The following is a 112076-nucleotide window of genomic DNA, read 5'->3' on the forward strand; positions in this document are numbered from 1 at the left end:
CGTCGCCGACCTGTGGCCGGCTGTCGCCGCGCATGGCGGAGATGTGCACGAACAGCTGCTCGCCGCCGCCCTCGGGATGGATAAAGCCGAAACCCTTGGCATCGTTCCAGCTCTTCAGCGTGCCGCGCCGCTCCATATCGACCTCAGTGCGCCTGGGCGCTGCTCCAGTCGATCAGGCTGAACTGCCAGGTGGCCAGGATCAGCAGGCCGAAGCCGATGCGGTACCAGGCGAACAGCGCGTAGCTGTGGTTGGCGATGAACTTGAGCAGGCCGCGCACGGCGATCATGGCGAACACGAACGACACCACGAAGCCCAGGGCGAACACCGGCAGATCACCGGGCTGGAACAGGTCGCGATACTTGTAGCCGGAGTAGACGGCGGCACCGACCATGGTCGGCATCGCCAGGAAGAAGGAGAACTCGGTGGCGGCGCGGCGCGACAGGCCGAACAGCAGGCCGCCGATGATGGTGGAGGCCGAGCGCGAGGTGCCGGGGATCATCGCCAGGCACTGGGCGAAGCCGATCTTCAGGGCCTCCTTCCAGGTCATGTCGTCTACTTCTTCGACATGGACCTCGTGCTTGCGCTGCTCGGCCCACAGCATCACCACTCCGCCGATCACCAGGGCCGCGGCCACGGTGATGGGGTTGAACAGGTACTCGTGGATCAGATCGGCAAAGGCCACCCCGATCACCACGGCCGGCAGGAAGGCGATCAGCAGGTTGGCGGTGAAGCGCTGGGCCTCGCGCTGGCGCGGCACGTTGAACACGGTGATGAGGATCTTGCGGCGGTATTCCCACATCACCGCCAGGATCGCGCCGAGCTGGATGATGATGTTGAAGGCCATCGCCCGCTCGCCGCCGAAGCCGAGCAGGTCGGCGACGACGATCTGGTGGCCGGTACTGGAGATCGGCAGGAACTCGGTCAGCCCCTCCACGATGCCTAGAATCAGTACCTGCAGGGCTGTCCACAAATCCATGAATTACCTCGGGCTGGCCTTTTCGTCGCATCGGCCGATAACAGGGTTGGCGCCTGACGCGCAGGCAGAAAACGGCGGGCATGCTACCAGATAGCCCCTTGCCGCGCTGCCTGGCCAACGGTTAATGGCGCAGCTTCTAGACTGGCTATTAGCTAGCAGCAATAACAAGAAACCGGAGTCGTCTTCCATGAGCAGTCTGCGCACCCTCCCCATCAGCCGTCGCCTGTGGCTGATCCTGCTGTCGTCCATCGTCATGCTGCTGGTCCTGGCCGGGCTGATGCTGCAGCAGATCCACGTCGACCTGTACAAGGCCAAGGCCCTGAAGACCCGCCACGTGGTGGAAAGCGCCATGGGCGTGCTCAAGCATTTCCAGGGCCTGGAGAGCGGCGGTCTGGCCCGGGAAGAGGCGCAGAAGCAGGCGATGGAGGTGATCCGCGGCCTGCGCTATGACCAGGACGACTACTTCTGGATCAACGACATGACCCCGGTAATGGTCATGCACCCGACCAATCCCAAGCTGGAGGGGCAGAACCTATCCGGCCTGAAGGACCCGGACGGCAAGTACCTGTTCAACGAGATGGTCGCCCTGGCCAAGAAGAGCGGCTCCGGCCAGGTCGACTACCGCTGGCCCAAGCCGGGTTCGGACGAGCCGGTGCCGAAGATCTCCTACGTCGAGCTGTTCCAGCCCTGGGGCTGGATCCTCGGCTCCGGCATCTATGTCGATGACGTGCAGGCCGAGTTCCGCGAGCAGGCCCTGCGCGCCGTCGGCATCCTGGTGGTGATCGCCCTGCTGCTGGCGGCACTGGTCACCCTGATCGCCCGCAGCATCGCCCGGCCTTTGGACGAAGCGGTCAGCGCCATGGCCAACATCGCCAGCGGCGAGGCCGACCTGACCCGCAGCCTGGATAACCACGGTCGCGACGAACTGACCGCCCTGGGCGGCCACTTCAACGCCTTCACCGGCAAGCTGCGCGGAGTGATCGGCGAATCGCTGCAGGCCGCCGGCAGCCTGAATCAGGCCTCGCAGTCCCTCGGCGAGATCGCCGGCAACGCCCAGCAGCACAGCCAGCAGCAGTCGCAGCAGATGGAACTGGTGGCCACCGCGATCAACGAGGTGTCCTATGCCGTGCAGGACGTGGCGAAGAACGCCGAGCACGCCGCCAGCGAGGTGCGCCTGGCCGAGCAGCAGGCGCTGCAGGGCCAGCAGAACATCGACGGCAGCCTGCGCCAGATCGACCAGCTGTCGGCGACCATCGACCAGGCCGTGCAGGTGATGCAGAACCTGGCCCAGGAAAGCACCCAGATCGGCAGCGTGCTGGAGGTGATCCGCTCCATCGCCGAGCAGACCAATCTGCTGGCGCTCAACGCGGCCATCGAGGCGGCCCGTGCCGGCGAGCAGGGCCGCGGCTTTGCCGTGGTGGCCGACGAAGTGCGCATGCTGGCCCAGCGCACCCAGCAGTCCACGGCGGAGATCCAGGGCATGATCGAACGCCTGCAGGGCAACTCCGAGGCGGCGGTCAAGGTCATCAACGCCAGCAGCCAGGCCTCGCAGCAGACCGTCGAACAGGCGCGCCAGGCCGGCGAGAGCCTCAGCCAGATCGCCGCTTCGCTACGCAATCTGACGGGCTTGAATGCTTCGATCGCCAGTGCCACCCTGCAACAGTCGCATGTGGTGGACGATATCAACCACAATGTCACCCAGGCAGCCACGCTGGCGCATGAAAATGCCCTGGCGGCCGATCACTCCAGTGAGGCCAGCCGCCACCTCGGCGAACTGGCCGGGCAGCTGAATCGTTTGTTGGGTCAATTCCGTGTATGAGGTGGCGATGAGCAGTATGGAGCACCAAGAGGTCAACCTCGGCCAGCAGCAGAACCAGGACCTGATCTGGGACCTGGACAGCATCGCTCGCCGCGAGCTGGCCGAGCGCTTCATCAAGCTGTTCGAGAACCGCCTGTGCGTGTACTCCGAGTCGACCCGCCAGCTGTACACCAACTACAACCTGCACTTCCCCACCGACTACGGGCGCAAGATGGTGGTGCTGCCCAACCCCTACGCCTTCCATGACACCCTGCACGGCATCGACCCGCTGGCAGTGCGCAAGACTGGCCTCTGCGTGCTGCCCGGCGTGGTACTGGGCAAGCCCGGCCTGCTGCTGACCACGCAGATGAAGGATGGCGGTCCGGCGCCCAAGACCATGCCGTTCAAGCAGGCCCTGGCGCAGATCATCAGCAACCAGAAGAAGATCAACGACGTCTTCCTGCCGATCCTGATGAAGGGCGACCTGCGCGAATTCGACCAGAAGATGCCCTACATCCACCTGCATCGCCTGCAGGTACAGAAGCTCACTCGCCTGTCGTCCTTCGAGCGCGACGACATCCAGCAGAGCATCACCCGCAAGCTGCTGGCGCTTTACCGGCAGTCCGACAGCCTCGGCTGCTGATCCCCAGACACCGGCAAATCCCGCGCAACTCAGCGCATCTGGTGCTTGTGCAGTAGCCGATAGAAGGTCGGCCGCGAGATACCCAGCACCTTGGCCGCGTGGCTCATGTTGCCGGCATGGCGCAACAGCACGTCATGCAAGGCCTGACGCTCGGCCCGGCGAATGTAGTCGGCCAGGCTGCTGAACAGCCCCTCCGTGCCCTCACCGGCGACCAGTCCCAGGTCCTCGGCATCGATCTGCCGCTGCTCGGTCAGCACCGTGCCACGGCGCACCCGGGTGGCCAGCTCGCGCACGTTGCCGGGCCAGTCGTGGTCGGCCAGGGCGCGAATGGCCTGATCGCTGAAGCTGCGCGGGCGGCGGCCGACCTCCACCGCGTAGCGCCGGGCGAAGTAGCCAGCCAGGCAGGAAATGTCCTCGCGCCGCTCGCGCAGCGGCGTGGTGCGCACCTGCAGCGCGCTGAGCAGGTAATAGAGGTCTTCGCGGAAGGCGCCGCGCGCCACGGCCGCCTCCAGATCGAAGCGGCTGGTGGCCAGCACCCGCACATTCAGCGGCACCGCCTGGCCGCCCCGCTCCACCCGCATCTCCTGTAGCACGCGCAGCAGTCGCGCCTGCAGGCGCAGGGGCAGTTCGCTGACTTCGTCGAACACCAGGGTGCCGCCGTCGGCCTGTTCGATCAGTCCCGGCGTGCGCTCCCAGCCGAACAGCTCCTGCTCGTCCAGCACGCCGCTGCAGGCATAGATCAGCACCCCAGCGGCCCGCAGGGACAGGCGATGCAGGGTGTGCGCCACCAGCTCCTTGCCGCTGCCGCTCTCGCCGCGGATCAGCACCGGCGCACTCAGCGGCGCCAGCTTGGCCAGCAGATGGCGCAGTTCGGCAACGCTGCGGCTGTTGCCCAGCAGCTCGTGTTGCCCGGCATCGCCGGCGGCGACCTTGCCACGCAGGCGCGCCATGCCGAAGGCGCGCCCCAGGGCCACGCCGACCCGCTCCAGGTCGAACGGCAGGGTGTGATAGTCGAAGAACCACTCGCCGATGAAATTGCCGGCGTCGGGCATCTGCAGGGTTTCGGGGCTGAGCACGGCGATCCATTCGGTGCCGCTGAGGCTGATCAGGCGCTTCAGGTACTGGGGGTTGTCCAGATGCTCCGGCGCCAGGCGCACCAGTCCAACGTCGCAGGCCTGGTCCTGGGCATCCGCCAGGCTGCAGCTCTGCACCTGCCAGCCGCCGGCCCGCAGTTGCGGCAGCAAACGCTCGCATTCGACACAGGGATCGACGACCAAAAGGCGCCGGGGCGTAGCGACCTGGGTTCGCACTCTACCAATCCTTGGCGCCAATTTTTTGAAATATCCAGGTAAAACAATCGCTTGGCGCAGATAATTAAACCCTAGCAAGCGAATCGGGAGCTTCTAGGAACGTTTCTCTATAAAAACGGCAGAGAGTTGCGCACCTTTCCAAGTGTTATGGCCGCTTGCCATCGTCCCTGCGTATTGGCATAAACGTACCCAATAAAAAATCACACACGGATGTTGATGACATGCGATTGCTGCGCCGCGCCCTGATCGTCGTCCTGTTGCTCGCCCTCGCCGCCCTCGCGGTCGTCCTCTACTACATCGCCCGACCCAACCTGCCGGTGTTCGACAAGCCGGAGCAGGTCAACTACCTCGGCCAGTGGGACGAGCAGGCGCGCCAGACCTATTACTACACGCCCCAGGGCACCACGGTTAAGGGACTGCGCTACGAGTGGTTCACCGCGCTGGAGCTGCCCTTCTCCCAGGACAAGTTCGCCAACCCCGACTACCTGGCCCGCTTCGGCTTCCTCACCGACCCACGCCAGCAGCCCAGCGAACTCAACCCTGGCAACCTGCCGGTAGGCTTCGCCCGCCACCCGGACGACGAGACTGGCATCCAGTACCTCGACATCACCTGCGCCGCCTGCCACACCGGCGAGCTGCGCTACAAGGGCCAGGCCGTGCGCATCGACGGCGGCGCCGCCCTGCATTCCCTGGCTTCCACCGTGCCCACCCTCAGGGGCGGCAGCTTCGGCCAGGCGCTGGGCATGAGCATGGCCTTCACCTACTACAACCCGATCAAGTTCAAGCGCTTCGCCAAGACGGTGCTGGGCGATAACTACGACAGGGACAAGGGCCAGCTGCGCGACGACTTCAAGGCCGTGCTCGACCGCCTGCTCGGCACCGCGATGAACGACTGGCACCGCGGTCTCTACCCCACCGAGGAAGGCTTCGGCCGCACCGATGCCTTCGGCCGCATCGCCAACAGCGTGTTCGGCGACGCCATCGACGAGAGCAACTACCGGGTCGCCAACGCCCCGGTCAGCTACCCGCAGGTGTGGGATATCTGGAAGTTCGACTGGGTGCAGTGGAACGGCTCGGCCATGCAGCCGATGGCGCGCAACATCGGCGAGGCGCTCGGCGTCGGCGCCACCCTGCACCTGTTCGACGAGAATGGCAGCAAGCTGCCGGAGAGCCAGCGCTACCCCTCCAGCGTGCGCCTGCGTGACCTCTACACCCTGGAAGAGACCCTCAAGCAGCTCAAACCGCCGACCTGGCCGGAAGAGATCTTCGGCAAGGTCGACCTGGAGCTGGCCAGCCAGGGCCGCGCCCTGTTCGCCGAGAACTGCGCGTACTGCCACGCCCCCGACCCGGTGCCGCGGGACCAGCGCCTGGCGCCGGCGCGCGATCCGGAATGGCACCTGCGCATCGTGCCGACCCGCATCGTCGGCACCGATCCGACCACCGCCGACAACATCGCCGACCACCGCTTCGACATCAGCAAGCTGGGCTGGCAGAAGGCCGAGCTGGCCAAGCTCGATGTCAAGCTGTTCGGCGCCAGCCTGGACGAGGTCGACTTCGCCAGCATCTCCAGCGCCAAGGGCCTGGCCTACGTCACCGCCTACGTGGAAGACCGTGCCTACCGCGATGCCGGCATACAACCACGCGAACGCTGGCGCATGGACGGCTACGGCCTGGCCATCGGCGTGCAGGAGAAACGTGGCTACAAGGCCCGTCCACTGCACGGCATCTGGGCCACCCCGCCGTTCCTGCACAACGGCTCGGTGCCCAGCCTGTTCCAGGTGCTGTCCCCGGTGGCCGAGCGCGACACCAGCTTCTGGGTCGGCAGCTTCGAGTACGACCCCAAGCGCGCCGGCTTCCTCACCGGCAAGTTCGACGGCGGCTTCCTGTTCGACACCAGCGTCACCGGCAATGGCAACCGCGGCCACGAGTTCCGCGACGGTTGCCGCAACGAGGGCGTGATCGGCCGCTTCCTCGAGCCGGAGGAACGCTTCGCCCTGATCGAATACCTCAAGGTGATGGGCGATGAGCGCCTGGAAAGCCAGCTCAAACCCGCCGAGAGCCGCCCCTGGACTCCCGGTCCCAGCTGCCAGAACAACAACTAAAGGAAAGCCACCATGCTCAAACGCTTCTGGCTCTGGCTCGGTCGCCTGCTCGGCCGTCTGCTGCTGATTCTCATCGTTATCGGCGCTCTCGGCTGGGGCCTGGGTGCCGCCTACTACGCCTGGAAATTCTCCGGCCCGGTATCGGCCGAAGAAGAGATTCCCAAGGACGAGGCGGCCCTGACCCAGGGCATCATCGAAGACGCCATCCGCATCGTCGAACAGCACCGCGACAACACCCGGGTGCTACGCGACGCTCACGCCAAGGCCCACGGCTGTGTGAAGGCGCAGTTCACCGTGCTGCCGAGTCTCGACCAGAGCCTGCGCCACGGCGTGCTGGCCGAGCCGGGCAAGACCTGGCAGGCCTGGATGCGCCTGTCCAACGGCAACGCCTACCCGCAGTTCGACAGCGCCCGCGACGCCCGCGGCATGGCGATCAAGCTGCTCGACGTGCCCGGCGACAAGCTGCTGAGCAGCAAGGCCACGGCCGGCAACCAGGACTTCGTGATGTTCAACCATCCGGTGTTCTTCGTGCGCGACGTGGCCGAGTACAAGCAGAACTTCGCCGCCCAGGCCAGCGGTCAGAAGATCCAGGCATTCTTCCCCAGCCTCGACCCGCGCACCTGGGAGATCCGCCACCTGATCATCGCCCTGAAGACCCTGGCGCCGGCACCGGACAGCCCGGTGGCCGCCACCTACAACTCCATCGCCCCCTTCAAGCTCGGCCCGCACAACATCAAGTACCGGGTGATCCCCGATCCTGCGAGCTGCCCAGTCTACGAGCTGCCGGAGCAGAACACCGACCTGCCCAACTTCCTGCGCAACGCCCTGTATCAGCAGCTCTCGCTGGACCGGGTGCCGGCCTGCTTCGCCCTGCAGGTGCAGCGGCAGAACGCCAATTACTACATGCCCATCGAGGACACCAGCGTGGAGTGGAGCGAGGACATCTCGCCCTTCGAGACGGTGGCGACGATCAAGGTGCCGGCCCAGGACTTCGACAGCCGCGACAAGAACCTCGCCTGCGACAACCTCTCCTTCAACCCCTGGCACGCGCTGCCCGAGCATCGCCCGATCGGTGGCATCAACCGCCTGCGCAAGGCGGTGTACGAGGCCGTCAGCGTGTACCGCCACCAGCGCAACGACGCCCAGCAGGCACACTGATCAACGCGGTGCGCCGCGCGCCCGGCGCGGCCCCATGACCAGCCAGTTGAACAGCCCGAGCAGCGGGAACAGCACCAGCAGCGCCAGCCACAGCAGCTTCTGCGAGCGCCGGCTGGCGCTGCCCTGCACATGCCACAGGGCCCAGATCGTCAGCAGCAGATAGAGCAGCGCCGGCACGCCGTAGAACAGCCAGTCCGGCAGGCGCATCAGGGGTTCGAACATCGGCAATCTCCCGGCAGCGGTTCCCTGTTAGGGTCGCGCCGCCGGGCCGGGGTTCAACCCAAACGGTCGAGGTCGATCACCGCGAAGCTGGCCACCGTGTCGTGGCCCGCCAGCCAGCCGCCATCACGAGCCAGGCCGACCGTCTGCATGCCCGCCTGCTGGGCGGCGTCCAGCTCCTGGACGATATCCGAGAGGAACAGGATTTCCTCGCCCGGCAGGCCGATGGCCGCGGCGATGCAGCGATAGGACTCGGCCTCGCGCTTGGGGCCGCTGGTGGTGTCGAAGTAGCCGCTGAACAGTCCGCTCAGGTCGCCGGCCTCGGAACAGCCGAAGATCAGCTTCTGCGCCTGCACCGAACCGGAGGAGTACACGTACAGGGCATAGCCCTCCTCGTGCCAGCGCTTGAGCGCCTCCACCGCATCCGGGTAGACGTGGCCCTTGAGCTGCCCGGCCGCATAGCCCTGCTGCCAGATCATGCCCTGCAGCGCCTTGAGCGGCGTGGCCTTGCGGTCCTCGGCGATCCACTGCAGGAGGATCTCGATCACCCGGATCAGGTCCGCCTCGGTCTCGCCGCTCTGCGCGCGCACGGCGTCCAGCTGCAGCGCCACCTCGGCCTCGCCGGCATGCTCGATGACGAACTGCGGCAGGTGCTCGGCGGCAAAGGGAAACAGCACGTCATAGACGAAGCTCACCGCGCTGGTGGTGCCTTCGATATCGGTGAGTATGGCTTTGATCGGCATGGCTCAGTCTTCCAAGCGCGGGAAGCGGCCGGCGATATCGTCGCCGGTGAAGTTGGCCACCCAGCCTTCCGGGTTGTTGAACAGGCGGATGGCCACGAAGTGCGGGAACTCGCCCATGTCGAACCAGTGGCGAGTGCCGGCCGGCACCGAGATAAGGTCGTTCTTCTCACAGAGCACGGCGTACACGTAGTCGTCGATATGCAGGGTGAACAGGCCGCGCCCGGCGACGAAGAAACGCACTTCGTCCTCGCCGTGGCGGTGCTCGTCGAGGAACTTGGCGCGCAGCTCGTCCTTCTGCGGGTGGTCCTTGTTCAGGCTGACCACGTCGACGGTGACGTAGCCGCGCTCGCTCATCAGCTTGTCGATCTGCGGGCGGTAGGCGGCAATCACCTCCTCCTGGCCGGCGCCGGGCTGGATCGGCGCACTGGCCTGCCAGCGCTCGAAGTGCACGCCGACTTCGGCGAGCGTGGCGGCGATGTCGTCGAGGTGGGTCAGCACCTTGTTCGGTACGTCGGGGCTGGATTGGTGATAGACGGTCAGGCTGCTCATCGGCGGCGTCCTCGCGGGTGGGTCGCTCAGCTCGTGCTGTGGCTGGATTCTTTATGTGCAGAGTACGCCGGGCGTACCCCGGGTATTCAACGTTGCAGCGCGCGCACCTTCAGCTCGCACTCGAACAGGAACTCGAAGGCCTCGACCTGGCGCAGGCAGTCGGCCATGGTCGCGCCCCAGGTGTACAGACCGTGGCCGCGGATCAGGTAGCCGACGCAGTCGGGGCGCTCGTCCAGCCAGGGCTGCACCTTGCTGGCCAGGCGGGCGATGTCCTGATCGTTGTCGAAGATCGGCACCAGCACCTGGCTCTCGTGGGTGCTGACACCGCTGAAGGCCTTCTGCAATTCGTAGTCGGCGAACACCAGGGAATCGGCCAGGGTCAGGCGCGACAGCACGGTGGCGTTGACCGAATGGGTGTGCAGCACGGCGCCAATCTCGGGCTTCCAGCGGTACAGCTGGGTGTGCAGCAGAGTCTCGGCCGAGGGCTTCTTGCCCGGCTCCAGGCTGTTGCCGTCGAGGTCGGTAGCCAGCACGTCGTCCTCGCCCAGCTCGCCCTTGTGCTTGCCGGAGACGGTCAGCAGCGCCTGGTCGGTCGCCAGACGCGCCGAGTAGTTGCTGCTGGTGGCCGGCGACCAGCCGCGGCCGTACAGGAAGCGCCCGGCCTCGATGATCTGGCGGGTCAGTTGTTCACGGTTCATGCCCGCTCCTCATGCAAACGGATGGCAATGATAAAGGCCGCAGCCAGGGCGACCAAGCTGGCGATGGCGAAGGTCCAGCTCGGGCCGAGACCGACCCAGCTGTAGCCGGCGTACAGCGCACCCAGGGCGCCACCGGTGCCGGCCAGAGCTGCATACAGCGCCTGGCCCTGGCCCTGTTGGTTGGGTCCGAAACTGCGCTGGACGAAATGGATGGCCGCAGCATGGAAGCTGCCGAAGGTGGCGGCGTGCAGCAACTGGGCGAACAGCAGCACGCCCAGGTGGTCGGCCAGGTTGCCCAGCAACAACCAGCGCAGCGACGCCAGCAGGAAGCTGGCCGCCAGCACCCAGCGCACCGAGAAGCGCGTGAGGATACGCGCCATGAACAGGAACAGCACGATCTCCGCCACCACGCCCAGTGCCCACATCTGACCGATGAAGCCACGCTCGTAGCCGAGCTGTTCCAGGTGCAGGGTCAGGAAGGTGTAGTAAGGGCCGTGCGACAGCTGCATCAGGCCCACGCAGAGGAAGAACGCCGGCACGCCCGGGCGCAGCAGCTGAGCGAGGAAACCGCCCTCGCCACCCTGCCCGGTCCGTGCCTGCGGCAGCGCATTGGGCACCCACAGGGTGCCGACCAGGATGCCGGCGAGGATCAGCACCACCATAGCCGGGAACAGCCCCGGGCTGGAATGCTCGAACAGCCAGCCGAGGCCGATCACCGCGACGATGAAGCCGATCGAGCCCCACAGGCGGATCTCCGAATAGCGCGCGGTCTGCTCCTGCAGGTGGGCCAGGGTGATCACCTCGAACTGCGGCAGCACCGCGTGCCAGAAGAAGGCGTGCAGCGCCATGACCAAGGCCAGCCAGGCGAAGCTCTGGTCGACGAAGATCAAAGCGAAGCTGAGCAGCGTGCACAGCGCGCCGAAGCGCACGATGCGCAGGCGCTGGCCGCTGCGGTCGCCGAGCCAGCCCCACAGGTTGGGCGCCAGGCAGCGCATCAGCATGGGGATGGCCACCAGCTCGCCGATGCGCGCCGGCGAAAAACCCAGGTGCTGGAAGTACAACGGCAGAAAGGGCGCCGAGGCGCCCAGCATGGAGAAGTAGAAGAAGTAGAACGCGGACAGCCGCCAGTACGGCAGCGGTTGCGCCGTCACAGCTGCGGCAGTACCGGAGTGTTGACCTGCACGCCGGCGTTCTGCGCGCGGTGGCGCAGCAGGTGGTCGAGCAGCACGATGGCCATCATCGCCTCGGCGATCGGTGTGGCGCGGATGCCCACGCAGGGGTCGTGGCGGCCCTTGGTGATCACGTCCACCGGGTTGCCATCGACGTCTATGGAGCGGCCCGGAGTGGTGATGCTGGAGGTTGGCTTCAGCGCCAGGTGGGCGACGATCGGCTGGCCGCTGGAAATGCCGCCGAGGATGCCGCCGGCGTTGTTGCTGAGGAAGCCTTGCGGGGTCAGCTCGTCGCGGTGCTCGGTGCCACGCTGGGCCACCGAGGCGAAGCCGGCGCCGATTTCCACGCCCTTGACCGCGTTGATACTCATCAGCGCATGGGCCAGGTCGGCGTCCAGGCGGTCGAAGATAGGCTCGCCCAGGCCCGGCATCACGCCTTCGGCGACCACGGTGATCTTGGCGCCCACGGAATCCTGGTCACGGCGCAGCTGGTCCATGTAGGCCTCGAGCTCCGGCACCTTGTCCGGGTCGGGGCTGAAGAAGGCGTTCTGCTCGACGCTGTCCCAGGTCTTGAACGGAATCTCGATCGGGCCGAGCTGGCTCATGTAGCCACGCACCTGGATGCCCAAGCCGGTCAGTACCTTCTTGGCCACGGCGCCGGCGGCGACGCGCATGGCGGTCTCGCGGGCCGAGCTGCGGCCGCCGCCACGGTAGTCGCGAATGCCGTACTTGTGGTGGTAGGTGTAGTCGGCGTGGGCCGGGCGGAACAGGTCCTTGATCGCCGAGTAGTCCTTGGACTTCTGGTCGGTGTTGCGGATCAGCAGGCCGATCGGGCAGCCGGTGGTCTTGCCCTCGAACACCCCGGAGAGGATTTCGACTTCGTCGTCTTCCTGGCGCTGGGTGGTATGGCGGCTGGTGCCCGGCTTGCGGCGGTCGAGGTCGCGCTGCAGGTCTTCCAGAGACAGCTCGATGCCCGGCGGGCAACCGTCGACGATGGCGACCAGGGCCGGGCCATGGCTCTCGCCAGCGGTGGTGACGGTGAACAGCTTGCCGTAGGTGTTGCCGGACATGCAGGGCGCTCCGCGAAATCTGCCTCGAACAAAGGTCGGCGAGTATACCCCCGGCGCCCGGTCAGTTCACCTGCGAAACGGGCGTGATCCGGGCAAATGGCAGTTGGCCAGCCTGCAGTTGCGCCGAAAGTTGCCGATAATGCCTGTACGCATGCCCAAGGACGCCGCGATGAGCGATACCGACGCCCAGCAACCCGAAGAACAGGCCGAACAGACTCCGCAGCCCCATCCCTGGGAAGGGCTGGAGGCGGAGCATTTCCAGTTGCTGCGCCTGGCGCCACTGCCGACCGACCGCAGCACGGGCCTGCGCCCTCTGCGTTTCGTGCGGTTCGGCCGCGCCGAGCGCCACAACAACGAGCAGAGCCTGCTGCGCCTCTCGGTGGATATTCCCGGCCAGCGCCTGCGCCGCGAGCAGAACCTGCTGGAGGTATGGGTCGACCACCGCAGCCGCGAGGTGCGCTTCGGCGCCGACAAGGGCCTGCAGATCGAGCCGCAGAACCGTGGCCTGGGGCGCTTCCTGCTGGCCCAGGGCATCGTCTGGGCACGCCAGCGCTGGGGCAGCTACACGGTCGAGGGCGGCGCCCTGGCAGTGAAGGACATCCTCAGCGAGGACGCCCGCCTGCGCCGCGACCATTTCTTGCGTGTCCAGGGTTTCGAGGTGAGCTACCAGGACCTGGCCCAGGTCAAGGCCAGCTACGCCGCCAGCCGGGTCAGCGTACTCAACCCGGAGTGGAACCAGGAGCGGGTGCAGATCATCGACCTGCTCGACTGCGGCGCCATGCTGCAGCAGGCCGACCACAACCTGCACGAGCAGCAGGTGAAGATCAGCAAGCTGGAGCGACGTATCGACGTGTTCAAGCGCGAAGACAGCGGTCTGCGCTTCACCATCGCCTGTCTGGTGGCGCTGGCGTTGTTCCAGGCCGGCCTGCTGATCTGGATCGCCACCCGCTGAGCCGCGGAGATTTGGGCGCATCGTAGGGCGGCCTCGCTCGCGAAGCGAGCAGCCCGCCAAAGGCTACTCGATGCCCCGCATTCTGTAACCCGGATGCATCCGAGCAACGCAGGCAACTCCATTCCCGGACTGCATCCGGGCTACCTAGCTACCATTGCGGGCAGCCCACCCTAGCCTCAGCCCTTGGCCCGCGAGCGAAACAGCTTCTGGTACTCGCGGCACTGGGCGGCGGCCAGCAGGAACACGCCGTGACCGCCCTGCTCGAACTCCAGCCAGGTGAAGTCGATCTCCGGGTACAGCGCCTCGACGTGCACCTGGCTGTTGCCCACTTCGACGATCAACAGGCCCTTCTCGGTCAGGTGGTCGGCGGCCTCGGCCAGCATGCGTCGCACCAGATCCAGGCCGTCGTCGCCGCAGGCCAGACCCAACTCCGGCTCATGCTGGTACTCGGCCGGCATGTCGGCGAAATCCTCGGCATCTACGTAGGGCGGGTTGGACACGATCAGGTCGAAGCGCTGCCCCGGCAGCCCGGCGAAGCCGTCGCCCTGCACGGTGTAGACCCGCTCTTCCAGCTCATGCCGCTCGATATTGTGGTTGGCCACTTCCAGCGCGTCGAAGGACAGATCGCCCAGCACCACTTCGGCGTCGGGGAAGGCATAGGCGCAGGCGATGCCGATGCAGCCGGAGCCGGTGCACAGGTCGAGGATGCGCGCCGGCGTGGCCGGCAGCCAGGGCGCGAACTGGTTGGAGATCAGTTCGGCGATGGGCGAGCGCGGCACCAGCACGCGCTCGTCGACCAGAAACGGCAGGCCGCAGAACCAGGCTTCACCCAGCAGGTAGGCGGTGGGTACACGCTCCTCGACGCGCCGGCGAATCAGCTCCAGCAGATGCTGTTGCTCGTCTTCCTCCAGTCGGCAATCCAGGTAGCTATCGGCGATCTCGAACGGCAGATGCAGAGCGCCCAGCACCAGTTGGCGGGCATCGTCCCAGGCGTTGTCGGTGCCGTGGCCGAAGAACAGCCCGGCCTCATGGAAGCGGCTGACGGCCCAGCGGATATGGTCGCGCACGGTGCGCAGGCGGGATGGGGACACGGTTCTGACCTCGAAAAGCGGTGCGCGATTCTAACAGGCTGTGACAAAACTGCCCCGCCCTGCGCAAGGCCAGACAAAGCGCGCCCTGGGCCACGTCAAAAGGTCATACGCGAGCCGTCGATGCGCACTAAAGGTTCACAGATCGCGCTGGCGAGCAGAGAATAGACACATCGCCGCCACAGGAGCCCTCCCATGTCCGATCCGAAAACCCTGTTCCAACTGCTCGGACGCGGTTATGCCCCGGCCATTCTTGGCAAGGCCACCCTGCTGGTGATCGACGCCCAGGAGGAGTACCGCAGCGGCACCCTGCAACTGCCGGACGTGGAACCTGCCATCGCGGAAATCGCCACCCTGCTGGGTGCCGCCCGCAACCTCGGCGCGCCGGTGCTGCATGTGCGCCATCTGGGTATTCCCGGCGGCCTGCTCGACCCGCAAGGCCCGCGCGGCCGTTTCATCGAGGGCCTGGCGCCACAGGCCGGTGAGCCGGTGGTGGAGAAACGCCTGCCCAATGCCTTCGCCGGTACCGACCTGCACGAGCGTCTGCAGCAGCTCGGCCATCTGGACCTGATCATCTGCGGTTTCATGACCCACTCCAGCGTCAGCACGACCGTGCGCGCGGCGAAGGACTATGGTTACCGCTGCACCTTGGTGGACGCCGCCTGCGCCACCCGCGACCTGCCCTACGACGGCGAACTGATTCCGGCGCGCGCCCTGCACCGCATGACTCTGGCGGCCCTGGCCGACAACTATGCGATGGTGGTGCCACAAGCCCGCGCACTGATCTGACCGGGCAGAACGACTTCTCGGCCGGAACCCAGGCGGGCAGGACCGGTCATAGCGCCGATACTCCAAGAGGAAAATCGGGATGAAGTTGTCTGAAGATGGATTTGATGCCCGCCGCCTGCGTCCCCGCGGCACATCCGGCTGGCGCTGGCGTTGCCTCGCCGCACTGGCCGCCCTGTTCGCCGCCTTCGGCGTGATGCTGAGCATGGCCGGCGCGGCCACCCTGCTCGGCCGCCCCCCTGCCCTCGGCCCGTTGAACGACAGCATCGGCGCGGCCATTGTCCTGCTGCTGTTCGGCCTGTTCCTGCTGTGGGGCGGCATCAATGTCTGGCGCCGCTGCCGTCGGCGCATGCGCCGCAGTCACGGCGACGAGCTGAGCCTGTCGCCACGTCTGCTGAAAAAGCGCGGCTGAAGCCGGTAAACTGGCCTCATCCGTGGAGGCCTTTCATGCAAGACGACGATTTTTCCCTGTTCCAGTCCGCCGTGCGCGGGGTCAAGCCGATCAGCCATGACCGCGCCGATACCGGCAAGCCCAAGGCCGATCGCCAGCGCATCAGCACCTTGCGTCAGGCGGCGACGGTGAAGACCGACCAGGTCAAGGTGGATGGCCTGTCCGACCAGTTCGTCATCGACGTCAGCGCCGAAGACGAACTCTACTGGGCCCGCGACGGCGTGCAGGACGGCCAGATGCGCAAGCTCAAGGCCGGTCAGGTGTCCTTCGAGGGCAGCCTGGACCTGCACGGCATGAGTGTGGAGCGAGCGCGCGAGACCCTGTGGAGCTTCTTCGACGAGGCCGCGCGCATGGAAGTGCGCTGCGTGCGTATTACCCATGGCAAGGCGGCACGCACCGACGGCAAGCGGCCGATGATCAAGAGTCACGTCAACACTTGGCTGCGCCAGCACCCGCAGGTGCTGGGCTTCACCTCCTGCATCGCCAAGCATGGCGGCACCGGCGCGGTGTATGTGCTGCTCAAGCGCACCATGCTCGACGGCCGCGACGAAGACTAGGCGGTGAAACGCGGCGCATGGCCCTCCAGCTCCACCCGCAGGCCGTTCACCACGAAAGACACCGCGTGATAGAAGCCGACCAGCAGCAGACACTCGATCAGCTGTGCATCGCTGAAGTGCGTGCCCAGCCGTTGCCACAGTTCATCGCCGACCGTGGAACTGGCGTGCAGGCTGTCCGCCAGCTCCAGCAGGGCCTGATCCGCCTGGCTCCACAGGGCCGGATCGATGCGCCCGCTGCAGGTATCGGCGATCTGCTCGGCGCTGAAGCCGGCCTTGCCGGCGAAGCCCACCACATGCACGCCCCATTCGTATTCAGCACCGCACAGCGCGGTGGCGCGCAGAATCAGCAGTTCACGCTCGCGCAATTCGATGCTGCCACGATCCAGCAGGCCGCCGGCGAGCATGCGCTGCAGCACGCGTGGGTTGTGGGCCATGCTGCGGAACAGCTTGAGCGGTGGCATGCCAGGCGGCATGACCCGGTCGAAGGCCGCCTGGATGTCATCGGCATAGGGCGGCTGCAAGGGTTGTACGCGGGATTGGCTCATTGCTCGATCTCCTGTCATGCTACGGAATAAGTAGCAAGCAGAACCTATCACCGCTACTAAAAAAGAAGCAAGGAGTTTGCATGAGCTTTCCCCAACCCGGCGATCCGGTCCGCGGCTCGGCCAGCGGCAAGCCGATCATGGCGCTGCTCGACCTGCTTGGCCGCCGCTGGACCCTGCGCGTGTTGTGGGAGTTGCATCAGACGCCAGCCAGCTTCCGCGAGCTGCAGGCACGCTGCGAAGGCGTCTCGCCGTCGGTGCTGAACACCCGCCTGGGCGAGCTGCGCGAGGCCCAGCTGCTGGAGAACGGCGAGCGCGGCTACCAGCTTTCCAGCCTCGGCCTGGAGCTGGTGCAGCGCTGCCTGCCGCTGGCGGTATGGGCCGAAGGCTGGGCCGCGCAACTGCCAGCGCGGCCGGAAAAGTAGCCCAATGTGGCGCACTCCGCCCTTGCCAGCGCACTTGCTGCGCCCTACCCTGCGCCCCTGAGCATTACCACCCACAGGAAGACCCATGTCCCTGGAACAGCACTACACCGCGATTCTCGGCCAACTCGGCGAGGACGTATCCCGTGAAGGCCTGCTCGACACCCCGAAGCGCGCCGCCAAAGCCATGCAGTACCTCTGCCGCGGCTATGAGCAGACCCTCGAGGAAGTCACCAACGGCGCCCTGTTCAGCTCCGACAACAGCGAAATGGTGCTGGTGAAGAACATCGAGCTGTATTCGCTGTGCGAACACCACCTGCTGCCCTTCATCGGCAAGGCCCACGTGGCCTACATTCCCAGCGGCAAGGTGCTGGGCCTGTCCAAGGTGGCGCGCATCGTCGACATGTACGCCCGCCGCCTGCAGATCCAGGAAAACCTCAGCCGGCAGATCGCCGAGGCCATCCAGCAGGTCACCGGCGCCCTCGGCGTTGCCGTGGTCATCGAGGCGCAGCACATGTGCATGATGATGCGCGGCGTGGAGAAGCAGAACTCCTCCATGGTCACCTCGGTGATGCTCGGCGAGTTCCGCGAAAACGCCGCCACCCGCAGCGAGTTCCTCAGCCTGATCAAGAGCTGAGCAACGTCGCGGTGAACGAAGCCGGCCTTGCGCCGGCTTTTTTCATGCCTCAGTGATCACGCCCGTTCCACGGCACGATCTTGAACGGCGACAGATCGACATCATCCAGGCAGCGCGCATTGACTGCCGCCATCAGTCGCCCATCCGGCCCCGGCGCCTCGCTGAACGGTGAGCAACCGCAGACGTCGCAGAAATGGTGGGCGATCTTGCGGGTGTTGAAGCGGTAGGTCGGCAGCTCGCCTTCCGGCGACTTCAGCTGCAGCTGCTCACGTCCGACGAACCACAGCAGCCCGCCACGCTTGCTGCACAGCGAGCAGTTGCACTCGGTCAGGCTGTCGATCTCGCCGCGCACGCTAAAGCTGATCTTGCCGCAGTGGCAACTCCCCTGGTGGCTCATGGCCGGCACTCCTGTGCGGTTTGGACAGGACTGCAAGCTAGTTCGCCACCACCCGGCTCGCCAGCGCCAGCCGAGAAAATCGCCGGCGAAGCGATATCCGGCGCTGCCAAGGCCGGGCAACTCGGGTACCCTGCCGCCCCTTTTCTCCGCTACCAGGAATGACCGGCGATGCTTATCAAGGCACTGCGGATCGGCCTCGGCCAGATCATCATCTTTCTCGACTTCATCACCCGCCCACGCAAGCTCAAGCGCAGCCCGCAGGAACAGGCCCGGGTCGAGAGCGCAGCCGCTGGCCTGGCGCTGTATCAGTTCCGCGCCTGCCCGTTCTGCGTGAAGACGCGCCGCACCCTGCACCGCCTGAACGTGCCGGTGGCGCTGCGCGATGCGAAGAATGACGCCGTGCGCCGTCAGGAGTTGTTGGAGCAGGGGGGCAAGCTGCAGGTGCCCTGCCTGCGCATCGAGGAGTCGGGCGAAGTGCGCTGGCTGTATGAATCCAAGGCCATCGGTGCCTACCTGGACGAGCGCTTCGCCGCCCAGTGATGGCTGGGACGGGCAGTCGCTGCCCGCCCCTCACTCGCTCGTCAGCCGAACATGCTCACATGCTGGGGATGGCTGGCGACGCGGTCGAGCCAGGCGTTGATCGCCGGGTAGGCGGCCAGGTCGAAGCCGCCCTCGTCGGCCACATGGGTGTAGGCATACAGGGCGATGTCGGCCAGGGTGTACTGCTCGCCCACCAGGTACGGCGTGCGCTGCAGCTGCTGTTCCATCACCTTGAACGCCTTGTGGCCACCCTTGTGGCACTGCTCGTACTCGGCGCGGCGCGCCTCCGGCAGGCCCAGGTACAGCTGGATGAAACGCGCCACCGCCACATAGGGCTCATGGCTGTACTGCTCGAAGAACTGCCACTGCAGCATCTGCGTGCGCAGGCGCGGCTCGGTGGGGATGAAGGCGCTGCCATCGGCCAGGAAGTTGAGGATGGCGTTGGACTCCCAGAGGAAGGTGCCATCCTCCAGCTCCAGTACCGGGATCTTGCCATTGGGGTTCTTGGCCAGGAATTCCGCGGTCTGGGTCTCGCCCTTGAGGATGTCGATCGGCAGCCACTGGTACTGGTGGCCGAGCAGATTGAGCATCAGCTTGACCTTGTAGCAGTTGCCGGAACGGTAATCGCCGTAGACCTTGAGCATGACTACTAACCTCCCTGGGCTTCACGAACGACGGCCGCCAGGCGGCGCAGGCCTTCGCCCAGCTTCTCCGGCGGTACATGGCTGAAGTTGAGTCGCAGATGCCCGGGGTTGGCATCCGGCTCGGTGAAGAACGGCTCGCCGGGCATGAACGCCACGTTCTGCGCCATGGCCGGCTGCAGCAACGTGCGGGTATCCAGCTTGTTGTTCAGGGTCAGCCAGAAGAACAGGCCGCCTTGCGGCACCTGCCAGGTGGCCAGGTCGCCGAAATGCTCTTCCAGCGCCAGCTGCATGGCGTCGCGGCGTACGCGGTAGAAATCGCGCAGCTCGGCCAGGTGGACCTGGTACTTGTCGGTACCGATCCACTGCAGCGCCTGCCACTGGCCGATGCGATTGGTGTGCAGGTCGGCCGCCTGCTTCAGGCGCAGCAAGTGCGGGAACAGGTCCGGACTGGCGATCAGGAAACCGACGCGCAGGCCCGGCAGCAGGGTCTTGGACACGGTACCGGTGTAGATCCAGCTGGTGCGCTGCAGGCGGCTGACAATGGGCGTGGCGCTGCCGGCATCGAACACCAGCTCGCGGTACGGCTCGTCCTCGATCAGGGTGACGTTGAACTCGTCGAGCAGCGCCGCCACGGCGTCGCGCTTGGCCTCGCTATAGCGCACGGCAGACGGGTTCTGGAAGGTCGGGATCAGGTAGGCGAAGGCCGGCTTGTGCTGCTGCAGGCGCTCGCGCAGGGCCTCCAGCTCCGGGCCGTCGGCTTCCTGCGGCACGGTGATGCAGTCGGCACCGAACAGCTGGAAGGATTGCAGTGCGGCCAGGTAGGTCGGCGCTTCCACCAGGATTTCGGTACCCGGATCGATGAACAGCTTGCTGGCCAGGTCCAGGGTCTGCTGCGAGCCGCAGACGATCAGCACCTGGCTGGCATCGCACTTCACCCCCAGCTTGTTGGCTTCGGCGGCGATGGCCTCGCGCAGCGCCGGCTCGCCCTCGCTCATGCCGTACTGGCCGATGGAGGTCGGCATCTCGCTCCAGTCCACCTTCGGCAGCATCGGTTCGGCCGGCAGGCCACCGGCGAAGGACATCACTTCCGGACGTTGCGCCGCAGCGAGGATTTCACGGATCAGGGAGCTTTTCAGGCGGGCAACGCGTTCGGAGAAGGCCATGGGAGTCACCGGTAGCACAGGCAGGATAAATTGGGTCAAACTGTTTGACCGAAACTACGACGGCCAGGACGGATACGTCAATATGCTTGACCTGAAAAAGCCGAGTTCCCAACAAGCCGCCATGGAAGCCTTCTTCTTCGGCTACCAGGCCTTCACCGCCAAGCCCGACGAGATGCTGGCGCGCCGCGGCCTGTCGCGCGTGCATCACCGCATCCTGTTCTTCATCGCTCGCCACCCCGGGCTGAGCGTGAAGGAGCTGCTTGGCTACCTCGGCGTGACCAAGCAGGCGCTGAATACGCCGCTGCGGCAGCTGCAGGAAATGTCGATGGTGGAGAGCGTGGCCGCCAGCGACGACAAGCGCAAACGCCAGCTCGGCCTCACCGTCGAGGGCGCCAAGCTGGAGCAGGCGCTGCGCCACGAGCAGTCGCGGCTGCTGGCGAAAGTATTCAAGGAAGCCGGCGAGCCAGCCGTACAGGCTTGGCTGGCAATCAACCAGGCCCTGGGCAAGGCCCGCCAGGCAGGCGGCGAGGACTGATCAGGCCGCCTGGCTGCCTTCGAGCTCCTTGGCGCCGTGGAAGAACACCAGCGCCGAGGCGACCATGGCTGCCAGCATCGGCAATATGCCGATCACCAGCAGAATCACCGAGGCCACCAGCACGCCGCTGGCCACGTTGAGCCAGGCCAGAGTACGCAACACGGGATAAGCGTTCTCCACCTTGAGCAGCACGATGCCCAGCCACAGGATGACCAGGCCGAGCACTGCCAGGCCGCCGAAGTAGATGAACGAAGGCACGCTGAACTCCGCCAGCGCAGTGTCACCCCAGTACAGCTGTGCCAGCTCCAGCGCCACACTGAGTACCACGCTCAGCCACACCGGCCAGTCTAGGCCACGCGCATCGAAGCGGGCCTCGAGAAAGGCCTTGAGGCGCAACACCAGGTAGGAACCGAGCAGGGTCGCCGCCACGCTCAGCCAATCCCCCATCGTCGCCAGGCTCTCGACGAAGGCCAGGCCGACCACCACCAGTGTGGCAACCAGGTAGACCAGGTTAAGCCAGCCGAGCACCCGCAGCTGTCCGGGGCTCCAGCCCGAAAGCTGCTGCGGCGCCTGCGCATCGATCAGCTCCACCGTGGGGGCGGCATAAGGATTGTTCGGGTCCATGGCAATTTCCTTAGTAATGGAACAGTCTCCTTCGCCCGAACAGCCATTCAAAACTGTACCGACGATTGTCGGTGCCGCTGTATCGCGACGCCCGGGCGGGCTGCGCATAGGCTGCCAGCATCCACGGAGAACTGCCATGACCCCGGAACTGCTGATCGCCTTCATCCTCTTCGCCTCCGTCACCTCGGTGACTCCCGGCCCCAACAACATGATGCTGCTCGCCTCCGGGGTGAACTTCGGCGTGCGCCGCAGCGTGCCGCACATGCTCGGCATCAGCCTCGGCTTCATGGTGCTGGTGGCGGCCGTGGGCCTGGGTCTGGGCCAGCTGTTCGAACAGTTCCCGCCGCTGTACACCGCGCTGCGTTACGCCGGCGCCGCCTACCTACTGTACCTGGCCTGGAAGATCGCTGGCTCCGGCGCGCCGGATGCAAGCGGCAAGGCCGCCGGCAAGCCGTTCACCTTCCTTCAGGCTGCCGCCTTCCAGTGGGTCAATCCCAAGGCCTGGATCATGGCCATCGGCGCCATCACCACCTATACCCCGCAGGACGGCTTTCTGGTCAACGTGCTGCTGATCGCCGCGCTGTTCGCCCTGGTCAATTGCCCCAGCGTCGGCCTGTGGACGGTGGCCGGCAGCCTGCTGCGCCGCTGGCTGGACAAGCCGCGCGTGCTGCGCGCCTTCAACATCGGCATGGCCTTGCTGCTGGTGGCCTCGCTCTACCCTATCCTGATCGACGTCAAGGGAACCTTCTGATGAGCAACGTCACGGAAGCCATGGATACCTCGCGTCGCCTGCGCCCCCTCGCCGACTCCGCTCCCTCCGCCGTGGTGGCCGGCTTCGTCTCGGCGCTCACCGGCTACACCAGCTCGCTGGTGCTGATGTTCCAGGCCGGCCAGGCTGCCGGGCTCAGCGCCGCGCAGATTTCCTCCTGGCTATGGGCACTGTCGATCGGCATGGCCATCTGCACCATCGCCCTGTCGCTGCGCTACCGCACGCCCGTCGTGGTCGCCTGGTCGACGCCGGGCGCGGCCCTGCTGATCACCAGCATGCCCGGCGTGAGCTATCCGGAAGCCATCGGTGCCTTCGTGGTCTGCGCCGTGCTGCTCAGCCTGGTCGGCCTGTCCGGCGCCTTCGAACGGGTCATGCGCTACCTGCCCGGCTCGCTGGCGGCGGCCTTGCTGGCCGGCATCCTGTTCCGCATCGGCAGCGAGATCTTCGTCGCCGCGCAGACCAGCACCGCACTGGTGCTGGCGATGTTCTTCACCTTCCTGCTCGGCAAACGCCTGGCGCCGCGCTACGCGGTGCTCGCCGCACTGCTGGTCGGCGGGGTGATGGCCGCTGCATTGGGCATGCTGGACTTCAGCCAGCTCAAGCTGGAAGTGGCGGTACCGGTGTGGACCACGCCGAGCTTCTCCTTCGGCGCGGCCATCAGCATCGGCCTGCCGCTGTTCGTGGTGGCCATGGCCTCGCAGAACATCCCCGGCCTGGCCGTGCTGCGCGCCGACGGCTACGACGTGCCGCCCTCGCCGCTGATCGCCACCACCGGCATCGCCTCGCTGCTGCTGGCGCCCTTCGGCTCCCACGGCATCAACCTGGCCGCCATCAGCGCCGCCATCTGCACCGGCGCAGAAGCCCACGAGGACAAGCGCAAGCGCTACACCGCTGCCCTGTGGAACGGGGTGTTCTGCGGCATCGCCGGGATCTTCGCCGCCACCCTGGCCGCGCTGTTCACCACCCTGCCCAGCGCCCTGATCCTGTCCATCGCGGCGCTGGCCCTGCTCGGCTCCATCGGCAACGGCCTGGCCCAGGCCATGAATGAGCCGGCCGAGCGCGACGCCGCACTGATCACCTTCATGATCACCGCCTCGGGCATGAGCCTGCTGGGCATCGGTTCGGCCTTCTGGGGCCTGGTCGGCGGCGCCGTCACCCTGCTGATCCTCAACTGGCGCAAGCGCTGAGCCGCGGCAGAAACGAAAAAGCCCGGGCAAGTCCCGGGCTTTTTCATGCGGCAGCGGATCAGACCGTCTGGACTTCCTCGGCCGTCAGCTCTTTGCCATGGGCGAAGTTGACCCACCAGCCGAAGGCAGCGGCGGTGAAGAACATGATGAAGCTGTAGATCGCCGCCGGTACGGCCATGGTGGCGTTGTTCAGCAGCATCGGGCTCAGCGCCAGGGCAATCGCCAGGGTGCCGTTGTGGATGCCGATCTCCATGCCGATGGCCACCGCCTGACGGCGCGGCAGCTTCATCAGGCGCGGCACGCCGTAGCCGACGGCCAGGCTGATCAGGTTGAACAGCAGCGCGGCCAGGCCAACCACCGGGGCATAGTCCACCACCGTCTGCCAATCCTTGACGAAGGCCAGCACGATCACCAGCAGCAGGAACAGCGCGGAGATGATCTTCACCGGCTTCTCCATGGCGTTGGCGAAGCCCGGCGCCAGCTTGCGGATGACCATGCCGATGGCCACCGGGCCGAGGACGATGGCGAACACCTGCACCACCTTGGCGAACTGCAGCGGAATGGCCTGGTCGCCTTCCATGAAGTGGGCCAGCGACAGATTGACGATGAAGGGCATGGTCAGGATCGCCACCACCGAGTTCACCGCGGTCAGCGTCACGTTCAGCGCCACGTCACCGTGGGCCAGGTGGCTGTAGAGGTTGGCCGAGGTACCACCGGGCGAGGCGGCCAGCAGCATCAGGCCCACGGCCAGCGCCGGAGCCAGGCCGAAGCCCTTGGCGATCAGGAAGCACACCAGCGGCAACAGGAGCAGCTGGCAGCCGAGGCCGATCAGTACGGGTTTGGGGAATTTCACCACCCGGGCGAAGTCCGCCAGGGTCAGCGACAACCCCAGGCCGAGCATGATGATGCCCAAGGCGATGGGGAGGAAGGTGGTGGTCAAGGCACTTGCTGTCATTGTTATTGTTCTCCAGAACGAACTAGCCCTGCGATTCTTGACGAGCCGGCCAGGCCTTGTAACTGGCTTTTTAAGCCAAAGGCCGGGGATGTCGTTACAGAATGCAAAAAGGGCGCCTCGCGGCGCCCTTTCTGATCAGATCGCGGTAGCCCCGCCATCCACGGCCAGTGAGTGGCCGGTGGTGAAGGCCGCTGCATCGCTGCACAGGTAGAGCACCGCCGCGGCGATTTCCTCGACCTTGCCGATACGCCCGACCGGGTGCATGCCGGCGACGAACTCGGCCTTCTTCGGGTCGGATTCGGCGGCGCGGCGCCACATATCCGTGTCGATCACCGCCGGGCACACCGCGTTGACGCGGATTTTCTTCTTGCCGTACTCGACGGCAGCGGATTTGGTCAGGCCGATCACCGCGTGCTTGGAGGCGGCGTAGATGCTCATCTTCGGTGCGGCGCCGAGGCCGGCGACCGAGGCGGTGTTGACGATGGCGCCGCCACCCTGGGCCAGCAGCAGCGGCAGCTGATGCTTCATGCACAGCCACACGCCCTTGACGTTGACGCCCATGATGGCGTCGAACTCGGCCTCGTCGCCGTCGGCCAGCTTGCCCTTCTCGATCTCGATGCCGGCGTTGTTGAAGGCGTAGTCGAGGCGACCGAAGCTGGCGATCACCTGTTCCATCAGCGCCTTGACCTCGGCATCGCGGGTCACGTCGCAACGCACGAACACAGCCTCGCCGCCGGCATCGCGGATCAGCTGCACGGTGCCTTCACCGCCGCTCACGTCGACGTCGGACACCACCACCTGCAGGCCCTCGGCCGCGAAGGCCTGGGCGGTGGCGCGGCCGATACCGGCGGCACCGCCGGTCACCAGGGCTACGTTGCCGGAGAAGGTCATGCTCATTTCTGCATCCTCGCAGGAGTTGAAGTGAGCGGAGTCTAGCCAGCGCCGGCGACGGCGAGCAGCACTATCAGGGGGCGATGTGCCGGATCATCCAAAGGAATGATGAAGGCCCCGGGCCTCCCATCACTCCTTTGGATACAACTCGGGCGGGCTCAGCCCAGCTCGGCGACGATATCGGCGAGGGCCCTGGCCGGGTCGGCGGCCTGGCTGATCGGCCGGCCGATCACCAGGAAGTCGGAGCCGGCAGCCATGGCCTTGGCCGGAGTGAGAATGCGGCGCTGATCGTCGGCAGCGCTGCCGGCCGGACGGATGCCCGGGGTGACCAGCTGCAGGGCCGGCTGTGCGATCTTCAGCGCCGGTGCTTCCTGGGCGGAGCACACCAGGCCATCCAGGCGCGCCTCGGCGGCCAAAGCGGCCAGGCGCAGCACCTGCTCCTGGGGCGCAACGTCCAGGCCAATGCCGGCCAGGTCCGATTGTTCCATGCTGGTCAGCACGGTCACGCCGATCAGCAGCGGCTTGGCGCCGGCCAGCTTGTCCAGCTCCTCGCGGCACGCCGCCATCATGCGCAGGCCGCCCGAGCAGTGCACGTTGACCATCCACACGCCCATCTCAGCCGCGGCCTTGACCGCCATCGCCGTGGTGTTGGGAATGTCGTGGAATTTCAGATCGAGAAACACCTCGAAGCCCTTGGCCTGCAGGGCCTCGACCACCGCCGGACCGCTGCGGGTGAACAGCTCCTTGCCGACCTTGACCCGGCACAGCTTGGGGTCCAGGCGCTCGGCCAGGGCCAGGGCGGCGTCACGGGAGGGGAAGTCGAGGGCAACGATGATCGGGGTCTGGCAGGACATGGCGGGCTCGCAGGAATCGAAAACCGCGGCATTGTAGCGGAAGCCGCCCGCCGCGGTCAGATCACCTTGTCCAGTGCCAGCGATAGGCCCGAACCTCCTGTCGCGCAGAGCGGCTGCACGGGCCAGGCATTCCGGCAGATCGGAAAAAGATCGCCACCAGCATCACCAGGCTGACCTGACCACTTGCAGCAAAACAAGGCCACTCGCCTCATTCATCGCCGCAATGCTTCCGTACCGCAGGGCCGGCGGTAGACTGACGCCCTCCTCCTCCCGACCAGGCAGCAGTCATGGCCCGTCTCCAGCTCGATTTCTCGCAACAACAGTTCTGCTACAGCACCCACATGACCGTGCGCAGCACCGACATCAACGCCAGCAACCACCTGGGCAACGACGCCATGATCTCGATGATCTCCGAGGCCCGCGCCCGTTTCCTGTTCGACTTCGGCATCCGCGAGGCCGACCAGGCGCACGGCATCATCGTCACCGACCTGGCCACCATGTACCGCGCCGAGTCGCACTCGCGTGACCAGCTGCTGTTCGAAGTCGGGGTGATGGACTTCAACCGCTACGGCGGCGACATCATCTTCCGCATCACCCGCCCGGCGGATGGCACCCTGATCGCCCTGGCCAAGTCCGGCTTCGTGTTCTTCGACTACCAGCAGAACAAGGTGGTGCCGATGCCGGACGCGTTCCGCGCCACCTTCCCAGACGTCAACTGGCTCGACTAGCCGCGCCACATAACGAGCCGCCGCCCCGACTCAGTGCGCGCCTCGCAACCTGCGCACCGTCTTGAATCGAATCACCCCGCATGCCGGCCCCCGAGGCGCCATTCTTCGGCGCCTGCAGGGTTTGGCCCGAGTCTTGCTCAAGCCCTGACACAGGCATCCAACGGCGGTTGCCACCGATACGACAAAGGCGTCGCACCCCTTCCGCTCAGGCGGTCAGTGGTGCGGCGCCTTTTGCGTTTCAGCCCCAGCGAATGGGGCGGTTGGTGAACCGCGATCCGGGCGCCAGCCGGTAACTCTCTCAACCCGTCTGTGGCCTCGGCCACGGGGCCTGGCGCCACAAGCGTCGGGCTCTCCCAAGGGTTGTTCGGCAAGGTGCCCACGATCACGGCGCCGCGCAACCCGCGGGATTTTCTCTCGATGATGAGGTGTTGGATGAATACAAGTTTCTGGAAAGCCGGCCACGCACCGACGCTGTTCGCCGCGTTCCTCTATTTCGACCTGAGCTTCATGATCTGGTACGTGCTCGGCCCGCTGGGCGTGCAGATCGCCACCGACCTGGGCCTGACCACCCAGCAACGCGCCATGATGGTGGCCACGCCGATCCTCGCCGGCGCCGTGCTGCGCTTCATCATGGGCCTGTTGGCCGACCGCACCTCGCCAAAGACCGCCGGCCTGATCGGCCAGGTGATCGTCATCGCCGCCCTCGCCGTCGCCTGGCAGCTGGGCATCCATAGCTACGAGCAGGCACTGCTGCTCGGTCTGTTCCTCGGCTTCGCCGGCGCCTCCTTCGCCGTGGCCCTGCCGCTGGCATCCCAGTGGTACCCGCCGCAGCATCAGGGCAAGGCCATGGGCATCGCCGGTGCCGGCAACTCCGGCACGGTGCTGACCGCCCTGTTCGCCCCGGGCCTGGCCGCCGCCTTCGGCTGGGGCAACGTGTTTGGCCTGGCGCTGATCCCGCTGGTGCTGACCCTGATCATCTTCGCCAGCGTGGCCAAGAACGCCCCCGAGCGCCCGGCGCCCAAGTCCATGGCCGACTACCTCAAGGCCCTCGGTGACCGCGACAGCTGGTGGTTCATGTTCTTCTACAGCATCACCTTCGGCGGCTTCCTCGGCCTGGCCAGCACCCTGCCCGGCTACTTCCACGACCAGTACGGTTTCGATCCGGTGAAAGCCGGCTACTACACCGCCGCCTGCGTATTCGCCGGCAGCATGATGCGCCCGCTGGGCGGCGCCCTGGCCGACCGCATCGGCGGCATCCGCTCGCTGCTGGTGATGTACACCTGCGCCTCCATCTGCATCGCCGCGGTCGGCTTCAACCTGCCCAGCGCCTATGCTGCCCTCGGCCTGTTCGTGGCCGCCATGCTCAGCCTGGGCGCCGGCAACGGCGCGGTGTTCCAGCTGGTGCCGCAGCGCTTCCGCAAGGAGATCGGCGTGATGACCGGGCTGATCGGCATGGCCGGCGGCATCGGCGGTTTCTGCCTGACCGCGGGCCTCGGCGCGATCAAGCAAGCCACCGGCGACTACCAGCTGGGCCTGTGGCTGTTCGCCAGCCTGGGCGTGCTGGCCTGGTTCGGCCTGCATGGCGTCAAGCTGCGCTGGCGCACCACCTGGGGTAGTGCAGCCGTCACCGCCGCCCGCGTCTGATCCATCCGCCGGGCGCCTCGTGCGCCCGGCGTTGCGCAGGACGGTTGCGACAAAGGCGGGGCTGGCAACAGACTCCTCGCACTGGTCAGGAAAGGTGGAGTGGCAACACTCCTGGGAGCCGCGCCGGCCCAGCCTTTGTCTCAACCGACTTGAACACCCAAGGGGCGCCACGGCGCCCTTCCTCATATCCAGCCACAGGAGCGCCCGATGGCCCTGCAACTGAGCTTCGGCGAAGCCACCGCCACCGGCCCGCGCACGGAGAACCAGGACGCCATCCGCGTAGTCACGCCGGCGCCGACCCTGGCGGCCAGCAAGGGCTTCCTGTTCGCCCTGGCCGATGGCGTCAGCCAGTGCGCCGACGGTGGCCTGGCCGCCCGCGCCACCCTGCAGGCCCTGGCGCTGGACTACTACGCCACCCCGGAAACCTGGGCCGTGGCCCAGGCGCTGGATCGCCTGCTGGTGGCGCACAACCGCTGGCTGCAGGCCAATGGCGGCGGCCAGCCGCTGCTCACAACTCTCTCCGCCCTGGTCCTGCGCGGTCGCCGTTTCACCCTCGCGCACGTCGGCGACTGCCGCGCCTATCGCTTTCATTCGGGACAGCTGGAGCGCCTCAGCGAGGACCACGTGTGGGAACAGCCGGGCATGCAGCACGTGCTCAAGCGCGCCATGGGCCTGGACCAGCACCTGGTGGTGGATTACCTGGAGGGCGAGCTGCGCGAGGAAGAGCGCTACCTGTTGGTCAGCGACGGCGTGTGGTCGACCCTCGGCGACTCCGGCATCCGCAACGTACTGCTGGACGAGAGCGACCCGGCCGCCGTCTGCCAGGCGCTGGTGGCCGCCGCCCACCTCGCCGGCAGCCAGGACAACGCCAGCGCCGTGCTGGTGCAGGTCGACACGCTGCCGGACAACGACCTGGCCGACACCTTGGCCCAGCTGCAGCAATGGCCGCTGCCGCCCAAGCTGCGCGAGGGCCAGGAGTTCGAGGGCTGGCAGATCGAGCGGGTATTGGCCGAGTCGCGCCAGTCGCTGGTGTACCGGGTGCGCGATGGCCAGGCCCGGCGCTGGCTGCTCAAGACCCTGCCGGCCAGCCGCCACGACGAGGCTCAGGCCGGTCCTGCCCTGCTGCTGGAGGAATGGTTCCTGCGCCGCGTGGCCGGACGCCACTTCCCCGAGGCACACCCGCTGCCACAGCGCCAACACCTCTATTACGTGCAGCGCGAGTACGCCGGCCAGACCCTGGCCGAGCACCTGCGCCTCTCTGGCCCGCTAGGCCTGCCGGAATGGCTGGATCTGGCGCCGCGCCTGCTCAAGGCCCTGGGCCTGCTGCACCGACGCAACATCCTGCACCGCGACATCAAGCCGGAGAACCTGCTCTGGTGCGACGACGGCGAACTGCGCCTGCTCGATTTCGGCCTGGCCTACTGCCCCGGCCTGTCCCGCGATGAACAGCACGCCCTGCCCGGCACGCCCAGCTACATCGCCCCCGAGGCCTTCGCCGGCATCGCCCCGGATCGCCAGCAGGATCTCTACGCCGCCGGCGTCACCCTCTATCGCCTGCTTACCGGCCACTATCCCTATGGCGAGATCGAGGCCTTCCAGCATCCGCGCTTCGGCACCCCGACCGCACCCAGCCGCTACCGCCCGGATTTGCCGAGCTGGCTCGACGACTGCCTGCTGCGCGCGGTGGCCGCCAACCCGCAGGATCGCTTCGAGACCGCTGAGGAATGGCTGCTCAGCCTGGAACAGGGCGAACGCCAGGCGCTCAACGTGCGCCCACGCCCGCTGCTGGAGCGCGAGCCGCTGAAGGTCTGGCGTGGCGTGGCGCTGGGCTCGCTGCTGCTCAACTTGATCCTGCTGGTCGCTCTTCTGTAACCGCAAACCGCACCACAACGACGCAGCACCGCTTTAATCGGGTGCGAAAAGCCCCCGAAACAGCCAGCGGAAACGGCGCCAACCCCAGTAAATACTGCCTCCACAGAGTTGGCACGCGCCCTGCAAAAGAGAAATCGACATTACATAAAGCATCGCCGTCAACGTAGAAGGCAGTGCTTCCCGGCAGATCGGGACCAGGACAAAGGCGTCCTCGCTAGGCAACTAGCGGGACGCCTTTTTTGCTTTATGGCCTGCCACCCGGCGGCCAGTGTTCGAGTCGTCGAGGGGCCTGCCCCGGACAATTTTTTCCGTGATCAACAGGAGAGAACCGGCATGAACAAACTCAAGCTGGTGATGGTAGGCAACGGCATGGCCGGGGTCAGAACCCTGGAGGAGCTGCTCAAGCTCGCCCCCGACCTGTACGAGATCACCGTGTTCGGCGCCGAGCCGCACCCCAACTACAACCGCATCCTGCTGTCCCCGGTGCTGGCCGGCGAGCAGAGCTTCGACGACATCGTGCTCAACGGCCTCGACTGGTACGAGCAGCACGGCATCGACCTGCGCCTGGGGCGCAAGGTGGTGAGCATCGACCGCAAGAAGCGTGTGGTCACCGCCGACGACGGCAGCAGCGCCCAGTACGACCGCCTGATCCTGGCCACCGGCTCCAACCCCTTCATCCTGCCGGTACCGGGCAACCGCCTGGAGGGCGTGATCGCCTACCGCGACATCGCCGACACCGAAATGATGATGCAGACCGCGCGTACCCACAGCCACGCGGTGGTGATCGGCGGCGGCCTGCTCGGCCTGGAGGCGGCCAACGGCCTGCGCCAGCGCGGCATGGACGTGACCGTGGTGCACCTGGCGGACTGGCTGCTGGAGCGCCAGCTGGACCGCACCGCCGGTGAGCTGCTGAAGCAGGCGCTGGAAGCGCGAGGTATCCGCTTCCGCCTGCGCGAACAGACCGAAGAGCTGCACGACTACGGCACCGGCCGCGTCTGCGCCGTGCAGTTCAAGAGCGGTGACACCATTCCCGCCGACCTGGTGGTGATGGCCGCCGGCGTGCGCCCCAACACCGAGCTGGCGGAGAAGGCCGGCATCCCCTGCAACCGCGGCATCCAGGTCGACGACTGCCTGCAGACCTACGACCCGCGCGTCTACGCGGTCGGCGAATGCGCCAACCATCGCGGCATCGCCTACGGCCTGGTCGCCCCGCTGTTCGAGCAGGCCAAGGTCTGTGCCAACCACCTGGCCATGCTCGGCACCGCCCGCTACCAGGGCTCGGTGATCTCCACCAAGCTCAAGGTCACCGGCATCGACCTGTTCTCCGCCGGCAATTTCATGGGCGGTGACGACACCGAGACCATTACCCTCTCCGACCCCATCGGCAGCGTGTACAAGAAGCTGGTGATCAAGGACGACGTGCTGGTCGGTGGCTGCCTGTACGGCGACACCCAGGACGGCGGCTGGTACTTCCAGCAGATCTGCGGCGGCGCCGACATCAGCGGCGTGCGCGATCACCTGATGTTCGGCCAGGCCAGCATCGATGCGGCCGGTCTGAGCGCGATCGAAGGTGCCGCCCGTGCATGAAGCCGCCCTGCAACCCGCCACCCGGATCACCGCCGCCACCTGCTGCTACTGCGGCGTGGGCTGCGGCGTGCTGATCGAACACGACGGCGCGAAGATCCTCGGCGTGCAGGGCGACCCGAGCCACCCGGCGAATCACGGCAAACTCTGCAGCAAGGGTTCGACCTTGCACCTGACCGGCGACCTCGACGCCCGCGCCCTGTACCCTGAGCTGCGCCTGGGCAAGGGCCTGGCCCGCGCCCGCAGCAGCTGGGACAGCGCCCTGGAGCACGCCGCCAATGTGTTCTCCGAGACCATCCGCGAGCACGGCCCGGACAGCGTGGCCTTCTACATCTCCGGCCAGCTGCTGACCGAGGATTACTACGCCTTCAACAAGCTGGCGCGGGCCCTGGTCGGCACCAACAATATCGACAGCAACTCGCGCCTGTGCATGAGCTCGGCGGTGGTCGGCTACAAGCGCAGCCTGGGCGCCGACGCTCCACCCTGCAGCTACGAAGACATCGAGCAGGCCGACTGCCTACTGATCGCCGGCAGCAACATGGCCTACGCGCACCCCATCCTGTTCCGTCGCCTGGAAGCGGCCAAGGCCGCGCGGCCGGACATGCAGATCATCGTCGTCGACCCGCGGCGCACCGATACCTGCGACCTGGCGGACCTGCACCTGGCCATCGCCCCGGGCACCGACGTGGCGCTGTTCCACGGCCTGCTGCACCTGTTGCTGGCGGGTGGCGACTATGACTTCGCCTTTATCGAGGCCCATACCGAAGGCTTCGACGCCCTGCGCGAACTGGCTGCCGACTACCCGCCGAGCGAAGTGGCGCGCCTGTGCGGCATCGACGAGGCCGACCTGCGCCGCGCCGCCGAGCTGATCGGTCGTTCTCCTGCCTTCCTCTCGCTGTGGTGCATGGGCCTCAACCAGTCCACTGCTGGCAGCGCCAAGAACAGCGCGCTGATCAACCTGCACCTGGCCACCGGCCAGATCGGCAAGGTCGGCGCAGGGCCCTTCTCGCTCACCGGCCAGCCCAACGCCATGGGCGGTCGCGAGACCGGCAGCCTGAGCAACCTACTGCCCGGCCACCGCGAGGCCGGCAATGCCGAGCACCGCGCCGAAGTCGCCCGCTACTGGGGCGTGGACGGCCTGCCGGAAAGCACCGGTCTGTCCGCCATTGAGCTGTTCGAGGCGGTGCGCGTCGGCAAGATCAAGGCCCTGTGGATCGCCTGCACCAACCCTGCGCAATCGCTGCCGGACCAACAAAAGGTCCATGAGGCCCTGGCCGCCTGCCCCTTCGTGGTGGTGCAGGAAGCCTTCTTCACCACCGAGACCTGCCACTACGCCGACCTCCTGCTCCCGGCCGCCAGCTGGGGAGAAAAAGAAGGCAGCGTGACCAACTCCGAGCGGCGCATCACCCATGTGCGCCGCGCCGTGCCAGCGCCCGCAGAGGCGCGGCCGGACTGGGCGATCGTCTGTGACTTCGCCCGTCGCCTGGAACAACAACTACGCCCCGGCCTGCCCAGCCTGTTCGACTTCGCCAGCGCGCAAGCGCTGTTCGAGGAATACAAGCACCTGACCCAAGGCCGCGATCTGGACCTCTCCGGTCTCAGCTACGCGATCCTGGACGACCAAGGTCCGCAACAATGGCCCTTCCCGGCCGGCGCCCAACAGGGCACCGCGCGTCTGTACGGGAACGGCATCTTCCCCACCGCCAGCGGCCGCGCGCGCTTCGTCGCCGATCCGTTCGTACCGGCCAGGGAGCGCCGGGAGAGCGGCTTCCCGCTACTGCTCAACACCGGACGCCTGCGCGACCAGTGGCACGGCATGAGCCGCACCGGCACCGCGGCACGGCTGTTCGGCCATGCTCCCGAGGCGGTGCTCGGCCTGCACCCGGACGAGCTGCGCCAGCGCGGCCTGCAGGCCGGCGAACTGATTCATCTGCGCAGCCGTCGCGGCGGCCTGATCCTGCCGGTGCAAGCCGACGACGCCCTGCAGCCGGGCCAGGCCTATCTGCCGATGCACTGGGGCGATCGCTTCCTCAAGGGCCTGGGCACCAACGTGCTGACCCAGCCGGCCTTCGACCCGCTGTCCAAGCAGCCGGAGCTGAAGCTCAGCGCCGTGGAAGTCGAGCGTGCCGAGCTGCCGTGGCAATTCTTCGCCCTGGTCGAAGGCGATGTGCAGCGCCGCCTCACCGCCCTGCGCCCGCTGTTCGAGCGCTTCGCCTACGCCAGCCTGACACCGACCGGCCGCGAGCAGCGCCCCGCCCTGCTGATCCGCGCGGCAGCAGCAGAAGCACCGGATGCCGAACTGCTGGCCGAGATCGACAGCCTGCTCGGCGTCGACCAGGGCCCGGTGCTGGCCTATGACGACACCACGCGCCGCGTCGGCAAGCGCGTGCGCATCGAGGACGGGCGCATCGTCGCCGTGCGCCTGGCCGGCGAGACCGCCGCTCGCGACTGGCTCAAGGGGCTGTGGGAACAGGGCAGCACCGAAGCCGACCTGCGCCGCTGGCTGCTCGCCCCGCTGGCCACCCCGCCAGGTGGCGGCATGCAGGCCAGCAAGACCCTGTGCAACTGCATGAACGTCAGCCAGGACGCCGTGTGCGCCGGCATCGCCCGCGGTCTGGACCTGGACGGCCTCAAGCGCGAGCTGAAATGCGGCACCAGCTGCGGCTCGTGCGTGCCGGAAATCAAACGACTGCTGGTCACCCAGGTGACCGCCGTCGCCGTGGAAGCCTGAGGAGTAGAACCATGAATGCAAAAGTCTGGCTGGTGGGCGCAGGCCCTGGCGATCCGGAATTGCTGACCCTCAAGGCGGTGAAGGCCCTGCAACGGGCCGATATCGTGATGATCGACGACTTGGTCAACCCCGCCGTGCTGGAGCACTGCCCGGACGCCCGCATCGTGCCGGTGGGCAAGCGCGGCGGCTGCCGCTCCACCCCGCAGGCCTTCATCCATCGTCTGCTGCTGCGCTATGCGCGCCAGGGCAAGTGCGTGGTGCGCCTGAAGGGCGGCGACCCGTGCATCTTCGGTCGCGGCAGCGAGGAAGCCGACTGGCTCACCACACACGGCGTGGAAGTGGAGATGGTCAACGGCATCACCGCCGGCCTGGCCGGCGCCACCAACTGCGGCATCCCCCTGACCCTGCGCGGCGTGGCCCGCGGCGTGACCCTGGTCACCGCCCATACCCAGGACGATAGCAGCCTCAACTGGCAGGCCCTTGCTCAGGGCGGCACCACCCTGGTGGTGTACATGGGCGTGGCCAAGCTGCCGGAGGTACGCGACAGCCTGCTGGCCGGCGGCATACGCGGCGACATGCCGGTGGCGATGATCGAGAACGCCTCGCTGCCACAGCAGCGCGAGTGCCGCAGCACCCTGGCCGGTATGCAGCAGGCCGCTACCGACTTCCAGCTGAAGAGCCCGGCGATCCTGGTGATCGGCGAAGTGGCTGCGCAGCAACAGATTCAAGCTTTGGCAGAGATTGCCTGATCCCCTTCGCTCCTGCGGAGTAGTGCTTAGCCCGGCCGGTTTGGCCGGGCTTTTTTTTTGCCCGTGTACCGGCCATGTCCTGTCGATGCCGGATCGCGGGCCCACAAAAAAGCCCGGTCAATGACCGGGCTTGGATGACCATCAGCTGCGCAGGCGACTAGCCGACCTGCTGGTGCCAGACCACGCCTTCGCGGCGCTGGCCCCAGGCATCGAAGTGCGGGCTGTAGGCAGTCTCCACCGAGGCGCGCTTGATCTTCAGGGTCGGCGTGAGGAAGCCGTTGTCCACCGCCCAGACTTCCGGCACCAGCACCAGGCCGTTGAGCTGCTCGTGCTTGTCCAGCACCTGGTTGGTCTCTTCCAGCAGGCGCTTGAGGCTGCCCTCCAGCTGCTCGCGAGACTCCTTGCGCCCGGCCTCGGACAGCACGCACAGGGCCAACGGCTGCGGCAGGCCGTCACCGACCACGCAGACCTGCTCGATATGGCTGTGCACGGCCAGGCGGTTCTCGATCGGCGCCGGGGCCACGTACTTGCCCTTGCTGGTCTTGAAGATCTCCTTGATCCGCCCGGTCAGGCGCAGGTTGCCCTCGGCGTCCTGCTCGCCCTTGTCGCCGGTGCGCAGGTAGCCGTCTTCGGTGAGCACCTCGGCGGTCTTGCCCGGCTCCTTGTAGTAGCCCTGCATGGTGGAGCCGCTACGCACCAGCACCTCGCCCTCCTCGCTGATGCGCACCTCGGTGCCCGGGTTGTTCTGGCCGATCCAGCCCTTCTTGAACTTGCCGGGGCGACACACGTGCGAGTATCCGCAGTTCTCCGTCATGCCGTAGACCTCCTGCAGCTCCAAGCCCAGGCGGCGGTACCAGGCCAGCAGCGCGTCGGGCACCGGGGCGGCGCCGGACAGGGCGAACTGCACCGCATCCAGCCCCAGCCCGCGCAGCACCTTGCGCCCGAACAGGCGGCCGAGCAGCGGTATGGACAGGAGGAAATCGAGGCGCTGGGCCGGCATCTTCGAGTAGACGCCCATCTGGAACTTGGTCCAGATCCGCGGCACGCCGAAGAACACCGTGGGCCGCGCGCGGCGCAGGTCGGCGAGGAAGGTGTCGAGGCTCTCGGCGAAGAACACGCTCATGCCGCTGTAAAGCGAGTTGAGCTCGACGAACATGCGCTCGGCCACGTGGCACAGCGGCAGGTAGGACAGCGCGCGGTCCTGCTCGCCGACACCGAACAGCTCGGTGGCATGGCTGGCGGTGAAACCGAAGTTGCCGAAGTTGTGCATCACGCCCTTGGGCATGCCGGTGGTGCCGGAGGTGTAGATGATGGTGGCGAGCTGGTCGGGTTGGCTGCGTGGCTGGTCCTGGATCGGCGCGCAGGCCTGCAGGTCGCTCCACTGCTTGTCGAAGCTGCCTTCGGCGTGCAGCGGCAGGGCCACGGTGATCACCCCCTCGGGTACGCCGGGGGCCATCGCCGGCCAGTCGTCGAGCTTGCCGATAAAGGCCACTTTCGCCTCCGCATGCTCCAGCACCTGGCGCACCGACTCGGCGGTGAGATTGGGATACAGCGGCACCGAGACGTGCCCGGCCATCCAGATGGCCAGATCGGTGACTATCCAGTGGGCGCTGTTCTTGGAAATGATCGATATCTTGCTGCCCTGCGGCAGCTCCAGGCTGCGCAGCCAGCTGGCGGCGCGGCGGGCCTGCTCGCCCACCTCGGCCCAGGTCAGCTGTTCCACCCGACCACCGCCCTGAGGCTGGATCAGGTAGGTCTTGTTCGGATGACGCGACTCGCGCTCGAAAAACGCTTCGAGCGGCAAACGGACTGCACTGGCCACGGGGCCTCCTTGTTTGTTGTTTTTGTCACAGGGAGCAACCAAGCACTTGCTTGGTCGAATATTCCATGCGTCAGGAGGTGCGGCAAGTGAAGAAATGTTACAGGAGCGCAGCGCCGCTCTAGTGCGGGTGATGCAGGCCGGCCAGGTGCATCAGGCCAGGCACGATGTCGCCGTCGAGGGCGACCAGGCTGGCGGTGTGCAGGCCCAGGGGTTGCTGCAGATTGCCGTGCAGCAGGAAGCCGGAAAGGTTGCCGAGCAGCGGGTTATGGCTGACCAGCAGGCACTCACCGGGATAGTGCTCGAGGCGGTCGGCGGCCGAACGCGGCGAGTCTTCAGGGGTGGCCCAGTCCACCGTGGTCAGCGGCAGCGTGAGGCCGAGGGTCTCGCGCACCAGCTCGGCTGTCTGCTGGGCACGCAGGTAGGGGCTGACCAGGATGTGCGCCAGCTCCCGGCCACGCAGGTGCTCGGCGCTCTTGCGCACTTCCTTGCGACCGCGCTCGGTGAGGGCCCGCTCCGCGTCGCTGCGCGCACGCGGTTCGGCCTCGCCGTGGCGCAGCAGCCAGAGGATCACAGCTTGGGTTCTTCGTCGCGCACCGGGTGCGGCGCCGGCGGGATGCTGTGCGGCTCGATGCCTTCCGGGGCACGCGGAGTCGGCCAGTCGGCGAACGGCCAGGGCTTCTCTTCACTGTTGAAGGTGCCGAAGCGGCCGATCTGCTGCAGGTACTGGCTGAGGCTGTCGCCGAAGCCCTGCAGGGTGCCGTTGGGTGCGCCGTAGAACAGGCGATAGCCGATCTGCAGCAGCACCACGCCACCGAGGATGATCTCCGCTAGCTGCCAGACGATGGCGAAGATCACCATCCACAGAATGCGCAGGGCGATGGATTCGCGCTCCAGTTCCTTGTTCGGTTCGCTCATGGTGCTCTCCTTGGATGGTCAGAAACCGCTGGGTGAGATGAAATCCACGTCAGTTTTAGGTTCGCCGCGCATCAGCGCTTCGATCACCTGGGCCAGGGTGCGGCCCTCGAACAGAATGGCATGCAATCCGGCGACCAGAGGCATGTACACCTGCAGCTCCTCGGCCTTGTGCTTGAGCACCTTGAGCGTGTTGACGCCCTCGGCCACCTCGCCCAGGCGCGCCACCGCGTCCTCCAGGCTGAGGCCCTCGCCCAGGGCATAGCCGACCTGGTAGTTGCGGCTCTTCGGCGAGGAGCAGGTGACGATCAGGTCGCCGACCCCGGCCAGGCCGAGGAAGGTCATGGGGTTGGCGCCAAGCTTGACGGCGAAGCGGGTCATTTCCGCCAGGGCGCGGGTGATCAGCATGCTCTTGGTGTTCTCACCCATGCCCATGGCCGCGGCCATGCCGGCGATGATGGCGTAGACGTTCTTCAGCGCGCCGCCCAGCTCCACACCGAAGCTGTCGCGGCTGGCATAGACGCGGAAAGTGCGACCATGCAGGGCCGACTGCACGCGCTGGCAAAGCTCGTCGTCCTCGCTGGCGATCACCGAGGCGGTCAACGCGTGTTCGGCGATCTCACGAGCCAGATTGGGGCCGGACAGCACGCCAATGCGCGCCTGCGGTGCCACTTCGGCGAGGATCTGGCTCATCAGCTTGAAGCCGTCGGCCTCGATGCCCTTGGTGGTGCTGACCAGCAGTTTGCCGGCCAGGGAATCGGCGATCGGCTGCAGCACCTTGCGCAGAGCCGATGACGGCACGGCGACGAAGACCAGCTCGCAGGCCGCCAGGGTGGCCGGCAGGTCGGTGACCGGTTCGATGCCGGGCAGCAGCTTGATGCCCTTGAGGTAGCGCGGGTTCTCGCGCTGGGTGCGCATGGCCTCGGCCTGCTCGGGGTCGCGCATCCATTGCAGGACGCGCTGGCCGTTGGCGGCCAGGAGATTGGCGATGGCGGTGCCGAAGCTGCCGCCGCCCAGTACTGCAACAGGTTGTTGCTCGGTCATAAGAGTTCCAAACAGGCCATCCAGATGGCGAAAGCCGCATTATCACGAAGCCCCGGCCGACCGACCAGTCCCCAGCGTGACCCGCCGCGCAGAGCGTGCGCTGGCAAAGCTCGGCTTCTCGGTTAACATGCGGCAGTCATGCCCAGAGAACAAGGCCGTTCCGTGCTCACATCCCTTCCCCGCCGACTCCCGTGCCCAGGCTGCCGGGCCGCGCGGCGCGCAACACCCGAGCCTGCCAGCGTGGCGGGCCTCTCTCTGCGACTACGCGAGCCGGCCGATGTTCGGGCGTAATTGGGACATCCACACCCGCACCCAGCTGATCAGCGTCGGCCCCGCCCTGCTGCTGACCCTGCTGCTGACCGGTTTCTTCACCCATTCGCGCCTGGAAGACCTGCGCCAGGAGATCAACCACGCCGGCCAGCTGATGGCCAACCAGCTGGCCCCGGCCTCGGTGCATGGCGTGGCAGCCGGCGATACCAGGGTGCTGGAGAGCCTGCTGCGCGCCACCCTGCAGACACCCAACGTGCGCTTCCTCGAGGTGCGCGATCGGGCCGAGAACATCCTGGTCTACGTCGAGCAGCACAACGAGCAGAGCGCCTCGCGAGTCGGCATCTTCCATGCGCCGATCCGCCAGGAGAACGGTGCCGAGCCCGACGGCTACCTGGGCCGGGTGGTGGTCGGCATGTCCGACGAGTCCTTCACCAGCCGCCAGCAGGCGATCCTGCTCAAGGCCACGGTACTGGCCCTGGTCGCCCTGCTGCTGACCTTCTTCCTCGCGCGCCAGCTGGCGCGCCGCCTGGCCCAGCCGATCAGCGCCATGGGTGAGGCGGTAGAGGCGATCAAGGCCGGCGACTACCAGACCCAGCTGCCGGAGAGCGATACCGGCGAGCTGGGCGACCTGGCCAGGCACATCAACAACCTGGCCGTGGAGCTGGACAACGCCAGCCGCGAGCAGCGCGAGGCCATGCAGCAGCTGATCCAGACCCGCGAGGAAGCCGAGCAGGCCAGCCGCGCCAAGTCGGACTTCCTGGCGATGATGAGCCATGAGCTGCGCACCCCCATGAACGGCGTGCTGGGCATGCTGCAGCTGCTGGAGACCACCGAGATGACCCAGGAGCAGGCGGAATACGCCGCCCTGGCCACCGAATCCACCGAACACCTGCTCAAGGTGATCAACGACATCCTCGACTTCTCGCGCATCGAACGCGGCGCCCTGGAGCTGGAGCGCATTCCCTTCAACCTGCAGGAGCTGCTGCAGGGCTCGATCCAGGTGTTCCAGCACAGCGCCCACCAGCGCGGCCTCTACCTGCGCCTGGACACCCCGCCGGGACTGGAACAGTTCGAGGTGCAGGGCGACCCGACACGCATCCGCCAGATACTGGTCAACCTGCTGGGCAACGCGCTGAAGTTCACCGAGGAAGGCGGCATTCGCATCGAGACCCACTGGCAGCCGCTGGACAACGAGGTGCTGTGGTTCACCTGCGCCGTGCACGACAGCGGCATCGGCATCGCCCCGCAGCGCCTGGAGCACATGTTCGATGCATTCCAGCAGGCCGATACCTCTATCTCCCGGCGCTATGGCGGTACCGGCCTGGGCCTGTCCATCGCCCGTACCCTGGCCGAGCGCATGGGCGGCACCCTGCACGCCACCAGCCTGGAAGGCAGCGGCTCGGTATTCACCCTCGAGATCCCCCTGCCGTTCTGCCTGAGCAGCCCCAGCCAGGAGCCCCAGGAGCGCAGCGAGCCCGCGTCCGGCGAAGGCCAGGAAGTGCTGCTGGTGGAAGACAACCCGGTCAACCAGACGGTGATCGAGGCCATGCTGCGCAGCCTGGGCTATCGGGTCGAGCTGGTCGGTGATGGCGCCCAGGCGGTGCAGCATTTCGACCCGCAGCGCTTCGTCGCCGTGCTGATGGACTGCCGCCTGCCGGTCATGGATGGCTACGAGGCCACCCGGCAGATTCGCCGCCAGGCCCCGCAATGCAGTACTCCGATCATCGCATTGACCGCCAACGCCCTGCAGGGTGATCGTGAAGCCTGCCTGCAGGCCGGCATGAACGATTACCTGGCCAAGCCGTTCAAGCGCGCCGATCTGGAACGGGTATTGCTGCGCTGGCTGGGCAAGCGCAGCCAGACGCTGCAGCAGGAATACTAGAATCCGCCGAGCGAACGAAGCGTCGACGATTTGCGCCACACTCAGCCGGTATACAAGTGTTCACAACAGGCTGTGACTTTCACCAGGACGCAACAGTCTATGACTAGTCTGCCGCTACACAAGAACATTCGCGGCACAGCTTTAGCCCCGCCGAGGGGACCATTTGAGGAGTTCGCATGACCAAGCAAAACGCCTATTCTCGGGAAGAATTGCTCGCCTGCAGCCGCGGCGAACTGTTTGGCCCGGGTAATGCGCAGTTGCCCGCCCCCAACATGCTGATGATGGACCGCATCGTCCATATCAGTGAAACCGGCGGTAAATACGGCAAGGGCGAGATCATCGCCGAACTCGACATCAATCCGGACCTCTGGTTCTTCGCCTGCCACTTCGAAGGCGACCCGGTGATGCCGGGCTGCCTGGGCCTCGACGCCATGTGGCAGCTGGTCGGCTTCTACCTCGGCTGGCAGGGCAACCCCGGCCGCGGCCGTGCCCTGGGCTCGGGCGAAGTGAAGTTCTTCGGTCAGGTGCTGCCGACCGCCAAGAAACTCACCTACACCATCCATATCAAACGTACCATCAGCCGCTCGCTGATCCTCGGCATCGCCGATGGCAGCGTCAGCGTCGATGGCCGCGAAATCTACAGCGCCGAAGGCCTCCGCGTCGGCCTGTTCACCTCTACCGACAGCTTCTGAAGGACATTTCCGCATGCGTCGCGTCGTGATCACCGGTCTGGGCATCGTCTCCTGCCTGGGCAATGACAAGGACACCGTTTCCGCCAGCCTGCGCGCCGGCAAAGCGGGCATCCGCTTCAATCCGGAATATGCCGAAATGGGCCTGCGCAGCCAGGTATCCGGCTCCGTCAAACTCAACCTGGAAGAGCTGATCGACCGCAAGGTGCTGCGCTTCATGGGCGACGCCGCGGCCTATGCCTACCTGTCGATGGAGCAGGCGATCAAGGATTCCGGCCTGACCCCGGAGCAGATCTCCAACCCGCGTACCGGCCTGATCGCCGGCTCCGGCGGTGCCTCCACGCTGAACCAGATGGAAGCCATCGACACCCTGCGCGAGAAGGGCGTCAAGCGCATCGGCCCATACCGCGTGACCCGCACCATGGGCAGCACCGTGTCGGCCTGCCTGGCCACGCCGTTCCAGATCAAGGGCGTGAACTTCTCCATCTCCTCGGCCTGCGCCACCAGCGCGCACTGCATCGGCCAGGCCATGGAGCAGATCCAGCTGGGCAAACAGGACGTGGTCTTCGCCGGCGGCGGCGAGGAAGAACACTGGAGCCAGAGCTGCCTGTTCGACGCCATGGGCGCCCTCTCCACCCAGTACAACGAGACCCCGGAAAAGGCCTCGCGCGCCTACGACGCCAAGCGTGACGGCTTCGTCATCGCCGGCGGTGGCGGCATGGTGGTGGTCGAGGAGCTGGAACACGCGCTCAAGCGCGGCGCCAAGATCTACGCGGAAATCGTCGGCTATGGCGCCACTTCCGACGGCTACGACATGGTTGCACCGAGCGGCGAAGGCGCCATCCGCTGCATGCAGCAGGCCCTGGCCACCGTCGATGCCCCGATCGACTACCTGAACACCCACGGCACCTCGACCCCGGTCGGCGACGTGGCGGAAATCCGCGGCGTGCGTGAAGTGTTCGGCGACAAGGCACCGGCCATCAGCTCGACCAAGAGCCTGTCCGGCCACAGCCTGGGCGCCGCCGGCGTGCAGGAGGCGATCTACTGCATGCTGATGATGGAAGGCGGCTTCATCGCCGGCTCGGCCAACATCGACGAGCTGGACCCGGAGGTCGCCGACCTGCCGATCCTGCGCGAAACCCGCGATGCCCAGCTCAACACCGTGATGAGCAACAGCTTCGGCTTCGGCGGCACCAACGCCACCCTGGTGCTGCAACGCTACCAGGGCTGATCGCAGCTGCAATGAAAACGGCGCCCTCGGGCGCCGTTTTTCGTTTCAGCGGGCTCAGATGCGGAAACGCGCCACCAGACCGTTGAGGCTTACCGCCAGGCGCGAAAGCTCCTGACTGGCGGCGCTGGTCTGGTTGGACCCGGCCGAGGTCTGCAGCGACAGGTCACGGATGTTCACCAGGTTGCGGTCCACCTCGCGGGCCACCTGGGCCTGCTCCTCCGAGGCGCTGGCGATCACCAGGTTGCGCTCGTTGATCGAGGTGATGGCCTCGGCGATTTCGTCCAGGGCGCGCCCGGCCGACTGGGCCAGGGCCAGGGTCGAGCCGGTGCGCTGGGTGCTGTTGTGCATGGCGCTGACCGCCCGTTCCGTGCCCTGCTGAATGCCGCCGATCATCTGCTCGATCTCCTGGGTGCTCTGCTGGGTGCGATGGGCCAGGGCGCGCACCTCGTCGGCCACCACGGCGAAACCGCGCCCAGCCTCGCCGGCACGCGCCGCCTCGATCGCCGCGTTGAGCGCCAGCAGGTTGGTCTGTTCGGCGATGGAACGGATCACGTCGAGTACCTGGCTGATGCCGTGGACCTGCTGGGCCAGGCGGCCGATCTGGGTCGAGGTCTCGGTCACGTCCTCGGCCAGTTGGCCGATCGAATTCACCGTCTGGCGCACCTGCTCGCGGCCGTGCTGGGCACTGCGGTCCGACTCGCGCGAGGCCTCCGAGGTGTTCACCGCGTTGCGTGCCACCTCCTCCACCGCCGAGGTCATCTGGTTCACCGCGGTGGCCGCCTGTTCGATCTCGGCGTTCTGCTGGTGCAGGCCCTGGGTGGCGCCGTCGGTCACCGCCGTCAGCTCCTCGGAGGCGGCGGCCAGTTGCCGGGACGAGTCGGAGATGTGTTGGATGGTCTCGCGCAGGCTGCGCTGCATGCGCTTGAGCGCCTCCAGCAGCTGGGCCGGCTCGTCGCGGCCCTCGATGCTGAAATCGCGGCTGAGGTCGCCGGAGGCCACCACCTCGGCCACCTCCACCGCCTGGGCCAGCGGCCGCACGATACTGCGGGTGAGCAGCACGGCCAGCACCAGGGTCACCAGAGCCGCCACCAGCAGCATGCCGAGCACCATGCGCACGGCGCTGCCGTAGGCGGCATCGCTCGCGTCGGCGGCCTTCTGCGCGCCCTGCTGGCTCATCTGGGTCAGTTCGCTCAGGGCCTTGGCCATGGCGTCGGCATGCTGACCGAGCGGGCCGTTGGCCACCGCCAGGGCCTCGTCCAGCTGCTCCTGGCGCGAATGCGCCATGATCTTTTCCTGCTCGGCCAAGTAGCTGCTCTGGGCCTTCTCGAATACCTGATAAGCGGCGCGCTCCTGCTCGCTGCCAATCAGTTTCTGGTAGCGCTGCTGGGCCGCACCCAACTCGCTCTTGAGGCCCTGCAGGCGCTGCTCATTCTGGCTCAGGCTCTGCGGGTCGCGGTTGATCAGCAGGCGCAGGGTCAGGGCGCGGATACGCAGGATGCTCTGGCTCATCTCGTTGAGCGCCTGGATGCTCGGCAGCCGGTTGTCATTGACCTCGGCGGACTGGCGCTGCATCTGCCCCATCTGCAGCAGCGAGAAGCCGCCGAGGAGCAGCATCAACAACACCAGCGAGGCAAAGCCCAGTCCGGCGCGGGGGGCGATCTTCAGATTTCGTAGGTACATGGCAACGTCCTTGGCTTGGTCCATGGACTAGTAAGCCAAGCAAAAGGACGTGCCAAACGCCAGCCAGACGGCTGAAACGCCTGACTGTCACTGTACCGTGAAGCGTTGTTCCAGCAGTTTGCGGTCACCCTGGAAGACCATGAATTGCCACTCACCCGGCACCACTTCATGGTGCTCGGTGAACTCGAAGGCCATCACGTCCTGCGGTGCACCGACCACCAGTTTCTGCTGCAGTTCGATCTTGTCCTGGCGCTTGCCATCCGGGCCGACCAGGCCGGGAGTGAAGTACATCAGGGTCAACGGTTGCTCGGCCTCGGTCTTGCCGCTCAGCCGGTAACGCACGCCGAACTTGGTGCCCAGGCGGGCCGGCACCACCTCGGTCTGCTCGATCGGCTGGTTGGCGCGGCTGAGGATGCGCTCGCCCGGCTGCGGGTCCTTGATCGTCGCGCTGGCAAACACGCCGTATTCGATGGGGCCTTCCACCTGCACATCGGCCAGGGTCAGGTTGGAAAACAGGCCCAGCGACAGGGCCAGGGCAGACAGGCTGAACAATTTCATCTCGCGCTCCTTGTGGAAAGTTGGCGCGAGGCTATGACGCGGCGGTTACAGGCTGATGACAGTCAGTCGCGCAGCTGCGCCTGATGTTTGCGCGGCAGCACGGCGAGGAAGTTATCGCGCGCCACCTTGTGCGCCACGTCCTCCGGCAGGGCATCGAGGAACGGGCGGAAATCGGCCATGTACTGGCCCAGGCCATCGAAACGGCCGACCACGTCCGAGCCGAGCATGAAACGCGCCGGATAACTGCTGACCAGCTTCACCCAGCGCGGGTCGGGCTGGCCCTCGGCGTCCAGCAGATAGGGTCGCAGCACGCTCCAGGACAGGTCGACATACAGGTTGGGATACTCGCCGAGCATGCGTTGCAGGGTCGGCAGGAGGAAATCCAGCTTCTCCTGATGGCGATGGATTTCCAGGCTGGTACCGGCGTGAGCCCAGATGAAGCGCACGTGCGGATGGTTGCGCAGCGGCTCCTCGATCTCCTCCAGGTACAGCGGATTGCGCTCGCGCTTGGAGGTGATGTTGCTGTGCACCAGCACCGGCAGATCGTACTCGGCCGCCAGGTGATAGATGCGGGTCATGGCCTCGTTGTTGGCCCGCGGCGTATCGCCGTAGGTCAGCGCGGTGAGGTCGTCGTGGCGGGTAAATACCTCGCCCAGGCCCTGCCAGAGGCCGGGATCCAGCTCCAGCATACGGCGGATATGCGCGTCGGAGTTCTTGTCGGCGGGATTGAAGCCGCTGAGGAAGGGATGGAAGCGCTGGCGCTGCTCGGCCGGCAGGCGTCGCAGGGCATCGGCCACCAGCACGTCGGTGGCGCTATACCAGTACGCGCCGGCATCGTCGCCGGCGTAGTAACGCGGTCGCTTGGGCTCGTCCTCGTGCCATTTCTTGGCTACCGGAATGCCGCTGATCATCGCGTGGTCGATGTTGCCGGCGGCCATGGCCTCCAGCAGCGGGGTCATGCCCTCGCTTTCCTGGAAGAAGTCGACGTAGTGCAGATGGGCATCGCTGAAACGATAGTCGCGGGCGCTGGCTGGCAGTGCCAGCAGACCGCAAAAGGCGGCGCACAACAGGCGGCGGACGGACAAAGGCATGACTCCCTGGCGATCTCGAGCAAGAGTAGACCGCAGCCTCTCCCGTGCCGTTCACTGGCGAGCATGCGTGCGAAAGGCCATCATGATGCATCCCTCAGCGCGAACCCTGTGCATGCCCATCGCCCGCCTCGCCACCCTGCTGATGCTCTGCGCCACGGCGCTGGCCGCCGAGCCGCTGACCTATCCGCGGCATTCCAATGGCGCCGATCCCGAGGCCTATGTGGTCGAGCTGCTGCGCCAGGCCCTGGCCAGGAGCGGCGGCGACTACCAGCTGCAGCCGTCGCACCGGCCCATGCCCCAGAGCCGCGCGGAACAGTCGCTGGAGCAGAACGACGGCAGCGTGCAACTGATGTGGACCATGACCACCAAGGCCCGCGAGGAGAGCCTGCTGCCGGTGCGCATCCCGATCTACAAGGGCCTGATCGGCTGGCGCGTGCCCCTGGTGCGGCGCGAGGACAAGGACTGGCTGGCCAAGGTACACAGCGCGGCGGACCTCAAACCGCTGCGCATCGGCCAGCGCGCCGACTGGCCGGACACCCGCATCCTGCGCAGCAACGGCCTGCAGGTGATCACCAGCCAGAGCTACGACAGCCTGTTCCGTATGCTCGATGCGGGCCGCTTCGATCTGTTTCCCCGCGAAGTGGTGGTGGTCTGGGACGAGCAGGCGCAGGCAGCCAAGGCAGGCCTCAACCTGGAAGTCGACGAGCACATCGTCATCCACTACCCCAGCGCCTTCTACTTCTTCACCTCGCGCGCCCGTGCCGACCTGGCCGGCCACATCGAGCGAGGCCTGGAGGCGATGATCGCCGACGGCAGCTTCGAGGCCCTGTTCCAGCAGTACCACGGCGCTACCATCAAGCGCGCCGGGCTGGAGCGGCGCCGGGTGATCGAGCTGGAGAACCCCGATCTGCCGCCGCAGACGCCGTTCCAGCGTGAGGAACTCTGGTACCGGCCGAACGCACCGCAATAGCGCCCGACGAACCGTGTTGGCGCAGCCCTGAGCGCGGCTACCGGCACAGGCCCTGTGACACAGCGCACATAACGGCATGGCACCCTGCTTGCACCGCTCCCGGCAGAACCATCAGGGAGATGCACCATGCTGCAGTTGCTGCGCAAACCCTCGCGACGCGAACGGGACGAAGAAGCCTTCGCCGCCCTCTTCACCCGCCACGACCTCACCACCCGCCTGCCCGAGCAGCAGCCCTGGATGGGCCGCCTCAACCGCTTCAGCGACGGCCTGCACCAGCGCATCCGCACCAGCCTCGGTGCCGCCGTCGGCATCGCCGCCCATGCCCCGCAGCTGGCCAGCATCGCCAGCGCCAACCAGGAGAGCGGACAGAGCCTGGCGCAATCCTCGGAGCTGATCGCCAGCGCCAGCGAGCAGGTCACTACCACCCTGGACGCCGAGCTGGTACCCGGCGCAGCGGAAGTGGCACGGCTGTCCGGCGAGGTCGCAGCCACCTTGCGCCAGTGCCAGCAGAGCGGCCAGGCAGTGCTCGGCCAGGTGGACGCCATCGGCGCCTGCGAGGCGCAGCTGGGCCAGGTGATCGGCAATCTCACCGCGCAGCTGGAGGAAGTCAGCAAGGTCATCGGGGTGATCGCCAGCATCTCCCAGCAGACCAACCTGCTGGCGCTGAACGCCGCCATCGAAGCCGCCCGTGCCGGCGAACATGGTCGCGGCTTCGCCGTGGTCGCCGAGGAAGTGCGCCGCCTGGCCGGCCACACCACCGAGGCCACCAGCCAGGTCGGGCAGATCATCGAGCGCTTCCGCGATGGCATGGACCAGCTCGGCGCCGCCGGCGAACGCATGCACCAGGCGGTCGAGGACGGCCGCAGCGGCATGCTGCAGGTCGGCAGCGGTCTGGACAGCACGCGCCAGGCCATGGACCGCCTGGACGAGCGCGTCGGCCATATCGCCACCGGTACCGAACAGATCGGCGCGGCGGTGCGCTCGATCAACGGCGACGTGCAGCAGATCGCCCAGGTCGCCGGCGACCTGCTCGGCAAGGCCGGCCAGGTGCTGCGTCACAGCCAGGCCGTGCGCGAGGATGGCGACCGCCTGCTGCAGGGCCTGGGCGACTTCCGCCTGGAACTGCACCGCTCGGTGCAGAGCGGCGTGGAGCAACTGGCGAGCGACGCGCGTCTGGCCGGCGACATCGCCGCCGCCGAACGCCTGTTGAGCGAGACGCTGCGCCGCGACGCGCGCTTCGAGCTGTTCTACTTGGTCGACGCCAGTGGCAGGCAGCTGTCGGAGAACATCTTCGCCGCCGATGTGCCGCACCAGGGTGCGCCCAGCTGTCGCGGCCGCGACTGGAGCCAGCGCCCCTGGTTCCGCCGCGTGGCGGACGACCTGCGCAGCCACATCACCTCGGTCTATCGCTCCTCGGCCACCGACGACTTCTGCTTCACCGTTTCGGTGCCCATTCTCGGCGCCGATGGCCGCTTGCTGCGCGTGCTTGGCGCCGATGTGCGCCTCTCCGTGCTGGTCTGAGGATCGTCGCCTGGGCTAGGCTGGAGCCATCCAACCTAGCCTGGGAGCCACCATGATCCGCATCAGCACCGAGTCCGGCCTGCGCCACAGCATCGAAATCGGCGAGCACGTGCTGCACACCGACGTGCCCGAGTCCTTCGGCGGCAGTGCCTCCGGCCCCGAACCGCACGACCTGTTCGACGCCGCCCTGGGTGCCTGCAAGGCCCTGACCCTGATGCTCTACGCCAAGCAGCGCGGCCTGCCGCTGGAAAGCCTGGACGTGCGCGTGGCACGCGATGACAGCCAGGAACGCCAGGGCACCTACCGCCTGGCCGTGGAGCTGGACCTGCACGGCGCGCTGGATGACGAGCAGCGCCAGCAACTGCTGCGCATCGCCGACAAGTGCCCGATCCACAAGCTGATGACCAGCGTCGAGGTGCAGGTGGAAACCCGCCTGGGCGAAGGCGCATGAGCGAGCCGCTGCTGATCAAGCCGAAGGCCGAGGACATCTCCGGCCAACCGATCCTGCGCCCGCTGCCCTCGGCCAAGTGCCGCAGCGTCGGGCCCTTCGTGTTCTTCGATCACATGCTGGAGAAGGACTACCCGGCCGGCAGCGGCATGAACATCAACCAGCATCCGCATATCGGCCTGTCCACTCTCACCTACCTGTTCGACGGCGAGCTGCAGCACAAGGACAGCCTGGGCTCGGACCAGCTGGTGCAGCCCGGCGACGTCAGCTGGATGACCGCCGGGCGCGCCGTCGCCCATGTCGAGCGCACGCCACAGCACCTGTGGCAGAGCGGCTCGCGCCTGCACGGTCTGCAGGTGTGGCTGGCCCTGCCGCAAGCGCTGGAGGAAGGCGAGCCAGCCTACAGCCACCACCCCGCGGCCAGCCTGCCACACAGTGAGGCCATGGGTGTGCAGATCACCCTGATCGCCGGCAGCGGCTTCTGCCTGGAATCCCCGGTGCCGATGCACTCGCCCACCCTCTACGCCGAGCTGAAGCTTGCCGCCGGCGCCAGCCTGCTGATCCCCGCCGAACACCGCGAGCGCGCGCTGTACCTGATCGAGGGCGAGGCCCAGCTGGAAGGCGCCGACCTGCCCCTGCGTGGCCTGGCCGTGCTGCCGGAGGGCGAGGAGCTGCTGCTGAGCGCCTGTGGCGAGTGCCACCTGGCCCTGATCGGCGGCGAGCCGTTGGGGCCGCGGCGCATGTACTGGAACTTCGTCGCCAGCGATGCTGAGTTGCTGGAGAAGGCCAAGCAGAACTGGGCGGCCTGGGACTGGCCACGAGTGCCCGGCGAGAGCGAGCGCATCACCCTGCCCGGCACCTGATGCCGGGCCCATCGCACGCCGGGCCGCGGGTCATCTCCCACTCGGTGGTCGATAAGACCGGCGCGCCCTAGTCGCTCGGATCAGGCGAAGACTTCCTCGAACAGATCGTACATCGCAGCGAAGGCGCGGCGCGCCACCTTGGCGTCGTACTGCATCTTGCCGGGGATGCTGGCCTGCTTGTCGGTAAAGGAATGTGCCGCGCCACCGTAACTGGTCAGCTGCCAGTCGACATTGGCGGCGCTCATCTCCTCGATGAAGCCGGCCAGCTGCGCGCGGGGCACAAAGGGATCGGCGGCGCCATCGAGCACCAGCACGGCGCCTCGGATGTTCTGCGCATCGGCCGGATTGGCCGTGTCCAGGGTGCCGTGGAAGGACACCGCGGCCTTCACCACCGCGCCGTCGCGGGCCAGCCTCCAGCGCGCAATGGCCGCCGAAGCAGAAGCCGAAAACCGCCAGCCGGTTGGGGTCCAGCGCCGTGCCGGGCTGGGCCTTGAGCGTAGCGAGGGAAGCCTGCAGGCGCTGGCGCAGGATCGGCTTGCCCTTCACCGCCATCATCGCCGCGGCGGCCTCTTCGTGGTTCTGCGGGCGTATACCGACACCGTAGACGTCGGCGACCAGCACCACATAGCCGCGCTCGGCCACTTCGTGGGCGATCTCGATGGCACCGGCGGACACCCCCATCCAGTTCGGCGCCAGCAACAGGCCCGGCCGCGGCCGTGCATGCGACTCGTCGTAGAGCAGCTGGCCCTCGAACGGCTGGCCATCGATTTCATAGCGAAGGGGTCGGTTGACTATCTGGCTCATGCTGCCTCCTCTCGGCCCGATGGCGGGCAAACGGCCGCCGCGAAGCGACAAGACTAGTCAGTCCTGAGGATTGCGCACTTCTTCGTCGGCCAGGCCCTGGATATAGGCAGCGAAACCCGGGTCCTCGCCGCGCAGCAGGTGCGGCAGGCGCTCGCGGAAGTCCTCGCGGCGGCTCCACTCGCGCATGTAGTCCTCCCAGGAGTGCCAGCGGCGGCGCTGCTTGTCGTCCATGTCCTCGGCGTAGGCCAGCAGGTAGGCGCGCTCGAACAGCGAGATCAGCATGTCGAAGATCACCCACATGCGCTCGCGCTGCTCGTCGCTGAGGTCGGGGGTGGCGGCCTGGCTGCGCAGGCGCAGGTCGGGGTTGGCCAGCACCACGCCGAGGAAGGCGATATAGGCGTCGGAGATCTGCTGCCAGATGGCCTCCTCCTCATTCTCGCGCTCCTTGCGCTGCTCGAAGAGGAACACGCCGATGGCGAACGGCAGCGCCACCACCGTGACGATGTAGGACAGCAGTTCCCAGGTAGGCAGACTCATGATGGCTCCCAGACGACAGAGGCCGGCATTGTGCCCTACTCCGTCTCGGCCCAGCGCTCCTTGACCTCGAGAATTGCCGGCAGCTGGCCAAGGAACAGCTCCACCAGCTCGGGATCGAAGTGGCGGCCGCTCTCGCGGCGCAGGAAGTCGACTGCCTCCTGCACCGGCCAGGCCGGCTTGTAGGGGCGCACGCTGGTCAGCGCGTCGAACACGTCGGCGATGGCGACGATGCGCCCGGCCAGGGGGATTTCCTCGCCCTTGAGGCCGTTGGGATAGCCGCTGCCGTCCCACTTCTCGTGGTGAGTGAGGGCGATGATGCGGGCGGTCCTGAGCAGGCCGGAGTCGTGTTCGCCGATGATCTCCGCGCCGATCTGTGCATGGCTGCGCATCACCTGCCACTCGGCATCGTCGAGCTTGCCGTTCTTTTGCAGGATGGCGTCGGGAATGCCGATCTTGCCCACGTCGTGCATGGGCGCGGCGTTGAGCAGGTCGTCCGCCTCGTGCTCGCTGAAGCCGGCGGCCTTGGCCAGGATATGGGTGTAGTGGCTCATGCGGATCACGTGCAGGCCGGTCTCGTTGTCCTTGTACTCGGAGGCCAGGCCCAGGCGCTGGACGATCTGCAGGCGGGTCTCGTGCAACTCGTCGACCCGCACCAGCGACAGGTGGGTGCGCACCCGCGCGCGCACGATGGCCGGGCTGACCGGCTTGGTGATGTAGTCCACCGCGCCGACCTCGAAGCCGCGGGCCTCGTCCTCCACATCGGCCAAGGCGGTGACGAAGATCACCGGGATGGCCGCGGTGGCTGGCTGGGCCTTGAGTCGGGTGCACACCTCGTGGCCGGTCATGCCCGGCATCATCACGTCGAGCAGGATCAGCGCCGGGTTCTCGCGCTCGGCCAGCTCCATTGCCTTGTCGCCGTCCTTGGCGAACAGCAGGCGATAGTCGTCCTGCAGGATCTGCCGCAGCACCTGCAGGTTGGTCGGCTCGTCGTCCACCAGCAACAGCTTGGGGCGGGCATCGGCGGGTCTGATCATTGCGGCGTGTCTCCAGGGCCGAGCAGCTCGGCCAGCAGCGCGTCGGCGCGCTCGAAGTCGAAATCGTTGATGGCGCCTTCCAGGGCATGGGCCTGTCGGGCCGGCAACGCGGCGCTCAGGCGCTGCAGCGCATCCTCGTCCAGCTCGCCATGCCGCAGAGCAGCGCGTACGTGCTCGACCAGCTCGGCCAGTTCAGCGGCCGGCATGGCCGATGCGCTGCTCTCTTGCACTGTAGCCGGCAGCGGCAATTCGACCGGCAAGGCGGCGAGTGCGACCTGCAGCGCCGCCAGCAACTCTTCCACCGAGGCCGGGATGGCGCCCTTGAGGGCATGCTCCAGCTGCCCGGCCAGGCGGCTGGCACGCAGCAACGCCAGGTTGCCGGCGGCGCCGCGCAGGCGATGCACCAGCTCGATGGCCGCCTCACGGTGGTTGTCCTGCAGCAGGCGCGCGACTTCGGCACAGCTGACCGCGTGCTCGTCGAGGAAGCGGCGGATCGCGGCGGCCATGGCCTGCTGACTGCCCCACAGCTGAATGCCGCGTGGCCAGTCGATGGCCTGGTCCTCCGGCACGTCCAGCGTAGTGGCCTGCTCGACGGCCGGGGCCAGGCCGATCACGCGGGCGATCTCGGCGAGCAGCTTGTCCATCTCCAGCGGCTTGGAGGCGAAGCCGTCCATGCCCGCCTCGCGGGCGGCGCGGCGGTCCTGTTCCAGCACACTGGCGGTCAGGGCGATGATTGGCGTGGCACGCAGGCCATGAGCCTGCTCGTGACGGCGGATGCGCCGGGTGGCCTCCAGGCCGTCCATGCGCGGCATCTGCACATCCATCAGCAGCACGTCGAAGCGCCCGCCGACGAAGGCGGCCAGGGCCTGCTCGCCATCGCCGGCGGTGGTCACCCGGTGGCCCAAGGCGCCCAGGGTCAGGCTGAGCAGTTCGATGTTCTGCGCCACGTCGTCGGCGGCCAGGATATTCAGCGCCGGCAGCAGTCGCGCTGCGCCGCTGCGTTCGCCCAGCTGCTCCACGCCGGCCTGCAGCGGCAATTGCACATGGAACACGCTGCCCGCACCCAGGCGGCTCTCCACGGTGATGCTGCCGCCCATCAGCTCGGTCAGCTGGCGGGCGATGGTGGTGCCCAGGCCGGTGCCGCCGAAGCGCCGGCTCATGGAGGCATCGGCCTGGGCGAAGGGATCGAAGATGTGCTGCAGGCGGTCCTCGGCGATACCGATGCCACTGTCGCGCACGGCGAAATGCACCTGCCCCGGCACGCCGCTGACCTCCAGGCGCACCCAGCCACTCTCGGTGAATTTCACCGCGTTGCCCACCAGATTGGTCAGCACCTGCTGTATGCGCAGGGAGTCGCCCTTGAAGTAGTCACCCAGGCTCTCCTGGTAGTCCAGGCTCAGGCTAAGGCCCTTGGCTTCCGCCCCCAGGCGCAGGGAGTCGCAGACCTGCGCGCACAGCTCACGCAGGGACAGGTCGCGGTTTTCCAGCTCTACCGCGCCGCGCTCCAGCTTGGCGGTATCGAGAATGTCGTTGAGCAGGCCGAGCAAGGAGCGCGCGGCCTGGCGCACGGTGCCCAGGTGCCGGCGCTGCTGCTCGTTGAGCACGCTGTCCAGCAGCAGTTCGGTGAAGCCGATGACGGCGTTCATCGGCGTGCGGATCTCGTGGCTCATGTTGGCCAAGAAGGTGGTCTTGGCCGCCGCCGCCAGCTCGGCCACTTCCTTGGCGTCGCGCAGGGCCTCTTCCATCTCGCGGCGCTGGCTGAGGTCGGTGGCGAACTTGATGACCTTGAACGGCTTGCCCTCGGCGTCGAAGATCGGGTTGTAAGAGGCCTGAATCCACACCTCGCGACCGCCCTTGGCCAGGCGCAGGTACTCGCCGGAGTCCAGCTCGCCACGCCCCAGTTGCGCCCAGAAGTCGGCGTACTCCTGGCTCTCGGCAAAGTCCTGGGCGCAGAACATGCGGTGATGCCGGCCCTGGATCTCCTCCAGGCGGTAACCCATCAGGTCGAGGAAATTCTGGTTGGCGTCGAGGATATTGCCCTGCAGGTCGAACTCGACCACCAGCAGCGCCCGGCGGATGGCGGTCACCGTGCTCTCGAACTCGGCATTGCGCAGCTTGCTGTCGGTGATGTCGAGCAGCACGCCGTCGATCCACTTCGGCTCGCCGTGCTCATCGAGCACCGCGCTGCCGCTCTCCCAGATCCAGTGCTCCACACCCTGGCGGTCATACAGGCGGTACTCGACCGTGTAGTTGCGGCCCTGGCCGATGGCCGCCAGCACCTCCTCCGCCACGAGCTGAAAGTCCTCGGGGTGGTACAGGCTGCTGATCGACTTGCGCTGGCTCATGAAGTCATCCGCGGTCCAGCCGGTCAGCTTCTCCACCGCGTCGCTGATGAACAGCATGGTCCAGTCTTCGTCCAGCAGGCAGCGGAACGACACGCCGGGAATATTGCCGATCAGTGAGCGGTACTGCTGCTCGCTCTCGCGCAGGGCCTGCTCGATGCTCTTGCGCTCACTGATATCGCTGACGAAGCCGACGTAGAGGGTCTTGCCCGGCAGGTTGACCAGGCCGATGGCCAGGCGGATCGGCAGCAGGCTGCCATCCTTGCGCAGCGCCTCCACTTCGCGACTGCCGCCGATGATGTCGCTGCGCCCTTCGCGCATCAGCCTGGGCAGGTAGTCGAGGAAGCCCTGGTGGTAGCTCTCGGGAATCACCGTGTTGATGTGCCGCCCGATCAGTTCGCCCTTGCCCCAGCCGTACATGCGCTCGACCGCCGGGTTGGTGCCCTCGATCACGCCCTGATCGTCGATGATGACGATGCCGTCCACCGCGGTTTCCAGGATCGCGCGCAGGCGCGACTCGCTGCCCTGCATCTGTCGGAACAGCTGGCGATAACGCAACAGGCCGTTGGTGGCGGCGACGAACACGGTCAAGGTCACCGTGATCAGGGCCACGGCCAGGGCGATGAACACGCTGTCCGCATTGCTCTGCTGGTCCAGCGCTTCGGTGCTGCCCATGAAGCGTGCCGCCGCCATGCCGGTGTAGTGCATGCCGGCGATGGCCAGGCCCATGACCACGCCGCTGGCCATGATCGCCTTGCCCGACGACAGGCGCCCACGCAGGCCGAAGCGGACCCACAGGGCGAGAATCGCCAGGACCACCGCCACCAGGATGGACAGCGCGAACCAGTAAGGGTCATAGCGCAGCAAGGGCGCCATCTGCATGGCCGCCATGCCGCTGTAGTGCATGGCGCCGATACCGGCGCCCACCAGTACGCCACTGGTGACCAGCTGGAAGCGGTTGATCGTGCGGCGCACCAGCAACTGCAAAGCCACCCAGGAGGCGCCCAGGCTCGGCAGCAGCGACAGCAGCGTGAGACCGGGGGCATAGTCGACCCGCGCGCAGAGCTGGAACGCCAGCATGCCGATGAAATGCATCGCCCAGACGCCGCCACCCAGGGCCAGCGAACCGGTGATCAACGCCACCTGGCGATACAGGCGGTTGTCGCTGAGGCGCGCCATGCCCGCCACCTGCAAGGCCATGCCCGAGGTGAACATGGCGATGGCCAGCGACAGCCCCACCAGCCAGGGATTGTGGCTGCCGTACAGGAGCAGGTTGGGATCGGCGTCGAGCAGGAAAAGACTGGTCAGATACGACATGCGGGGCGGCAACGGCAAGTTAGGCAGGCAGAAGCATATCGGCGGTGGGCCGTAGCTCTTTAGATGGCCATTAGATAGCCACTACCGCGCAAGCTCCAGCGCTTTCTACTGTCTCCCGCCGGATGGCGGGCATGAAAAAGCCCGCCGAAGCGGGCTTTTCGTCACCACTGCGAATCAGGCAGAAAGCTCGACCAGCAGCTTGTTCAGGCGCTGCACGTAGGCAGCCGGGTCCTTCAGGCTGTCGCCGGCGGCCAGGGCGGCCTGATCGAAGAGGATGTGCGACAGGTCGGCGAAGCGATCTTCGTCGGCCTCGCCATCCAGTTTCTCGATCAGCGGGTGCTGCGGGTTGATCTCGAAGATCGGCTTGGCGTCCGGAACCTTCTGCCCGCTGGCCTCGAGGATCTGGCGCATTTGCAGACCGAGGTCCTGCTCGCCGATGGCGAGGATCGCCGGCGAGTCGGTCAGGCGATGCGACACGCGCACCTCGGCGACCTGCTCACCCAGCGCGCCCTTGAGGCGCTCCAGCAGCCCTTCCTTGGCCTTGGCCACTTCTTCCTGGGCCTTCTTGTCCTCTTCCGAGTCCAGCTTGCCCAGGTCCAGGTCGCCACGCGCCACGTCGACGAAGTGCTTGCCGTCGAACTCGGTCAGGTAGCTCATCAGCCACTCGTCGATGCGGTCGGTGAGCAGCAGCACTTCGATGCCCTTCTTGCGGAAGACTTCCAGGTGCGGGCTGTTCTTGATCTGCGCAAAGGTCTCGCCGGTGAGGAAGTAGATCTTGTCCTGGCCTTCCTTCATGCGGCCGATGTAGTCGGCCAGGCCCACGGACTGCTCGCCGTCGTCGCCCTGGGTGGAGGCGAAGCGCAGCAGGCCGGCGATCTTCTCCTTGTTGGCGAAGTCTTCCGCCGGGCCTTCCTTGAGCACCTGGCCGAAGGCCTTCCAGAACTGCTTGTACTGCTCGGGCTCGTTCTTCGCCAGCTTCTCCAGCATGTCCAGCACGCGCTTGGTCAGCGCCGACTTCATCGAGTCGATCACCGGGTCCTTCTGCAGGATCTCGCGGGAGACGTTCAGCGACAGGTCGTTGGAGTCGACCACTCCCTTGATGAAGCGCAGGTACAGCGGCAGGAACTCGTCGGCCTGGTCCATGATGAACACGCGCTGTACATAGAGCTTGAGGCCCTTCGGCGCTTCGCGCTGGTACAGGTCGAACGGCGCCCGACCCGGCACGTAGAGCAGCGAGGTGTATTCCAGCTTGCCTTCGACCTTGTTGTGGCTCCAGGACAGCGGGTTCTCGAAGTCATGGGCGACGTGCTTGTAGAATTCCTGGTATTCCTCGTCCTTCACCTCGGTGCGGCCGCGGGTCCACAGCGCACTGGCGCGGTTGACGGTCTCCCACTCCTGCTCGGCCGGCTTGTCGGCTTCTTCGCCATGGTGTTCCTTGGGCAGCTCGATCGGCAGGGCAATGTGGTCGGAATACTTCTTCACCACGTTGCGCAGGCGCCAGCCGTCGGCGAACTCTTCTTCGCCGCTCTTCAGGTGCAGGACGATACGGGTGCCGCGCTCGGCCTTGTCGATGGTGGCGACTTCGAAGTCACCCTCGCCCTTCGACGACCAGTGCACACCTTCGCTGGCCGGGCTACCGGCGCGACGGGTGAAGACATCAACTTTGTCTGCGACGATAAAGGCCGAATAGAAGCCCACGCCGAACTGACCGATCAGGTGCGAGTCCTTCTTCTGGTCGCCGGTGAGGTTCTTCATGAAGTCGGCGGTGCCGGACTTGGCGATGGTGCCGAGATGGGCGATCACTTCCTCGCGGCTCATGCCGATGCCGTTGTCCTCGAGGGTGACGGTCTTGGCGTCCTTGTCGAAGGACAGACGGATCTTCAGCTCGGCGCCGCCTTCCAGCAGCTCCGGCTTGGCCAGCGCCTCGAAACGCAGCTTGTCGGCGGCGTCGGAGGCGTTGGAGATCAGCTCACGGAGGAAGATTTCCTTGTTTGAATACAAGGAATGGATCATCAGGTGAAGCAGCTGCTTCACTTCGGTCTGGAAGCCCAGGGTTTCTTTTTGAGTTTCCACACTCATGGTCGTCGAACTCCACATGCATGACAGGCCGCACCATTGCGGCGGATGTCATACAGATGGGGAGTTCGTGAGGGATTTCAAGGGGCTAGGTTTACACAACTACGGCTCAAGCAATTCGATCTTGCCGATCTCGTCCGGCTTGAAACTGAAGCTGGCCTGACCACCGCCGCCGCCCAGCTGCTGACTCAGGCGGATGCTGCCGTCGCCGTCCACGCCGACGAAGCGCCCTTCCACCGTACCGCCAGCGACCTTGCTCACGCGCATGCTGAGGCTGCGGTACTGCTCCGGATTGCGTTGCAGCCGTGGCAGGGAGAAACGCTGGCGGCGATCGAGCGCCGGCCGGCTGTTCTGCGCCACTGCTGGTTCTGCTTCCGGCGCCGGCTTGGCCGGCTCGGCCACACGCGGTTCGGCCAACGCCGGGTAATGATCGCCCTGCACCTGCCAGCCACGGGCGCCCTTCTCCAGCACCAGCTCCAGGCTCTGCGCCTCGCCATTGACCCGTGCCTGCACGGCGAGCGGAAGGTGGGTGGCCGGGAAGGTCACTTCCGGCAAATCGGCCAGTTGCACCAGGCGAGTGGCGAAGCGGCGTTGCAGGTAATCGTCGATCACCTTGGCCAGGGTCTCGCGCGAGTCGAACTGGGCGTCCAGGCGGCCGTCCTTGTAGCGCAGGCGATCAGAGAACAGCTCCAGGCTGCCGCTCAGGCTGGTCTTGAACGCCGGAGGCAGGACCAGGTGGAAATCGCCCTGCAGCTTGTTCGGCGGCAGCGCCTGCAGGTCCAGGTGCAGGGTATAGCCCTTGCTCAGGCGGCGGGCCTCGGGCAGGTCCTGCTCCGGCAGCAGCCAGCTGATCTCCACTTCCGGCAACTGGCCGACGTCTTCCGGCAGCACGTCCAGCTTGATCGGCGCCTTCTGCGCCTGCGGCAGGCGAATCGTCACCTCGCGGCGGGCGAAGAAGTCCTCGCCTTCGCGCAGGCTCAGCACGCCATCGATCAGCTCGGCGTACTGCGGGTTGAACGGCTGGCCGTCGAGCTCGCCATGCAGGCGGATCGCCAGTTCGGCCGGGGCCTTGGGCTGTTCCTTGAGCCAGCGCAGGCTGAGGATCGCTTCCAGGCGCGCCGCGTCCTGGCTGGCCATCAGTACCATGCCCACCACCAGCGGGATCACGCCCAGCGCCACCAGGCCGACGGCCTTGCGCGCGGTGCGCCAGTGGCGCAGCACATAGATCAGGGTGATCGGCGGGATCAGGCTGCCCCAGCCCCACAGCAGGCTGGTGGAGAAGGCTCGCATCACCAGCCAGACCAGGCCGGCGAGAATCAGCAGCAGGCCGCCGAGGATCAACAGCGCATCCATTCGGTATTCCTTGTTGTTATGCGATAACCCGCCGCGCCATCAGGGTTCGTCGACCTTGAAGTGCGCGCGGGCCGTGGCGATGGGTTCGCTCTGGCTGGTCTGCCAGGCCGTGATGGCGACGTTGGCCACCCGCCGGCCCTGACGCCAGACCTGGCACTGGGCGTAGGTGTCACGATAATGACCGGCGCGCAGGTAATCTATCGAGAAGTCGATGATTTTCGGCAAATGTGGAATGCCCATGAACATCAGCAGATGGAGCATTGCGGCATGTTCCATGAAGCCGGCGATCACCCCGCCATGCAGCGCCGGCAGGGTCGGGTTGCCGATGTTGTCCTTGTTTGCCGGCAGGCGGAACACCATGTCATCACCCAGGCGCAGGCACTCGATACCGATCAGCTTGGCATAGGGAATCAGGCTGAGCAGCGCGTCGTAGTCGTTCTTCTCGTGCGCCTGACGCACCAGGGTATTGAGATTGAGCGCGGTCATCGGGCACCTCCCTTGGCGCCGGCCTTGAGATCGGTCGGCTTGCCCATGCGCATGAAGGCACCGACCACGTGGGCGATCGGCTCGTCAGGGTTGTCCTGGTAGGCATAGCCACGGGTGAAGATGACGTTCTCGGTCACCCGATAGCATTCGGCGAAGCCGTAGACGTCCTTGTGCGGCGCGGCCGGGCGCATGTAGTCGATGCGCAGGTCGAGAGTCGGGCATATCTCGAATTCCGGCAGCACGCAGACGGTGGAAATGCCGCAGGTGGTGTCCATCAGGGTGGTGATGGCGCCACCGTGGATCACGCCGGACTCCGGGTTGCCGATGATCTGCGTGCTGTACGGCAGGCGCAGGGTCAGCCCCTCCGGCTTGGCTTCATGCACGCTCAGGCCCAGGACCTGGCAGTGGCGCAAGGCCGCCAGAAAGCGCTGGGCGCGCTCAAGAACAGGGTTGTCAGTCATCGTCGGTACCTCGTGGCGATGCGGAAAAGCGACGCATGATAGCGTCGCCGCCGGTTGCGGTAAAAAACAGTCTGAACCATTGCCAACGGCTGCGCCTCGAAGCAGTGATGGCTTCATTCACGAGGAGAAACAGCTCATGCAGAAATCACTCGCCTATGCGCTCATGCTCGCCGCCACGCTCGGCCTCGCCGCCTGCGACAAACCGTCGGAGGACAAGGCCGAAGAGGCCCGCGAAGCCCAGTCTGAAGCCCAGGAGTCGATGAACGACGCCGCCGAGCATAGCAACGACGCCGCCCGTGCGGCGGATGAGGCCGCTCAGGAACGCGCCGAGGAAAACAACGAGGCAGCTCCGACCCAGCCCGCTATTCCTGCTCCGCCACCCGCTGGCCAGCAACAGCAGTAATGCCTGACCAATGCCTGCGGCTCGCCCGCAGGCATTGGTGCGTCTGGAACTTAGACGCGCCGCTCCGCTCCAAGCGATACGGATGCAGCACTACCCGCATCCGCATCGACAAGGAGATCCAACCGTGCAAAAGCCCCTCACCTCTGCCCTGCTGCTTGCCCTGGCCCTCGGCCTGAGCGCCTGCGAGAAGACGCCCGAAGACAAGATGGAGTCCGCCAAGGAAAACGTGTCCGAAGCCATGGAGTCGCTCGGCGATGCCGCCGAAGACACCGGCGAGGCCATGGAGAAGAAGGTCGACCAGGCCACCGGCCATGAGCCCACCACCGGCGAGAAGCTGCAGGAAGCCGCCGACGATGCGGGCGAAGCGATCCAGGATGCCGGCGACGAGGCCAAGGACGCCGTGGACGGCCAGTAATGGTTCAGCGTTTCAGCACAAGGCCCGCAATGCGGGCCTTGTTCGCTTCAGGGCATCACCAGCAGCCAGCGTATCGCCGGGCTGAGCATCAACAACAGGCAGCAGACCAGGCCGACGGTCCAGACCATGGAGCGCTGCCAGGCCAGGTCGCGCCAGTAGAACAACAGGTAGAGCATGCGAGTGGCGATGAACAGGATCGCCAGCAGGTCCACCCACCAGCCGAACACCTCGGTGGTATGGGCCATCAGCACCCCGGCGGCAAACAGCGGGAACATCTCGATGCTGTTGAGATGCGCCGCATGCGCGCGGGCGCCCAGGCCGGTGAGACGCGCCTGCTGGGCCCGCGGGTTGTGATTGTCGTAACCGCCGGACTCGGCGTTCATTGCACGAGCGACTGGCAGCTTGGCAGCGTATATCAGCAAGGCCGCGATAAAGACACACCAGAACGGAATGCTCATTCTTCTCTCCTTCGGCCACCTGGCCGCACATCAGCTGTAGCACACGGCGGCGCCGTTCTGTTTGGAGCCGCTTGGCTTGGCGCAGGTTGCACCTAAATTGCAGTGCCAAACCGAGCAATCGGACTCAGGGTTTCAATCGAGCCTTTCTCTTCACATTCTTTTCACATCGAGAGGCACAGAGTGGCGCCGTGATACTCCATGAATGCCACTTCCAACCCGGCCTAGCGCCGGGTTTCTTTTGCCCGGCAAACGCCCGGCGCAGCGCCAGTCCTGGTGAACACCCCATCTCTCGTCCTCCTTGCCCGACAGTCGATTGCCGGAATCATCGACGCAGGCAGCGGGTCAGTAGTGCATCTGGGCGTTTGAATTCGGGTAACCACCGACCTCGACGCCCGTTCACGGCAGCCCCTTGCGAGGTGAACCATGGCAATCGATCAAGAGCTTGAGAAGGAAATACTGACTCGCCTGCTGCATGCCGGGCCTGGCGGCCTGGGCAAGGAAATTCTCGACAACTATCGCGGCGAGCGCGTGGTCGCCGAAGCCCTTGTCGAACTACAGACGCGCGGGCTGATTCAGGACAGGAAAGCAGAAGCGGACTGGAGCGATCCGTTCAAACTGACGGCGGCGGGAGCCGAAGCAGCGCGGCAGCATGAAAGCTGAGGTGTCCAGAAAGAGATGGTGCCCGAAGCCGGACTCGAACCGGCATGCCATTGCTGGCGAGGGATTTTAAGTCCCCTGCGTCTACCGATTTCGCCATTCGGGCGGTAGCACTGTGAAGCGAGGGCTGGACTATATACAGCCCGCGCCAGCCCGGCAAGATTGTAAAAGCGCCGGCACTGCAAAGAAAAAGCCCCGTAGATCAATGACCTACGGGGCTTTTCTATAGTGGAGGCCGATACCGGAATCGAACCGATGTACGCGGATTTGCAATCCGCTGCATAACCACTCTGCTAATCGGCCTCAAACGAAGACGCCGCAAAAGCGGCGTCAACGTCAACAAATTGGAGCGGGAAACGAGACTCGAACTCGCGACCCCGACCTTGGCAAGGTCGTGCTCTACCAACTGAGCTATTCCCGCGTCTTGGTGACGGGCGCAATTCTATAGATTCGAAACGCCGCGTCAACCCCTTGATTCAAAAAACTTTATTTCTTTTCGGCATCAATGCTGAGGTGCGGCCAGGCGGCCAGCAGGTACTGCAGCATGGACCACAGGGTCAGGCCTGCCGCCACGATCAACAGCACATAGCCACCGCCGACCCAGATGGTCAGCTGCGGCGGGTTGCCCAGCAGGATCACCAGCGCCACCATCTGCGCGGCGGTCTTCCATTTACCCAGGTTGGACACGGCCACATGAGCACGCGCGCCCAGCTCGGCCATCCATTCGCGCAGCGCCGATACGACGATCTCGCGACCGATGATGATCACCGCCGGCAGGGTCAGCCACAGGTTGGCGTGCTCCTCCACCAGCAGTACCAGGGCCACCGCCACCATCAGTTTGTCGGCCACCGGATCGAGAAAGGCGCCGAAGGGGGTGCTCTGTTCCCAGCGACGGGCCAGGTAGCCGTCGAACCAGTCGGTCACTGCCGCCAGGGCGAACACCGCGCTGGCCGCCCAGTAGCTCCAGGCGAACGGCAGATAGAAGAACAGGATAAAGACCGGAATCAGGGCGACGCGCAGTACGGTGAGCAGGTTCGGGATGTTCATCGGGACCACTGGCCAGCGAGTTGAGCGCGCATTCTACTCGCTGTGCAGGGCCGCATAAATCGACTCGGCGAGCTTTTTACTGATACCTGGCGCCTTGGCGATTTCTTCGACGCTGGCGCGATTCAGTTCCTGCAGCCCGCCGAAGTGCTTGAGCAGCTCGCGGCGGCGCTTGGGCCCGATGCCTGCCACGTCCTCCAGGCTGGAGGTACGCCGCGCCTTGCCGCGCCGTGCGCGGTGACCGGTAATTGCAAAGCGATGCGCCTCGTCACGGATCTGCTGGATCAGGTGCAGGGCCGGCGAGTCGGCCGGCAGAGTGAACTCGTGATCGGCATCGTTCAGATAGAGAGTTTCCAGCCCCGGCTTGCGGGTCACGCCCTTGGCCACCCCGAGCAGGATCAGTTCCGGCACCGCCAGCTCCTGCAGCACCTCGCGCGCCATCGCCAGCTGACCCTTGCCGCCATCGACCAGCAGGATGTCCGGCAGCTTGCCCTCGCCATCCTTGAGCTTGCTGAAGCGCCGGGTCAGCGCCTGATGCATGGCCGCGTAGTCGTCGCCGGCGGTCACGCCCTCGATGTTGTAGCGGCGGTAATCGGACTTCAGCGGCCCTTCCGGACCGAACACCACGCAGGAGGCGACCGTCGCCTCGCCACTGGAGTGGCTGATGTCGTAGCACTCCAGGCGCTGCGGCGGCTCGTCCAGGTCCAGGGCATCGGCCAGCGCCTCGAAGCGCGCAGCCACGTGCTGACGATTAGCCAGGCGCGCGCTCAGGGCCTGCTCGGCATTGGTCACCGCCAACTGCTGCCAACGCGCCCGCGTGCCACGCACCCGGTAACTGATACCGATCTCGCGACCGCGCGACTCGGCGATTGCCGCTGCCACTGTCGGCAGGTCCTCATGGTCAACGTTGACGATCAGCTCGCCCGGCAGATCGCGCTCATGGCTGGACAGATAGTACTGGGCCAGGAAGGCCGACATCACCGCACCGCCCTCCTCCTCGATGCCCACCTGCGGGAAGAAGTTCTTGCTGCCCAGCACTCGTCCGCCACGCACGCTGATCAGGTGCACGCAGGCGCCGCCCGGATTGACGATGGCGGCCACCACATCCACATCGCCGCTGCCGCCCTCCATGCTCTGCTGGTCCTGCACCCGGCGCAGCTGGGCAATCTGATCGCGCAGCTCGGCGGCCAGCTCGAACTCCAGCCCCATCGCCGCCTTCTCCATGGCCGCGGACAGCTCGTCGGTCAACGCGCTGCTGCGCCCTTCGAGGAACATCACCGAGTGACGCACGTCCTCGGCGTATTCCTGCGGGTCCACCAGGCCGACGCAGGGCCCCTTGCAACGCTTGATCTGATACTGCAGGCAGGGCCGGGTGCGGTTCTTGAAGTAGCTGTCCTCGCACTGGCGCACCAGGAAGGTCTTCTGCAACAGCGCCAGGCTCTCGCGGATGGCGCCGGCACTGGGATAGGGACCGAAGTAGCGCCCCTTCGCCGATTTCGCGCCGCGATGAATGCCCAGCCGCGGGTAGTCACCATCGGAAAGCAGCACGTAGGGGTAGGATTTATCGTCGCGCAGCAGGATGTTGTAAGGCGGCCGCCACTGCTTGATCAGCGTCTGCTCCAGCAGCAGCGCCTCGGTCTCGTTGGCGACTATGGTGGTCTCGACCTGAGCGATACGCGCGACCAGAGCCGCGGTCTTGGGCGCCAGGCCGGTCTTGCGGAAATAGCTGGCCAGACGCTTCTTCAGATTGGACGCCTTGCCGACATAGAGCAGCTTGCCCGTGTCGTCGAACATACGATACACGCCGGGCCGCCCGCTGCAGGTCGCGAGGAAAGCGCTTGGATCGAAAGGAGCGGCGGGCGTGGAAGTCATCGAAATGGGCAGGCTGAAAAGACGAAGAGGACGCAGTCTACGTCCTCTTCCCTGGCTTGCCTAAGACTCTCAGCTGACGGCATCGACCATGCCGTGACGCACGGCCAGCAGGGCCAACTCCACGTCACTGGTGATCGAGAGCTTCTCGTAGATGCGATAGCGGTAGGTATTCACGGTTTTCGGCGACAGGCACAGCTTGTCGGAAATGGTCTGCACCTTCTGGCAGTTGGCGATCATCAGCGCGATCTGAATCTCGCGCTCGGACAGCAGATCGAACGGAGAGCCGCCGCTGTTGGGCTGGAAGGACTTCAGCGCCAGTTGCTGGGCGATCTGCGGGCTCAGGTAGCGCTGGCCGGCGAAGGCCATGCGGATGGCCTGGACCATTTCCTCCAGTGCCGCGCCCTTGGTCAGGTACCCGGCGGCGCCGGCCTGCAGCAGGCGGGTGGGAAACAGATCGTCCTCACAGGCGGTGACCGCGACGACCTTCAGATCGGGATGGCTGCGCAGCAGCTTGCGGGTGGCTTCGAGGCCGCCGATGCCGGGCATCTTGACGTCCATCAGGACCACGTCCGGACGCACCTCGCGCACCTTCTTCAGCGCTTCCTCACCGGAGTCGGCCTGGCCGATCACCTGCAGGCCGTCGATGTCGGCCAACATGCGGGTGATACCCGTTCTAACCAGATCGTGGTCGTCGACCACCAGCACCTTAATCAAGCGACACCTCGCTGCACCTTTGTCGCAACACAGCAATCAACGAACTTAGCTTGGCGCATCTGCGCCAGAAAGCAAACGCCAGAAAACCGTACTTGGCAGGAAATTCGATACGGAAAAGTGGCGCGGGCCAGCTCTCCCAAAGATTGCGATTCACCGCATCAGCCGCCCCGATTTCGTCCTGAATCGGCTTAGCAAGAGGCCTCGAATGTTACACGCATCGCCCGCCACCAGCAAAGCGCAGCGGCACTTTTGGCACGCCAGAACCAAAAACTTATTCACTTAAATATCAATGAGTTAATTGACACCAAGTCAATAAAGTTGCGACAGGATTGCAAATTCATCCCGAACTCATACCGCTCACCCGCAGCCGCAACGGGAACTCATGCCGGTGCAGAAGCATCGACACACAGGCGCGAGGCGAAAGACCCAAGCAACAGCAACCCAGGAAACCGTCCATGGCGATGACTAGAACCGCAGGAATGCTTGGCCTATCCGTGCTGCTGATCGGCTGCTCGCAACCCTTCAAGTCACCCACCAGCGCCGACCTGACCCAGGCCGGCCGTTACCGCGAAGCGGCAGCGCTCAATCTTGAAGATGCCCACCGCAGCGAGCGGCAGCAGTTCTGGAGCAGCGCGGTGTCCTATTACGTCATGGCGGCGGACAACTACAGGCAGAGCGGCCTGCCCGAACGCGAGCTGTCGGCGCTGATGGATGGTCGAGGTGCTGCACTACGGGCCCGGGACCAACCCGAGGAAAGCATGGACCGCAGCCCACGAGAAGGTGGCGCCGTCAGCCGGATCGAGGGACGCCTGGCCGAGTACTGGCTGAAACGCGACAAGGACAGGGCCGTCGAACACTACCAAGCCCTGCTCGCGAAGCAGGGCGACGTTCGCATGCTCTATGGCGGCCCGGGCCTGGAGCTGGTCAAAGCCGCCAGTCGCTCCGAGGCTCTACGCAACCCGAACCTGACCATGCGGCTCTACCTGTTCGGCCTCTCTGGCCAGTATGTAGAGGACGGCGATCTGTATCCCCAGCTGGCCCTCGATTTCGCCAGGCAACATGGTTATGCCAATGAGGCCGGACAACTGCGCAAGCGATTGGTCAGGGTGAAACAGGTGCAGGCCGAAACGGCTCCCGGCTCAAGGAGCGACGATGCGCGGGAGCAGATGCGCATCGCCAAGGCCAGGCGCGATCAGTATGCCGAGCTAGGCGAAGCCACACTGGCGGCGGTCTATGCCGACCAGGCAGAGCGCCATGCTCGCTTCATCGCGGGCAGGCCGGCAGAGGAGCGCAGCGCTGTGATCGACAGGGGCCTCGAGCGTCTCGCCGCGCAACTGGCCAGCGTCGGCAAGGCGCGCCCCGCGGCGAAACCCTCGCCGCCACCTACCCCACAGCCCGGCGCCGAGACCGTCAACACCTGCATCCAGATCGCCAGCGGCGGCCCCAACATCATCACCCTGATCAACAACTGCAGCCACAACGTGAGTGTGGCCTGGTGCTACATCCCGGCGCCCGGCGCGTTGCAGTCAGACCGGCTGGCCGTTCAGGGCAACCAGATCTGCATCCACAACGGCACCGACTTCCCCCGCACAGTGCTGGGCCGCTCCGGCACCGATGCCGACCTGTCCAAGAGCTACCATTCGTGGGAGCTGCCCTACAGCCAGAACACCATCTACCACCTCGCCTGCAACGCCGGTGCCGATGGCAAGGCGCTGCCGCAGGTCAGCGGCTTCGACGACAGCCTGCAAGGCAGCTGCCCGGCTCCCACCAAGTGAAAGCCGCCGAGCACTTTCTGCGGGCATAAAAAAGGGCCTAGACGCCGTCTAGACCCTTGATTGTCAAATTGGTGGAGGGCCAGGGATTCGAACCCTGGGAACGCTTTCACGTTCGACGGTTTTCAAGACCGTTGCATTCAACCGCTCTGCCAACCCTCCGCGTTGCGGGCCGCCATACTACCCGAACGCAACACACTGTCAAACTCTCGCAATTGGCAGGCAGACCTGCTCTGTTATGATCGACCCGACCACGGATTTTCACCCCCTCAGGAGGGATGCCATGCACGAGCAAGACTACGCACTCGCCCACGCGCAGACGGACCAGCTGGAAACCAGCAAAGTCCTGCGCAACACCTACGGCCTGCTGGCCATGACCCTGGTGTTCAGCGCGCTCTGCGCCTTCTTCAGCGCCCAACTGGGCCTGCCGCACCCGGGCTTCCTCATCACCCTGGTCGGTTTCTATGGCCTGTTCTTCCTCACCGCCAAGCTGCGCAACAGCGGTTGGGGCCTGCTCTGCGCCTTCGCCCTGACCGGTTTCATGGGCTACGTGCTGGGCCCGATCCTCAACATCTATGCCGGCATGGCCAACGGTAGTGAGCTGATCGTCAGCGCATTGGGCATGACCGCCCTGGTGTTCTTCGGCCTGTCCGCCTACGTGCTGACCACCCGCAAGGACATGAGCTTCCTCGGCGGCTTCATCACCGCGGGCTGCTTCGTCCTGCTGGGCGCCATGGTGGCTGGCTTCTTCTTCCAGATCAGCGGCCTGCAACTGGCCATCAGCGCCGGCTTCGTGCTGTTCGCCTCGGCCTGCATCCTGTATCAGACCAGCGAAATCATCCACGGCGGCGAGCGCAACTACGTGATGGCCACCATCAGCCTGTACGTCTCGATCTACAACCTGTTCGTCAGCCTGCTGCAGATCTTCGGCATCATGGGCAGCGACGACTGATTCGCCGCACCGTTGAACGAGCCCGCTTCGGCGGGCTTTTTCATGCCTCGGCGTTTATCATGGCGACATCCGCAAATAGCCGCAGACTCGCCATGAAGTTCGCCATCGCCCTGTTCGCCCCGAGCCATGCGCCCTCCTCGCGCCGCGCCCTGCGCTTCGCCCAGGCGGCGCTGGATGGCGGCCACCAGATCGCCCGCCTGTTCTTCTATCAGGACGGTGTGCACAGCGCCTCCGGCAACATCGCCAGCCCGCAGGACGAACTCGACCTCTCCGGCGAATGGCGCGCCTTCGTGCAACAGCACCAGCTCGACGCCGTGGTGTGCATCGCCGCCGCCCTGCGCCGCGGTGTGCTCAACACCGAGGAGGCGCAGCGCTACAACAAACCGGCCGCCAACCTGGACGCGCCCTGGGAGCTGTCCGGCCTCGGCCAGCTGCATGAAGCGGCGCAGATGGCGGACCGCCTGATCTGCTTCGGAGGCCACTGATGAGCAAATCGATGCTGATCATCAGCCGCCAGGCGCCCTGGGCCGGCCCGTCCGCCCGCGAGGCGCTGGATATCGCCCTGGCCGGCGGCGCCTTCGACCTGCCGCTGGGCCTGCTGTTCCTCGACGACGGGGTGTTCCAACTGGCCGCCGGCCAACAGCCCGGCGCACTACAGCAGAAGGACCTGAGCGCCAACCTGCAGGCGCTGCCGCTGTTCGGCGTGGAGGAACTGTTCGTGTCCAGCCGCAGCCTGGCCGAGCGCGGCCTGGATGAAGCGGCGCTGGCGCTGCCCGCCCAACGCCTGGACGATACCGCCCTCACCCTGCTTCTCGACCGTTTCGATCTGGTAGTGACGATCTGATGGCCACCCTGCACCTGCTTTCCCACTCGCCCTTCAGCGACAGCCGCCTGAGCAGCTGCCTGCGCCTGCTCGGCCCCGAAGATGGCCTGCTCCTGACCGGCGACGCCGTGTACGCCCTGCAGCCCGGCACCGCCCAGCTGCAGGCGCTGCAGCTGATGCCCGCAGGCATCGCCCTGTACGCACTGGAAGAAGACCTGCAGGCCCGAGCGTTGCAAGCTCCCGCTCGCGCCCAGGCCATCGACTACCCGGCCTTCGTCGAGCTCTGCGGCCGCTATGCCAAGGTCAACAGCTGGCTATGAGCACCCTGCAGATCGACGGCCGCGAGATCGCTCTGGACCAGGATGGCTACCTGGCGGACCTGGCCGACTGGTCGCCGGCCACTGCGGAAGCCCTGGCCGCCGGCGAGGAGATCCAGCTGTCCAGCGAGCACTGGGAGATCCTCGAACTGCTACGCGGCTTCTACGCCGAGTTCCAGCTGTCGCCGGCCACCCGCCCGCTGATCAAGTACGTAGCCCTCAAGCTGGGCCCGGAGAAAGGCAACAGCCTGCACCTCAACCGCCTGTTCAAGGGCACGCCAGCCAAGCTCGCCGCCAAGCTGGCCGGCCTGCCGAAACCCACGAACTGCCTGTGAAAACCTCGCCATGAACCTCGTCGCCCCGCCGGAACACCCCTTCGCCCAGTTCGTGCGCATCCTCGGCAAGGGCAAGCGCGGCGCCCGCAATATGACCCGCGAGGAAGCGCGCGAGGCCATGGGCATGCTGCTCGACGGCAAGGTCGAGGACACCCAGCTGGGCGCCTTCCTCATGCTGCTGCGGCACAAGGAGGAAAGCGCCGAGGAGCTGGCCGGTTTCGCCGAAGCCATTCGCCAGCGCCTGAATGCGCCGCAGATCGCCGTGGACATCGACTGGCCGACCTATGCCGGCAAGAAGCGCCACCTGCCCTGGTTCCTGCTGGCGATCAAGGCGCTGGCCGGCAGCGGCCTGCGCATCCTGATCCATGGCGGCGGTGCGCATACCGCCGGGCGCCTGTACAGCGAACAGCTGCTGCAGACGCTGGAGATCCCGCTGTGCGCCGACTGGAGCGAGGTCGGCGCCGCCCTGGACAAGCACAACCTGGCCTTCACCCCGCTGGGGACCTGGGCGCCACAGCTGCAGCGCATGATCGACCTGCGCAATACCCTGGGCCTGCGCTCGCCGATCCACTCGCTGGCGCGCATCCTCAACCCGCTGGGTGCGCGGGTCGGACTGCAGAGCATCTTCCACCCCGGCTACCAGGCGGTGCATCGCGAGGCCAGCCAGCTGCTCGGCGACCACGCCATCGTGGTCAAGGGCGAAGGCGGCGAGATCGAGGTCAACCCGGACGGCATCTGCCATCTGTACGGCACCGAGAACGGCGAGAACTGGGACGAAGAGTGGCCCGCCCTCTCCACCCAGCGCCACGTCAAGCCGGAGAGCCTGGACCCACAGCAGCTGCTGGCCTTCTGGCGCGGCGAGCGGCAGGACAGCTACGGCGAACTGGCGGTGCAGAGCACCATGGCGCTGGCGCTGCACGCGCTGGGTCATGAACGCCAGGCGGCCTTCGCCGAGGCCCGCCGGCGCTGGGATGCACGCCAATTATCGGAATGACCGATAGTTGTAGCCTTATTTTTGCACTTATTCATCGAGCACAAATCAATAGACTGTCCCCCTAATCATTCATGAGGGAGCCAGTCATGGGACAGCTCATCGCTGGTCAATGGCATGACCAATGGTACGAGAACGGCAAGGACGGCCGTTTCCAGCGCGAGAACGCGCAACGGCGCAGCTGGATCACCCGTGACGGCACGCCCGGCCCGAGCGGCGAAGGCGGCTTCCGCGCCGAGGCCGGCCGCTACCACCTCTACGTCTCCCTGGCCTGCCCCTGGGCCCATCGCACGCTGATCTATCGCCAGCTCAAGGGCCTGAGCGAGCTGATCGACGTCTCCGTGGTCAGCTGGCTGATGCGCGAACAGGGCTGGACCTTCGATACCGAGACCGGCTCCAGCGGCGACGCCCTGGACGGCCTGCAGTTCCTGCATCAGCGCTACACCCTGGACGATGTGCATTACACCGGCCGGGTGACCGTGCCACTGCTGTGGGACAAGCAGCAGGGGCGCATCGTCAGCAACGAGTCGGCGGAGATCATCCGCATGTTCAACTCAGCCTTCGACGGGATTACCGGCAACACACTGGATTTCTACCCCGAGCCGCTACGCGTCGAGATCGACGAACTCAACGCACGCATCTACTCGGCGGTGAACAACGGTGTGTATCGCGCCGGCTTCGCCACCACCCAGGAAGCCTACGAGGAGGCCTTCGGCACGCTGTTCGACGAACTGGACCACCTGGAGCAGCTACTGGGCCAGCGCCGCTACCTGACCGGCGAGCACCTGACCGAGGCCGATATCCGCCTGTTCACCACGCTGATTCGCTTCGACGCGGTGTACCACGGCCACTTCAAGTGCAACCTGAGACGCCTGACGGACTACCCGAACCTCAGCGGTTGGCTGCGCGAGCTGTACCAGTTACCAGGCGTGGCGCAGACCGTGGACTTCCAGCACATCAAGCACCACTACTACGCCAGCCACCGCACCATCAACCCGACCGGCATCGTGCCGCTGGGCCCGCAGCAGCGCTTCGATGAGCCCCATGGGCGCGAACACCTGAGCGGGCGCGGTATCGCCCGCAAAGGATGAGGTGCCGAAGGCTTACTGGGCCTTGTCGAACCAGGCCAGCTTCTCGCGCAGGGTGACCACTTCGCCGACGATCACCAGGGTCGGCGCATGCACCTCGTGCTCGGCCACCAGCTGCGGCAGGTTGGCCAGGGTGCCGGTGAACACCCGCTGGTTCTGCGTGGTGCCCTGCTGCACCAGGGCCGCCGGCGTGTCGGCGGCGCGACCGTGGGCGATCAGCTCCTGGCAGATGCTCGGCAGGCCGACCAGGCCCATGTAGAACACCAGGGTCTGGCCCGGCGCCACCAGATCGGCCCAGGGCAGGTCGGTGCTGCCATCCTTGAGGTGGCCGGTGACGAAGCGTACCGACTGGGCATGGTCGCGATGGGTCAGCGGGATGCCGGCGTAAGCCGCGCAACCGGAGGCCGCAGTGATGCCAGGCACCACCTGGAACTGGATACCCTCGGCGGCCAGCTGCTCGATCTCCTCGCCGCCACGGCCGAAGATGAACGGATCGCCGCCCTTCAGGCGCAGCACGCGCTTGCCCTGCTTGGCCAGGTCCACCAGCAGCTGGTTGATCTCCTCCTGCGGCACCGCATGCTCGGAGCGGCGCTTGCCGACGTAGATGCGCTCGGCATCGCGGCGGCACAGTTCGATGATGGCCGGCGCCACCAGGCGGTCGTAGAGCACCACGTCGGCCTGCTGCATCAGGCGCAAGGCGCGGAAGGTCAGCAGGTCGGGGTCACCCGGACCCGCGCCCACCAGGTACACCTCGCCCAGGGCGCGCGGCGCGGCGCCGGCGACCTTGGCTTCGAGCAGACGCTCGCCCTCGGCCAGTTTGCCGGCGAACACACTCTCGGCGATCTGCCCCTGGAACACGTCTTCCCAGAACACCCGACGCTGCTGAACATCGGGGAACAGCTGCTTGACCCGCTCGCGGAATTTCTTCGCCAGACCGGCCAATTGCCCATAGGTGGCGGGAATCCAGGTCTCGATCTTGGCGCGGATCAGCCGCGCCAGCACCGGCGCGTCGCCGCCACTGGTCACCGCCACGATCAGCGGCGAGCGGTCGACGATGGCCGGGAAGATCACGCTGCACAGGGCCGGCGCGTCGACCACATTGACCGGGATGCCCAGCGCCTGGGCCTCGGCGGAGATACGCGCATTGAGCGGCTCGTCGTCGGTGGCGGCGATCACCAGGGCCACGCCCTGCAGGTCCGCCGACTGATAGCCGCGCAGGAACACGCCCTCCGCGCCGGCCAGCTCGCGCAGCTCGCCACGCACCTCCGGTGCCACTACGCGCAGTTGCCCACCGGCATCACTGAGCAGGCGCGCCTTGCGCAGCGCGACCTCGCCACCGCCGACGACCAGCACGACACGCCCCTGAAGCTTGTGGAACAGCGGAAGGAAATCCATGACTCACTCTCACCAGAGATAAAAAACGGGGTGGCCATCGCCACCCCGTATTCTGCATTGCAATCAGGCCTTAGCCGATGATCTCGATGCCGCCCATATAGGGCTTGAGCACGTCCGGCACGCGGATGCTGCCGTCGGCCTGCTGGTAGTTCTCCAGCACCGCCACCAGGGTACGGCCTACCGCCAGGCCGGAGCCGTTGAGGGTGTGCACCAGTTCCGGCTTGCCGGTTTCCGGGTTGCGGTAGCGCGCCTGCATGCGGCGGGCCTGGAAATCGCCGCAGTTGGAGCAGGAGGAAATCTCGCGGTACTTGTCCTGGCTCGGCACCCAGACTTCCAGGTCGTAGGTCTTCACTGCACTGAAGCCCATGTCGCCGGTGCACAGGGCCAGCTTGCGGTACGGCAGCTCGAGCAGCTGCAGCACGCGCTCGGCGTTGGCAGTCATGCCTTCCAGGGCCTCGAAGGAGGTGGCCGGGTCGACGATCTGCACCATCTCGACCTTGTCGAACTGATGCTGGCGGATCATGCCGCGGGTGTCACGACCGGAGGCGCCGGCTTCGCTGCGGAAGCACGGGGTGTGTGCGACGAACTTCAGCGGCAGCTGCTTGGCGTCGAGGATCTCGCCGGAGACGATGTTGGTCAGCGACACCTCGGCGGTGGGGATCAGGTAGAAGTCCGCCTCGCCTTCGCGGCTGATCTTGAACAGGTCTTCCTCGAACTTCGGCAGCTGGCCGGTGCCCTGCAGGGCCGGGGCCTGCACCAGGTACGGGGTGTAGGCCTCCTCGTAGCCGTGCTCGCCGGTGTGCAGATTGATCATGAACTGGGCCAGGGCGCGGTGTAGGCGGGCGATGGGGCCGCGCAGCAGGGCGAAACGAGCGCCGGAGAGCTTGGCGGCGGTCTCGAAGTCCAGCCAGCCGTGCTGTTCGCCGAGGGCGACGTGGTCCTTGATCGCGAAATCGAAGCTGCGCGGGGTGCCCCAGCGCGCCACCTCGACGTTGCCGTCTTCGTCGGCACCGACCGGCACGGACTCGTGCGGCAGGTTGGGGATGTTCAGCAGCAGGTTGTCCAGCTCGGTCTGGATGGCGTCCAGCTCGCGCTTGCCCTCTTCCAGATCGCTACCCATCTTGTCGACTTCCGCCAGCAGCGGCGCGATGTCCTCGCCACGGGCCTTGGCCTGGCCGATAGACTTGGAGCGGGAGTTACGCTCGGCCTGCAGCTGTTCGGTGCGCATCTGCACCGACTTGCGCTGGGACTCGAGCGCTTCGAAGCGCGCCACGTCCAGTTGGAAGCCACGGGTAGCCAGGCGGTCCGCGATGTCCTGCAGTTGGGTACGGACCAGTTTGGAGTCGAGCATGGGAGGTTCTCGTTCAGAGCTTGGTTAATGTCAGGCCGGCCCAAGTAGCGAGCAGGCCGCCCAACACGCTGGCGGCCGCATAGCCGATGGCTACGGGTGCCTGGCCGTTTTCCAGCAGGCGCAGCGTGTCGAGGGAAAAGGATGAAAACGTGGTCAGGCCACCGAGGAAACCGACCATCAACCCGGCGCGCAGCGCTTCCGGCACTTCCGGGCGCATGAGGAACAGGCCATACAGATAGCCGATCATCAGACAGCCAACCAGGTTGACCGCCAGGGTAGCGCTGTAGAAATGCTGGGGAAAGTGGCTGGTGACCCAGTTGCCGGTCGTGTAGCGCACTAACGTACCGATCATGCCGCCTAGGGCGACGGCGAAGACCACGCCGATCATGGCTTGCGCCTCCGCCTTGGGCTGGCCGCATCCAGGCTCGCCAGGTGGGCCAGCTTGTCGCGAATCTTCAGCTCCAGGCCGCGTGGCACCGGCTCGTAGTAGCGGCGCGGCTCCAGCTCCTCGGGGAAATAGTCCTCGCCGGCAGCATAGCCGTCCGGCTCGTCGTGGGCGTAGCGGTATTCGTCGCCGTAGCCCAGCTCCTTCATCAGCTTGGTCGGCGCGTTGCGCAGGTGCAGGGGCACCCCCAGCGAACCGTGCTCGGCGGCCTCGCGCATGGCGGCCTTGAAGCCCATGTACACCGCGTTGCTCTTCGGCGCGCAGGCGAGATAGACGATGGCCTGGGCCACCGCCAGCTCGCCCTCGGGGCTGCCTAGACGCTCCTGCACATCCCAGGCATTCAGGCACAGGGTCAGGGCGCGCGGGTCGGCGTTGCCGATGTCCTCGCTGGCCATACGCACCACACGACGGGCCAGGTACAGGGGGTCGCAGCCGCCGTCGAGCATGCGCGCGTACCAGTACAGCGCAGCATCGGGGTTGGAGCCGCGCACCGACTTGTGCAGCGCGGAAATCTGGTCGTAGAAGGCCTCGCCGCCCTTGTCGAAACGGCGGCGGCTGTCACCCAGCAGGTTCTGCAGCAGCTCGATGCCGATCTCGCCGCCGTCCTCTACCAGGTCGGTAGCGTTCTCCAGCAGGTTGAGCAGCCGCCGACCATCGCCGTCGGCGGCGGCCAGGAGAATCTGGAAGCTCTCTTCCGGCAGGCTCAGGTTGTGCTTGCCCAGGCCCTTGTCCTCGGTCAGAGCGCGGTGCACCAGCTTGCGCATGGCCGCCTCGTCCAAGCTCTTCAGCACATAGACACGGGCCCGCGACAACAGCGCGTTGTTCAGCTCGAAGGAGGGATTTTCCGTCGTCGCGCCGATAAAAATCAGCGTGCCGTCTTCCACATAGGGCAGGAAGGCATCCTGCTGGCTCTTGTTGAAGCGGTGCACCTCGTCGACGAAGAGGATGGTGCGACGGCCGTACTGGGCCGCCTGCTGCTTGGCCATCTCCACCGACTGGCGGATTTCCTTCACGCCGGAGAGCACGGCGGAAATCGTCTCGAAGTGCGCATCGGAGACCTGGGCCAGCAGCTTGGCCAGGGTGGTCTTGCCGACCCCGGGCGGGCCCCAGAAGATCATCGAGTGCAGCGCGCCCTGCTCCAGCGCCTCGCGCAGCGGCTTACCCGGACCCAGCACATGCTCCTGCCCGGCGTACTCGTCCAGGCTGGTGGCGCGCAGGCGCGCCGCCAGGGGCTGGGCGACAGGGGCGGAGCGGAACAGATCCACGGTGTGCGGCGGCCTCGTTATTCCTGGATGACGTCGGCGCCTTCCGGCACCTGGAAGTCGAACTGCGCGGCATCCAGCTTCTCGTTCATCTTCACGCCGAGGAACAGGATGTTGGTGCGCTGGCCGATGCTGTCGATCAGCTGCATGTCGTTGATCATGCCCTTGCGGAAGGACAGGCGCAGGTTGTCGAACAGGGTGTCCTTGGCCTTCGGCTTGAGGATAAAGTCGACCACGTCACCGCCTTCCTTGAAGGTGATCTCGAAGTTCTCGCGGATCTTCGACACATCACCGGACAGCAGCAGCGCCGGTGTGTGGGTCAGGCGCTGGTCGAGGGTCTGGATGGTCACCTGCATCAGGTCCGGGTCGTACAGCCAGACCTTCTGGCCGTTGGACACCAGCAGTTGCTCCTGCGGTGCATCGGTGTGCCAGCGAAACAGGCCCGGGCGCTGCAGCGCCAGCTGGCCGGAGGTTTCCTGCAGCTGGGTGCCGCTGCCATCCAGGGTCAGCTGGGAGAAGCGTCCGGTCAGGGTCTGGGCGCGGTCGAGCAGGCCGGTCAGGCGCTTCACCGCGGCCTCGTCGTCGGCATGGGCAAAAACGGGGCTGCAGGCCAGCGCGGCCAGCAGCAGCATGCGAATCAGGCGCATGGAAATCCTCTTGGTCAGTCTCGGGACGGCCCCGGCGCGATGACTTCGCGCGAGCCGTTGGTGTTCATCGCGGTCACCACGCCGGCCATTTCCATGGCCTCGATCATGCGCGCGGCGCGGTTGTAGCCGATCTTCAGCTTGCGCTGCACGGCGGAAATCGAGGCGCGGCGGCTCTCCAGGACGAAATTGACGGCCTCGTCGTACAGCGGATCTTCCTCGCTGCCCTCACCGCCTTCGCCACCGCCACTGCTGCCGTCGAAGCCGCTACCGGCCTCTTCGACGCCGGCCAGGATGTCTTCGATGTAGTCCGGCGCGCCGCGCTGCTTCCAGGCCTCGACCACGCGATGCACTTCATCGTCAGAGACGAAGGCGCCATGCACGCGAATCGGCAGGCCGGTGCCCGGCGGCAGATAGAGCATATCGCCGTGGCCCAGCAGCTGCTCGGCGCCACCCTGGTCGAGGATGGTGCGCGAGTCGATCTTGCTGGATACCTGGAAGGCCATGCGGGTCGGGATGTTGGCCTTGATCAGGCCGGTGATCACGTCCACCGATGGGCGCTGGGTAGCCAGGATCAGGTGGATGCCGGCGGCCCGCGCCTTCTGTGCGATACGCGCGATCAGCTCTTCGACCTTCTTGCCGACGATCATCATCATGTCGGCGAATTCGTCGACCACCACAACGATGGTCGGCAGGGTCTTCAGCAGCGGCGCCTCGTCTTCCATCGACTGGCGCTTGTACAGCGGGTCGGACAGCGGCGTGCCAGCCTCCTCGGCGTCCTTCACCTTGCGGTTGAAGCCGGCCAGGTTGCGCACGCCCATGGCCGCCATCAGCTTGTAGCGGCGCTCCATCTCGGCCACCGACCAGCGCAGGGCGTTGGCAGCCTCCTTCATGTCGGTTACCACCGGGCACAGCAGGTGCGGGATGCCCTCATAGATCGATAGTTCGAGCATCTTCGGGTCGATCATGATCATCCGCGCGTCTTCCGGGCCGGACTTGAACAGGATCGACAGGATCATGGCGTTGACGCCCACCGACTTACCGGAGCCGGTGGTACCGGCCACCAGCAGGTGCGGCATCTTGGCCAGGTCGGTGATCACCGGCTTGCCGCCGATGTCGTGGCCCAGTGCCAGGGTCACGGGAGACTTGGCGTCGTCGTATTCCGGCGAAGACAGCACCTCGGAGAAGCGCACGATCTGGCGATCTTCGTTGGGAATCTCGATGCCGACGGTGGTTTTGCCCGGGATGACCTCGACCACGCGCACGCTGATCACCGCCAGCGAGCGCGCCAGGTCTTTGGCCAGGTTGGAAATGCGGCTGACCTTGACGCCGATGCCCGGCTGGATCTCGAAACGGGTGATCACCGGGCCCGGATGCACGGACTCCACCACCACCTCGACGCCGAACTCCTTGAGCTTGATCTCCAGCAGGCGCGACATGGCCTCCAGCGACTCGGGCGAGAAGCTCTTCTGCTTCTTCTCCGCCACATCAAGGATGGAAATCGGCGGCAGGGTGCCGGCGACCGCGGAATCCTCGAACAGGGAAACCTGCTTTTCCTTGAGTACGCGCTTGCTCGGCTCGGCAGCCTTGGGCGGTGGCGGCGGCGCGATAACCGGAGCGACGCGGGTCTCGCGCTCGACCATGTGCTTGGCCAGGGTCTCCTCGCGCTCGATCAGGCGCTCCTTGACCTTGGCCTGCTCGCGGCGGTCCGAAACCACGGGCGCCGCCACCTCGGCGACACGCGCATCCACCTCGCGCAGCTGGGCCACCAGCTGCTTGCGTTGCAGGCGGGCCTCCCACCAGCGGGTGATCAGGCTATTCACCAGTTCGATCAGGTCGAGGGTGATCTTGCCGGTCAGGTCCATTAGTTTGAACCAGGACAGGTCGGCAAACACGGTCAGGCCGAACAGGAACAGCGCCAGGAACATCAGCGTGCTGCCCTGCACATTGAGCGCATCCTTGGCCAGTTGGCCGAGGCTCTCGCCCAGAGCGCCACCGGCCGAAGCCGGCAAGCCAGGGGCGGACTGGAACTGGATATGCGCCAGGCCGGCGCCGGCCAGCACCAGGAAAACCAGGCCGATCAGGCGCCAGGAGAACAACCAGCCGCTCCATTGCCAGGGTTGGTTGCGATTACGGAACACCTGCCAGGTCTTCACCGCCAGCAGCAGCGGGAACAGGTAGGCGAAATAGCCCAGGGCCATGAACAGGATGTCGGCGCACCAGGCACCGGCGCGGCCGGCGGCGTTCTGCACCTGTTGGGTGCTGCTGGTATGGCTCCAGCCCGGATCGTTCTGGTCGTAGGTCAGCAACGCCATCCACAGGATCAGGCAGAGCGCGCCGAGCGCGATCAGGACACCTTCCTTGAGGCGGTACTGCAATTGCTGGCGCCAGACCGGGGCCTGAGCTGCTGTGCTGGAATTCTTCAAAACGCTGTCATTCCTGCGCTCGGGGCGCGACTGACGATCGGTGGAACACGCAAAGTGGCGACCATTGTACAAATTTACAGGTATCGTGCCAGGCCGCCGGGCCGTTTTGCCGGCTTATCCTGCTTCGGTGTAGCATACCCGGCTATCTCTTACGTGCGGCTCAATTGGAGCATGCATTCTCTTTTGTGACAAAGGCTTATGGGGTCTTTTTATGAGCGAAGTCAAGCATTCACGCCTGATCATCCTGGGCTCCGGCCCGGCCGGCTACACCGCTGCCGTCTACGCCGCCCGCGCCAACCTCAAGCCTGTCGTGATCACCGGAATTCAGCCCGGCGGCCAGCTCACCACCACCACCGAAGTCGACAACTGGCCGGGTGACGTACACGGCCTGACCGGCCCGGCGCTGATGCAGCGCATGCAGGAACACGCCGAGCGCTTCGATACCGAGATCGTCTACGACCACATCCACACCGCCGAGTTGCAGAGCAAACCCTTCACCCTCAAGGGCGACAGCGGCACCTACACCTGTGACGCCCTGATCATCGCCACCGGCGCCAGCGCCCAGTACCTAGGCCTGCCGTCCGAGGAAGCCTTCGCCGGCAAGGGCGTGTCCGCCTGCGCCACCTGCGACGGCTTCTTCTACCGCAACCAGGTGGTCTGCGTGATCGGCGGCGGCAATACCGCCGTCGAGGAAGCGCTGTATCTGTCGAACATCGCCAAGGAAGTCCACCTGATCCACCGCCGCGACAAGCTGCGCTCGGAGAAGATCCTGCAGGACAAGCTGTTCGACAAAGCCGCCAACGGCAACGTGCGCCTGCACTGGAACCACACCCTGGACGAAGTGCTGGGCGACAACACCGGCGTGACCGGCGTACGCCTGAAGAGCACCGCCGACGGCAGCACCAAGGAGCTGCAGCTGGCCGGCGTGTTCATCGCCATCGGCCACAAGCCCAACACCGACTTGTTCCAGGGCCAGCTGGAAATGCGCGACGGCTATCTGGTCATCCAGGGCGGCAGCGAAGGCAACGCCACCGCCACCAGCATCGAGGGCGTATTCGCCGCTGGCGACGTGGCCGACCACGTCTACCGCCAGGCCATCACCTCGGCAGGTGCCGGCTGCATGGCCGCGCTGGACGCCGAGAAGTACCTCGACGTCTGAGCCCATGGGCGGGCGCCTGACGCCCGCCCTGCCCTCCCCCTCCGCATGCTGACCTGGCTACAGCGCGACTCGCTGGACTTTCCACCACTGGACAAGGCCCTGCGCGAGCCCAATGGCCTGCTCGCCGCCGGCGGCGATCTGTCCGCGCAACGCCTGATCGCCGCCTACCGGCACGGCTGCTTCCCCTGGTTCTCCGAGGGCCAGCCACTGCTCTGGTGGTCGCCCGATCCGCGCACCGTGCTGATTCCCGACGAATTCCACCTGTCACGCAGCCTGGCCAAGCTGATCCGCCAACAGCGCTATCGCGTGACCTTTGATCAGGATTTCGCCGCCGTCATCGAGGGCTGCGCCGGCCCGCGCGATTACGCCGACGGCACCTGGATCACCGACTCGATGCGCAGCGCCTATCTGGAACTGCACAGCCGCGGATTTGCCCATTCGGTGGAAGTGTGGGACGGCGAGCTGCTGGTCGGCGGGCTCTATGGCCTGGCCATGGGCCGGCTGTTCTTCGGTGAGTCGATGTTCAGCCGCGCCGACAATGCCTCCAAGGTCGGCTTCGCCACTCTGGTCGGCAGGCTGCGGGATTGGGGCTTCGCCCTGATCGACTGCCAGATGCCGACCCAGCACCTGCACAGCTTCGGCGCGCGCCCCATCGCCCGCGAGGAGTTTGCCGACTACCTGCAGCGTTACCTGGACCAGCCCAGCACTGCCGACTGGCAGCCATGAAGCGGGCCTGTGGTAGCAGTCAGTAGCCTGACATACACTTGTCCCAGGGGTTTCCCGAGGGTTGACCATGACCGAGCTGGCTCGCCTCAAGTTCTACGCCACTCAGCCACATCCATGCAGCTACCTGCCCGAAGAACAGGCCACCACCCTGTTCCTCGATCCCAGCCAGCCCATGGATGTGCAGGTCTATGCCGAACTGTCGGAAATGGGCTTCCGCCGCAGCGGTGACCACCTCTATCGCCCACACTGCCAGCGCTGCACCGCTTGCGTGCCGGCGCGCATCCCCGCCGACCAGTTCATCCCCAGCCGCCAGCAGAAACGCATCCTCAAGCGCAACGCCGATATCCAGGTACGCGCCGTGCGCCCTGCATTCAGCGAGGAGTACTATGCCCTCTACGTGCGCTACATTGAGCAGCGCCACGCCGACGGCGACATGTATCCGCCGAGCCGCGACCAGTTCAGTACCTTCCTGGTCCGCGATCTGCCATTCGCTCGCTTCTATGAATTCCGCCTGGCAGGAACGCTGGTCGCGGTGGCCGTGACCGACGTATTGCCCAACGGTCTATCGGCGGTCTACACCTTCTACGACCCCGCCGAGGAACGCCGCAGCCTCGGCCGCTTCGCCATTCTCTGGCAGATCGGCGAGGCTGCACGTTTGGGGCTGCAGGCGGTCTATCTCGGCTACTGGATCAAGAATTGCCGGAAGATGAGCTACAAGACCCAGTACCGCCCCATCGAGCTGTTCGTCAATCAGCGCTGGGTCGTACTGACCTGAGCACAACGGCCACGGCCATTTCCCGACTCTCCAGCCACTTGGCGGCCCTTACCCTTTTCGGGCACAATGCACGCCGCTTTTGCCTGGGCGTCGTTGCACCGGGCCAATCTTTGGATACCGAGGGCTTTACTGCATGTCGAAAGAAGACAGCTTCGAATTGGAAGGTACTGTCGTCGACACCCTGCCCAACACCATGTTCCGTGTGGAGTTGGAAAACGGGCACGTCGTTACCGCGCACATCTCCGGCAAGATGCGCAAGAACTACATCCGCATTCTGACTGGCGACAAGGTCCGCGTCGAACTGACGCCGTATGACCTGAGCAAGGGCCGCATCACCTATCGCGCCCGCTGATTCCGCCCTGGCGGAGTCGACCAGACAAGGTCCGAATACAAAAACGCCCGGCATCGCCGGGCGTTTTCGTTTGCCTACGGATATCAGGCCGGCTCGGCCGTAGTCTCGAACTCGAAGTGCAGCTCGCCAGCTTCCAGGTCGATGTGCACTACGCCGCCATGCTCGGCCAGTTCGCCGAACAGGATCTCTTCGGCCAACGGCCGCTTGATCTTGTCCTGAATCAGCCGCGCCATCGGGCGTGCGCCCATCTGCACGTCGTAGCCACCCTCCGCCAGCCAGCCACGCGCCGCGTCGCTGACCACCAGCTGCACCCGCTTGTCCTCCAGCTGCGCCTGCAGTTCGGTGAGGAACTTGTCGACGATGCTCTTGATCACTTCGTGGGTCAGGCGGCCGAACTGGATGATGGTATCCAGGCGGTTGCGGAACTCCGGCGTGAAGCTCTTCTTGATCACTTCCATGGCGTCGGACGAATGGTCCTGCAGGGTGAAGCCGATCGACGCACGCGCCGCGGTTTCCGCGCCGGCGTTGGTGGTCATGATCAGGATCACGTTGCGGAAGTCCGCCTTGCGCCCGTTGTTGTCGGTCAGCGTGCCGTGATCCATCACCTGCAGCAGCAGGTTGAAGACCTCCGGGTGAGCCTTCTCGATTTCGTCCAGCAGCAACACGCAGTGCGGCTGCTTGGTGATGGCCTCGGTCAGCAGACCACCCTGGTCGAAACCGACATAGCCGGGCGGAGCACCGATCAGGCGCGACACGGTGTGGCGCTCCATGTACTCGGACATGTCGAAGCGCACCAGCTCGATGCCCATGGCCTTGGCCAACTGGCGAGCGGCCTCGGTCTTGCCCACGCCGGTCGGACCGGCGAACAGGAAGGAGCCCACCGGTTTGTCCGGCGCCTTGAGACCGGCGCGAGACAGCTTGATGGCGGTGGACAGCGAATCGATCGCCGCATCCTGGCCGAACACGGTGAGCTTGAGATCGCGCTCCAGGTTGCGCAGCAACTCCTTGTCCGAGCTGCTGACATGCTTCGGCGGAATCCGCGCGATCTTCGCGACGATATCCTCGACCTGGGCCACTTCGATGCGCTTGGCGCGCTTCTCTTCCGGCTGCAAGCGCTGATAGGCACCCGCCTCGTCGATCACGTCGATGGCCTTGTCCGGCATGTGCCGGTCATTGATGTAGCGCGCCGCCAGCTCGGCCGCTGCGCGCAGGGCCTCGTCGCTGTACTCGATGTGGTGATGCTGCTCGAAGCGCGCCTTGAGCCCCTTGAGGATACCGACGGTGTCTTCCACAGACGGCTCGGTGACATCGACTTTCTGGAAGCGCCGCGCCAGGGCCCGATCCTTCTCGAAGATGCCGCGGAATTCCTGGAAGGTGGTGGAGCCGATGCAGCGGATCTCACCGGACGACAGCAGCGGCTTGAGCAGGTTGGAGGCATCCATCACCCCACCCGAGGCCGCACCGGCACCGATGATGGTGTGGATCTCGTCGATGAACAGGATCGCGTGCGGGCGCTTGCGCAGCTCGTTGAGTAGCGCCTTGAAGCGCTTCTCGAAGTCGCCGCGGTACTTGGTGCCAGCCAGCAGCGCACCGAGATCGAGGGAGTAGACCACGCTCTCGGACAACAGATCCGGCACCTGGCCGTCGACGATGCGCTTGGCCAGGCCTTCGGCGATGGCGGTCTTGCCGACCCCGGCCTCACCGACCAGCAGCGGGTTGTTCTTGCGGCGGCGCGCGAGAATCTGTGCCACGCGCTCGACCTCGTGCTCACGCCCTACCAGCGGATCGATGCGACCCAGACGCGACAGTTCATTGAGGTTGCTGGCGTAGGCATCCAGCGGATTGCCCGAGGCTGCGGACTCACCGCCCTCCTCGTCCTGCATTTCCTGCTCGTTCTCGTGGTGGTCGGCATGGCCCGGCACCTTGGAGATGCCATGGGCGATGTAGTTGACCACGTCGATGCGGGCGACGCTCTGCTGCTTGAGCAGGAACACCGCCTGGCTTTCCTGCTCGCTGAAGATCGCGACCAGCACGTTGGCGCCAGTGACTTCGCGCTTGCCGGAACTCTGCACGTGGAATACGGCACGCTGCAGCACGCGCTGGAAGCCCAGGGTTGGCTGGGTCTCACGCTCTTCGTCGTGCTGCGGAATCAGTGGGGTGGTGGAGTCGATGAACTCCTGCAGATCATGCCGGAGCTTGTCCAGGTTGGCGCCACAGGCGCGCAGTACGGTTGCTGCAGCCTCGTTATCCAGCAAGGCGAGAAGCAGGTGCTCGACCGTCATGAACTCATGGCGCTTGGCACGTGCCTCCTTGAAGGCCAGATTGAGGGTGACTTCCAGCTCTCGATTCAACATAGCTTCACCTCTTGCCCAAGCGGGACGGCTCAACCGTCCTTTTCTATCTCACAGAGTAGCGGATGCTGGCTTTCCTTGGCGTACTGGTTGACCTGCATCGCCTTGGTCTCTGCGATATCGCGAGTAAACACCCCGCAGATTGCCTTTCCTTCCGTATGTACAGTAAGCATGACCTTGGTGGCCAGCTGCCGGTTCATACCAAAGAACAGCTCTAGTACTTCGACCACAAAATCCATCGGAGTGTAATCGTCGTTGAACATCAGCACCTTATACAGAGGCGGTGCCTGCAGTGCCGGCTTCGCTTCCTGCACTGCCAGGCCGGTCGAATCGTCCTCGTGCTCGCTCGGACGATCTTGATTGAATGTTAGTCGAATCTGGCTGCGTGGATGCATGCTGAACTAATGGTCTCGTGACCGGTCGGAGGTTGATGCTAGACGGAGTTTGATCGGTTTCTCAGCCGGCCGCCCTAGCACCTTGACTAAAGGCAAAACGGTGTTACAAACAGTGAATACCCTTCTCGGGTATCGGGGTTCCGCGGCTAGTGCCCTTACGGCCGAAGTCGGACGTGGAGCTGAAGTGGATGATACTCCAGTGATGGAGTCCTTTGCAGAGGGATGTCAGCATGCTCAGCGGTAAGGTCAAGTGGTTCAACAACGCCAAGGGCTACGGATTCATCGTGGCCGATGGCCGAGATGAGGACCTGTTCGCCCATTACTCGGCTATCCAGATGGACGGCTACAAGACTCTCAAGGCCGGTCAAGCGGTCAAGTTCGATATTGTGCAAGGTCCCAAGGGCCTGCATGCAGTCAATATCAGCCCGATTCTGGCAACCAGTGAATCCCCGGCGACCACCAGCTCGCCGCAAAGCACTCCGGTAGAAGCCTGATAAGAGAGCTTAAATAAAAAAGGCCGGTCAATGACCGGCCTTTTTGTTTACCACTCGTCGCTTACATGTGGGCGATGAGGGCGTCGCCGAACTCGGAGCAGGACAGCAGCTTGGCGCCTTCCATCAGACGCTCGAAGTCGTAAGTCACGGTCTTCGCGGCGATGGCACCGTTGGTGCCCTTGATGATCAGGTCGGCAGCTTCCAGCCAGCCCATGTGGCGCAGCATCATCTCGGCAGAGAGGATGACCGAACCCGGGTTGACCTTGTCCAGACCGGCGTACTTCGGCGCGGTGCCGTGGGTAGCTTCGAACATGGCCACGCTATCGGACAGGTTGGCGCCCGGAGCGATACCGATACCACCCACTTCCGCCGCCAGGGCGTCGGACAGGTAGTCACCGTTCAGGTTCAGGGTGGCGATCACGTCGTACTCGGCCGGACGCAGCAGGATCTGCTGCAGCATGGCGTCGGCGATGGCGTCTTTCACCACGATGTTCTTGCCGGTGTTCGGGTTCTTGAACTGCATCCACGGGCCGCCGTCCAGCAGCTCGGCGCCGAACTCGTCACGCGCCACTTCGTAGCCCCAATCTTTGAAGGCACCTTCAGTGAACTTCATGATGTTGCCTTTGTGCACGATGGTCAGCGAGTCGCGGTCGTTGTCGACGGTGTACTGCAGAGCCTTGCGCACCAGACGCTTGGTGCCTTCTTTGGACACCGGCTTGACGCCGATACCGCAGTCCTGGTCGAAACGGATCTTGGTGACGCCCATTTCTTCTTTCAGGAACTTGATGACCTTGGTCGCTTCTGGCGAACCGGCCTTCCACTCGATACCGGCATAAATGTCTTCCGAGTTTTCGCGGAAGATGGTCATGTCGACGTCGCCTGGCTTCTTGACCGGGCTAGGCACGCCTTCGAACCAGCGCACCGGACGCAGGCAGACGTACAGGTCCAGCTCCTGGCGCAGGGCCACGTTCAGCGAACGGATGCCACCGCCGACCGGAGTGGTCAGAGGGCCCTTGATGGACACGACGTAGTCGCGCACGGCTTCCAGAGTTTCTTTCGGCAGCCAGGTGTCCTGGTCGTAGACCTGGGTGGCTTTTTCGCCGGCGTAGACTTCCATCCAGGCGATCTTGCGCTCGCCGCCGTAGGCTTTCTGGACGGCAGCGTCGACGACCTTGATCATCACCGGGCTGATATCGACACCGATGCCATCACCTTCGATGAAGGGGATGATCGGGTTGTTCGGCACGTTCAGGGACATGTCGGCGTTGACGGTGATTTTGTCGCCGTTCGCAGGCACCTGGATCTTCTGGTATCCCATGCTGGACTCCGTTTGTTTTCGTGGTCTGACAATCCGTCGAACGGGTGGCGCGACGGACGATACTTTGGGTCTCGGAAAGGTGCCGCATTCTTGTAGTTTTTCTACAGAAAGTCACGCACTTTTCGACATTTACTGACAGCCTGGTGACAGCCTAGACTGCTTAGATCCTGGCCCGGCGCCATTCGTGTAGTCAAACTACAGGCACGCTACAGAATGTCCCGCAAGGGCGTTTTCAATCCTAGCAGCTCGGCTCCAGAATGCTTTGACTTCGGTCTCAGCCGACAGTTAGCCCCGTTGCTTCGCAGAGGTTTCCGCAATGCGCTTTACCCCCCACGTCACAGTCGCCACCGTCGTCGAGGACCAGGGCCGCTTCCTGCTGGTCGAGGAGCTGGCCGGCGGCCAGGCGGTATTTAACCAGCCTGCCGGCCATCTGGAAGCCGACGAAAGTCTGATCGAGGCAGCCCTGCGCGAAACCCTGGAAGAAACCGGCTGGCAGGTCGAGCTGACCGCCGTCACCGGCATCTACCTGTATACCGCACCGAGCAATGGCGTGACTTACCAGCGCGTATGCTTCGCCGCCAGGCCGCTGCGCCACCTGCCGGATTCGCCGCTGGACGAGGGCATCATCGGCCCGCAATGGCTGACCCGCGACGAGCTGGCCGCCCAGCCCGAACGCTGGCGCAGCGAACTGGTGCTGCGCTGCATCGATGACTACCTGGCCGGCGAACGCCACTCCCTGAGCCTGATCCGCGACCCGGCCTGATTCGCCGCGCAGCGCCCGCTCCTGATAGAATCGTCCACTTTCTGCAGTCAGCCCCCTTCGAATTCCCATGCGCGAACCAGCCAATACCCGAGTGATCGTCGGCATGTCCGGCGGCGTCGACTCTTCCGTTTCCGCCCTCCTGCTGCTCGAGCAGGGCTACCAGGTGGAAGGCCTGTTCATGAAGAACTGGGAAGAAGACGACGGCACCGAATACTGCACCGCCATGGACGACCTGGCCGACGCCCAGGCCGTGTGCGACCGCATCGGCATCAAGCTGCACACCGCCAACTTCGCGGCGGAATACTGGGACAACGTGTTCGAGCACTTCCTCGCCGAATACAAGGCCGGACGCACGCCGAACCCGGACATCCTGTGCAACCGCGAGATCAAGTTCAAAGCCTTCCTCGACTACGCACTGAGCCTCGGCGCCGATCTGATCGCCACCGGCCACTATGTGCGCCGCCGCGATGTCGACAGCCGCAGCGAACTGCTCAAGGGCCTCGACCCGAACAAGGACCAGAGCTACTTCCTGCACGCCGTCGGCGGCGAGCAGATCGGCCGCACCCTGTTCCCGGTCGGCGAACTGGAGAAGCCGCAGGTGCGCGCCATCGCCGAGAAGTACGAACTGGCGACCGCCAAGAAGAAGGACTCCACTGGCATCTGCTTCATCGGTGAACGCCGCTTCAGCGACTTCCTCAAGCAGTACCTGCCGGCCCAGCCGGGCGACATCGAGACCACCGAGGGCGAAGTCATCGGCCGCCACGTCGGCCTGATGTACCACACCATCGGCCAGCGTCAGGGCCTGGGCATCGGCGGCCTGAAGAATGCCGGCGACGACCCCTGGTATGTGCTGGCCAAGGACCTGACCCGCAACGTGCTGGTGGTCGGCCAGGGCAACGAACACCCCTGGCTGTTCTCCCGCGCCCTGCTCGCCTCCGAGATCTACTGGGTCAACCCGGTCGATCTGCACATCCCGCGCCGCCTCACCGCCAAGGTGCGCTACCGCCAGGCCGACCAGGCCTGCACCCTGGAGAAGACCGAGAACGGCTACCGCGCCGTGTTCGACGAGCCGCAGCGCGCCGTCACCCCGGGCCAGTCCGTGGTGTTCTACGACGGCGAGATCTGCCTCGGCGGCGGTGTGATCGAGACGGCCGAGCCCTGGTTCGAGGGAGCCGGCCTGGCATGAGCCCCATTCAGGAACAACTGATCGCCCTCTCCGCCGTGTTCCAGGCCGCCAGCCTGGTGGACAAGCTGGCACGCACCGGTCAGGTCAGCGACGCCCAGCTTGGCTGCCTGCTCGGCAGCCTATTGGTGCGCGATCCGAAGAGCACCCTGGAAGTCTACGGCGGCGACGATCTCAATCTGCGTGAGGGCTACAAGGCCCTGGTCAGCACCCTGGAACGCAACCCGGCCAGCCTGCAGCGCGAGCCGCTGCGCTACGCCCTGGCCCTGCTCGGCCTGGAGCGCCAACTGGCCAAGCGTGACGACATGCTGCAGACCGTCGGCAACCGCCTCGACCAGATCCAGAATCAGGTCGAGCACTTCGGCCTGACCCACGACAACGTGGTGGCCGCCTGTGGCGGGCTGTACCAGGACACCATCAGCACCTTCCGTCAGCGCATCCAGGTGCACGGCGACATGCGCTTCCTGCAACAGCCGGCCGTAGCCTCCAAGGTGCGCGCCCTGCTGCTCACCGGCATTCGCTCGGCGCGCCTGTGGCGCCAGCTCGGCGGTCACCGCTGGCAGCTGGTGTTCAGCCGCGGCAAGCTGCTCAAGGAACTCTATCCGCTGCTGCGGAGCTGAGCCGTGGATATCCCCAGCCGCAGCGTGAAGCCGGTGCAGGGCGCCCTGCTCCTGGCAATTTCCGCTCTGTTGTTCTCGTTGATGGGCGTCGGCATCCGCGAAGTATCCAGCGGGGTCAACAACGAGTCGGTGGTGTTCTTCCGCAACCTGGTCGGCGTGCTGTTCTTCCTACCGCTGGTGCTGCTCAAGGGCACCGGCCCGCTGAAGACCGGGCGCATCAGGTCGCATCTATGGCGCACCACCTACGGCCTGGCGGCGATGTACTGCTTCTTCTACGCCATCGCCCACCTGCCGCTGGCCGACGCCATGCTCTTCACCTACTCGGCGCCGGTGTTCACACCCGTACTCGCCTGGTGGCTGCTCAAGGAACCGCTGACCAAACGCATGCTGCTGACTACCGCCATCGGCCTGGTCGGCGTGCTGCTGGTGGCCAAGCCCAGCGAGGCCCTGCTCGACACCCAGGCCCTGGTCGGCCTGGCCGCCAGCATCCTGGCCGCCTTCGCCTTCGTCTCCATTCGTGAGATGAGCGACACCGAACCGGCCTTCCGCATCGTCTTCTACTTCTCGCTGTTCAGCGCGCTGATTTCCGCCGTGCCGCTGACCTGGGCCTGGCAGCCGCTGGACCAGCACCAGCTCGGCCTGCTGCTGGTGATCGGCCTGCTCGCCACCGTCAGCCAGATCGTCATGTCCAAGGCCTATGGCCTGGCGCCGCCCGGCCTGATCGGCCCCTTCGCCTACCTGGCCATCGTCTTCGCCGGGATCGTCGCCTGGCTGCGCTGGGGGGAGATGCCGGACCTCACCTCGTTGATCGGCGCCGCGTTGATCTTCAGCGCCAGCCTGCTGTCCATCGCTCGCCGACCCGCCGTCCGCTAACCGGACGGACCAGTCCGGGCGACTTCATGTATGATGTGCGCCCTTTTCGTTGACCGACCTGTCCGAGAACGCCTCCATGCAGCTCTCCTCGCTCACCGCGGTTTCCCCCGTCGATGGCCGCTACGCCGGCAAAACCAGCTCCCTGCGCCCGATCTTCAGCGAATACGGCCTGATCCGTTTCCGTGTGATGGTCGAAGTACGCTGGCTGCAACGCCTGGCCGCCCATGAAGGCGTCGCCGAAGTGGCGCCCTTCTCCGCCGAAGCCAACGCCCTGCTCAACGAGCTGGCCGAGAACTTCGCCGTCGAACACGCCGAGCGCGTGAAAGAGATCGAGCGCACCACCAACCACGACGTCAAAGCCGTGGAGTACCTGCTCAAGGAGCAGGCCGCCAAGCTGCCGGAACTGGCCGCCGTGAGCGAGTTCATCCACTTCGCCTGCACCAGCGAGGACATCAACAACCTGTCCCACGCCCTGATGCTGCGCGAAGGCCGCGACACTGTTCTGCTGCCGCTGATGAAGCAGATCGCCGCCGCCATCCGCGAGCTGGCCGTGAAGTTCGCCGGCGTGCCGATGCTGTCGCGCACCCACGGCCAACCAGCCTCGCCGACCACCCTCGGCAAGGAACTGGCCAACGTCGTCTACCGCCTGGAGCGCCAGATCGCTCAGGTAGCCGCCGTGCCGCTGCTGGGCAAGATCAACGGCGCCGTGGGCAACTACAACGCCCACCTGTCCGCCTACCCGCAGATCGACTGGGAGGCCAACGCCAAGCAGTTCATCGAAGGCGACCTGGGCCTGCAGTTCAACCCCTACACCACGCAGATCGAGCCGCACGACTACATCGCCGAGCTGTTCGACGCCATCGCTCGCTTCAACACCATCCTCATCGACTTCGATCGCGACGTCTGGGGCTATATCTCCCTCGGCTACTTCAAGCAGAAGACCGTGGCCGGCGAGATCGGCTCCTCGACCATGCCGCACAAGGTCAACCCGATCGACTTCGAGAACTCCGAAGGCAACCTGGGCATCGCCAACGCGATCTTCCAGCACCTGGCCAGCAAGCTGCCGATCTCCCGCTGGCAGCGCGACCTGACCGACTCCACCGTGCTGCGCAACCTTGGCGTCGGCTTCGCTCACAGCGTCATCGCCTACGAAGCCAGCCTCAAGGGTATCGGCAAACTGGAGCTGAACGAGCAACGCATCGCCGCCGATCTGGACGCCTGCTGGGAAGTCCTCGCCGAGCCGATCCAGACCGTGATGCGCCGCTACGCCATTGAGAACCCCTACGAGAAGCTCAAGGAGCTGACCCGCGGCAAGGGCATCAGCCCGGAGGCCCTGCTGTCCTTCATCGACGGCCTGGACATGCCGGCCGCCGCCAAGGAGGAGCTCAAGCAGCTGACCCCGGCGAGCTACATCGGCAACGCCATCGCGCAGGCCAAGCGCGTCTGAGCGGCACCAGCCTTATCGACGCCCGGCTGAGCCGGGCGTTTTTATTTTAGCCATTTCATCTCTTTCAAAGGCTTAGCCATGAATCCTGATACTCCTCTGCAGCTGCTGGGCGGCCTCACTCCTCGCGAGTTCCTGCGCGACTACTGGCAACAGAAGCCCCTGCTGATCCGCCAGGCCATCCCCGGCTTCGAGAGCCCGATCACCGGCGACGAACTGGCCGGCCTGGCCCTGGAAGAGGAAGTCGAGTCGCGCCTGGTGCTGGAGCATGGCGCGCACCCGTGGGAGCTGCGCCGCGGCCCGTTCGCCGAGGACGCCTTCAGCCAGCTGCCGGAGCGCGACTGGACCCTGCTGGTGCAGGCCGTCGACCAGTTCGTGCCGGAAGTGGCCGAGGTGCTCAAGGACTTCGGCTTCCTGCCCAGCTGGCGTATCGACGACCTGATGATCAGCTTCGCCGCGCCCGGCGGCAGCGTCGGCCCGCACTTCGACAACTACGACGTGTTTCTGCTGCAGGCCGAAGGCCAGCGCCGCTGGAAGATCGGCCAGATGTGCGATGCCGACAGCAAGCTGCTGCAACACGCCGACCTGCGCATCCTGGCCGACTTCGAGCAGACCGACGAGTGGGTGCTGGAGCCCGGCGACATGCTCTACCTGCCGCCGCGCCTGGCCCACTACGGCATCGCCGAAGACGACTGCATGACCTACTCGGTCGGCTTCCGCGCACCGAGCGCCGCCGAGGTACTGACCCACTTCACCGACTTCCTCGCCCAGTTCCTGCCGGACGAGGAGCGCTACAGCGACGCCGGCATGGCGCCGATCAGCGACCCGCACCAGATCCAGCAGGACGCCCTCGACCGCCTGAAGAAGCTGCTGACCGAGCACATGAGCGACGAGCGCCTGCTGCTCACCTGGTTCGGCCAGTTCATGACCGAGCCGCGCTACCCCGAGCTGGTCGCCGGCCCGGAGATCGAGGAAGAGGACTTCCTCGCCGCCCTCGAAGACGGCGCCGTGCTGGTGCGCAACCCCAGCGCGCGCCTGGCCTGGAGCGAGGTGGACGTCGGCCTGGTGCTGTTCGCCAGCGGCCAGAGCCGCCTGCTGCCGGCCCACCTCAAGGAACTGCTGCGCCTGGTGTGCGCCGCCGAGGCGCTGCACAGCGACAACCTGGCGCCTTGGTTGGCCGACGACGACGGGCGTACACTGGTGAAAGAACTGGTCCAGCAAGGAAGTTTGGAGTTTGCTGATGAGTGAGATCCACGTCCGCCTCGCCCACTGGCAGAAGGACAATGCCGATCTGCGGCGCATCCGCGAGGCGGTGTTCGTCGCGGAACAGGCCGTGCCGGCAGAGCTCGAATGGGATGACGAGGACATTGAGGCCGTGCACTTCCTCGCCTGCGAGGGCGACTATCCGATTGGCACCGCGCGCCTGCTGGCGGACGGCCAGATCGGCCGCGTCTCGGTGCTCAAGGACTGGCGTGGCCTAAAGGTTGGCGATGCATTGATGCGCGCCGCCATCGAGGCCGCCGAGGCGCGTGGCCAGCACGAGCAGAAGCTCAGCGCCCAGGTACATGCCACCGCGTTCTACGAACGCCTGGGCTTCCAAGTGGAAGGCGGCGAGTACCTCGAGGCCGGCATTCCCCATGTACTGATGGTGCGCCACAGCGACTAGGACAGAGCTCATGCACGAAGAAGACGCCCCGCTCGACGCGAACGAACCGGACCTGCCGGCCATCGATTTCCAGTCGCCGGGGCGTTTTGCCGTGCACAACCCGGACAGCCTCCCGGCGGTAACCGCCGAGCCGCACGAGCCGGCGCCCTTCCAGCTCGGCCAGCATGCCGACCTGCAACGCTTCAGCCGCCCGGAACAGGCCCAGTCTCATGCCCTGGCCTTGCTGCAGCAGGCTCGCCATAGCCTGTGCATCTACAGCCCGGACCTGGAGTCCTGGCTCTACAGCCACAGAAGCGTGCAGGAAGCCTGCACCCGGCTCCTCCTGGCCAGCCCAAAGAACCGCCTGCGCATCCTGGTGCGCGACGCCGGCAAGCCGGTCAAGCAGGGCCATCGCCTGCTCAACCTGGCCCAGCGCATCACCAGCAACCTGCATATCCGCAAGATCAATCCGGACCATCCCAGCGACGAAAGCGCCTACCTGCTGGCCGACGACCGCGGCCTGCTGCTGCGCGAGCTGCCGGAGCAATATGCCGGCTATGCCCTGTACAACGATCCCGGCCGCGTGCGCCAGCGTCAGGCGCAGTTCGACCAGGCCTGGGACATCAGCGTTCTCGACCCCGACCTGCGGAGTTTCCTGCTATGACCCTGCGCGCCTGCCTGCTCGCCCTGTCGCTTGGCCTCAGCCTGCCGCTGCAGGCCGCCACCGAGCTGATCCAGCTCAACTACCGCACCGCCGAGGACGTACTGCCGGTGGTGCAGTCGGCGCTCGATGGCCAGGGCAAGGTCAGCACCTACGGCAACCAGCTGGTGATCAACGCCTCGGCGGAGAAGATCCAGGAAGTGCGCGACCTGCTGCAGCAACTGGATACCGCACCGCGCCGCCTGCTGATCAGCGTCGACACCAACGAGAGCAGCTTTCAGGACCGCGACGGCTATCGCGTCGATGGCAGTGTCAGCGCCGGTGACGCCGAGGTGATAGCCGGGCGCGGCGAGGTGCACGGCCGCGACCAGGTGCGCGTGATTCGCCGCTCCACCGACAGCCGCAGCGGCGGCACTCAGCAGGTTCAGGCCACCGAAGGCTATCCGGCGTTGATTCAGGTCGGCCAGAGCGTGCCGCTGACCAACACCAGCGTCGGCCCCTACGGCCAGGTCTACCAGAACACCCAGTACCGCAATGTCACCCAGGGCTTCTACGTCACCGCCAGCCTCACCGGCGACGTGGTGCACGTCAGCATCAGCAGCAACAACGACCGGGTGAATCGCTACCAGCCTGGCGTGATCGACGTGCAGAGCACCGATACACGGGTCAGCGGTCGCCTCGGCGAGTGGATCCCCCTGGGTGGCGTCAGCCAGTCGAGCCAGGGCGATGACTCGGGCTTCCTGCGTCAGCAGTCCACCCGCGGCGCCAACGACATGAGCATGCGCATCAAGGTCGAAGCTCTCGACTGAGGCCGTCACCGATATGTAGTTGCTCAAAAAAAGCACTACAAAGCGATTGACGAACGCCCGTTTGAAAGCGCATCATTGCCCCGCTCCCGCTAGCCAGGGGCTCTGTTGCAGAGCCTCCAGATCGATCCCGTAACACCATTCGGGTCGGTCCGTGTTCTAACAGCCCACAAGGCGTTTCGACGAGGTTGCGACTGGAACGTAAGTTGTCCTGAGGGACGGGGAAGCCTTAGCGTTATTAGCCAGATCGTTTGACCAGACCCGCATCGCCCAACGGTTTCCACGAGCCGGCAAGCCGCGAATCTGCTCCTCGAACTGTCTCGTTTCGTCCTCTCCTCCTCTCCGCAACACTCTCGTCCCCGTCAATATCTCGAAGTACGTCCTGTGTCGCCCGCAACACTGCAAGCTTTGTTTGCACGTTGGTTTTGGGTGGGAAGTCGGTGCTCAACCAAACTCATACTTTGAAGGATTGACCATGTCAGCTTATCAAAACGACATCAAAGCCGTTGCCGCCCTGAAAGAAGCTGCAGGCAGCAGCTGGAGCGCGATCAACCCGGAATACGTCGCTCGTATGCGCGCCCAGAACCGCTTCAAGACCGGCCTGGAAATCGCTCAGTACACCGCTGACATCATGCGCAAAGACATGGCCGAGTACGACGCCGACTCGTCCGTCTACACCCAGTCCCTGGGCTGCTGGCACGGCTTCATCGGTCAGCAGAAGCTGATCTCGATCAAGAAGCACCTTAAGACCACCAACAAGCGCTACCTCTACCTGTCCGGCTGGATGGTTGCTGCCCTGCGTTCTGACTTCGGCCCGCTGCCGGACCAGTCCATGCACGAGAAAACCTCGGTTTCCAGCCTGATCGAAGAGCTGTACACCTTCCTGCGTCAAGCCGACGCCCGTGAACTGGACCTGCTGTTCACCGCCCTGGACGCCGCCCGCGCCGCTGGCGACAAGGCCAAGGAAGCTGAAATCCAGGCTCAGATCGACAACCACGAGACTCATGTAGTCCCGATCATCGCCGACATCGACGCTGGTTTCGGTAACGCCGAAGCCACCTACCTGCTGGCCAAGAAAATGATCGAAGCCGGTGCTTGCTGCATCCAGATCGAAAACCAGGTTTCCGACGAGAAGCAGTGCGGCCACCAAGACGGCAAAGTCACCGTTCCGCACGTTGACTTCCTGGCCAAGATCAACGCTGTTCGCTACGCCTTCCTCGAGCTGGGCATCGACAACGGAGTGATCGTTGCTCGTACCGACTCCCTGGGTGCCGGCCTGACCAAGCAGATCGCCGTGACCAACGAGCCGGGCGACCTGGGCGACCAGTACAACTCCTTCCTGGATTGCGAAGAAATCTCCGCTGCCGACCTGGGCAACGGCGACGTCGTGATCAAGCGCGAAGGCAAGCTGCTGCGTCCGAAGCGTCTGGCTTCCAACCTGTTCCAGTTCCGTCAGGGTACCGGCGAAGCTCGCTGCGTACTGGACAGCATCACCTCGCTGCAGAACGGCGCCGACATGCTGTGGATCGAAACCGAGAAGCCGCACGTTGGCCAGATCAAAGGCATGGTTGACGAGATCCGCAAGGTCATCCCGAACGCCAAGCTGGTCTACAACAACAGCCCGTCCTTCAACTGGACCCTGAACTTCCGCCAGCAAGTGTTCGACGCTTTCGTTGCCGAAGGCAAAGACGTTTCCGCCTACGACCGCACCAAGCTGATGAGCGCCGAGTACGACGAGACCGAACTGGCCCAGGTTGCCGACGAGAAGATCCGCACCTTCCAGCGCGACGCCTCCGCTCAGGCCGGTATCTTCCACCACCTGATCACCCTGCCGACCTACCACACCGCCGCGCTGTCCACCGACAACCTGGCCAAAGGTTACTTCGCAGACCAAGGCATGCTGGCCTACGTGAAAGGCGTTCAGCGTCAGGAGATCCGTCAGGGTATCGCCTGCGTTAAGCACCAGAACATGTCCGGCTCCGACATCGGCGACGCTCACAAAGAGTACTTCGCTGGTGAAGCTGCCCTGAAGGCAGGCGGTAAAGACAACACCATGAACCAGTTCCACTAATAGGAACCGGTTCTGCGGCCCAGCCGCAGGTGTTATCAGACGAAGCCCCGGCAGCAATGCCGGGGCTTCGTCGTTTCCGCCCTTGCCAAAAGCGCCGCCCCTGGCGTACCAAGACCGCATCCCTTCGATGGAAGCGGTCATGCGCAACCTTCTGGCAATTTGCCTATTCGCCCTCTGCAGCACCGGCGCAGCCGCCGACGATCTGCAGCACCTGCTCCCCGACGCCATTGCCAGCGGCATCCTCGAGCAACTGCAGGATGATCGGCATCAACACTTCGCCGTCATCGACTACGCCCGCCACTCCAGCCAGCCACGCTTCCTGCTGTTCGAGCGCGACAGCCTGCGCCTGGTAGACAGCTATCGGGTGGCCCACGGGCGCGGCTCCGATCCCGACCACGACGGCTATGCCGACTCCTTTTCCGATGCCGAGGGCAGCCACGCCAGCTCGCTCGGCGTGTTTCGCACCAGCACCGTGTATGTCAGCGAAGAACCCGGCCATGGGCTATCCATGCGCCTACTGGGCCTTAGCGACAGCAACGCCAACGCCGAGCGACGCGCCATCGTGCTGCACGCTCGCGATTACATGGAGGAGGATTTCGTTAGGCGCCACGGCGTGGCAGGCCGCAGCCACGGCTGCCTGGTACTGGCCGAGGCCGATCGTGACCAGGCCGTCGCCGCATTGCGCGGTGGCGCATTGATCTTCGCCGTGGACAGCCGGCGCAGCTCGCCGAGCTATATCAGCCAGCGAAAATAGAGGTTCTGCCGGCAAAATAACAACGCTGCTCTCCATTCACGCATCAATTAAGCCCGCAGATGTAAACAATTCCCGACAGACTCTTTCGAAAAAGCGTCATCCGAATAACGAAACACCATAAGACCAAAGCCGTAGAGCCTTGCGCAGGCCCCGCCACACGGGGCGTGACACCGATAGATGAACAAACAGAACGGAACGGCCGTTCATTTTTTTATTCGGAAAAATTTACTTAACGCGCCATGCGCGCATAAAATTGCCGCCACTACTCTGCAGGGCAGCCACCATCAGGTTGCTCTACCATTATTAAAAAGCCGCCCCTTTACCCAAGGAGCCCCGGCATGCCTGATGCGGTAACGACCATGTCCCATAACTGGGCTTTTGCTGTATTCCTGCTCGGAGTCTTCGGACTCATCGCTTTCATGCTCGGCCTTTCCAGCCTGCTCGGTAGCAAGGCCTGGGGGCGCAGCAAGAACGATCCGTTCGAGTCGGGCATGCTGCCGGTCGGCAGTGCGCGCCTGCGCCTATCAGCGAAGTTCTATCTGGTCGCGATGCTCTTCGTGATCTTCGACGTTGAAGCCCTCTTTCTCTTCGCTTGGGCTGTCTCGGTGCGCGAAAGCGGCTGGGCCGGCCTGATCGAGGCTACAGTTTTCATAGCAATTCTGTTGGCTGGTCTTGTCTACCTTTGGCGTATCGGCGCGCTCGACTGGGCGCCCGAGGGCCGTCGTAATCGGCAGGCGAAGCTAAAACAATGAGGCTTTGGCGATGCAATACAAACTTACTCGGATCGATCCGGACGCTCCCAACGAGCAGTACCCGATCGGCGAGCGGGAGACCGTAGCCGATCCACTGCTGGAGGATGAAGTCCACAAGAACATCTTCATGGGCAAGCTCGAGGATGTTCTCAACGGTGCGGTGAACTGGGGTCGCAAGAACTCCCTGTGGCCGTACAACTTCGGTCTGTCCTGCTGCTACGTGGAAATGACCACGGCCTTCACCGCGCCCCACGATATCGCCCGCTTCGGTGCGGAAGTGATTCGTGCGTCCCCGCGCCAGGCCGACTTCATGGTCATCGCCGGCACCTGCTTCATCAAGATGGCCCCGGTCATCCAGCGCCTGTACGAGCAGATGCTGGAACCCAAGTGGGTGATCTCCATGGGCGCCTGCGCGAACTCCGGCGGCATGTACGACATCTACTCGGTCGTTCAGGGTGTCGACAAGTTCCTCCCGGTGGACGTCTACATTCCCGGCTGCCCGCCCCGTCCCGAGGCATTCCTGCAAGGCCTGATGCTGCTGCAGGAATCCATCGGTCAGGAGCGTCGTCCGCTGTCCTGGGTCGTCGGCGACCAAGGCATCTACCGTGCCGAAATGCCTTCGCAAAAGGAGCAGCGCCGCGAACAGCGCATCGCTGTGACCAACCTGCGCAGCCCCGACGAAGTGTGAGCCGGCTCTTTCGCCTGCTCACTGACGCCGTACACCGCCGATAGCGACCGAGACCATGACTGCAGACAGCATTCTGTCCGTTCCACCTTACAAGGCCGATGACCAGGATGTGGTCATCGAGCTGAATTCCCGTTTTGGTGCCGAGACCTTCACCGTCCAGAGCACCCGTACCGGCATGCCGGTGCTGTGGGTCGCCCGTGATCGTCTGATCAACGTGCTGACTTTCCTGCGCAACCTGCCGCGCCCCTACGTCATGCTGTACGACCTGCACGGCATCGACGAGCGCCTGCGCACCCAGCGCCGCGGCCTGCCGGGCGCCGACTTCACCGTGTTCTATCACCTGATGTCGGTCGAGCGTAACAGCGACATCATGATCAAGGTCGCCTTGAAAGAAGGCGATCTCAACGTCCCCACAGTCACCGGTATCTGGCCCAACGCCAACTGGTACGAGCGTGAGGTCTGGGACCTGTACGGCATCACCTTCCAGGGCCACCCGCACCTGAGCCGCATCATGATGCCGCCGACCTGGGAAGGTCACCCGCTGCGCAAGGACTACCCGGCGCGCGCCACCGAATTCGATCCGTTCAGCCTGACCCTGGCCAAGCAGCAGCTGGAAGAAGAAGCCGCGCGCTTCAAGCCGGAAGACTGGGGCATGAAGCGCCACGGCGAGCACGAGGACTACATGTTCCTCAACCTCGGCCCGAACCACCCGTCCGCGCACGGTGCGTTCCGCATCATCCTGCAGTTGGACGGTGAAGAGATCATCGACTGCGTCCCGGACATCGGTTACCACCACCGTGGCGCCGAGAAGATGGCCGAGCGCCAGTCCTGGCACAGCTTCATCCCCTACACCGACCGTATCGACTACCTCGGCGGGGTGATGAACAACCTGCCCTACGTGCTGTCGGTCGAGAAGCTGGCCGGGATCAAGGTACCGGACCGCGTCGACTTTATCCGCGTGATGCTGGCCGAGTTCTTCCGCATCACCAGCCACCTGCTGTTCCTGGGTACCTATATCCAGGACGTCGGCGCCATGACCCCGGTGTTCTTCACCTTCACCGACCGCCAGCGCGCCTACAAGGTGATAGAGGCCATCACCGGCTTCCGCCTCCACCCGGCCTGGTACCGCATCGGCGGCGTCGCTCACGACCTGCCGCGCGGCTGGGACAAGCTGGTCAAGGAATTCGTCGACTGGCTGCCCAAGCGCCTCGACGAATACACCAAGGCCGCGCTGAAAAACAGCATCCTGATCGGCCGTACCAAAGGTGTGGCCCAGTACAACACCAAGGAAGCGCTGGAATGGGGCGTCACCGGCGCCGGCCTGCGCTCCACCGGTCTGGACTTCGACCTGCGCAAGGCGCGCCCGTACTCCGGCTACGAGAACTTCGAGTTCGAAGTACCGCTGGCCCACAACGGCGACGCCTACGACCGCTGCATGGTCCGCGTCGAGGAGATGCGCCAGAGCATCCGCATCATCGACCAGTGCCTGCGCAACATGCCGGAAGGCCCGTACAAGGCGGATCACCCGCTGACCACGCCGCCGCCGAAAGAGCGCACCCTGCAGCACATCGAGACCCTGATCACCCACTTCCTGCAAGTCTCGTGGGGCCCGGTCATGCCGGCCAACGAAAGCTTCCAGATGATCGAGGCGACCAAGGGCATCAACAGCTATTACCTGACGAGCGACGGCAGCACCATGAGCTACCGCACGCGCATCCGGACGCCCAGCTTCCCGCACCTGCAGCAGATCCCCTCGGTGATCCGCGGCAGCATGATCGCGGACCTGATCGCCTACCTGGGTAGCATCGACTTCGTTATGGCCGACGTGGACCGTTAATCACATGAGCCAGACTGACCTGATCCAAACCGACCGCTTCGAACTCAGCCAGGCCGAGTACGATGCCATCGAACATGAAATGCACCACTACGAGGACCCGCGTGCGGCGTCCATCGAAGCCCTGAAGATCGTGCAGAAGCAGCGTGGCTGGGTGCCGGACGGCGCCATCTACGCCATCGCCGACATCCTTGGCATCCCCGCCAGCGACGTCGAGGGCGTGGCCACCTTCTACAGCCAGATCTTCCGCGTGCCGGTCGGCCGCCACGTGATCCGCGTGTGCGACAGCATGACCTGCTTTATCGGCGGCCACGAGAACCTGCTCGGCAGCCTCAAGGACAAGCTCGGCATCGTCCCCGGCCAGACCACCGCCGACGGCCGCTTCACCCTGCTGCCGGTGTGCTGCCTGGGTAACTGCGACAAGGCTCCGGCGGTGATGATCGACGACGACACCTACGGCAACCTCGATGCCAACGGCATCGCCCAGCTGCTGGAGTCCTACGCATGAAAACGCTGACTTCCGTAGGCCCGATCAACCGCATCGCCCGCAGCGAAGAGACCCATCCGCTGACCTGGCGCCTGCGTGACGACGCCCAGCCGGTATGGCTGGAGGAATACCAGGCGAAGAACGGCTACGCCGCCGCGCGCAAGGCCCTGAGCGAAATGGCTCAGGCCGACATCGTGCAGACGGTCAAGGACTCCGGCCTCAAAGGCCGCGGCGGTGCGGGCTTCCCCACCGGCGTGAAGTGGGGCCTGATGCCGGCCGACGAATCCATGAACATCCGCTACCTGCTGTGCAACGCGGACGAAATGGAGCCGAACACCTGGAAGGACCGCATGCTCATGGAGCAGCTGCCGCACCTGCTGGTGGAAGGCATGCTGATCTCCGCGCGCGCGCTCAAGGCCTACCGCGGCTACATCTTCCTGCGCGGCGAATACGTCGACGCGGCCGCCAACCTGAACCGCGCCATCGATGAAGCCAAGGCCGCCGGTCTGCTGGGCAAGAACATCCTCGGCAGCGGCTTCGACTTCGAGCTGTTCGTCCACACCGGCGCCGGTCGCTATATCTGCGGTGAAGAAACCGCGCTGATCAACTCCCTGGAAGGTCGCCGCGCCAACCCGCGCTCCAAGCCACCCTTCCCCGCCGCTGTCGGCGTGTGGGGCAAGCCGACCTGCGTGAACAACGTCGAGACCCTGTGCAACGTGCCGGCAATCGTCGCCAACGGCGTCGACTGGTACAAGACCCTGGCCCGCCCGGGCAGCGAAGACATGGGCACCAAGCTCATGGGCTTCTCCGGCAAGGTGAAGAACCCCGGTCTGTGGGAACTGCCGTTCGGCATCCCGGCCCGCGAGCTGTTCGAGGACTATGCCGGCGGCATGCGTGACGGCTACAAGCTCAAATGCTGGCAGCCCGGCGGTGCCGGCACCGGCTTCCTGCTGCCCGAGCACCTGGACGCAGCCATGTTCGCCGGCGGCATCGCCAAGGTCGGCACCCGTATGGGTACCGGCCTGGCCCTGGCCGTGGACGACTCGGTCAACATGGTCTCGCTGCTGCGCAACATGGAAGAGTTCTTCGCCCGCGAGTCCTGCGGCTGGTGTACCCCATGCCGCGACGGCCTGCCGTGGAGCGTGAAGATTCTCCGCGCCCTGGAAAACAAGCAAGGCACCCAGCAGGACATCGACACCCTGCTCGGCCTGGTCAACTTCCTCGGCCCCGGCAAGACCTTCTGCGCCCATGCACCGGGTGCCGTCGAACCGCTGGGTAGTGCGATCAAGTATTTCCGTCCGGAGTTCGAGGCTGGCGTATCCAGCTCGGCCATTCCGGCACCGGCCGCCGCGCAGTTCGCGCCGGCCTGAAGCATTGGCCTCGCGGCCGCGGCCGCGAAGCAACCGTGATTCCATTAGCCAAGCCTGCTTCGGCGGGTAAAGAAGAAACCTGAACCATGGCCACTATCCACGTAGACGGCAAAGATTTCGAAGTCGATGGGGCGGACAACCTGCTGCAGGCCTGTCTCTCCCTCGGGCTCGACATCCCCTACTTCTGCTGGCACCCGGCGCTCGGTAGCGTCGGCGCCTGCCGCCAATGCGCGGTGAAGCAGTACACCGATGAAAACGACAAGCGCGGCCGCATCGTCATGTCCTGCATGACGCCGGCGACCGACAACACCTGGATCAGCATCGACGACGAAGAGTCCAAGGCCTTCCGCGCCAGCGTCGTCGAGTGGCTGATGACCAACCACCCGCACGACTGCCCGGTGTGCGAGGAAGGCGGTCACTGCCACCTGCAGGACATGACGGTGATGACCGGCCACAACCAGCGCCGGTATCGCTTCACCAAGCGTACCCACCAGAACCAGCAGCTCGGCCCGTTCATCTCCCACGAGATGAACCGCTGCATCGCCTGCTACCGCTGCGTGCGCTACTACAAGGACTACGCCGGCGGCACCGACCTGGGCGTCTACGGCGCCCACGACAACGTGTACTTCGGCCGCGTCGAAGACGGCGTGCTGGAGAGCGAATTCTCCGGCAACCTCACCGAGGTCTGCCCGACTGGCGTATTCACCGACAAGACCCACTCCGAGCGCTACAACCGCAAGTGGGACATGCAGTTCGCCCCGAGCATCTGCCATGGCTGCTCCAGCGGCTGCAACATCAGCCCCGGTGAGCGCTACGGCGAGATTCGCCGCATCGAGAACCGCTTCAACGGCTCGGTGAACCACTACTTCCTGTGTGACCGCGGCCGCTTCGGCTACGGCTACACCAACCGCGAAGACCGTCCACGCCAGCCGCTCTTCGGCGAGGCCAAACTGGGCATCGACGCTGCGCTGGACAAGGCCGCCGAGCTGCTCAAGGGCAAGCGCGTGATCGGCATCGGTTCGCCGCGCGCCAGCCTGGAAGGCAACTATGCCCTGCGCGAGCTGGTTGGCGAAGCCAACTTCTACAGCGGTATCGCCGCCGTCGAGCTGAAAAACATCCGCCTGATCCGCGACGTGCTGCAGAACGGCCCGCTGCCGGTGCCGTCGCTGCGCGAGATCGAAGACCACGACGCCGTGTTCGTCCTCGGTGAAGACCTGACCCAGACCGCCGCGCGCGTCGCCCTGGCCCTGCGCCAGTCGGTCAAGGGCAAGGCCACCGAAATCGCCGCCTCGATGAAGATCCAGGACTGGCACATGGCCGCCGTACAGAACGTGGCCCAGGACGCGCTGAACCCGCTGTTTATCGCCAGCGTCGACGCCACCCGCCTGGACGACGTGGCCGAAGCCTGCGTACACGCTGCCCCGGCCGACCTGGCACGCATCGGCTTCGCCGTGGCCCACGCCATCGACCCGAGCGCCCCGGCCGTCACCGGCCTGGACGACGAGGCCGCCGAGCTGGTGCAGCTTATCGCCGACGCCCTGCTGGCCGGCAAGCGCCCGCTGATCGTCAGTGGCGCCTCGCTGGGTGAGAAGAGCATCATCGAGGCCGCGGCGAACATCGCCCAGGCCCTGAAGAACCGCGAGAAGAATGCCTCCATCAGCCTGGTGGTACCGGAAGCCAACAGCATGGGCCTGGCCCTGTTTGGCGGCGAATCGGTAGACGCTGCGCTGGAAGCTCTGACCGCAGGCCAAGCCGACGCCGTGATCGTGCTGGAAAACGACCTGTACCGCCGCGCCGACGCTGCCAAGGTCGATGCCGCCCTGGCCGCCGCCAAGGCGGTGATCGTCGCCGACCACCAGCAGACCGCCACCACCGCCAAGGCCCACCTGGTGCTGTCCGCCGCCAGCTTCGCCGAGGGCGATGGCACCCTGGTCAGCCAGGAAGGCCGCGCCCAGCGCTTCTTCCAGGTGTTCGAGCCTAGCTACTACGACAGCAACATCCTCGTCCGCGAAGGCTGGCGCTGGATGCACGCGCTGCACAGTACCCTGCAGGGCAAGGCCGTGGACTGGACCCAGCTGGACCAGGTCACCGCCGCCGTCGCCGCCAGCAGCTCCGTGCTGGCCGCGATCACGGACGCCGCGCCCAGCGCCTCGTTCCGCATCAAGGGCCTCAAGCTTGCGCGTGAGCCGCTGCGCTACAGCGGCCGTACCGCCATGCGCGCCAACATCAGCGTGCACGAGCCGCGTCAGCCGCAGGACCAGGACTCCGCCTTCGCCTTCTCCATGGAAGGCTATTCGGGCAGCAAGGAAGACCGTCAGCAGATTCCGTTCGCCTGGTCGCCGGGCTGGAACTCGCCGCAGGCCTGGAACAAGTTCCAGGACGAAGTCGGCGGCCATCTGCGTGCCGGTGACCCTGGAGTGCGCCTGATCGAGTCGCAGGGCAAGACCCTGGCCTGGTTCGCCGTGCCGGGCGCCTTTGCCCCGGCCCAGGGCACCTGGCAGGTCGTGCCGTTCCACCACCTGTTCGGCAGCGAGGAGAACTCCTCCCGCGCCGCGCCGGTGCAGGAACGCATCCAGCCCGCCTACGTCGCCCTGGCCAAGGCCGAGGCTGATCGCCTGGGCGTCAACGACGGTGCGCTGATCAGCCTGACCGTCGCCGGCCAGGCCCTGCGCCTGCCGGTGAAAGTCAGCGAAGACCTGGCCCTGGGCCTGGTCGGCCTGCCGGCCGGCTTCGCCGGCATCCCGGCGGCCATCGCCGGCGCCACTGCAACCGCTCTCGGTCTTGTAGGAACCCAGGAGGCCGCGCAATGAGCTGGCTGACGCCTGAACTGCTCGACGTCTTCATCGCCGTCCTAAAGGCCATCGTCATCCTGCTGGTGGTGGTGGTCTGTGGCGCGCTGCTGAGCTTCGTCGAACGCCGTCTGCTGGGCTGGTGGCAGGACCGCTACGGTCCGAACCGCGTGGGCCCGTTCGGCATGTTCCAGATCGCTGCGGACATGCTGAAGATGTTCTTCAAGGAGGACTGGACGCCGCCGTTCGCCGACAAGTTCATCTTCATGCTGGCGCCTATGATCGCCTTCGCCGCCATGCTGATGGCCTTCGCCATCATCCCGGTCACCCCGACCTGGGGCGTGGCGGACCTGAACATCGGCATCCTGTTCTTCTTTGCCATGGCCGGTCTGTCGGTGTACGCCGTGCTGTTCGCCGGCTGGTCGAGCAACAACAAGTTCGCCCTGCTCGGCAGCCTGCGTGCCTCGGCCCAGACCATCTCCTACGAGGTGTTCCTGGCCCTGGCACTGATGGGCGTGGTGGCGCAGGTCGGCTCGTTCAACATGCGCGACATCGTCGACTACCAGGCCGAAAACCTGTGGTTCATCATTCCGCAGTTCTTCGGCTTCTGTACCTTCTTCATCGCCGGCGTCGCCGTGACCCACCGTCACCCGTTCGACCAGCCGGAAGCGGAGCAGGAGCTGGCCGACGGTTACCACATCGAATATGCCGGCATGAAATGGGGCATGTTCTTCGTCGGCGAGTACATCGGCATCGTGACCATCTCGGCCCTGCTGGTGACCCTGTTCTTCGGCGGCTGGCACGGCCCGTTCGGCATCCTGCCGCAGATCCCGTTCATCTGGTTCGCCCTGAAGACCTGCTTCTTCATCATGATCTTCATCCTGCTGCGCGCGTCGATTCCGCGCCCGCGGTATGACCAGGTCATGGCGTTCAGCTGGAAGTTCTGCCTGCCGCTGACTCTGATCAACCTGCTGGTGACCGGCGCGCTCGTGCTGGCCTCGGCCCAGTAAGGAGAAACACGCAATGCTCAAGTACATATGGGATGTGGTGCACGGCACCTGGACCCAGCTGCGCAGCCTGGTGATGGTCTTCGGCCATGGCTTCCGCAAGCGCGACACCCTGCAATACCCGGAAGAACCGGTTTACCTGCCACCGCGCTACCGTGGCCGCATCGTCCTGACCCGCGATCCCGACGGCGAGGAGCGCTGCGTAGCGTGCAACCTGTGCGCCGTGGCCTGCCCGGTCGGCTGCATCTCGCTGCAGAAGGCCGAGACCGACGACGGTCGCTGGTACCCGGAGTTCTTCCGCATCAACTTCTCGCGCTGCATCTTCTGCGGCCTGTGCGAGGAGGCCTGCCCGACCACCGCCATCCAGCTCACCCCTGACTTCGAGATGGGCGAGTACAAGCGCCAGGATCTGGTGTACGAGAAGGAAGACCTGCTGATCAGCGGCCCCGGCAAGAACCCGGACTACAACTTCTACCGCGTCGCCGGCATGGCCATCGCCGGCAAGCCGAAAGGCGCCGCGCAGAACGAGGCCGAACCGATCAACGTCAAAGGCCTGCTGCCCTAAGGAGGGGATGATGGAATTTGCTTTCTACCTCGCCGCGGGCGTTGCCGTGGCTTCTACCGTGATGGTCATCACCGGGACCAACCCGGTGCATGCCCTGCTCAACCTGATCGTCTCGCTGCTGGCCGTGGCCTCGACCTTCTTCGCTCTGGGTGCGCCGTTCGCCGGCGCCCTGGAGATCATCGTCTACGCCGGCGCCATCATGGTGCTGTTCGTCTTCGTGGTGATGATGCTCAACCTCGGCCCGGCCGCTGCCGAGCAGGAGAAACAATGGCTGAAACCCGGCATCTGGACCGGTCCCGCCATTCTCTCCCTGCTGCTGCTGGGCCAGCTGCTCTACGCCCTGTTCGCCAGCCCGAGCGGCGCCGCCATCGGTCTCGAGACCGTGGACGCCAAGGCCGTTGGCATCAGCCTGTTCGGCCCCTACCTGCTGGTAGTCGAGCTGGCCTCCATGCTGCTGCTCGCCGCCCTGGTCGCCGCCTACCACCTGGGCCGCCACGAAGCCAAGGAGCCGACCGTATGAATGCCGTTCCTCTGGAACACGGCCTGGCCCTCGCCGCCGTGCTGTTCAGCCTGGGCCTGATCGGCCTGATGGTGCGCCGTAACATCCTCTTCGTGCTGATGAGCCTGGAAGTGATGATGAACGCCACCGCCCTCGCCTTCGTCGTCGCCGGCAGCCGCTGGGTGCAGGCCGACGGCCAGGTGATGTTCATTCTGGTGATCACCCTGGCAGCCGCCGAGGCCAGTATCGGCCTGGCGATCCTGCTGCAGCTGTATCGCCGCTTCAACACCCTCGATGTCGACGCTGCCAGCGAGATGCGCGGATGAACCTTCTATTCCTCACCCTCCTCTTCCCGCTGCTCGGCTGGTTCCTGCTGGCCTTCTCCCGCGGACGACTCTCGGAAAACACTGCCGCCGTGATCGGCGTCGGCTCGGTCGGCCTGGCCGCGCTGAGCGCCGCCTGGGTCGTATTCCAGTTCCTCGGCAACACGCCGGCGGGCGGCGTATACACCCAGATGCTGTGGCAGTGGATGAACGTCGCCGGCCTGGCGCCGAGCTTCACCCTGCACCTGGACGGCCTGTCGGCCACCATGCTCGGCGTGGTCACCGGTGTCGGCTTCCTGATCCACCTGTTCGCCAGCTGGTACATGCGCGGTGAAGAGGGCTACTCGCGCTTCTTCGCCTACACCAACCTGTTCATCTTCAGCATGTTGCTGCTGGTTCTCGGCGACAACCTGCTGGTGCTGTTCTTCGGCTGGGAAGGCGTGGGCCTGTGCTCGTACCTGCTGATCGGCTTCTACTACAAGCACGTGCCCAACGGTAACGCGGCGCTGAAAGCGTTCATCGTCACCCGCATCGGCGACGTGTTCCTGATGATCGGCCTGTTCATCCTGTTCCTGAACCTTGGCACCCTGAACATCCAGGAGCTGATGGTGCTGGCACCGCAGAAGTACGTGGCCGGTGATACCTGGCTGTGGGTCGCCACCCTGATGCTGCTCGGCGGCGCCGTGGGCAAATCCGCCCAGCTGCCGCTGCAGACCTGGCTGGCCGACGCGATGGCGGGGCCGACTCCGGTTTCCGCGCTGATCCACGCCGCGACCATGGTGACCGCGGGCGTGTACCTGATCGCCCGTACCCACGGCCTGTTCCTGCTGACCCCGGAGATTCTCGAGCTGGTCGGCATCGTCGGCGCCGTGACCCTGGTGCTGGCCGGCTTCGCCGCCCTGGTGCAGACCGACATCAAGCGCATCCTCGCCTACTCGACCATGAGCCAGATCGGCTATATGTTCCTCGCCCTCGGCGTGCAGGCCTGGGACGCGGCGATCTTCCACCTGATGACCCACGCCTTCTTCAAGGCCCTGCTGTTCCTCGCTTCCGGTGCGGTGATCCACGCCTGCCACCACGAGCAGAACATCTTCAGGATGGGCGGCCTGTGGAAGAAGCTGCCGCTGGCCTACGCGAGCTTCATCGTCGGCGGCGCGGCCCTGGCGGCGCTGCCGCTGGTCACCGCGGGCTTCTACTCGAAGGACGAGATTCTCTGGGAAGCCTTCGCCAGCGGTCACAGCGAGCTGCTGTACGCAGGCCTGGCCGGTGCCTTCCTGACCTCGATCTACACCTTCCGCCTGATCTTCATCGCCTTCCACGGCGAGCAGAAGACCGAGGCCCATGCCGGTCACGGCATCGCCCACAACCTGCCGCTGGCCACCCTGATCGTGCTGTCGACCTTCGTCGGCGCGCTGATCACCCCGCCGCTGCACGGTGTGCTGCCGCAGAGCATCGGCCATGCCGGTGGTGAGGCCAAGCACGGCCTGGAAATCGCCTCGGGTGCCATCGCCCTGGCCGGCATCCTCCTCGCCGCCCTGCTGTTCCTCGGCCAACGTCGCTTCGTCAGCGCCGTCGCCGCCAGCGCGCCGGGCCGCTTCCTGTCGGCCTGGTGGTTCGCCGCCTGGGGCTTCGACTGGCTCTACGACAAGGTCTTCGTGCAGCCCTACCTGCTGATCTGCCGCCTGCTCGGCCGTGACCCGATCGACCAGAGCATCGGCCTGGTGCCGCGCCTGGCCCGTGGTGGCAACGGTCTGCTGGCTCGCGCCCAGACCGGTCAGGTGCGCTGGTACGCCACTTCGATTGCCGGGGGTGCCGTGCTGGTACTCGCCGTCCTCATTTTTCTGAGTTAAGGAAAACAGCCTGATGATTCTCCCCTGGCTAATCCTGATTCCCTTCATCGGCGGCCTGCTGTGCTGGCAGGGTGATCGCCTCGGCAACACCCTGCCGCGCTGGATCGCCCTGCTGACCATGAGTCTGCTGTTCGGTCTCAGCCTGTGGCTGTGGGCCACCGCCGACTTCAGCCTGGCTCCGGCCCCCGGTGCCGATCCGGTCTGGGCTGCCGAGTTCAAGGTGCAGTGGATCGAGCGTCTCGGTATCAGCATCCACCTCGGCCTCGACGGCCTGTCGGTGCTGATGATCTGCCTCACCGGCCTGCTCGGCGTGCTGTCCGTGCTGTGCTCGTGGAACGAGATCCAGAACCGCGTCGGCTTCTTCCACCTCAACCTGATGTGGATCCTCGGTGGCGTGGTCGGCGTGTTCCTCGCCATCGACCTGTTCCTGTTCTTCTTCTTCTGGGAAATGATGCTAGTGCCGATGTACTTCCTCATCGCGCTCTGGGGTCACAGCGGCAGCAAGGGTCATTCGCGGATCAACGCCGCCACCAAGTTCTTCATCTTCACCCAGGCCAGCGGTCTGATCATGCTGGTGGCGATCCTCGCCCTGGTGCTGATCAACTACAACGCCACCGGCGTGCTGACCTTCAACTACGCCGACCTGCTGAAGACCGACCTGCCGGCCGGTACCGAGTACCTGCTGATGCTCGGTTTCTTCGCCGCCTTCGCCGTGAAGTTCCCGGTGGTGCCGGTGCACTCCTGGCTGCCGGATGCCCACGCCCAGGCGCCGACCGCCGGCTCCGTTGACCTCGCCGGCATCCTGCTGAAGACCGCCGCCTACGGCCTGATGCGCTTCGCCCTGCCGCTGTTCCCCAACGCCTCGGCCGAGTTCGCGCCGATCGCCATGTGGCTCGGCGTGTTCGCCATCGCTTACGGCGCCTTCCTGTCGTTCGCCCAGACCGACATCAAGCGCCTAGTGGCCTACTCCAGCGTCTCGCACATGGGCTTCGTGCTGATCGCCATCTACTCCGGCAGCCAGGTCGCCCT

109 protein-coding genes, 4 tRNA genes and 4 pseudogenes (2 of these 117 cut by a window edge) are annotated in these 112076 nt (G+C 65.6%); 67 read left to right on the top strand and 50 right to left on the bottom strand.

What is annotated here, in order from left to right:
• A protein-coding gene (locus FFS62_RS13275) for a DUF1294 domain-containing protein (RefSeq protein ID WP_137973273.1) crosses the window boundary here: on the bottom strand, positions 1-136 show its beginning. 569 nt of this gene lie to the left of the window's left edge; the window shows 136 of its 705 coding nt (coding positions 1-136); it begins with the start codon at positions 134-136; the stop codon falls past the left edge of the window.
• 7 nt (positions 137-143) lie between these two features.
• Complete coding sequence (locus FFS62_RS13280; RefSeq protein WP_137973274.1) at positions 144-977, bottom strand: undecaprenyl-diphosphate phosphatase; 834 nt, start codon at positions 975-977, stop codon at positions 144-146.
• A gap of 277 nt (positions 978-1254) precedes the next feature.
• Here FFS62_RS13280 and FFS62_RS23655 point away from each other — a divergent pair.
• The 3 genes and pseudogenes from FFS62_RS23655 to FFS62_RS13290 form a co-directional block, all read left to right on the top strand.
• Positions 1255-1938: pseudogene (locus FFS62_RS23655) on the top strand (cache domain-containing protein); the annotation flags it as partial.
• Between the two features lie 123 nt (positions 1939-2061).
• Positions 2062-2796 carry a methyl-accepting chemotaxis protein gene (locus tag FFS62_RS23660; RefSeq protein ID WP_371920128.1) on the top strand — a complete coding sequence of 245 codons (735 nt, stop codon included), beginning with the start codon at positions 2062-2064 and terminating at the stop codon, positions 2794-2796.
• Positions 2797-2803: 7 nt separating this feature from the next.
• Positions 2804-3418: a hypothetical protein gene (locus FFS62_RS13290; protein WP_137973276.1), complete on the top strand. Its 615-nt coding sequence runs from the start codon at positions 2804-2806 to the stop codon at positions 3416-3418.
• A gap of 29 nt (positions 3419-3447) precedes the next feature.
• Here the strand turns inward: FFS62_RS13290 and FFS62_RS13295 are convergent, their stop codons facing one another.
• Positions 3448-4728: a sigma-54 dependent transcriptional regulator gene (locus FFS62_RS13295; RefSeq protein ID WP_137973277.1), complete on the bottom strand. Its 1281-nt coding sequence runs from the start codon at positions 4726-4728 to the stop codon at positions 3448-3450.
• Between the two features lie 221 nt (positions 4729-4949).
• Between FFS62_RS13295 and FFS62_RS13300 the strand changes: the two genes are divergently transcribed.
• Entirely contained in the window at positions 4950-6830 is a 1881-nt protein-coding gene (locus FFS62_RS13300; RefSeq protein ID WP_137973278.1) for a di-heme-cytochrome C peroxidase, read from the top strand.
• A gap of 12 nt (positions 6831-6842) precedes the next feature.
• Positions 6843-7988 (top strand): catalase family protein, encoded by a 1146-nt coding sequence (locus FFS62_RS13305; protein WP_137973279.1) that lies wholly within the window; start codon positions 6843-6845, stop codon positions 7986-7988.
• On the opposite strand, the gene FFS62_RS13310 is transcribed toward FFS62_RS13305, so the two are convergent.
• The 6 genes from FFS62_RS13310 to aroC all read right to left on the bottom strand — a co-directional run bounded on the left by FFS62_RS13310 (position 7989) and on the right by aroC (position 12436).
• Complete coding sequence (locus FFS62_RS13310) at positions 7989-8210, bottom strand: PLDc N-terminal domain-containing protein (RefSeq protein WP_256662213.1); 222 nt, start codon at positions 8208-8210, stop codon at positions 7989-7991.
• A gap of 53 nt (positions 8211-8263) precedes the next feature.
• A complete protein-coding gene (gene mtnC / locus FFS62_RS13315) occupies positions 8264-8950 on the bottom strand; it encodes an acireductone synthase (RefSeq protein WP_137973280.1) in 687 nt (228 codons plus the stop codon).
• A 3-nt stretch (positions 8951-8953) separates the two neighbouring features.
• Positions 8954-9499, bottom strand: a complete 546-nt coding sequence (locus FFS62_RS13320; protein WP_137973281.1) for an acireductone dioxygenase — start codon at positions 9497-9499, stop codon at positions 8954-8956.
• Positions 9500-9585: 86 nt separating this feature from the next.
• Positions 9586-10197, bottom strand: a complete 612-nt coding sequence (locus FFS62_RS13325) for a methylthioribulose 1-phosphate dehydratase (RefSeq protein ID WP_137973282.1) — start codon at positions 10195-10197, stop codon at positions 9586-9588.
• Positions 10194-11348: an MFS transporter gene (locus FFS62_RS13330; RefSeq protein WP_137973283.1), complete on the bottom strand. Its 1155-nt coding sequence runs from the start codon at positions 11346-11348 to the stop codon at positions 10194-10196. The genes FFS62_RS13325 and FFS62_RS13330 overlap by 4 nt, the downstream gene beginning before the upstream one ends.
• Positions 11345-12436, bottom strand: a complete 1092-nt coding sequence (aroC, locus tag FFS62_RS13335) for a chorismate synthase (protein WP_137973284.1) — start codon at positions 12434-12436, stop codon at positions 11345-11347. The genes FFS62_RS13330 and aroC overlap by 4 nt, the downstream gene beginning before the upstream one ends.
• A gap of 169 nt (positions 12437-12605) precedes the next feature.
• Between aroC and FFS62_RS13340 the strand changes: the two genes are divergently transcribed.
• On the top strand, positions 12606-13388 hold the full coding sequence (locus FFS62_RS13340; RefSeq protein ID WP_137973285.1) for a hypothetical protein: 783 nt from the start codon (positions 12606-12608) through the stop codon (positions 13386-13388).
• Between the two features lie 176 nt (positions 13389-13564).
• Here the strand turns inward: FFS62_RS13340 and prmB are convergent, their stop codons facing one another.
• Positions 13565-14479 (bottom strand): 50S ribosomal protein L3 N(5)-glutamine methyltransferase, encoded by a 915-nt coding sequence (gene prmB, locus FFS62_RS13345; RefSeq protein ID WP_137973286.1) that lies wholly within the window; start codon positions 14477-14479, stop codon positions 13565-13567.
• 192 nt (positions 14480-14671) lie between these two features.
• On the opposite strand from prmB, the gene FFS62_RS13350 reads away from it, so the two are divergent.
• The 3 genes from FFS62_RS13350 to FFS62_RS13360 all read left to right on the top strand — a co-directional run bounded on the left by FFS62_RS13350 (position 14672) and on the right by FFS62_RS13360 (position 16270).
• Positions 14672-15265: a cysteine hydrolase family protein gene (locus FFS62_RS13350; RefSeq protein WP_137973287.1), complete on the top strand. Its 594-nt coding sequence runs from the start codon at positions 14672-14674 to the stop codon at positions 15263-15265.
• A gap of 79 nt (positions 15266-15344) precedes the next feature.
• A complete protein-coding gene (locus FFS62_RS13355) occupies positions 15345-15674 on the top strand; it encodes a hypothetical protein (RefSeq protein ID WP_137973288.1) in 330 nt (109 codons plus the stop codon).
• Positions 15675-15709: 35 nt separating this feature from the next.
• Complete coding sequence (locus FFS62_RS13360) at positions 15710-16270, top strand: Smr/MutS family protein (protein ID WP_137973289.1); 561 nt, start codon at positions 15710-15712, stop codon at positions 16268-16270.
• On the opposite strand, the gene FFS62_RS13365 is transcribed toward FFS62_RS13360, so the two are convergent.
• Complete coding sequence (locus FFS62_RS13365) at positions 16267-16815, bottom strand: carboxymuconolactone decarboxylase family protein (protein ID WP_137973290.1); 549 nt, start codon at positions 16813-16815, stop codon at positions 16267-16269. The two genes, FFS62_RS13360 and FFS62_RS13365, sit on opposite strands and share 4 nt — an antisense overlap.
• Before the next feature lie 80 nt (positions 16816-16895).
• On the opposite strand from FFS62_RS13365, the gene FFS62_RS13370 reads away from it, so the two are divergent.
• Together FFS62_RS13370 and folE are read left to right on the top strand one after the other, a co-directional pair.
• A complete protein-coding gene (locus FFS62_RS13370; RefSeq protein WP_137973291.1) occupies positions 16896-17237 on the top strand; it encodes a helix-turn-helix domain-containing protein in 342 nt (113 codons plus the stop codon).
• Positions 17238-17322: 85 nt separating this feature from the next.
• Positions 17323-17871 (top strand): GTP cyclohydrolase I FolE, encoded by a 549-nt coding sequence (gene folE, locus FFS62_RS13375; RefSeq protein WP_137973292.1) that lies wholly within the window; start codon positions 17323-17325, stop codon positions 17869-17871.
• 49 nt (positions 17872-17920) lie between these two features.
• Here folE and FFS62_RS13380 read toward each other — a convergent pair whose 3' ends face one another.
• On the bottom strand, positions 17921-18268 hold the full coding sequence (locus FFS62_RS13380; RefSeq protein ID WP_137973293.1) for a GFA family protein: 348 nt from the start codon (positions 18266-18268) through the stop codon (positions 17921-17923).
• Between the two features lie 168 nt (positions 18269-18436).
• Here FFS62_RS13380 and FFS62_RS13385 point away from each other — a divergent pair, with 168 nt between their 5' ends.
• Positions 18437-18808, top strand: a complete 372-nt coding sequence (locus tag FFS62_RS13385; RefSeq protein ID WP_137973294.1) for a glutaredoxin domain-containing protein — start codon at positions 18437-18439, stop codon at positions 18806-18808.
• Between the two features lie 41 nt (positions 18809-18849).
• Here the strand turns inward: FFS62_RS13385 and FFS62_RS13390 are convergent, their stop codons facing one another.
• Both FFS62_RS13390 and FFS62_RS13395 read right to left on the bottom strand, forming a co-directional pair.
• Positions 18850-19452 (bottom strand): glutathione S-transferase family protein, encoded by a 603-nt coding sequence (locus tag FFS62_RS13390; protein ID WP_137973295.1) that lies wholly within the window; start codon positions 19450-19452, stop codon positions 18850-18852.
• A gap of 5 nt (positions 19453-19457) precedes the next feature.
• Positions 19458-20615: a PLP-dependent aminotransferase family protein gene (locus FFS62_RS13395; protein WP_137973296.1), complete on the bottom strand. Its 1158-nt coding sequence runs from the start codon at positions 20613-20615 to the stop codon at positions 19458-19460.
• A gap of 82 nt (positions 20616-20697) precedes the next feature.
• Between FFS62_RS13395 and FFS62_RS13400 the strand changes: the two genes are divergently transcribed.
• Positions 20698-21150, top strand: coding sequence for a MarR family winged helix-turn-helix transcriptional regulator (locus FFS62_RS13400; RefSeq protein WP_137973297.1), 453 nt, complete (start codon positions 20698-20700; stop codon positions 21148-21150).
• Here FFS62_RS13400 and FFS62_RS13405 read toward each other — a convergent pair whose 3' ends face one another.
• Positions 21151-21774, bottom strand: a complete 624-nt coding sequence (locus FFS62_RS13405) for a hypothetical protein (RefSeq protein ID WP_137973298.1) — start codon at positions 21772-21774, stop codon at positions 21151-21153.
• A 136-nt stretch (positions 21775-21910) separates the two neighbouring features.
• Between FFS62_RS13405 and FFS62_RS13410 the strand changes: the two genes are divergently transcribed.
• Both FFS62_RS13410 and FFS62_RS13415 read left to right on the top strand, forming a co-directional pair.
• A complete protein-coding gene (locus FFS62_RS13410; RefSeq protein ID WP_137973299.1) occupies positions 21911-22525 on the top strand; it encodes a LysE family translocator in 615 nt (204 codons plus the stop codon).
• On the top strand, positions 22525-23730 hold the full coding sequence (locus FFS62_RS13415) for a benzoate/H(+) symporter BenE family transporter (protein ID WP_137973300.1): 1206 nt from the start codon (positions 22525-22527) through the stop codon (positions 23728-23730). Before FFS62_RS13410 ends, FFS62_RS13415 begins: the two co-directional genes overlap by 1 nt.
• Before the next feature lie 58 nt (positions 23731-23788).
• Here FFS62_RS13415 and FFS62_RS13420 read toward each other — a convergent pair whose 3' ends face one another.
• The 3 genes from FFS62_RS13420 to pyrF form a co-directional block, all read right to left on the bottom strand.
• Positions 23789-24685, bottom strand: coding sequence for a bile acid:sodium symporter family protein (locus tag FFS62_RS13420; RefSeq protein ID WP_137973301.1), 897 nt, complete (start codon positions 24683-24685; stop codon positions 23789-23791).
• A gap of 135 nt (positions 24686-24820) precedes the next feature.
• A complete protein-coding gene (locus tag FFS62_RS13425; protein ID WP_137973302.1) occupies positions 24821-25582 on the bottom strand; it encodes an SDR family oxidoreductase in 762 nt (253 codons plus the stop codon).
• A gap of 152 nt (positions 25583-25734) precedes the next feature.
• Entirely contained in the window at positions 25735-26430 is a 696-nt protein-coding gene (gene pyrF, locus FFS62_RS13430; RefSeq protein ID WP_137973303.1) for an orotidine-5'-phosphate decarboxylase, read from the bottom strand.
• A gap of 287 nt (positions 26431-26717) precedes the next feature.
• Between pyrF and FFS62_RS13435 the strand changes: the two genes are divergently transcribed.
• The 6 genes and pseudogenes from FFS62_RS13435 to cobA all read left to right on the top strand — a co-directional run bounded on the left by FFS62_RS13435 (position 26718) and on the right by cobA (position 35738).
• Positions 26718-27158: a thioesterase family protein gene (locus tag FFS62_RS13435; RefSeq protein ID WP_137973304.1), complete on the top strand. Its 441-nt coding sequence runs from the start codon at positions 26718-26720 to the stop codon at positions 27156-27158.
• 432 nt (positions 27159-27590) lie between these two features.
• On the top strand, positions 27591-28802 hold the full coding sequence (locus FFS62_RS13440) for a nitrate/nitrite transporter (protein ID WP_137973305.1): 1212 nt from the start codon (positions 27591-27593) through the stop codon (positions 28800-28802).
• 207 nt (positions 28803-29009) lie between these two features.
• Positions 29010-30674 (top strand): bifunctional protein-serine/threonine kinase/phosphatase, encoded by a 1665-nt coding sequence (locus FFS62_RS13445; RefSeq protein ID WP_137973306.1) that lies wholly within the window; start codon positions 29010-29012, stop codon positions 30672-30674.
• Positions 30675-31007: 333 nt separating this feature from the next.
• Positions 31008-32252, top strand: a pseudogene (locus FFS62_RS13450) (NAD(P)/FAD-dependent oxidoreductase); the annotation flags it as partial.
• A 16-nt stretch (positions 32253-32268) separates the two neighbouring features.
• Positions 32269-34989: a nitrate reductase gene (locus FFS62_RS13455; protein WP_137973431.1), complete on the top strand. Its 2721-nt coding sequence runs from the start codon at positions 32269-32271 to the stop codon at positions 34987-34989.
• 11 nt (positions 34990-35000) lie between these two features.
• Complete coding sequence (cobA, locus tag FFS62_RS13460; RefSeq protein ID WP_137973307.1) at positions 35001-35738, top strand: uroporphyrinogen-III C-methyltransferase; 738 nt, start codon at positions 35001-35003, stop codon at positions 35736-35738.
• 157 nt (positions 35739-35895) lie between these two features.
• On the opposite strand, the gene FFS62_RS13465 is transcribed toward cobA, so the two are convergent.
• The 4 genes from FFS62_RS13465 to FFS62_RS13480 form a co-directional block, all read right to left on the bottom strand.
• The gene (locus FFS62_RS13465) at positions 35896-37560 is read right to left on the bottom strand and encodes an AMP-binding protein (RefSeq protein ID WP_137973308.1); all 1665 of its coding nucleotides are present in this window, start codon (positions 37558-37560) and stop codon (positions 35896-35898) included.
• A 118-nt stretch (positions 37561-37678) separates the two neighbouring features.
• Positions 37679-38131 carry a phosphohistidine phosphatase SixA gene (gene sixA, locus FFS62_RS13470; protein WP_137973309.1) on the bottom strand — a complete coding sequence of 151 codons (453 nt, stop codon included), beginning with the start codon at positions 38129-38131 and terminating at the stop codon, positions 37679-37681.
• A complete protein-coding gene (locus FFS62_RS13475; protein WP_137973310.1) occupies positions 38128-38475 on the bottom strand; it encodes a DUF4389 domain-containing protein in 348 nt (115 codons plus the stop codon). Before FFS62_RS13475 ends, sixA begins: the two co-directional genes overlap by 4 nt.
• An 18-nt stretch (positions 38476-38493) precedes the next feature.
• Positions 38494-39516 (bottom strand): NAD(P)H-dependent glycerol-3-phosphate dehydrogenase, encoded by a 1023-nt coding sequence (locus FFS62_RS13480; RefSeq protein ID WP_137973311.1) that lies wholly within the window; start codon positions 39514-39516, stop codon positions 38494-38496.
• Between the two features lie 277 nt (positions 39517-39793).
• Between FFS62_RS13480 and FFS62_RS13485 the strand changes: the two genes are divergently transcribed.
• The 3 genes from FFS62_RS13485 to fabB all read left to right on the top strand — a co-directional run bounded on the left by FFS62_RS13485 (position 39794) and on the right by fabB (position 43588).
• Positions 39794-41668, top strand: coding sequence for an ATP-binding protein (locus FFS62_RS13485; RefSeq protein WP_137973312.1), 1875 nt, complete (start codon positions 39794-39796; stop codon positions 41666-41668).
• A 176-nt stretch (positions 41669-41844) separates the two neighbouring features.
• Positions 41845-42360 (top strand): 3-hydroxyacyl-[acyl-carrier-protein] dehydratase FabA, encoded by a 516-nt coding sequence (fabA, locus tag FFS62_RS13490; protein ID WP_137973313.1) that lies wholly within the window; start codon positions 41845-41847, stop codon positions 42358-42360.
• Between the two features lie 13 nt (positions 42361-42373).
• On the top strand, positions 42374-43588 hold the full coding sequence (gene fabB / locus FFS62_RS13495; protein ID WP_137973314.1) for a beta-ketoacyl-ACP synthase I: 1215 nt from the start codon (positions 42374-42376) through the stop codon (positions 43586-43588).
• A gap of 54 nt (positions 43589-43642) precedes the next feature.
• Here fabB and FFS62_RS13500 read toward each other — a convergent pair whose 3' ends face one another.
• The 3 genes from FFS62_RS13500 to FFS62_RS13510 all read right to left on the bottom strand — a co-directional run bounded on the left by FFS62_RS13500 (position 43643) and on the right by FFS62_RS13510 (position 46917).
• On the bottom strand, positions 43643-45268 hold the full coding sequence (locus tag FFS62_RS13500) for a methyl-accepting chemotaxis protein (RefSeq protein WP_137973315.1): 1626 nt from the start codon (positions 45266-45268) through the stop codon (positions 43643-43645).
• A gap of 87 nt (positions 45269-45355) precedes the next feature.
• Entirely contained in the window at positions 45356-45826 is a 471-nt protein-coding gene (locus FFS62_RS13505) for a DUF3859 domain-containing protein (RefSeq protein ID WP_137973316.1), read from the bottom strand.
• Between the two features lie 62 nt (positions 45827-45888).
• Positions 45889-46917: an amidohydrolase family protein gene (locus FFS62_RS13510; protein ID WP_137973317.1), complete on the bottom strand. Its 1029-nt coding sequence runs from the start codon at positions 46915-46917 to the stop codon at positions 45889-45891.
• A gap of 112 nt (positions 46918-47029) precedes the next feature.
• Here FFS62_RS13510 and FFS62_RS13515 point away from each other — a divergent pair, with 112 nt between their 5' ends.
• From FFS62_RS13515 to FFS62_RS13530, 4 genes and pseudogenes are all read left to right on the top strand, one after another.
• Positions 47030-47887, top strand: coding sequence for an ABC transporter substrate-binding protein (locus FFS62_RS13515; protein WP_171016327.1), 858 nt, complete (start codon positions 47030-47032; stop codon positions 47885-47887).
• Positions 47888-48502: 615 nt separating this feature from the next.
• Positions 48503-49408 (top strand): annotated as a pseudogene (locus tag FFS62_RS23665) (methyl-accepting chemotaxis protein); the annotation flags it as partial.
• 52 nt (positions 49409-49460) lie between these two features.
• The gene (locus tag FFS62_RS13525) at positions 49461-49859 is read left to right on the top strand and encodes an OsmC family protein (protein ID WP_137973320.1); all 399 of its coding nucleotides are present in this window, start codon (positions 49461-49463) and stop codon (positions 49857-49859) included.
• Entirely contained in the window at positions 49856-50719 is an 864-nt protein-coding gene (locus FFS62_RS13530) for a pirin family protein (protein WP_137973321.1), read from the top strand. Before FFS62_RS13525 ends, FFS62_RS13530 begins: the two co-directional genes overlap by 4 nt.
• An 80-nt stretch (positions 50720-50799) precedes the next feature.
• On the opposite strand, the pseudogene FFS62_RS13535 reads toward FFS62_RS13530, so the two are convergent.
• The 8 genes and pseudogenes from FFS62_RS13535 to FFS62_RS13570 form a co-directional block, all read right to left on the bottom strand.
• A pseudogene (locus FFS62_RS13535) lies at positions 50800-51523 on the bottom strand (dienelactone hydrolase family protein).
• 57 nt (positions 51524-51580) lie between these two features.
• A complete protein-coding gene (locus FFS62_RS13540; protein WP_171016328.1) occupies positions 51581-52060 on the bottom strand; it encodes a hypothetical protein in 480 nt (159 codons plus the stop codon).
• 35 nt (positions 52061-52095) lie between these two features.
• Positions 52096-53094 (bottom strand): HD domain-containing phosphohydrolase, encoded by a 999-nt coding sequence (locus FFS62_RS13545; RefSeq protein WP_137973322.1) that lies wholly within the window; start codon positions 53092-53094, stop codon positions 52096-52098.
• A complete protein-coding gene (locus FFS62_RS13550; protein ID WP_137973323.1) occupies positions 53091-56753 on the bottom strand; it encodes a PAS domain S-box protein in 3663 nt (1220 codons plus the stop codon). Before FFS62_RS13550 ends, FFS62_RS13545 begins: the two co-directional genes overlap by 4 nt.
• Before the next feature lie 174 nt (positions 56754-56927).
• A complete protein-coding gene (gene htpG, locus FFS62_RS13555) occupies positions 56928-58832 on the bottom strand; it encodes a molecular chaperone HtpG (protein WP_137973324.1) in 1905 nt (634 codons plus the stop codon).
• A gap of 99 nt (positions 58833-58931) precedes the next feature.
• A complete protein-coding gene (locus FFS62_RS13560; RefSeq protein WP_137973325.1) occupies positions 58932-60182 on the bottom strand; it encodes an MFS transporter in 1251 nt (416 codons plus the stop codon).
• Positions 60183-60221: 39 nt separating this feature from the next.
• Positions 60222-60668 carry a PaaI family thioesterase gene (locus tag FFS62_RS13565; RefSeq protein WP_137973326.1) on the bottom strand — a complete coding sequence of 149 codons (447 nt, stop codon included), beginning with the start codon at positions 60666-60668 and terminating at the stop codon, positions 60222-60224.
• Entirely contained in the window at positions 60665-61129 is a 465-nt protein-coding gene (locus tag FFS62_RS13570; protein ID WP_137973327.1) for a PaaI family thioesterase, read from the bottom strand. Before FFS62_RS13570 ends, FFS62_RS13565 begins: the two co-directional genes overlap by 4 nt.
• A gap of 136 nt (positions 61130-61265) precedes the next feature.
• On the opposite strand from FFS62_RS13570, the gene FFS62_RS13575 reads away from it, so the two are divergent.
• The gene (locus tag FFS62_RS13575) at positions 61266-61532 is read left to right on the top strand and encodes a hypothetical protein (protein ID WP_137973433.1); all 267 of its coding nucleotides are present in this window, start codon (positions 61266-61268) and stop codon (positions 61530-61532) included.
• A gap of 124 nt (positions 61533-61656) precedes the next feature.
• A complete protein-coding gene (locus FFS62_RS13580) occupies positions 61657-61947 on the top strand; it encodes a hypothetical protein (RefSeq protein WP_256662214.1) in 291 nt (96 codons plus the stop codon).
• Between the two features lie 47 nt (positions 61948-61994).
• Here FFS62_RS13580 and FFS62_RS13585 read toward each other — a convergent pair whose 3' ends face one another.
• Positions 61995-62405, bottom strand: a complete 411-nt coding sequence (locus FFS62_RS13585; RefSeq protein WP_137973329.1) for an MAPEG family protein — start codon at positions 62403-62405, stop codon at positions 61995-61997.
• A 423-nt stretch (positions 62406-62828) separates the two neighbouring features.
• Between FFS62_RS13585 and FFS62_RS13590 the strand changes: the two genes are divergently transcribed.
• On the top strand, positions 62829-63065 hold the full coding sequence (locus FFS62_RS13590) for a hypothetical protein (RefSeq protein ID WP_137973330.1): 237 nt from the start codon (positions 62829-62831) through the stop codon (positions 63063-63065).
• Between the two features lie 16 nt (positions 63066-63081).
• On the opposite strand, the gene FFS62_RS13595 is transcribed toward FFS62_RS13590, so the two are convergent.
• The 6 genes from FFS62_RS13595 to uvrY form a co-directional block, all read right to left on the bottom strand.
• A tRNA-Leu gene (locus tag FFS62_RS13595) sits at positions 63082-63168 on the bottom strand.
• A gap of 123 nt (positions 63169-63291) precedes the next feature.
• Positions 63292-63365 (bottom strand) — tRNA-Cys (locus tag FFS62_RS13600).
• 42 nt (positions 63366-63407) lie between these two features.
• Positions 63408-63483, bottom strand: a tRNA-Gly gene (locus tag FFS62_RS13605).
• Positions 63484-63548: 65 nt separating this feature from the next.
• Positions 63549-64109 (bottom strand): CDP-diacylglycerol--glycerol-3-phosphate 3-phosphatidyltransferase, encoded by a 561-nt coding sequence (gene pgsA / locus FFS62_RS13610; RefSeq protein WP_137973331.1) that lies wholly within the window; start codon positions 64107-64109, stop codon positions 63549-63551.
• Between the two features lie 33 nt (positions 64110-64142).
• Positions 64143-65978 (bottom strand): excinuclease ABC subunit UvrC, encoded by a 1836-nt coding sequence (uvrC, locus tag FFS62_RS13615; RefSeq protein WP_137973332.1) that lies wholly within the window; start codon positions 65976-65978, stop codon positions 64143-64145.
• Between the two features lie 69 nt (positions 65979-66047).
• The gene (uvrY, locus tag FFS62_RS13620) at positions 66048-66692 is read right to left on the bottom strand and encodes a UvrY/SirA/GacA family response regulator transcription factor (protein ID WP_137973333.1); all 645 of its coding nucleotides are present in this window, start codon (positions 66690-66692) and stop codon (positions 66048-66050) included.
• Positions 66693-67186: 494 nt separating this feature from the next.
• On the opposite strand from uvrY, the gene FFS62_RS13625 reads away from it, so the two are divergent.
• Positions 67187-68467 carry a hypothetical protein gene (locus tag FFS62_RS13625; protein ID WP_137973334.1) on the top strand — a complete coding sequence of 427 codons (1281 nt, stop codon included), beginning with the start codon at positions 67187-67189 and terminating at the stop codon, positions 68465-68467.
• Between the two features lie 69 nt (positions 68468-68536).
• Here the strand turns inward: FFS62_RS13625 and FFS62_RS13630 are convergent.
• A tRNA-Ser gene (locus tag FFS62_RS13630) sits at positions 68537-68626 on the bottom strand.
• Between the two features lie 121 nt (positions 68627-68747).
• Here FFS62_RS13630 and FFS62_RS13635 point away from each other — a divergent pair.
• The 7 genes from FFS62_RS13635 (at position 68748) to FFS62_RS13665 (ending at position 72973) form a co-directional block, all read left to right on the top strand.
• Positions 68748-69416 carry a Bax inhibitor-1/YccA family protein gene (locus FFS62_RS13635; protein ID WP_137973335.1) on the top strand — a complete coding sequence of 223 codons (669 nt, stop codon included), beginning with the start codon at positions 68748-68750 and terminating at the stop codon, positions 69414-69416.
• 92 nt (positions 69417-69508) lie between these two features.
• Complete coding sequence (gene tusD / locus FFS62_RS13640; protein WP_137973336.1) at positions 69509-69901, top strand: sulfurtransferase complex subunit TusD; 393 nt, start codon at positions 69509-69511, stop codon at positions 69899-69901.
• Positions 69901-70260: a sulfurtransferase complex subunit TusC gene (gene tusC, locus FFS62_RS13645; protein ID WP_137973337.1), complete on the top strand. Its 360-nt coding sequence runs from the start codon at positions 69901-69903 to the stop codon at positions 70258-70260. Before tusD ends, tusC begins: the two co-directional genes overlap by 1 nt.
• Positions 70260-70559: a sulfurtransferase complex subunit TusB gene (gene tusB, locus FFS62_RS13650; RefSeq protein WP_137973338.1), complete on the top strand. Its 300-nt coding sequence runs from the start codon at positions 70260-70262 to the stop codon at positions 70557-70559. Before tusC ends, tusB begins: the two co-directional genes overlap by 1 nt.
• Positions 70556-70891: a TusE/DsrC/DsvC family sulfur relay protein gene (locus tag FFS62_RS13655; protein ID WP_137973339.1), complete on the top strand. Its 336-nt coding sequence runs from the start codon at positions 70556-70558 to the stop codon at positions 70889-70891. The genes tusB and FFS62_RS13655 overlap by 4 nt, the downstream gene beginning before the upstream one ends.
• 10 nt (positions 70892-70901) lie before the next feature.
• Positions 70902-71885, top strand: a complete 984-nt coding sequence (locus FFS62_RS13660; protein WP_137973340.1) for a glycosyl transferase family protein — start codon at positions 70902-70904, stop codon at positions 71883-71885.
• 86 nt (positions 71886-71971) lie between these two features.
• A complete protein-coding gene (locus FFS62_RS13665) occupies positions 71972-72973 on the top strand; it encodes a glutathione S-transferase family protein (RefSeq protein ID WP_137973341.1) in 1002 nt (333 codons plus the stop codon).
• 12 nt (positions 72974-72985) lie between these two features.
• On the opposite strand, the gene cysG is transcribed toward FFS62_RS13665, so the two are convergent.
• The 6 genes from cysG to ftsK all read right to left on the bottom strand — a co-directional run bounded on the left by cysG (position 72986) and on the right by ftsK (position 80493).
• The gene (gene cysG / locus FFS62_RS13670; protein WP_137973342.1) at positions 72986-74365 is read right to left on the bottom strand and encodes a siroheme synthase CysG; all 1380 of its coding nucleotides are present in this window, start codon (positions 74363-74365) and stop codon (positions 72986-72988) included.
• Positions 74366-74435: 70 nt separating this feature from the next.
• Positions 74436-75716, bottom strand: a complete 1281-nt coding sequence (serS, locus tag FFS62_RS13675) for a serine--tRNA ligase (RefSeq protein WP_137973343.1) — start codon at positions 75714-75716, stop codon at positions 74436-74438.
• A 13-nt stretch (positions 75717-75729) separates the two neighbouring features.
• Complete coding sequence (gene crcB / locus FFS62_RS13680; RefSeq protein WP_137973344.1) at positions 75730-76104, bottom strand: fluoride efflux transporter CrcB; 375 nt, start codon at positions 76102-76104, stop codon at positions 75730-75732.
• Entirely contained in the window at positions 76101-77426 is a 1326-nt protein-coding gene (locus FFS62_RS13685; protein ID WP_137973345.1) for a replication-associated recombination protein A, read from the bottom strand. Before FFS62_RS13685 ends, crcB begins: the two co-directional genes overlap by 4 nt.
• Positions 77427-77443: 17 nt before the next feature.
• A complete protein-coding gene (gene lolA, locus FFS62_RS13690) occupies positions 77444-78070 on the bottom strand; it encodes an outer membrane lipoprotein chaperone LolA (protein ID WP_137973346.1) in 627 nt (208 codons plus the stop codon).
• Between the two features lie 14 nt (positions 78071-78084).
• On the bottom strand, positions 78085-80493 hold the full coding sequence (ftsK, locus tag FFS62_RS13695) for a DNA translocase FtsK (protein ID WP_171016329.1): 2409 nt from the start codon (positions 80491-80493) through the stop codon (positions 78085-78087).
• Positions 80494-80704: 211 nt separating this feature from the next.
• Between ftsK and trxB the strand changes: the two genes are divergently transcribed.
• The 4 genes from trxB (at position 80705) to infA (ending at position 83505) form a co-directional block, all read left to right on the top strand.
• Positions 80705-81652: a thioredoxin-disulfide reductase gene (gene trxB / locus FFS62_RS13700; protein ID WP_137973347.1), complete on the top strand. Its 948-nt coding sequence runs from the start codon at positions 80705-80707 to the stop codon at positions 81650-81652.
• Positions 81653-81697: 45 nt separating this feature from the next.
• Positions 81698-82378, top strand: coding sequence for a leucyl/phenylalanyl-tRNA--protein transferase (aat, locus tag FFS62_RS13705; RefSeq protein WP_137973348.1), 681 nt, complete (start codon positions 81698-81700; stop codon positions 82376-82378).
• A gap of 67 nt (positions 82379-82445) precedes the next feature.
• A complete protein-coding gene (locus FFS62_RS13710; protein ID WP_137973349.1) occupies positions 82446-83153 on the top strand; it encodes an arginyltransferase in 708 nt (235 codons plus the stop codon).
• A gap of 133 nt (positions 83154-83286) precedes the next feature.
• Positions 83287-83505 carry a translation initiation factor IF-1 gene (infA, locus tag FFS62_RS13715; RefSeq protein WP_137973350.1) on the top strand — a complete coding sequence of 73 codons (219 nt, stop codon included), beginning with the start codon at positions 83287-83289 and terminating at the stop codon, positions 83503-83505.
• Positions 83506-83588: 83 nt separating this feature from the next.
• Here infA and clpA read toward each other — a convergent pair whose 3' ends face one another.
• Positions 83589-85859, bottom strand: coding sequence for an ATP-dependent Clp protease ATP-binding subunit ClpA (gene clpA, locus FFS62_RS13720; protein WP_137973351.1), 2271 nt, complete (start codon positions 85857-85859; stop codon positions 83589-83591).
• Positions 85860-85888: 29 nt separating this feature from the next.
• A complete protein-coding gene (clpS, locus tag FFS62_RS13725; RefSeq protein ID WP_137973352.1) occupies positions 85889-86251 on the bottom strand; it encodes an ATP-dependent Clp protease adapter ClpS in 363 nt (120 codons plus the stop codon).
• A gap of 230 nt (positions 86252-86481) precedes the next feature.
• Between clpS and cspD the strand changes: the two genes are divergently transcribed.
• Entirely contained in the window at positions 86482-86745 is a 264-nt protein-coding gene (gene cspD / locus FFS62_RS13730) for a cold shock domain-containing protein CspD (protein WP_137973353.1), read from the top strand.
• 61 nt (positions 86746-86806) lie between these two features.
• Here the strand turns inward: cspD and icd are convergent, their stop codons facing one another.
• Entirely contained in the window at positions 86807-88063 is a 1257-nt protein-coding gene (gene icd, locus FFS62_RS13735) for an NADP-dependent isocitrate dehydrogenase (protein ID WP_137973354.1), read from the bottom strand.
• 316 nt (positions 88064-88379) lie between these two features.
• Between icd and FFS62_RS13740 the strand changes: the two genes are divergently transcribed.
• The 23 genes from FFS62_RS13740 to nuoM all read left to right on the top strand — a co-directional run.
• Positions 88380-88826 carry an NUDIX hydrolase gene (locus FFS62_RS13740; RefSeq protein WP_137973355.1) on the top strand — a complete coding sequence of 149 codons (447 nt, stop codon included), beginning with the start codon at positions 88380-88382 and terminating at the stop codon, positions 88824-88826.
• 67 nt (positions 88827-88893) lie between these two features.
• Complete coding sequence (gene mnmA, locus FFS62_RS13745; RefSeq protein ID WP_137973356.1) at positions 88894-90012, top strand: tRNA 2-thiouridine(34) synthase MnmA; 1119 nt, start codon at positions 88894-88896, stop codon at positions 90010-90012.
• Entirely contained in the window at positions 90009-90629 is a 621-nt protein-coding gene (hflD, locus tag FFS62_RS13750; protein WP_137973357.1) for a high frequency lysogenization protein HflD, read from the top strand. The genes mnmA and hflD overlap by 4 nt, the downstream gene beginning before the upstream one ends.
• A gap of 3 nt (positions 90630-90632) precedes the next feature.
• Positions 90633-91502, top strand: coding sequence for a DMT family transporter (locus FFS62_RS13755; RefSeq protein WP_137973358.1), 870 nt, complete (start codon positions 90633-90635; stop codon positions 91500-91502).
• Between the two features lie 76 nt (positions 91503-91578).
• Positions 91579-92949 (top strand): adenylosuccinate lyase, encoded by a 1371-nt coding sequence (purB, locus tag FFS62_RS13760; protein WP_137973435.1) that lies wholly within the window; start codon positions 91579-91581, stop codon positions 92947-92949.
• Positions 92950-93027: 78 nt separating this feature from the next.
• Positions 93028-94194, top strand: a complete 1167-nt coding sequence (locus FFS62_RS13765) for a cupin domain-containing protein (RefSeq protein WP_137973359.1) — start codon at positions 93028-93030, stop codon at positions 94192-94194.
• On the top strand, positions 94187-94612 hold the full coding sequence (locus FFS62_RS13770; RefSeq protein WP_137973360.1) for a GNAT family N-acetyltransferase: 426 nt from the start codon (positions 94187-94189) through the stop codon (positions 94610-94612). Before FFS62_RS13765 ends, FFS62_RS13770 begins: the two co-directional genes overlap by 8 nt.
• Positions 94613-94622: 10 nt before the next feature.
• A complete protein-coding gene (locus FFS62_RS13775) occupies positions 94623-95255 on the top strand; it encodes a histone acetyltransferase HPA2 (protein ID WP_137973361.1) in 633 nt (210 codons plus the stop codon).
• Positions 95252-96061, top strand: coding sequence for a secretin N-terminal domain-containing protein (locus FFS62_RS13780; protein ID WP_137973362.1), 810 nt, complete (start codon positions 95252-95254; stop codon positions 96059-96061). Before FFS62_RS13775 ends, FFS62_RS13780 begins: the two co-directional genes overlap by 4 nt.
• Positions 96062-96533: 472 nt before the next feature.
• Positions 96534-98129, top strand: coding sequence for an isocitrate lyase (locus FFS62_RS13785; protein WP_137973363.1), 1596 nt, complete (start codon positions 96534-96536; stop codon positions 98127-98129).
• A 139-nt stretch (positions 98130-98268) separates the two neighbouring features.
• Positions 98269-98883 (top strand): murein L,D-transpeptidase catalytic domain-containing protein, encoded by a 615-nt coding sequence (locus FFS62_RS13790; protein ID WP_137973364.1) that lies wholly within the window; start codon positions 98269-98271, stop codon positions 98881-98883.
• A 338-nt stretch (positions 98884-99221) separates the two neighbouring features.
• Positions 99222-99635 (top strand): NADH-quinone oxidoreductase subunit A, encoded by a 414-nt coding sequence (locus tag FFS62_RS13795; RefSeq protein ID WP_021700254.1) that lies wholly within the window; start codon positions 99222-99224, stop codon positions 99633-99635.
• Positions 99636-99645: 10 nt separating this feature from the next.
• Positions 99646-100323: an NADH-quinone oxidoreductase subunit B family protein gene (locus FFS62_RS13800; protein ID WP_137973365.1), complete on the top strand. Its 678-nt coding sequence runs from the start codon at positions 99646-99648 to the stop codon at positions 100321-100323.
• 55 nt (positions 100324-100378) lie between these two features.
• The gene (nuoC, locus tag FFS62_RS13805) at positions 100379-102160 is read left to right on the top strand and encodes an NADH-quinone oxidoreductase subunit C/D (RefSeq protein ID WP_137973366.1); all 1782 of its coding nucleotides are present in this window, start codon (positions 100379-100381) and stop codon (positions 102158-102160) included.
• A gap of 4 nt (positions 102161-102164) precedes the next feature.
• Positions 102165-102665: an NADH-quinone oxidoreductase subunit NuoE gene (gene nuoE / locus FFS62_RS13810; RefSeq protein WP_043311295.1), complete on the top strand. Its 501-nt coding sequence runs from the start codon at positions 102165-102167 to the stop codon at positions 102663-102665.
• The gene (gene nuoF, locus FFS62_RS13815; RefSeq protein WP_137973367.1) at positions 102662-104014 is read left to right on the top strand and encodes an NADH-quinone oxidoreductase subunit NuoF; all 1353 of its coding nucleotides are present in this window, start codon (positions 102662-102664) and stop codon (positions 104012-104014) included. Before nuoE ends, nuoF begins: the two co-directional genes overlap by 4 nt.
• Positions 104015-104100: 86 nt before the next feature.
• Positions 104101-106824, top strand: a complete 2724-nt coding sequence (gene nuoG / locus FFS62_RS13820) for an NADH-quinone oxidoreductase subunit NuoG (RefSeq protein WP_137973368.1) — start codon at positions 104101-104103, stop codon at positions 106822-106824.
• Complete coding sequence (nuoH, locus tag FFS62_RS13825; RefSeq protein ID WP_137973369.1) at positions 106821-107813, top strand: NADH-quinone oxidoreductase subunit NuoH; 993 nt, start codon at positions 106821-106823, stop codon at positions 107811-107813. Before nuoG ends, nuoH begins: the two co-directional genes overlap by 4 nt.
• Before the next feature lie 13 nt (positions 107814-107826).
• Positions 107827-108375 (top strand): NADH-quinone oxidoreductase subunit NuoI, encoded by a 549-nt coding sequence (gene nuoI, locus FFS62_RS13830; RefSeq protein ID WP_043311290.1) that lies wholly within the window; start codon positions 107827-107829, stop codon positions 108373-108375.
• Between the two features lie 10 nt (positions 108376-108385).
• Positions 108386-108895: an NADH-quinone oxidoreductase subunit J gene (gene nuoJ / locus FFS62_RS13835; RefSeq protein WP_043311288.1), complete on the top strand. Its 510-nt coding sequence runs from the start codon at positions 108386-108388 to the stop codon at positions 108893-108895.
• Positions 108892-109200: an NADH-quinone oxidoreductase subunit NuoK gene (gene nuoK, locus FFS62_RS13840; protein ID WP_043311287.1), complete on the top strand. Its 309-nt coding sequence runs from the start codon at positions 108892-108894 to the stop codon at positions 109198-109200. The genes nuoJ and nuoK overlap by 4 nt, the downstream gene beginning before the upstream one ends.
• Complete coding sequence (gene nuoL / locus FFS62_RS13845; protein WP_137973370.1) at positions 109197-111047, top strand: NADH-quinone oxidoreductase subunit L; 1851 nt, start codon at positions 109197-109199, stop codon at positions 111045-111047. Before nuoK ends, nuoL begins: the two co-directional genes overlap by 4 nt.
• 13 nt (positions 111048-111060) lie before the next feature.
• Positions 111061-112076 carry the 5' portion of an NADH-quinone oxidoreductase subunit M gene (gene nuoM / locus FFS62_RS13850; protein ID WP_137973371.1) on the top strand. It continues 514 nt past the right edge of the window, so only the first 1016 of its 1530 coding nucleotides appear in the window; it begins with the start codon at positions 111061-111063; its stop codon lies beyond the right edge, outside the window.

The sequence above is a fragment of the Pseudomonas sp. F(2018) genome, from assembly GCF_005508865.1.
Taxonomy (GTDB): Bacteria; Pseudomonadota; Gammaproteobacteria; order Pseudomonadales; family Pseudomonadaceae; genus Aquipseudomonas.

Bases quoted from the DNA above. Each gene is read 5' to 3' on its own strand.
- FFS62_RS13280 (WP_137973274.1), bottom strand. From the start codon at position 977: ATGGATTTGTGGACAGCCCTGCAGGTACTGATTCTAGGCATCGTGGAG.
- FFS62_RS23660 (WP_371920128.1), top strand. From the start codon at position 2,062: ATGGAACTGGTGGCCACCGCGATCAACGAGGTGTCCTATGCCGTGCAG.
- FFS62_RS13290 (WP_137973276.1), top strand. From the start codon at position 2,804: ATGAGCAGTATGGAGCACCAAGAGGTCAACCTCGGCCAGCAGCAGAAC.
- FFS62_RS13300 (WP_137973278.1), top strand. From the start codon at position 4,950: ATGCGATTGCTGCGCCGCGCCCTGATCGTCGTCCTGTTGCTCGCCCTC.
- FFS62_RS13305 (WP_137973279.1), top strand. From the start codon at position 6,843: ATGCTCAAACGCTTCTGGCTCTGGCTCGGTCGCCTGCTCGGCCGTCTG.
- FFS62_RS13310 (WP_256662213.1), bottom strand. From the start codon at position 8,210: ATGTTCGAACCCCTGATGCGCCTGCCGGACTGGCTGTTCTACGGCGTG.
- mtnC (WP_137973280.1), bottom strand. From the start codon at position 8,950: ATGCCGATCAAAGCCATACTCACCGATATCGAAGGCACCACCAGCGCG.
- FFS62_RS13320 (WP_137973281.1), bottom strand. From the start codon at position 9,499: ATGAGCAGCCTGACCGTCTATCACCAATCCAGCCCCGACGTACCGAAC.
- FFS62_RS13325 (WP_137973282.1), bottom strand. From the start codon at position 10,197: ATGAACCGTGAACAACTGACCCGCCAGATCATCGAGGCCGGGCGCTTC.
- aroC (WP_137973284.1), bottom strand. From the start codon at position 12,436: ATGTCCGGCAACACCTACGGCAAGCTGTTCACCGTCACCACCGCTGGC.
- FFS62_RS13340 (WP_137973285.1), top strand. From the start codon at position 12,606: ATGAGCGATACCGACGCCCAGCAACCCGAAGAACAGGCCGAACAGACT.
- FFS62_RS13350 (WP_137973287.1), top strand. From the start codon at position 14,672: ATGTCCGATCCGAAAACCCTGTTCCAACTGCTCGGACGCGGTTATGCC.
- FFS62_RS13355 (WP_137973288.1), top strand. From the start codon at position 15,345: ATGAAGTTGTCTGAAGATGGATTTGATGCCCGCCGCCTGCGTCCCCGC.
- FFS62_RS13360 (WP_137973289.1), top strand. From the start codon at position 15,710: ATGCAAGACGACGATTTTTCCCTGTTCCAGTCCGCCGTGCGCGGGGTC.
- FFS62_RS13365 (WP_137973290.1), bottom strand. From the start codon at position 16,815: ATGAGCCAATCCCGCGTACAACCCTTGCAGCCGCCCTATGCCGATGAC.
- FFS62_RS13370 (WP_137973291.1), top strand. From the start codon at position 16,896: ATGAGCTTTCCCCAACCCGGCGATCCGGTCCGCGGCTCGGCCAGCGGC.
- folE (WP_137973292.1), top strand. From the start codon at position 17,323: ATGTCCCTGGAACAGCACTACACCGCGATTCTCGGCCAACTCGGCGAG.
- FFS62_RS13380 (WP_137973293.1), bottom strand. From the start codon at position 18,268: ATGAGCCACCAGGGGAGTTGCCACTGCGGCAAGATCAGCTTTAGCGTG.
- FFS62_RS13385 (WP_137973294.1), top strand. From the start codon at position 18,437: ATGCTTATCAAGGCACTGCGGATCGGCCTCGGCCAGATCATCATCTTT.
- FFS62_RS13390 (WP_137973295.1), bottom strand. From the start codon at position 19,452: ATGCTCAAGGTCTACGGCGATTACCGTTCCGGCAACTGCTACAAGGTC.
- FFS62_RS13395 (WP_137973296.1), bottom strand. From the start codon at position 20,615: ATGGCCTTCTCCGAACGCGTTGCCCGCCTGAAAAGCTCCCTGATCCGT.
- FFS62_RS13400 (WP_137973297.1), top strand. From the start codon at position 20,698: ATGCTTGACCTGAAAAAGCCGAGTTCCCAACAAGCCGCCATGGAAGCC.
- FFS62_RS13405 (WP_137973298.1), bottom strand. From the start codon at position 21,774: ATGGACCCGAACAATCCTTATGCCGCCCCCACGGTGGAGCTGATCGAT.
- FFS62_RS13410 (WP_137973299.1), top strand. From the start codon at position 21,911: ATGACCCCGGAACTGCTGATCGCCTTCATCCTCTTCGCCTCCGTCACC.
- FFS62_RS13415 (WP_137973300.1), top strand. From the start codon at position 22,525: ATGAGCAACGTCACGGAAGCCATGGATACCTCGCGTCGCCTGCGCCCC.
- FFS62_RS13420 (WP_137973301.1), bottom strand. From the start codon at position 24,685: ATGACAGCAAGTGCCTTGACCACCACCTTCCTCCCCATCGCCTTGGGC.
- FFS62_RS13425 (WP_137973302.1), bottom strand. From the start codon at position 25,582: ATGAGCATGACCTTCTCCGGCAACGTAGCCCTGGTGACCGGCGGTGCC.
- pyrF (WP_137973303.1), bottom strand. From the start codon at position 26,430: ATGTCCTGCCAGACCCCGATCATCGTTGCCCTCGACTTCCCCTCCCGT.
- FFS62_RS13435 (WP_137973304.1), top strand. From the start codon at position 26,718: ATGGCCCGTCTCCAGCTCGATTTCTCGCAACAACAGTTCTGCTACAGC.
- FFS62_RS13440 (WP_137973305.1), top strand. From the start codon at position 27,591: ATGAATACAAGTTTCTGGAAAGCCGGCCACGCACCGACGCTGTTCGCC.
- FFS62_RS13445 (WP_137973306.1), top strand. From the start codon at position 29,010: ATGGCCCTGCAACTGAGCTTCGGCGAAGCCACCGCCACCGGCCCGCGC.
- cobA (WP_137973307.1), top strand. From the start codon at position 35,001: ATGAATGCAAAAGTCTGGCTGGTGGGCGCAGGCCCTGGCGATCCGGAA.
- FFS62_RS13475 (WP_137973310.1), bottom strand. From the start codon at position 38,475: ATGAGCGAACCGAACAAGGAACTGGAGCGCGAATCCATCGCCCTGCGC.
- FFS62_RS13480 (WP_137973311.1), bottom strand. From the start codon at position 39,516: ATGACCGAGCAACAACCTGTTGCAGTACTGGGCGGCGGCAGCTTCGGC.
- FFS62_RS13485 (WP_137973312.1), top strand. From the start codon at position 39,794: ATGTTCGGGCGTAATTGGGACATCCACACCCGCACCCAGCTGATCAGC.
- fabA (WP_137973313.1), top strand. From the start codon at position 41,845: ATGACCAAGCAAAACGCCTATTCTCGGGAAGAATTGCTCGCCTGCAGC.
- fabB (WP_137973314.1), top strand. From the start codon at position 42,374: ATGCGTCGCGTCGTGATCACCGGTCTGGGCATCGTCTCCTGCCTGGGC.
- FFS62_RS13500 (WP_137973315.1), bottom strand. From the start codon at position 45,268: ATGTACCTACGAAATCTGAAGATCGCCCCCCGCGCCGGACTGGGCTTT.
- FFS62_RS13505 (WP_137973316.1), bottom strand. From the start codon at position 45,826: ATGAAATTGTTCAGCCTGTCTGCCCTGGCCCTGTCGCTGGGCCTGTTT.
- FFS62_RS13510 (WP_137973317.1), bottom strand. From the start codon at position 46,917: ATGCCTTTGTCCGTCCGCCGCCTGTTGTGCGCCGCCTTTTGCGGTCTG.
- FFS62_RS13515 (WP_171016327.1), top strand. From the start codon at position 47,030: ATGCCCATCGCCCGCCTCGCCACCCTGCTGATGCTCTGCGCCACGGCG.
- FFS62_RS13525 (WP_137973320.1), top strand. From the start codon at position 49,461: ATGATCCGCATCAGCACCGAGTCCGGCCTGCGCCACAGCATCGAAATC.
- FFS62_RS13530 (WP_137973321.1), top strand. From the start codon at position 49,856: ATGAGCGAGCCGCTGCTGATCAAGCCGAAGGCCGAGGACATCTCCGGC.
- FFS62_RS13540 (WP_171016328.1), bottom strand. From the start codon at position 52,060: ATGAGTCTGCCTACCTGGGAACTGCTGTCCTACATCGTCACGGTGGTG.
- FFS62_RS13545 (WP_137973322.1), bottom strand. From the start codon at position 53,094: ATGATCAGACCCGCCGATGCCCGCCCCAAGCTGTTGCTGGTGGACGAC.
- FFS62_RS13550 (WP_137973323.1), bottom strand. From the start codon at position 56,753: ATGTCGTATCTGACCAGTCTTTTCCTGCTCGACGCCGATCCCAACCTG.
- htpG (WP_137973324.1), bottom strand. From the start codon at position 58,832: ATGAGTGTGGAAACTCAAAAAGAAACCCTGGGCTTCCAGACCGAAGTG.
- FFS62_RS13560 (WP_137973325.1), bottom strand. From the start codon at position 60,182: ATGGATGCGCTGTTGATCCTCGGCGGCCTGCTGCTGATTCTCGCCGGC.
- FFS62_RS13565 (WP_137973326.1), bottom strand. From the start codon at position 60,668: ATGACCGCGCTCAATCTCAATACCCTGGTGCGTCAGGCGCACGAGAAG.
- FFS62_RS13570 (WP_137973327.1), bottom strand. From the start codon at position 61,129: ATGACTGACAACCCTGTTCTTGAGCGCGCCCAGCGCTTTCTGGCGGCC.
- FFS62_RS13575 (WP_137973433.1), top strand. From the start codon at position 61,266: ATGCAGAAATCACTCGCCTATGCGCTCATGCTCGCCGCCACGCTCGGC.
- FFS62_RS13585 (WP_137973329.1), bottom strand. From the start codon at position 62,405: ATGAGCATTCCGTTCTGGTGTGTCTTTATCGCGGCCTTGCTGATATAC.
- FFS62_RS13590 (WP_137973330.1), top strand. From the start codon at position 62,829: ATGGCAATCGATCAAGAGCTTGAGAAGGAAATACTGACTCGCCTGCTG.
- pgsA (WP_137973331.1), bottom strand. From the start codon at position 64,109: ATGAACATCCCGAACCTGCTCACCGTACTGCGCGTCGCCCTGATTCCG.
- uvrC (WP_137973332.1), bottom strand. From the start codon at position 65,978: ATGACTTCCACGCCCGCCGCTCCTTTCGATCCAAGCGCTTTCCTCGCG.
- FFS62_RS13635 (WP_137973335.1), top strand. From the start codon at position 68,748: ATGCACGAGCAAGACTACGCACTCGCCCACGCGCAGACGGACCAGCTG.
- tusD (WP_137973336.1), top strand. From the start codon at position 69,509: ATGAAGTTCGCCATCGCCCTGTTCGCCCCGAGCCATGCGCCCTCCTCG.
- tusC (WP_137973337.1), top strand. From the start codon at position 69,901: ATGAGCAAATCGATGCTGATCATCAGCCGCCAGGCGCCCTGGGCCGGC.
- tusB (WP_137973338.1), top strand. From the start codon at position 70,260: ATGGCCACCCTGCACCTGCTTTCCCACTCGCCCTTCAGCGACAGCCGC.
- FFS62_RS13655 (WP_137973339.1), top strand. From the start codon at position 70,556: ATGAGCACCCTGCAGATCGACGGCCGCGAGATCGCTCTGGACCAGGAT.
- FFS62_RS13660 (WP_137973340.1), top strand. From the start codon at position 70,902: ATGAACCTCGTCGCCCCGCCGGAACACCCCTTCGCCCAGTTCGTGCGC.
- FFS62_RS13665 (WP_137973341.1), top strand. From the start codon at position 71,972: ATGGGACAGCTCATCGCTGGTCAATGGCATGACCAATGGTACGAGAAC.
- cysG (WP_137973342.1), bottom strand. From the start codon at position 74,365: ATGGATTTCCTTCCGCTGTTCCACAAGCTTCAGGGGCGTGTCGTGCTG.
- serS (WP_137973343.1), bottom strand. From the start codon at position 75,716: ATGCTCGACTCCAAACTGGTCCGTACCCAACTGCAGGACATCGCGGAC.
- crcB (WP_137973344.1), bottom strand. From the start codon at position 76,104: ATGATCGGCGTGGTCTTCGCCGTCGCCCTAGGCGGCATGATCGGTACG.
- lolA (WP_137973346.1), bottom strand. From the start codon at position 78,070: ATGCGCCTGATTCGCATGCTGCTGCTGGCCGCGCTGGCCTGCAGCCCC.
- trxB (WP_137973347.1), top strand. From the start codon at position 80,705: ATGAGCGAAGTCAAGCATTCACGCCTGATCATCCTGGGCTCCGGCCCG.
- aat (WP_137973348.1), top strand. From the start codon at position 81,698: ATGCTGACCTGGCTACAGCGCGACTCGCTGGACTTTCCACCACTGGAC.
- FFS62_RS13710 (WP_137973349.1), top strand. From the start codon at position 82,446: ATGACCGAGCTGGCTCGCCTCAAGTTCTACGCCACTCAGCCACATCCA.
- infA (WP_137973350.1), top strand. From the start codon at position 83,287: ATGTCGAAAGAAGACAGCTTCGAATTGGAAGGTACTGTCGTCGACACC.
- clpA (WP_137973351.1), bottom strand. From the start codon at position 85,859: ATGTTGAATCGAGAGCTGGAAGTCACCCTCAATCTGGCCTTCAAGGAG.
- clpS (WP_137973352.1), bottom strand. From the start codon at position 86,251: ATGCATCCACGCAGCCAGATTCGACTAACATTCAATCAAGATCGTCCG.
- cspD (WP_137973353.1), top strand. From the start codon at position 86,482: ATGCTCAGCGGTAAGGTCAAGTGGTTCAACAACGCCAAGGGCTACGGA.
- icd (WP_137973354.1), bottom strand. From the start codon at position 88,063: ATGGGATACCAGAAGATCCAGGTGCCTGCGAACGGCGACAAAATCACC.
- FFS62_RS13740 (WP_137973355.1), top strand. From the start codon at position 88,380: ATGCGCTTTACCCCCCACGTCACAGTCGCCACCGTCGTCGAGGACCAG.
- mnmA (WP_137973356.1), top strand. From the start codon at position 88,894: ATGCGCGAACCAGCCAATACCCGAGTGATCGTCGGCATGTCCGGCGGC.
- hflD (WP_137973357.1), top strand. From the start codon at position 90,009: ATGAGCCCCATTCAGGAACAACTGATCGCCCTCTCCGCCGTGTTCCAG.
- purB (WP_137973435.1), top strand. From the start codon at position 91,579: ATGCAGCTCTCCTCGCTCACCGCGGTTTCCCCCGTCGATGGCCGCTAC.
- FFS62_RS13765 (WP_137973359.1), top strand. From the start codon at position 93,028: ATGAATCCTGATACTCCTCTGCAGCTGCTGGGCGGCCTCACTCCTCGC.
- FFS62_RS13770 (WP_137973360.1), top strand. From the start codon at position 94,187: ATGAGTGAGATCCACGTCCGCCTCGCCCACTGGCAGAAGGACAATGCC.
- FFS62_RS13775 (WP_137973361.1), top strand. From the start codon at position 94,623: ATGCACGAAGAAGACGCCCCGCTCGACGCGAACGAACCGGACCTGCCG.
- FFS62_RS13780 (WP_137973362.1), top strand. From the start codon at position 95,252: ATGACCCTGCGCGCCTGCCTGCTCGCCCTGTCGCTTGGCCTCAGCCTG.
- FFS62_RS13785 (WP_137973363.1), top strand. From the start codon at position 96,534: ATGTCAGCTTATCAAAACGACATCAAAGCCGTTGCCGCCCTGAAAGAA.
- FFS62_RS13790 (WP_137973364.1), top strand. From the start codon at position 98,269: ATGCGCAACCTTCTGGCAATTTGCCTATTCGCCCTCTGCAGCACCGGC.
- FFS62_RS13795 (WP_021700254.1), top strand. From the start codon at position 99,222: ATGCCTGATGCGGTAACGACCATGTCCCATAACTGGGCTTTTGCTGTA.
- FFS62_RS13800 (WP_137973365.1), top strand. From the start codon at position 99,646: ATGCAATACAAACTTACTCGGATCGATCCGGACGCTCCCAACGAGCAG.
- nuoC (WP_137973366.1), top strand. From the start codon at position 100,379: ATGACTGCAGACAGCATTCTGTCCGTTCCACCTTACAAGGCCGATGAC.
- nuoE (WP_043311295.1), top strand. From the start codon at position 102,165: ATGAGCCAGACTGACCTGATCCAAACCGACCGCTTCGAACTCAGCCAG.
- nuoF (WP_137973367.1), top strand. From the start codon at position 102,662: ATGAAAACGCTGACTTCCGTAGGCCCGATCAACCGCATCGCCCGCAGC.
- nuoG (WP_137973368.1), top strand. From the start codon at position 104,101: ATGGCCACTATCCACGTAGACGGCAAAGATTTCGAAGTCGATGGGGCG.
- nuoH (WP_137973369.1), top strand. From the start codon at position 106,821: ATGAGCTGGCTGACGCCTGAACTGCTCGACGTCTTCATCGCCGTCCTA.
- nuoI (WP_043311290.1), top strand. From the start codon at position 107,827: ATGCTCAAGTACATATGGGATGTGGTGCACGGCACCTGGACCCAGCTG.
- nuoJ (WP_043311288.1), top strand. From the start codon at position 108,386: ATGGAATTTGCTTTCTACCTCGCCGCGGGCGTTGCCGTGGCTTCTACC.
- nuoK (WP_043311287.1), top strand. From the start codon at position 108,892: ATGAATGCCGTTCCTCTGGAACACGGCCTGGCCCTCGCCGCCGTGCTG.
- nuoL (WP_137973370.1), top strand. From the start codon at position 109,197: ATGAACCTTCTATTCCTCACCCTCCTCTTCCCGCTGCTCGGCTGGTTC.